This is a genomic window from Lysinibacillus macroides (assembly GCF_001281525.1).
Classification (GTDB): Bacteria; Bacillota; Bacilli; order Bacillales_A; family Planococcaceae; genus Lysinibacillus; species Lysinibacillus macroides.
This window is the reverse complement of the sequence record NZ_LGCI01000010.1, coordinates 159,348-274,690: the sequence shown is the minus strand read 5'-3', so window position 1 is coordinate 274,690 and position 115,343 is coordinate 159,348. Positions and strand designations below refer to the sequence as shown.

Annotated in this window: 115 protein-coding genes, 5 pseudogenes and 3 riboswitches (1 of these 123 only partly in view); of the genes and pseudogenes, 88 read left to right on the top strand and 32 right to left on the bottom strand. The window is 38.5% G+C overall.

Translation table 11 applies throughout. The features are described 5' to 3' along the window. Together ADM90_RS16175 and brnQ are read left to right on the top strand one after the other, a co-directional pair. Positions 1–613: the 3' portion of an alpha/beta hydrolase gene (locus ADM90_RS16175; RefSeq protein ID WP_053995967.1), read on the top strand. Its footprint begins 140 nt before the window's first position; 613 of the gene's 753 nt are visible here — the last part of the coding sequence; its start codon lies off the left edge, out of view; its stop codon occupies positions 611–613. A 161-nt stretch (positions 614–774) separates the two neighbouring features. Beyond that, on the top strand, positions 775–2,115 hold the full coding sequence (brnQ, locus tag ADM90_RS16170) for a branched-chain amino acid transport system II carrier protein (RefSeq protein ID WP_053995966.1): 1,341 nt from the start codon (positions 775–777) through the stop codon (positions 2,113–2,115). A gap of 435 nt (positions 2,116–2,550) precedes the next feature. On the opposite strand, the gene ADM90_RS16165 is transcribed toward brnQ, so the two are convergent. Next, complete coding sequence (locus tag ADM90_RS16165; RefSeq protein WP_053995965.1) at positions 2,551–3,309, bottom strand: SDR family oxidoreductase; 759 nt, start codon at positions 3,307–3,309, stop codon at positions 2,551–2,553. A gap of 143 nt (positions 3,310–3,452) precedes the next feature. Between ADM90_RS16165 and ADM90_RS16160 the strand changes: the two genes are divergently transcribed. Next, on the top strand, positions 3,453–4,034 hold the full coding sequence (locus tag ADM90_RS16160; protein WP_053995964.1) for a TetR/AcrR family transcriptional regulator: 582 nt from the start codon (positions 3,453–3,455) through the stop codon (positions 4,032–4,034). Positions 4,035–4,169: 135 nt separating this feature from the next. Here the strand turns inward: ADM90_RS16160 and ADM90_RS16155 are convergent, their stop codons facing one another. Beyond that, complete coding sequence (locus ADM90_RS16155; RefSeq protein ID WP_053995963.1) at positions 4,170–5,342, bottom strand: YhgE/Pip domain-containing protein; 1,173 nt, start codon at positions 5,340–5,342, stop codon at positions 4,170–4,172. A 58-nt stretch (positions 5,343–5,400) separates the two neighbouring features. After that, entirely contained in the window at positions 5,401–6,000 is a 600-nt protein-coding gene (locus tag ADM90_RS16150) for a TetR/AcrR family transcriptional regulator (RefSeq protein WP_200908563.1), read from the bottom strand. A 165-nt stretch (positions 6,001–6,165) separates the two neighbouring features. Here ADM90_RS16150 and ADM90_RS16145 point away from each other — a divergent pair, with 165 nt between their 5' ends. The 10 genes from ADM90_RS16145 (at position 6,166) to ADM90_RS16100 (ending at position 14,967) form a co-directional block, all read left to right on the top strand. Then, on the top strand, positions 6,166–6,480 hold the full coding sequence (locus ADM90_RS16145) for a PadR family transcriptional regulator (protein ID WP_053995961.1): 315 nt from the start codon (positions 6,166–6,168) through the stop codon (positions 6,478–6,480). A gap of 1 nt (position 6,481) precedes the next feature. Next, on the top strand, positions 6,482–6,742 hold the full coding sequence (locus ADM90_RS16140) for a DUF2812 domain-containing protein (protein ID WP_053995960.1): 261 nt from the start codon (positions 6,482–6,484) through the stop codon (positions 6,740–6,742). Then, positions 6,715–6,993, top strand: a complete 279-nt coding sequence (locus ADM90_RS16135; RefSeq protein WP_053995959.1) for a hypothetical protein — start codon at positions 6,715–6,717, stop codon at positions 6,991–6,993. The genes ADM90_RS16140 and ADM90_RS16135 overlap by 28 nt, the downstream gene beginning before the upstream one ends. 11 nt (positions 6,994–7,004) lie before the next feature. Further along, positions 7,005–7,910 carry an ABC transporter ATP-binding protein gene (locus ADM90_RS16130; protein WP_053995958.1) on the top strand — a complete coding sequence of 302 codons (906 nt, stop codon included), beginning with the start codon at positions 7,005–7,007 and terminating at the stop codon, positions 7,908–7,910. Beyond that, positions 7,894–9,138, top strand: coding sequence for an ABC transporter permease (locus ADM90_RS16125; RefSeq protein ID WP_083448587.1), 1,245 nt, complete (start codon positions 7,894–7,896; stop codon positions 9,136–9,138). The genes ADM90_RS16130 and ADM90_RS16125 overlap by 17 nt, the downstream gene beginning before the upstream one ends. Before the next feature lie 106 nt (positions 9,139–9,244). Then, complete coding sequence (locus ADM90_RS16120; RefSeq protein WP_053995956.1) at positions 9,245–9,505, top strand: hypothetical protein; 261 nt, start codon at positions 9,245–9,247, stop codon at positions 9,503–9,505. Between the two features lie 58 nt (positions 9,506–9,563). Further along, positions 9,564–10,763, top strand: coding sequence for a toxic anion resistance protein (locus tag ADM90_RS16115; RefSeq protein WP_053995955.1), 1,200 nt, complete (start codon positions 9,564–9,566; stop codon positions 10,761–10,763). Between the two features lie 234 nt (positions 10,764–10,997). Beyond that, on the top strand, positions 10,998–11,534 hold the full coding sequence (locus ADM90_RS16110) for a hypothetical protein (RefSeq protein ID WP_053995954.1): 537 nt from the start codon (positions 10,998–11,000) through the stop codon (positions 11,532–11,534). 136 nt (positions 11,535–11,670) lie between these two features. Then, a complete protein-coding gene (gene rarD / locus ADM90_RS16105; protein WP_053995953.1) occupies positions 11,671–12,579 on the top strand; it encodes an EamA family transporter RarD in 909 nt (302 codons plus the stop codon). Between the two features lie 483 nt (positions 12,580–13,062). Then, positions 13,063–14,967: an endonuclease MutS2 gene (locus ADM90_RS16100; RefSeq protein WP_053995952.1), complete on the top strand. Its 1,905-nt coding sequence runs from the start codon at positions 13,063–13,065 to the stop codon at positions 14,965–14,967. A 711-nt stretch (positions 14,968–15,678) separates the two neighbouring features. Here the strand turns inward: ADM90_RS16100 and ADM90_RS16090 are convergent. The 4 genes from ADM90_RS16090 to ADM90_RS16075 all read right to left on the bottom strand — a co-directional run bounded on the left by ADM90_RS16090 (position 15,679) and on the right by ADM90_RS16075 (position 19,430). Further along, entirely contained in the window at positions 15,679–16,395 is a 717-nt protein-coding gene (locus ADM90_RS16090) for a LutC/YkgG family protein (protein ID WP_053995951.1), read from the bottom strand. Further along, positions 16,395–17,822: a LutB/LldF family L-lactate oxidation iron-sulfur protein gene (locus ADM90_RS16085; RefSeq protein WP_053995950.1), complete on the bottom strand. Its 1,428-nt coding sequence runs from the start codon at positions 17,820–17,822 to the stop codon at positions 16,395–16,397. Before ADM90_RS16085 ends, ADM90_RS16090 begins: the two co-directional genes overlap by 1 nt. 15 nt (positions 17,823–17,837) lie before the next feature. Further along, the gene (locus ADM90_RS16080; RefSeq protein ID WP_053995949.1) at positions 17,838–18,554 is read right to left on the bottom strand and encodes a (Fe-S)-binding protein; all 717 of its coding nucleotides are present in this window, start codon (positions 18,552–18,554) and stop codon (positions 17,838–17,840) included. Positions 18,555–18,683: 129 nt separating this feature from the next. After that, the gene (locus ADM90_RS16075; protein WP_053996708.1) at positions 18,684–19,430 is read right to left on the bottom strand and encodes a FadR/GntR family transcriptional regulator; all 747 of its coding nucleotides are present in this window, start codon (positions 19,428–19,430) and stop codon (positions 18,684–18,686) included. Positions 19,431–19,544: 114 nt separating this feature from the next. Here ADM90_RS16075 and ADM90_RS16070 point away from each other — a divergent pair, with 114 nt between their 5' ends. From ADM90_RS16070 to ADM90_RS16050, 5 genes are all read left to right on the top strand, one after another. Next, positions 19,545–20,741 (top strand): IS256 family transposase, encoded by a 1,197-nt coding sequence (locus ADM90_RS16070; protein WP_053993757.1) that lies wholly within the window; start codon positions 19,545–19,547, stop codon positions 20,739–20,741. A 668-nt stretch (positions 20,742–21,409) separates the two neighbouring features. After that, positions 21,410–23,101, top strand: coding sequence for an L-lactate permease (locus ADM90_RS16065; protein ID WP_152928039.1), 1,692 nt, complete (start codon positions 21,410–21,412; stop codon positions 23,099–23,101). Positions 23,102–23,328: 227 nt separating this feature from the next. Beyond that, positions 23,329–24,039, top strand: coding sequence for a cytochrome c biogenesis CcdA family protein (locus ADM90_RS16060; RefSeq protein ID WP_053995947.1), 711 nt, complete (start codon positions 23,329–23,331; stop codon positions 24,037–24,039). 34 nt (positions 24,040–24,073) lie between these two features. Then, complete coding sequence (locus tag ADM90_RS16055) at positions 24,074–24,460, top strand: response regulator (RefSeq protein WP_053995946.1); 387 nt, start codon at positions 24,074–24,076, stop codon at positions 24,458–24,460. A 24-nt stretch (positions 24,461–24,484) separates the two neighbouring features. Next, positions 24,485–24,979 carry a CcdC family protein gene (locus ADM90_RS16050; RefSeq protein WP_053995945.1) on the top strand — a complete coding sequence of 165 codons (495 nt, stop codon included), beginning with the start codon at positions 24,485–24,487 and terminating at the stop codon, positions 24,977–24,979. 218 nt (positions 24,980–25,197) lie between these two features. Here ADM90_RS16050 and ADM90_RS16045 read toward each other — a convergent pair whose 3' ends face one another. Continuing rightward, positions 25,198–25,626, bottom strand: a complete 429-nt coding sequence (locus ADM90_RS16045; protein ID WP_053995944.1) for a DUF2621 domain-containing protein — start codon at positions 25,624–25,626, stop codon at positions 25,198–25,200. Positions 25,627–25,747: 121 nt separating this feature from the next. Between ADM90_RS16045 and ADM90_RS16040 the strand changes: the two genes are divergently transcribed. The 8 genes from ADM90_RS16040 (at position 25,748) to ADM90_RS16015 (ending at position 31,296) form a co-directional block, all read left to right on the top strand. Further along, on the top strand, positions 25,748–25,963 hold the full coding sequence (locus tag ADM90_RS16040) for a DUF1659 domain-containing protein (RefSeq protein ID WP_053995943.1): 216 nt from the start codon (positions 25,748–25,750) through the stop codon (positions 25,961–25,963). A 14-nt stretch (positions 25,964–25,977) separates the two neighbouring features. Continuing rightward, on the top strand, positions 25,978–26,202 hold the full coding sequence (locus ADM90_RS16035) for a DUF2922 domain-containing protein (RefSeq protein ID WP_053995942.1): 225 nt from the start codon (positions 25,978–25,980) through the stop codon (positions 26,200–26,202). A gap of 69 nt (positions 26,203–26,271) precedes the next feature. Then, positions 26,272–26,394, top strand: coding sequence for a YvrJ family protein (locus tag ADM90_RS23945; RefSeq protein WP_083448586.1), 123 nt, complete (start codon positions 26,272–26,274; stop codon positions 26,392–26,394). A gap of 104 nt (positions 26,395–26,498) precedes the next feature. Next, positions 26,499–27,107 carry an SCO family protein gene (locus tag ADM90_RS16030; RefSeq protein WP_053995941.1) on the top strand — a complete coding sequence of 203 codons (609 nt, stop codon included), beginning with the start codon at positions 26,499–26,501 and terminating at the stop codon, positions 27,105–27,107. 169 nt (positions 27,108–27,276) lie between these two features. Beyond that, positions 27,277–27,813 carry a DUF1572 family protein gene (locus ADM90_RS16025; RefSeq protein WP_053995940.1) on the top strand — a complete coding sequence of 179 codons (537 nt, stop codon included), beginning with the start codon at positions 27,277–27,279 and terminating at the stop codon, positions 27,811–27,813. A gap of 406 nt (positions 27,814–28,219) precedes the next feature. Continuing rightward, complete coding sequence (locus ADM90_RS25185; protein ID WP_235473635.1) at positions 28,220–28,495, top strand: hypothetical protein; 276 nt, start codon at positions 28,220–28,222, stop codon at positions 28,493–28,495. Positions 28,496–28,498: 3 nt separating this feature from the next. Beyond that, the gene (locus tag ADM90_RS16020; protein WP_235473632.1) at positions 28,499–30,175 is read left to right on the top strand and encodes a methyl-accepting chemotaxis protein; all 1,677 of its coding nucleotides are present in this window, start codon (positions 28,499–28,501) and stop codon (positions 30,173–30,175) included. A gap of 200 nt (positions 30,176–30,375) precedes the next feature. Continuing rightward, positions 30,376–31,296: a S66 peptidase family protein gene (locus ADM90_RS16015; protein WP_053995939.1), complete on the top strand. Its 921-nt coding sequence runs from the start codon at positions 30,376–30,378 to the stop codon at positions 31,294–31,296. A 66-nt stretch (positions 31,297–31,362) separates the two neighbouring features. Here ADM90_RS16015 and ADM90_RS16010 read toward each other — a convergent pair whose 3' ends face one another. Beyond that, positions 31,363–32,112, bottom strand: coding sequence for a glucosaminidase domain-containing protein (locus ADM90_RS16010; protein ID WP_235473629.1), 750 nt, complete (start codon positions 32,110–32,112; stop codon positions 31,363–31,365). A 240-nt stretch (positions 32,113–32,352) separates the two neighbouring features. After that, a riboswitch (PreQ1 riboswitch) is annotated at positions 32,353–32,399 on the top strand. A gap of 88 nt (positions 32,400–32,487) precedes the next feature. Between ADM90_RS16010 and queF the strand changes: the two genes are divergently transcribed. From queF to ADM90_RS23940, 13 genes are all read left to right on the top strand, one after another. Next, on the top strand, positions 32,488–32,988 hold the full coding sequence (queF, locus tag ADM90_RS16005) for a preQ(1) synthase (protein WP_053995937.1): 501 nt from the start codon (positions 32,488–32,490) through the stop codon (positions 32,986–32,988). 54 nt (positions 32,989–33,042) lie between these two features. Beyond that, entirely contained in the window at positions 33,043–33,708 is a 666-nt protein-coding gene (gene queC, locus ADM90_RS16000) for a 7-cyano-7-deazaguanine synthase QueC (RefSeq protein WP_053995936.1), read from the top strand. Continuing rightward, entirely contained in the window at positions 33,705–34,238 is a 534-nt protein-coding gene (locus ADM90_RS15995; protein ID WP_053995935.1) for a VUT family protein, read from the top strand. The genes queC and ADM90_RS15995 overlap by 4 nt, the downstream gene beginning before the upstream one ends. 134 nt (positions 34,239–34,372) lie before the next feature. Beyond that, positions 34,373–35,431 carry an AAA family ATPase gene (locus ADM90_RS15990; RefSeq protein ID WP_053995934.1) on the top strand — a complete coding sequence of 353 codons (1,059 nt, stop codon included), beginning with the start codon at positions 34,373–34,375 and terminating at the stop codon, positions 35,429–35,431. A 3-nt stretch (positions 35,432–35,434) separates the two neighbouring features. After that, positions 35,435–37,234 (top strand): DUF2201 family putative metallopeptidase, encoded by a 1,800-nt coding sequence (locus tag ADM90_RS15985; RefSeq protein WP_053995933.1) that lies wholly within the window; start codon positions 35,435–35,437, stop codon positions 37,232–37,234. 31 nt (positions 37,235–37,265) lie between these two features. Further along, a complete protein-coding gene (locus ADM90_RS15980) occupies positions 37,266–38,216 on the top strand; it encodes an ABC transporter ATP-binding protein (protein ID WP_053995932.1) in 951 nt (316 codons plus the stop codon). Then, a complete protein-coding gene (locus tag ADM90_RS15975) occupies positions 38,209–39,726 on the top strand; it encodes an ABC transporter permease/substrate-binding protein (protein ID WP_053995931.1) in 1,518 nt (505 codons plus the stop codon). The genes ADM90_RS15980 and ADM90_RS15975 overlap by 8 nt, the downstream gene beginning before the upstream one ends. A 176-nt stretch (positions 39,727–39,902) precedes the next feature. Next, on the top strand, positions 39,903–40,541 hold the full coding sequence (locus ADM90_RS15970) for a DUF2975 domain-containing protein (protein WP_053995930.1): 639 nt from the start codon (positions 39,903–39,905) through the stop codon (positions 40,539–40,541). 11 nt (positions 40,542–40,552) lie between these two features. After that, complete coding sequence (locus tag ADM90_RS15965; RefSeq protein ID WP_053995929.1) at positions 40,553–40,765, top strand: helix-turn-helix domain-containing protein; 213 nt, start codon at positions 40,553–40,555, stop codon at positions 40,763–40,765. 463 nt (positions 40,766–41,228) lie between these two features. Further along, positions 41,229–41,897, top strand: coding sequence for an HAD family hydrolase (locus ADM90_RS15960; RefSeq protein ID WP_053995928.1), 669 nt, complete (start codon positions 41,229–41,231; stop codon positions 41,895–41,897). A 49-nt stretch (positions 41,898–41,946) separates the two neighbouring features. After that, the gene (locus ADM90_RS15955) at positions 41,947–43,200 is read left to right on the top strand and encodes a mannitol-1-phosphate 5-dehydrogenase (protein WP_083448585.1); all 1,254 of its coding nucleotides are present in this window, start codon (positions 41,947–41,949) and stop codon (positions 43,198–43,200) included. 193 nt (positions 43,201–43,393) lie between these two features. Then, the gene (locus ADM90_RS15950) at positions 43,394–43,813 is read left to right on the top strand and encodes a hypothetical protein (protein ID WP_053995927.1); all 420 of its coding nucleotides are present in this window, start codon (positions 43,394–43,396) and stop codon (positions 43,811–43,813) included. 30 nt (positions 43,814–43,843) lie between these two features. Beyond that, the gene (locus ADM90_RS23940) at positions 43,844–46,018 is read left to right on the top strand and encodes a YheC/YheD family protein (protein WP_162838610.1); all 2,175 of its coding nucleotides are present in this window, start codon (positions 43,844–43,846) and stop codon (positions 46,016–46,018) included. A gap of 116 nt (positions 46,019–46,134) precedes the next feature. Here the strand turns inward: ADM90_RS23940 and ADM90_RS15940 are convergent, their stop codons facing one another. Beyond that, on the bottom strand, positions 46,135–47,337 hold the full coding sequence (locus ADM90_RS15940) for an ATP-grasp domain-containing protein (protein WP_412176999.1): 1,203 nt from the start codon (positions 47,335–47,337) through the stop codon (positions 46,135–46,137). A 149-nt stretch (positions 47,338–47,486) separates the two neighbouring features. Here ADM90_RS15940 and ADM90_RS15935 point away from each other — a divergent pair, with 149 nt between their 5' ends. Then, on the top strand, positions 47,487–48,881 hold the full coding sequence (locus ADM90_RS15935) for a Mur ligase family protein (protein ID WP_053995925.1): 1,395 nt from the start codon (positions 47,487–47,489) through the stop codon (positions 48,879–48,881). Between the two features lie 36 nt (positions 48,882–48,917). Next, positions 48,918–50,306: a UDP-N-acetylmuramoyl-tripeptide--D-alanyl-D-alanine ligase gene (locus ADM90_RS15930; RefSeq protein WP_053995924.1), complete on the top strand. Its 1,389-nt coding sequence runs from the start codon at positions 48,918–48,920 to the stop codon at positions 50,304–50,306. A gap of 42 nt (positions 50,307–50,348) precedes the next feature. Here ADM90_RS15930 and ADM90_RS15925 read toward each other — a convergent pair whose 3' ends face one another. Beyond that, complete coding sequence (locus tag ADM90_RS15925) at positions 50,349–51,704, bottom strand: C40 family peptidase (protein WP_053995923.1); 1,356 nt, start codon at positions 51,702–51,704, stop codon at positions 50,349–50,351. 544 nt (positions 51,705–52,248) lie between these two features. Continuing rightward, positions 52,249–52,427: riboswitch (cobalamin riboswitch) on the top strand. A gap of 288 nt (positions 52,428–52,715) precedes the next feature. Here ADM90_RS15925 and metE point away from each other — a divergent pair. Beyond that, positions 52,716–55,010, top strand: a complete 2,295-nt coding sequence (gene metE, locus ADM90_RS15920; RefSeq protein WP_083448583.1) for a 5-methyltetrahydropteroyltriglutamate--homocysteine S-methyltransferase — start codon at positions 52,716–52,718, stop codon at positions 55,008–55,010. A gap of 308 nt (positions 55,011–55,318) precedes the next feature. Here the strand turns inward: metE and ADM90_RS15915 are convergent, their stop codons facing one another. Both ADM90_RS15915 and ADM90_RS15910 read right to left on the bottom strand, forming a co-directional pair. Next, on the bottom strand, positions 55,319–55,486 hold the full coding sequence (locus tag ADM90_RS15915; RefSeq protein ID WP_152928038.1) for a histone protein: 168 nt from the start codon (positions 55,484–55,486) through the stop codon (positions 55,319–55,321). A 365-nt stretch (positions 55,487–55,851) separates the two neighbouring features. Further along, on the bottom strand, positions 55,852–56,397 hold the full coding sequence (locus ADM90_RS15910; RefSeq protein WP_053995921.1) for a hypothetical protein: 546 nt from the start codon (positions 56,395–56,397) through the stop codon (positions 55,852–55,854). A gap of 186 nt (positions 56,398–56,583) precedes the next feature. Beyond that, positions 56,584–56,775, top strand: a riboswitch (cobalamin riboswitch). A 29-nt stretch (positions 56,776–56,804) separates the two neighbouring features. Here ADM90_RS15910 and ADM90_RS25380 point away from each other — a divergent pair. The 8 genes and pseudogenes from ADM90_RS25380 (at position 56,805) to ADM90_RS15885 (ending at position 61,927) form a co-directional block, all read left to right on the top strand. After that, the gene (locus ADM90_RS25380; protein ID WP_268766638.1) at positions 56,805–56,927 is read left to right on the top strand and encodes a hypothetical protein; all 123 of its coding nucleotides are present in this window, start codon (positions 56,805–56,807) and stop codon (positions 56,925–56,927) included. A gap of 63 nt (positions 56,928–56,990) precedes the next feature. Further along, entirely contained in the window at positions 56,991–57,167 is a 177-nt protein-coding gene (locus tag ADM90_RS24735; protein ID WP_162838609.1) for a hypothetical protein, read from the top strand. 160 nt (positions 57,168–57,327) lie between these two features. Then, complete coding sequence (locus tag ADM90_RS15905; protein WP_053995920.1) at positions 57,328–57,549, top strand: hypothetical protein; 222 nt, start codon at positions 57,328–57,330, stop codon at positions 57,547–57,549. Positions 57,550–57,769: 220 nt separating this feature from the next. After that, positions 57,770–58,168, top strand: a pseudogene (locus ADM90_RS15900) (PepSY domain-containing protein); the annotation flags it as partial. Positions 58,169–58,287: 119 nt separating this feature from the next. Continuing rightward, positions 58,288–59,685: an IS4 family transposase gene (locus tag ADM90_RS15895; RefSeq protein ID WP_053993516.1), complete on the top strand. Its 1,398-nt coding sequence runs from the start codon at positions 58,288–58,290 to the stop codon at positions 59,683–59,685. Positions 59,686–59,711: 26 nt separating this feature from the next. Further along, positions 59,712–60,686 (top strand): annotated as a pseudogene (locus ADM90_RS15890) (PepSY-associated TM helix domain-containing protein); the annotation flags it as partial. A 356-nt stretch (positions 60,687–61,042) separates the two neighbouring features. Further along, positions 61,043–61,193 (top strand): annotated as a pseudogene (locus tag ADM90_RS23935) (winged helix-turn-helix domain-containing protein); the annotation flags it as partial. A 44-nt stretch (positions 61,194–61,237) separates the two neighbouring features. Next, positions 61,238–61,927, top strand: a pseudogene (locus ADM90_RS15885) (ankyrin repeat domain-containing protein). 62 nt (positions 61,928–61,989) lie between these two features. Here the strand turns inward: ADM90_RS15885 and ADM90_RS15880 are convergent. From ADM90_RS15880 to ADM90_RS15865, 4 genes are all read right to left on the bottom strand, one after another. Further along, complete coding sequence (locus ADM90_RS15880) at positions 61,990–62,595, bottom strand: response regulator transcription factor (RefSeq protein WP_053995918.1); 606 nt, start codon at positions 62,593–62,595, stop codon at positions 61,990–61,992. After that, entirely contained in the window at positions 62,592–63,638 is a 1,047-nt protein-coding gene (locus tag ADM90_RS15875; RefSeq protein ID WP_235473627.1) for a sensor histidine kinase, read from the bottom strand. Before ADM90_RS15875 ends, ADM90_RS15880 begins: the two co-directional genes overlap by 4 nt. Positions 63,639–63,714: 76 nt before the next feature. After that, a complete protein-coding gene (locus ADM90_RS15870) occupies positions 63,715–64,845 on the bottom strand; it encodes a DUF418 domain-containing protein (RefSeq protein ID WP_053996705.1) in 1,131 nt (376 codons plus the stop codon). 96 nt (positions 64,846–64,941) lie between these two features. Beyond that, entirely contained in the window at positions 64,942–65,649 is a 708-nt protein-coding gene (locus ADM90_RS15865; RefSeq protein ID WP_152928037.1) for a class I SAM-dependent methyltransferase, read from the bottom strand. Positions 65,650–66,390: 741 nt separating this feature from the next. Between ADM90_RS15865 and ADM90_RS25180 the strand changes: the two genes are divergently transcribed. The 8 genes from ADM90_RS25180 (at position 66,391) to ADM90_RS15825 (ending at position 73,003) form a co-directional block, all read left to right on the top strand. Beyond that, entirely contained in the window at positions 66,391–66,615 is a 225-nt protein-coding gene (locus ADM90_RS25180) for an NERD domain-containing protein (protein WP_235473625.1), read from the top strand. 116 nt (positions 66,616–66,731) lie between these two features. Next, positions 66,732–67,025 carry a hypothetical protein gene (locus ADM90_RS25175; RefSeq protein WP_235473622.1) on the top strand — a complete coding sequence of 98 codons (294 nt, stop codon included), beginning with the start codon at positions 66,732–66,734 and terminating at the stop codon, positions 67,023–67,025. Between the two features lie 3 nt (positions 67,026–67,028). Next, positions 67,029–67,253 (top strand): hypothetical protein, encoded by a 225-nt coding sequence (locus ADM90_RS25170; RefSeq protein ID WP_053995915.1) that lies wholly within the window; start codon positions 67,029–67,031, stop codon positions 67,251–67,253. 127 nt (positions 67,254–67,380) lie between these two features. After that, positions 67,381–67,800: a MarR family winged helix-turn-helix transcriptional regulator gene (locus tag ADM90_RS15845; protein ID WP_053995914.1), complete on the top strand. Its 420-nt coding sequence runs from the start codon at positions 67,381–67,383 to the stop codon at positions 67,798–67,800. An 11-nt stretch (positions 67,801–67,811) separates the two neighbouring features. After that, complete coding sequence (locus ADM90_RS15840; protein WP_053995913.1) at positions 67,812–69,011, top strand: MFS transporter; 1,200 nt, start codon at positions 67,812–67,814, stop codon at positions 69,009–69,011. A gap of 163 nt (positions 69,012–69,174) precedes the next feature. Continuing rightward, the gene (efeO, locus tag ADM90_RS15835; protein WP_053995912.1) at positions 69,175–70,044 is read left to right on the top strand and encodes an iron uptake system protein EfeO; all 870 of its coding nucleotides are present in this window, start codon (positions 69,175–69,177) and stop codon (positions 70,042–70,044) included. Between the two features lie 6 nt (positions 70,045–70,050). Next, positions 70,051–71,310, top strand: a complete 1,260-nt coding sequence (gene efeB, locus ADM90_RS15830) for an iron uptake transporter deferrochelatase/peroxidase subunit (RefSeq protein WP_053995911.1) — start codon at positions 70,051–70,053, stop codon at positions 71,308–71,310. Beyond that, positions 71,285–73,003 (top strand): FTR1 family iron permease, encoded by a 1,719-nt coding sequence (locus tag ADM90_RS15825; protein ID WP_053995910.1) that lies wholly within the window; start codon positions 71,285–71,287, stop codon positions 73,001–73,003. Before efeB ends, ADM90_RS15825 begins: the two co-directional genes overlap by 26 nt. Before the next feature lie 27 nt (positions 73,004–73,030). Here ADM90_RS15825 and ADM90_RS15820 read toward each other — a convergent pair whose 3' ends face one another. Then, positions 73,031–73,864 carry a pentapeptide repeat-containing protein gene (locus ADM90_RS15820; RefSeq protein WP_053995909.1) on the bottom strand — a complete coding sequence of 278 codons (834 nt, stop codon included), beginning with the start codon at positions 73,862–73,864 and terminating at the stop codon, positions 73,031–73,033. Between the two features lie 83 nt (positions 73,865–73,947). On the opposite strand from ADM90_RS15820, the gene ADM90_RS15815 reads away from it, so the two are divergent. The 10 genes from ADM90_RS15815 to ADM90_RS23925 all read left to right on the top strand — a co-directional run bounded on the left by ADM90_RS15815 (position 73,948) and on the right by ADM90_RS23925 (position 85,541). Beyond that, positions 73,948–75,597 carry a PucR family transcriptional regulator gene (locus ADM90_RS15815; RefSeq protein WP_235473619.1) on the top strand — a complete coding sequence of 550 codons (1,650 nt, stop codon included), beginning with the start codon at positions 73,948–73,950 and terminating at the stop codon, positions 75,595–75,597. Between the two features lie 121 nt (positions 75,598–75,718). After that, complete coding sequence (locus ADM90_RS15810; RefSeq protein ID WP_053995908.1) at positions 75,719–76,987, top strand: cytosine permease; 1,269 nt, start codon at positions 75,719–75,721, stop codon at positions 76,985–76,987. Continuing rightward, positions 76,984–78,087 carry a DUF917 domain-containing protein gene (locus ADM90_RS15805; protein ID WP_053995907.1) on the top strand — a complete coding sequence of 368 codons (1,104 nt, stop codon included), beginning with the start codon at positions 76,984–76,986 and terminating at the stop codon, positions 78,085–78,087. The genes ADM90_RS15810 and ADM90_RS15805 overlap by 4 nt, the downstream gene beginning before the upstream one ends. Next, entirely contained in the window at positions 78,080–79,630 is a 1,551-nt protein-coding gene (locus tag ADM90_RS15800; RefSeq protein ID WP_053995906.1) for a hydantoinase/oxoprolinase N-terminal domain-containing protein, read from the top strand. The genes ADM90_RS15805 and ADM90_RS15800 overlap by 8 nt, the downstream gene beginning before the upstream one ends. Positions 79,631–79,946: 316 nt before the next feature. Beyond that, entirely contained in the window at positions 79,947–80,471 is a 525-nt protein-coding gene (locus ADM90_RS15795) for a hypothetical protein (protein ID WP_053995905.1), read from the top strand. 183 nt (positions 80,472–80,654) lie between these two features. Continuing rightward, positions 80,655–81,035 carry a hypothetical protein gene (locus ADM90_RS15790; RefSeq protein ID WP_235473617.1) on the top strand — a complete coding sequence of 127 codons (381 nt, stop codon included), beginning with the start codon at positions 80,655–80,657 and terminating at the stop codon, positions 81,033–81,035. Positions 81,036–81,060: 25 nt separating this feature from the next. Further along, complete coding sequence (locus ADM90_RS15785; RefSeq protein WP_053995904.1) at positions 81,061–81,543, top strand: hypothetical protein; 483 nt, start codon at positions 81,061–81,063, stop codon at positions 81,541–81,543. Positions 81,544–82,132: 589 nt separating this feature from the next. Then, the gene (locus ADM90_RS15780) at positions 82,133–82,603 is read left to right on the top strand and encodes a hypothetical protein (protein WP_053995903.1); all 471 of its coding nucleotides are present in this window, start codon (positions 82,133–82,135) and stop codon (positions 82,601–82,603) included. An 8-nt stretch (positions 82,604–82,611) separates the two neighbouring features. Continuing rightward, a complete protein-coding gene (locus ADM90_RS15775) occupies positions 82,612–84,084 on the top strand; it encodes an IPT/TIG domain-containing protein (protein ID WP_053995902.1) in 1,473 nt (490 codons plus the stop codon). A 126-nt stretch (positions 84,085–84,210) separates the two neighbouring features. Continuing rightward, a protein-coding gene (locus ADM90_RS23925) for an IS3 family transposase (protein ID WP_235473614.1) occupies positions 84,211–85,541 on the top strand; the annotation gives its coding sequence in 2 pieces (ribosomal slippage) (positions 84,211–84,595 and positions 84,595–85,541; 1,332 coding nt in all). Between the two features lie 59 nt (positions 85,542–85,600). Here ADM90_RS23925 and ADM90_RS15760 read toward each other — a convergent pair. Further along, the gene (locus tag ADM90_RS15760) at positions 85,601–85,915 is read right to left on the bottom strand and encodes a c-type cytochrome (RefSeq protein WP_053995900.1); all 315 of its coding nucleotides are present in this window, start codon (positions 85,913–85,915) and stop codon (positions 85,601–85,603) included. Positions 85,916–86,476: 561 nt separating this feature from the next. Here ADM90_RS15760 and tnpA point away from each other — a divergent pair. Beyond that, positions 86,477–86,875: an IS200/IS605 family transposase gene (tnpA, locus tag ADM90_RS15755; RefSeq protein WP_053995899.1), complete on the top strand. Its 399-nt coding sequence runs from the start codon at positions 86,477–86,479 to the stop codon at positions 86,873–86,875. A gap of 4 nt (positions 86,876–86,879) precedes the next feature. Continuing rightward, complete coding sequence (locus ADM90_RS15750) at positions 86,880–87,956, top strand: RNA-guided endonuclease TnpB family protein (protein ID WP_053995898.1); 1,077 nt, start codon at positions 86,880–86,882, stop codon at positions 87,954–87,956. Between the two features lie 91 nt (positions 87,957–88,047). Here the strand turns inward: ADM90_RS15750 and ADM90_RS15745 are convergent, their stop codons facing one another. Beyond that, entirely contained in the window at positions 88,048–88,341 is a 294-nt protein-coding gene (locus ADM90_RS15745) for a GyrI-like domain-containing protein (protein WP_053995897.1), read from the bottom strand. Positions 88,342–88,922: 581 nt separating this feature from the next. Between ADM90_RS15745 and ADM90_RS15740 the strand changes: the two genes are divergently transcribed. Continuing rightward, positions 88,923–89,165, top strand: coding sequence for a hypothetical protein (locus ADM90_RS15740; protein WP_053995896.1), 243 nt, complete (start codon positions 88,923–88,925; stop codon positions 89,163–89,165). A gap of 20 nt (positions 89,166–89,185) precedes the next feature. Further along, complete coding sequence (locus tag ADM90_RS15735) at positions 89,186–89,572, top strand: hypothetical protein (protein WP_053995895.1); 387 nt, start codon at positions 89,186–89,188, stop codon at positions 89,570–89,572. 501 nt (positions 89,573–90,073) lie between these two features. Here the strand turns inward: ADM90_RS15735 and ADM90_RS15730 are convergent. Then, positions 90,074–90,433, bottom strand: a complete 360-nt coding sequence (locus ADM90_RS15730) for a DUF4830 domain-containing protein (RefSeq protein ID WP_053995894.1) — start codon at positions 90,431–90,433, stop codon at positions 90,074–90,076. A gap of 376 nt (positions 90,434–90,809) precedes the next feature. Then, the gene (locus tag ADM90_RS15725) at positions 90,810–91,745 is read right to left on the bottom strand and encodes an alpha/beta hydrolase (RefSeq protein WP_053995893.1); all 936 of its coding nucleotides are present in this window, start codon (positions 91,743–91,745) and stop codon (positions 90,810–90,812) included. A gap of 638 nt (positions 91,746–92,383) precedes the next feature. Between ADM90_RS15725 and ADM90_RS15720 the strand changes: the two genes are divergently transcribed. From ADM90_RS15720 to ADM90_RS24570, 4 genes are all read left to right on the top strand, one after another. Further along, entirely contained in the window at positions 92,384–92,929 is a 546-nt protein-coding gene (locus ADM90_RS15720; RefSeq protein WP_053995892.1) for a PadR family transcriptional regulator, read from the top strand. Positions 92,930–92,983: 54 nt separating this feature from the next. Further along, positions 92,984–93,748 (top strand): VOC family protein, encoded by a 765-nt coding sequence (locus ADM90_RS15715; RefSeq protein ID WP_053995891.1) that lies wholly within the window; start codon positions 92,984–92,986, stop codon positions 93,746–93,748. 251 nt (positions 93,749–93,999) lie between these two features. After that, positions 94,000–94,437, top strand: a complete 438-nt coding sequence (locus ADM90_RS15710) for a helix-turn-helix domain-containing protein (protein WP_053995890.1) — start codon at positions 94,000–94,002, stop codon at positions 94,435–94,437. Next, positions 94,434–94,610, top strand: coding sequence for a hypothetical protein (locus ADM90_RS24570; RefSeq protein ID WP_161804085.1), 177 nt, complete (start codon positions 94,434–94,436; stop codon positions 94,608–94,610). The genes ADM90_RS15710 and ADM90_RS24570 overlap by 4 nt, the downstream gene beginning before the upstream one ends. Here the strand turns inward: ADM90_RS24570 and ADM90_RS15705 are convergent. The 6 genes from ADM90_RS15705 to ADM90_RS15685 all read right to left on the bottom strand — a co-directional run bounded on the left by ADM90_RS15705 (position 94,603) and on the right by ADM90_RS15685 (position 97,739). Continuing rightward, positions 94,603–94,953 (bottom strand): hypothetical protein, encoded by a 351-nt coding sequence (locus ADM90_RS15705; RefSeq protein ID WP_053995889.1) that lies wholly within the window; start codon positions 94,951–94,953, stop codon positions 94,603–94,605. The genes ADM90_RS24570 and ADM90_RS15705 overlap by 8 nt on opposite strands. A gap of 7 nt (positions 94,954–94,960) precedes the next feature. Beyond that, a complete protein-coding gene (locus ADM90_RS15700; protein WP_053995888.1) occupies positions 94,961–95,434 on the bottom strand; it encodes a recombinase zinc beta ribbon domain-containing protein in 474 nt (157 codons plus the stop codon). 11 nt (positions 95,435–95,445) lie between these two features. Beyond that, positions 95,446–95,592: a recombinase family protein gene (locus ADM90_RS24565; protein WP_161804084.1), complete on the bottom strand. Its 147-nt coding sequence runs from the start codon at positions 95,590–95,592 to the stop codon at positions 95,446–95,448. Between the two features lie 55 nt (positions 95,593–95,647). Beyond that, positions 95,648–95,905, bottom strand: a complete 258-nt coding sequence (locus ADM90_RS15695; RefSeq protein WP_053995887.1) for a DUF6870 family protein — start codon at positions 95,903–95,905, stop codon at positions 95,648–95,650. A 725-nt stretch (positions 95,906–96,630) separates the two neighbouring features. Then, on the bottom strand, positions 96,631–97,026 hold the full coding sequence (locus tag ADM90_RS15690; protein ID WP_053995886.1) for a hypothetical protein: 396 nt from the start codon (positions 97,024–97,026) through the stop codon (positions 96,631–96,633). A 347-nt stretch (positions 97,027–97,373) separates the two neighbouring features. Then, positions 97,374–97,739, bottom strand: a complete 366-nt coding sequence (locus ADM90_RS15685) for a hypothetical protein (protein WP_053995885.1) — start codon at positions 97,737–97,739, stop codon at positions 97,374–97,376. Positions 97,740–98,242: 503 nt separating this feature from the next. Here ADM90_RS15685 and ADM90_RS15680 point away from each other — a divergent pair. Both ADM90_RS15680 and ADM90_RS15675 read left to right on the top strand, forming a co-directional pair. Continuing rightward, positions 98,243–98,692, top strand: a complete 450-nt coding sequence (locus tag ADM90_RS15680; RefSeq protein ID WP_083448580.1) for a JAB domain-containing protein — start codon at positions 98,243–98,245, stop codon at positions 98,690–98,692. A gap of 62 nt (positions 98,693–98,754) precedes the next feature. Beyond that, positions 98,755–98,937: a hypothetical protein gene (locus ADM90_RS15675; RefSeq protein WP_053995883.1), complete on the top strand. Its 183-nt coding sequence runs from the start codon at positions 98,755–98,757 to the stop codon at positions 98,935–98,937. A 115-nt stretch (positions 98,938–99,052) separates the two neighbouring features. Here ADM90_RS15675 and ADM90_RS24325 read toward each other — a convergent pair whose 3' ends face one another. Then, a complete protein-coding gene (locus ADM90_RS24325) occupies positions 99,053–99,226 on the bottom strand; it encodes a conjugal transfer protein (RefSeq protein WP_152928055.1) in 174 nt (57 codons plus the stop codon). Positions 99,227–99,314: 88 nt separating this feature from the next. Further along, positions 99,315–99,863 (bottom strand): hypothetical protein, encoded by a 549-nt coding sequence (locus ADM90_RS15670; protein WP_053995882.1) that lies wholly within the window; start codon positions 99,861–99,863, stop codon positions 99,315–99,317. Between the two features lie 153 nt (positions 99,864–100,016). On the opposite strand from ADM90_RS15670, the gene ADM90_RS25165 reads away from it, so the two are divergent. Continuing rightward, positions 100,017–100,130, top strand: a complete 114-nt coding sequence (locus tag ADM90_RS25165) for a JAB domain-containing protein (protein ID WP_235473612.1) — start codon at positions 100,017–100,019, stop codon at positions 100,128–100,130. 480 nt (positions 100,131–100,610) lie between these two features. Here the strand turns inward: ADM90_RS25165 and ADM90_RS23915 are convergent, their stop codons facing one another. Further along, complete coding sequence (locus ADM90_RS23915; protein WP_083448579.1) at positions 100,611–103,337, bottom strand: InlB B-repeat-containing protein; 2,727 nt, start codon at positions 103,335–103,337, stop codon at positions 100,611–100,613. 450 nt (positions 103,338–103,787) lie between these two features. Here ADM90_RS23915 and ADM90_RS15660 point away from each other — a divergent pair. From ADM90_RS15660 to ptsP, 9 genes and pseudogenes are all read left to right on the top strand, one after another. Further along, a pseudogene (locus tag ADM90_RS15660) lies at positions 103,788–104,591 on the top strand (ABC transporter ATP-binding protein); the annotation flags it as partial. Next, the gene (locus ADM90_RS15655; protein WP_053995880.1) at positions 104,569–105,507 is read left to right on the top strand and encodes an ABC transporter permease; all 939 of its coding nucleotides are present in this window, start codon (positions 104,569–104,571) and stop codon (positions 105,505–105,507) included. The pseudogene ADM90_RS15660 and the gene ADM90_RS15655, both read left to right, overlap by 23 nt. Before the next feature lie 923 nt (positions 105,508–106,430). Then, positions 106,431–108,116: a methyl-accepting chemotaxis protein gene (locus ADM90_RS15650; RefSeq protein WP_053995879.1), complete on the top strand. Its 1,686-nt coding sequence runs from the start codon at positions 106,431–106,433 to the stop codon at positions 108,114–108,116. A gap of 237 nt (positions 108,117–108,353) precedes the next feature. Continuing rightward, positions 108,354–110,300, top strand: coding sequence for an N-acetylglucosamine-specific PTS transporter subunit IIBC (gene nagE, locus ADM90_RS15645; protein ID WP_053995878.1), 1,947 nt, complete (start codon positions 108,354–108,356; stop codon positions 110,298–110,300). A gap of 42 nt (positions 110,301–110,342) precedes the next feature. Then, positions 110,343–111,548, top strand: coding sequence for an N-acetylglucosamine-6-phosphate deacetylase (gene nagA, locus ADM90_RS15640; RefSeq protein ID WP_235473608.1), 1,206 nt, complete (start codon positions 110,343–110,345; stop codon positions 111,546–111,548). A 14-nt stretch (positions 111,549–111,562) separates the two neighbouring features. Next, on the top strand, positions 111,563–112,273 hold the full coding sequence (locus ADM90_RS15635; RefSeq protein ID WP_053995877.1) for a sugar isomerase domain-containing protein: 711 nt from the start codon (positions 111,563–111,565) through the stop codon (positions 112,271–112,273). A gap of 13 nt (positions 112,274–112,286) precedes the next feature. Continuing rightward, complete coding sequence (locus ADM90_RS15630) at positions 112,287–112,991, top strand: glucosamine-6-phosphate deaminase (RefSeq protein ID WP_053995876.1); 705 nt, start codon at positions 112,287–112,289, stop codon at positions 112,989–112,991. After that, positions 112,988–113,254, top strand: a complete 267-nt coding sequence (locus tag ADM90_RS15625; RefSeq protein ID WP_053995875.1) for an HPr family phosphocarrier protein — start codon at positions 112,988–112,990, stop codon at positions 113,252–113,254. Before ADM90_RS15630 ends, ADM90_RS15625 begins: the two co-directional genes overlap by 4 nt. Then, positions 113,251–114,705 (top strand): phosphoenolpyruvate--protein phosphotransferase, encoded by a 1,455-nt coding sequence (gene ptsP / locus ADM90_RS15620; protein WP_235473606.1) that lies wholly within the window; start codon positions 113,251–113,253, stop codon positions 114,703–114,705. The genes ADM90_RS15625 and ptsP overlap by 4 nt, the downstream gene beginning before the upstream one ends. A 34-nt stretch (positions 114,706–114,739) precedes the next feature. Here ptsP and ADM90_RS15615 read toward each other — a convergent pair. Continuing rightward, positions 114,740–115,343 (bottom strand): transposase (locus ADM90_RS15615; RefSeq protein ID WP_152927999.1); only part of this gene is annotated, 604 nt, incomplete at its 5' end.

The following is a 115,343-nucleotide window of genomic DNA, read 5'->3' as shown; positions in this document are numbered from 1 at the left end:
ACCAATTTATAGTGGGCATGGTGTAGAACCTGAAGCCTTATTAGAAACAAAGCCAGAGGATTGGTGGAATGATGTAGTGGAAGGTTATAACTTCCTACAAAAAAATGGCTATGAAGAAATCGCTGTCGTTGGGATTTCACTTGGCGGCGTATTCTCATTAAAAGTTGCAGAGAAATTCCCTGTTAAAGCATGTGTCGCAATGTGTGCACCGATTACGCGTGATAACTCAAAGGGCTTATTTACACGTTTATACCATTATGCTCGTTTATATAAACATTTTGAAAATAAATCAAAAGATCAAATTATTTCAGAGTTGCACGAGCTACGTATTACACCAAAAGACTCATTAGATGGCGTAACACGTTTAACAACTGAAACTCGTGAAGAATTATCAACGATCAAAGCACCAACATTAGTATTACAAGGTGCATTAGATGACGATCTCTATCAAGAAAGTGCACCATTTATTTTAAATACAGTAGAAACAGATGACAAGGAAATTATTTGGTATAAAAACTCTGGACATATTATCACATTAGATAAAGAGCGCGATAAAGTGTATGAAGATGTTTATAAATTTTTAGACCATGTTGAATGGTCAGTGGCAAACTAAGAGGGAAGGGCTGTCAGCAGGCAGCTCTTTTTTTCATTTTAGATAAACAAAAAAGTATTGTAATTATAATAAATGCCTGCTACCATAGTGAAATTGTAGTGTAAAAATATTTGATTAAAATAATTTACGATTATCAAAAACTTCTAAGGAGTACATCAAAGATGCAACAAAAGATACCTTTTTCAACCTATGCAGTAATTGGCACAATGTTATTCGGACTGTATTTTGGAGCGGGGAACCTTATTTTTCCGATTCAGCTAGGTCAATTAGCAGGCACTCATTTTTGGTTTGGCTTAATTGGCTTTTTAGTGACAGCGATTGGGCTACCCTTCCTCGGTATATTAGCAATTGGCTTATCAGGCAGCAATGGTTTACGTGATTTAGCAAGCCGTGTTCATCCTGTATTTGGCATTGTCTTTTCATTAGCCCTTTATTTAACGATAGGACCATTTTTTGCGATCCCACGTACAGCTACAGTTCCTTTTGTAGTAGGCTTTGAACCATATATTCAAGCACAGCATGCCACAATACTACTTGCTGTATTTAGCTTTTTATTTTTTGCCATTGTTTATTATTTCTCTTTAAACCCAGCCAAAATTATGGATTACGTGGGTAAATATTTAACACCTGCGTTTTTAGTTGTGCTATTTATGCTAATTATCACAAGCATCGTAAAGCCAATGGGGGATTTCCAGCAGCCAATGGGCGATTATATAGATGCTGCCTTTATGACGGGCTTTAAAGAGGGCTATAATACGATGGATGCTCTTGCCTCACTTGCCTTTGGGATTGTGGTGATTAATGCTATTAAAAATGCGGGCATTTCAGATCGTAAGGCAATTGCTAAGGCAACATGGACATCTGGAATCTTTGCGATGGCATTAATGATGCTAATTTACGGATTGATTACGTATATGGGTGCTTCCAGTATTCAGGCAGTAGGCACTTTTGATAATGGTGGTTTAATTTTTGCCGCAGTGGCGGAACATTATTTCGGCTCATTTGGAGCTATTTTATTGGCTGTTATTATTGTGCTAGCTTGTTTAAAGACAAGCATTGGTTTAATTACATCTTGTAGTGAATTTTTCCACGAGGTATTTCCAAAAATCAGCTATAAATGGTTCGTGCTCCTATTGTGTGCTGTATCCTTTACGATTGCAAACTTTGGTTTAAACAATATCATCCAATTTGCGATCCCTGTTTTAATGTTCTTGTATCCATTAGCCATCGTATTAATCTTGCTTGCTCTTGGTTCATCCTTCTTTAAGAATAAGCAAACGGTTTATGCGATTGCGATGATTTTTACCTTTTTCATTAGCTTGATTGATGGCTATAAAGCGTTGGTTGAAAGTGTGCCAGGCGCGAAGTTAGGTGTTTTGGATGCAGTAGAGAAATACTATTCTGCGATGCTGCCTTTTTATGATATTGGCTTAGGATGGATACTACCTGCGCTAATAGGGGCAATGCTTGGAAGCCTGATTCCGTCTCGAAAGGTCATATAATAATGAAGAAACACGCACAGAAAATGTCTCTGTGCGTGCTTTTTTTGAGCTACTCGCCACTTAGCTCACGCTTGAAGTGGGAGATTCCTGCGAACACCAACGTAACCGCCAGTTTTTTAGCAGGCTACCCTCGTAGTCCCTACGATTGATACGAAATTCGTATGGTCTTTCAATCTTGTTTTCGGTTTGACACTTGGTTTTCGTGCCATAGGTTTACAGTTATCTTGTGCGACTCTTGAAAGCTATTGGCGAACGATAGCCAGCAGACGAGTTCTATTTATACACCTACTACTACAGTAGAATCGTTCAAGAATATTATACCTCCAAGAAGGCATGTTGGCTATCGCCAACTGACATTCATCTCCCACTTACTCATTGGGCTACACCTTACGCATTATTCCTTCGAGTGGGCGTCTTCTGTCGGAAAACGATAAATTAGTAAGCTGTCCAGCCACCATCCACGGCAATCACTTGTCCATTCACAAAGCTTGCTTCGTCCGAGCCTAGGAAAATAGCTAATTGAGCGATTTCTTCTGGCTGTCCAGCCCGCGGATTAATGGATAGACCTAGTGCTTGGCGGGCAGCACCAGTTTGACTCATATTTGTCATAGAAGAGGCGATATTGGTCATCACTGCTCCTGGCGCAATACCATTACAGCGAATATTTTTATCCGCATACATAAACGCAGTATTTTTTGTTAAACCAACAACGGCATGTTTGGAAGCTGTATAAGCCGCTCCTGCACGTGCTCCATATAAGCCACCAGCAGAAATATTATTGACAAAGACACCGTGGCCTTGCGCAAGGAAAATTTCTGTCGCCATACGCATGGAACGCATAACGGCTGTTGTATTTACAGCAAATACTTTTTCCCATCGTTCATCAGAAATTTCTCCAACTGGCTCCATACCATCCATAATACCTGCATTGTTAACTAATATATCTAATTGACCATAGTTCGTTTTCGTTTCATCAAATAAACGTTGTAAGTCTTCTGTTGATGCGACATTTGTTTGAATGGCAAAGGCAGTTCCTCCAGCCGCTTGAATACCCTCCACAACCGCTTGGGCACCCTCTAAATTTAAGTCTGAAACGGCCACCTTAGCGCCTTCTTTCGCATATCCTTCTGCAATGGCTTTCCCCATACCTGAAGCTGCACCTGTCACAATGGCTACTTTATCTGCTAATCTCATCTCAAAGACCTCCTAGTTAGATATTGAACATCTGTTCATTAAAATCATATAATAAAGATGAAAGCGATTTCAATATGCAAAATTTCTCGATGTGTTGAGTAATCAACGCTTTTAAAAAAACTGTTGAATAAGGAGCTGAAAAAATGCGCACAACGGATTTACGTGTTATGAAAACAAAGCAAGCCTTGCATAATGCTTTATTGACCTTGCTTAGTCAAAAACCATTGGAGCAAATATCCATTGCAGAAATTTGCAGGGAGGCAAAGGTCAATCGAGGAACCTTCTATTTGCATTATGAGCAAAAAGAGGGGCTATTTGAAGAATATTTTCAGGAAATTATGGAGGATTTATATCAATCTTACGAAGAACCATATCGTGCTGTCACAACATTGGATACCAATCATTTAGACCCAAATACCATTCGCATTTTTCACCATATTGAGCGCTTTAAAATGTTTTACCGAATCGTGTTTTCTAAAAACGTGCCATTAACGTACTATTACATGCTATTTGATGGGATTTATTCGCTGTTAAAACGAGATATCTCCACACATCACGTGCATCAAATGGAGGATCATATATCAATCGACTATTATAGCGCTTATCAAGCAAACGCCATCATCGGACTTATCATTCAATGGTATCGTGGCGATTTCAGCGATAGCGTGACCATGTTAAATAAGCAGCTAGCAGCTATTTTAAAGAATGTGAGGAGTGGTGAATAGAATGCTTGAAGTGAAGTATAGAAAGAGAAGTGATGGATAGAACGCTCGATTTGAAGGATAGAACATAAAAAGTAGCGGATAACCACCCAAAAAGAAGGTCTACATCAACTTGTAGACCTTCTCTTTTCTATTAAATCATCGGACTGGAGCAGGTTTGAATGTGACGATCAACGTAGCAATGGCTAGTGTCACGAAGATGATGATGCCTAAGGAGCTACTGTTTTGCAGGAGATTATCAGAACTACCACCAAAGATGATTGTGTAGTAGCCATCTGCTCCATACGTGGCTGGTAGCATGGCAGCGACCTGTTTGTATCCTTCAGATAGCATGGTTTTTGGTACAAGGACGCCTGATGTTACTAATTGGAGTGAGAGAGCACAAATATTAAATACCATCCCCATATTCCCGAAGGCAATCACAAATACTTGGGCCAAGCTAAGAAAAGCAAGATACATTACAGCTTGGAAGAAATAAATCGACAGCAGGTTTTCCTGGCTAGCGATATTAAAAAGGTGCATTAAACCAATTGTTATGAATGGCAATGTAAAGGCTACGCCCACATTGAGTAGCTGTCGTGCGAGGAACAATTGCCATTTTGATAGGCTTTCTTGAACGAGCTGAGCTGCTTGCTGGTGTTGCATAATCATGACCATCGCTCCCACGAAGGAGGAGATGATAACCATAAGAGGGACAAAGTTTGCAGCAAATCCCTTCACATCATTGGTTTTAACAATGGTTCCATCGACGGCATGGTCTTTGACATTCATTACAGTCGTTTTGACAGAAGTGGTAATTTGTTGGGCAGTATGTTGCTCGAAGGGAAGCTGAGCAAATTGTTGTGCAAAGACCTCAACTGCTTGACTTTGTTGCATTGGGTAAAGGGCTTGATTGATTTCTTCTGTTAATTGCTTTGCTACACCCTCCATCATATTTTTCGCTACACTTGCATTGGCTTGATTAATCGCATAAATAATTTCAGCCTCTTTCCCTGCTTGTATTTGATTTGTAAAATCGGCGGGAATTTGCATAATCATATTAATTTGTCGTTCGTTTAATGCGCTCTCTGCTTCCTTCATCGATGAATAGTCTTCCATTGCAAAGGGGATGGAGCCTTTGATGTTCTGTGCTACCTGTTGACCCATTGCCGAATCTTCCACAACAAGACCAATGCTTAACTGTTCCGCCCTTTCATTGACACCATCATAGGCAGTCATCCAGATTGTAAAGAAGATTAATTGAAAGGCAATGGTTGCAACAATGCCGATATAGGTTTCACGAACTCGCAATAATGCTTGTAAACCTGTCATTTTTTATTCCCCCTAAAATTAAGTAAGTACTTACTTGCATTGATTAGAAAAATTTTTTCTAGGAAACGAGTCCCCTAGAAAAAATAGCAACACTAGTTTGTAAAAGTTCTTCGGTTGGTAAGTCAGACACGATAGTTCCAAGGCGAGCACGTGACATAAAATGACCAAAATTAAGAGCAATAAGTGATAATGCTGCTGCTTCAAAATCAACTTCTCTTATTTTTCCCCGCTGATGCATCTCTTGAAAGTACACAATGAGTTCCTTTTTGATCAGGAGAGGAATATTCGCAATCTCCTCACTAATTTCAGGAAACTGAATCGACTCCTTAAAGCCAATCATCACAAAATCTTTAATCGACATTAAAAAGTGAAAATGTTTTAAGGAGAAGTTTAATAAATCTTGCTCTAATTCCCATGTAACATTTTGATTGATTTCCTGTTGTAAAAGTGGATAATAAGAAAATTGTTCAATAATGGCTTTTAATAAACCACGCTTATTGCCGAAATGCCGAAAAAGGGTAACTTCATTGACACCTGCTAATTCTGCAATGGATTTGGTTGTTGCAGCCGTATAGCCTTTTTCACTCACTAATTGTAACGCAGCTTCGATGATTCTTTCTGCCGTTCCCTTTGTTGTCAAAAATATACTTCCTTTCATGCAAGTAATTACTTACATGCTAACATAGTACATGGTGATCTGCAATATAAATTATAGCTAAACTTTTAACACATAGTAAGAGCATTGACAGCTATATCGTCTACTGATATATTTTAGATATATCGACTGATGATATACTGTTGAACGATATAAAGGAGGGATCATATGACTCAAGAACATTCGCCGTTAACAGAGGGCGTTTATTATATTTTATTAGCTTTGTATGAGCCGAGGCATGGCTATGGTATTATGCAGCTCGTAGAAGAAATTAGCAATGGGCGTGTACACTTAGGAGCAGGTACGATTTATGGTGCTATTAAAACATTGCTGGAGCGAGGCTGGATTGAGGCGCTTGGTGGAGATGGCAGAAAAAAGGAGTATTTGATTACTGAAGCTGGCAAAACAGTAGTGGAATATGAAATTTTACGATTAAGGGAACTTTTTGACAATGGTATCCGTATAACGAGGGGAGCGGAATAAAATGAAAAAAAGCATATTTCGTTTTTTTGTGGATTATGAAAAAGAGGAGCAATGGATCAATGGCATGGCAGATCAGGGCTGGCATTTAAAAAGGGCGTTTATAGGCTATTTTATTTTTGAGCAAGGTCCGCTAGGGAAATATATCTATCGCAATGAGCTAATTATAGGGAAATCAAAGGATTATTTTGAGTTTTTGACATCTATGCATATTGAGTATGTCACGAAAAATGGTGCATGGGCGTATTATCGGAAAAAGCAGTAGAGGGAACATTTGAATTACTATCAGATCATCATTCAAAATTGAACTATTTCCAATGGGTTCGCAATTTGATGTTAGTGTTTGCGGGATTCGGTATTTTTGCTGGCGGTATGAATATTGTGCAGGAACATATCCTCAATAAAGGCATCGGGCTGATAGATGTATTGCTCGTATGTTTGCTAGGTGTACCTATTATCAAAACAAGCAAGCGTATAAAAAAATTACAACAAGAAGCACAGTTATTTGAAAGGTAGGAGGAAAAAGGATGACATTACAGCTACAGCATGTCACAAAGAAGTACAAAGATTTTACCGCTGTTAATGATTTGAATTTTACCATTGAAAAGGGTGAGATTTTTGGGCTAATTGGACAGAATGGAGCGGGTAAAACAACAACATTTCGTATGATTTTAGATTTACAGGAGACAACGGCTGGCACAATTACTTGGGATGGGCAGCCTGTTAATACGATTAATCGTGATATTCTTGGCTATTTACCTGAGGAGCGCGGCATTTTCCCAACGATGAAAGTCGAGGAACAGCTCTATTTTTTTGGCGAGTTACGTGGCATGAAAAGAGCAGAATTGAAAAAGGATATTGATTTTTGGATTCAACGCTTTGAGCTGGAGGAAAAGCGAAAGGATAAAGCTGAAACACTGTCAAAGGGTAATCAGCAAAAGGTTCAGCTAATTGCAAGCTTTATTCATAAGCCGAAGTTTTTAATTTTAGATGAGCCGTTTAGTGGCTTAGACCCTGTCAATAAGGATTTATTAAAGGATGCTATTTTACTATTAAAGGAACAGGGCACAACGATTCTATTCTCCAGCCATCAAATGGACAATGTGGAAGAGCTATGTGATCATTTATGTCTATTAAAACGAGGTGCTTCCTTATTCTCTGGAAGCCTACTAGATTTAAAGAAACAATATGGCAAAACAAAGCTGGCGGTACGTACAGGTTGGTCGACAACGCAATTATTAGCACTTGAAGGCGTGAAGGATGTGCGTGTAGAGAAGGAGCAAACTGTCTTAATGCTGGAGGATGAGCGCTATGCCCAAAGCATTTTTGAGCAGCTTTCTAATGGGAAGTATATCGAAAAATTTAGTCTCGATTATTTATCATTGGATGAAATCTTTAAAGATAAGGTAGGTGGAAATGTTGTCGAAGTTTAATTTATTAATGATGCAATTATATAAATCGAAATTTAAATCAAAATCCTTTATTTTGATGACGTGTTTATATGTGTTATTAATGTCTGTCGCGATATTTTGGTCAGATATTAAAGCACTCTTTACAGGCGAAGATGAGGCCCAGCAAATTGCCATTGTCAATGAAACCTCTGCTGAATTAAGCGGTATCTTTGTATCTAATGGGGATATAGCCTTTATTCAGGATGAACAAGATGTGGCAGCGCTTGAAAAAAGGGTAGAAGATGGCAAGCTAGATGCCATTGTGAGGGTCAGTGATCAAGAGGGTCAGCTACATGCTGAAATTGCGACGTTTGTACCGCTGAAATTAAATGATCAAACAACATTGTCCTCGTTATTACAATATGCTGGTCAACATTATGCTGTTCAGCAGCTATCGTTGTCACCTGAGCAAGCAGCACAAATTATGTCTGCCCAAACGATAATTTCTACGAAAAATTTAAATGAGGCATCAACAGGTGGAAAAAGTGAGGAAGAAAAGCAATCAGGACTATGGGTTTCGTATGGCATTGGGATTTTAATTTATTTCTTTATTTCCACATTCCTCTCCATGATTACGACTGAAATTGCCTCTGAAAAGGGCTCTCGTGCTATGGAAATGCTGCTAGCCAGCGTCAAGCCAGCCACCCATTTTAAAGCAAAAATTGCAGGTGTACTATTATTAGCTTTAACACAAATGGGTATTATTGTAGCCGCCTTTTTACTATATGCGAAATTTGTGAAGGATGGCGTCATTTGGAATGCAGCCGCTACGATTATTAAAGAGCTATCCATTAGCTATGTGATCTATGCCGTTGTGTTCCTGCTATTAACAATTATTCTTTATTTAATTGTTGGTGCATTATTTGGTTCACTCGTATCAAAGGTCGAGGAAGCGGGGCAAGTATTAATGCCTGCAATGATGGTTACGTTAATTGGCTTTTATGTGATGTTATCAGGTATTGGCAATCCAGATACCATATTGATTAAGGTATTTTCTTATATTCCCTTTACGTCTGGTATGGTGATGCCAATGCGTATAGGTGCTACAGATATCGGAGGGATGGTGCCAATGCTATCCTTAGGTATTTTAATCGCAACAATTGTTGTCGTGTATCTATTTAGCTTATCCTTCTATAAACGCAGTGTGCTCACATACAGCACAGGTGGCGTTATTCAAAAAATTAAAACAGTATTAAAAGTGACAACTTAATTATTGGAAAGTAGCCAATGCAATATGGCTACTTTTTTTGGATAATTTGCAAATTTAGTCGAATTTCCTCGTTTAACAGGCTATACTTGAAGAATGAGGTGATAGTATGCTATCGAGGGCAGAAATTGAAGCGATATTGGCACAAGGTACACATATGCGACGTTCAGCAACAGAGGAGGAAGCTGCGTATGTTTTTCAACAGATAGAGCAGCTTCCAAGCAATCCTACACTGGCTAATATGTTACAAAAGCGACAATATGTTCAAATATATGTCGATCAGGTAGATTCAACTTGGTATAGTTTGATTTACGAAGAAGAGGTTAATTCGTATACTTTACGAGACGCTTACTTTCTTCGGGTAAGATGAAACTTTTTTTCAGCATGATTCGTATAGTACAAGAGAGTAAGTAATAGGGGGTATATACATGTCTAATAACCAATACCAATCAAAGGACCCATTCGCTTCCGAAAATCCTTTATTCCAACAACAACCACAGCCAAATCCAGTGTTCCAAGAGCCACAGGAAAGTCCGTTGATGTATACAGAGCCACAACAACCATCAGAGCTTGTATCAAAGCAGGAACTATCACAAATTGCACAACATCAACTGCGCTTGAAGCAAGACCCAGAGGTTCACTCACTTTCAAAGAAAATTGATGTAAAAGATCAAATTGCGATGCTAGAGCTTGGTAAAGAGACGGCAAACGGTATTTCAGCTTTTTCAGATAGAATGCTTGCTACAATGAAAGCAAGTAAGCTAGAAGAGTCAAGTGTTTTGCTAAATAATCTGAATAAAATTATGGATAAATTTGATCCACAGGATTTTGCCGAGGAGAAAAAAGGTGGCTTTTTAACAAAGCTGTTTAATAAAGGGAAAGAGCAATTAGAAAGATTTTTAGCCAAGTACGATAGAATGAACAAAGAAGTAGATGTGATTTATCGTGAAATTCAAAAATACGAAAGCGAAATGAAGCGAAATACAGTAGACCTTGAAAATCTGTATGATCAAAATGTGAACTATTTCCAATCATTAAGTAAGTTTGTAGCAGCGATTGAAGTGAAAATAGAGGATGTACGTGCGTCATTGCCAGCGCTCGAACAAAAGGCACAGGCAGGTGACCAATTAGCAGCCATGGAATATGAAACAATGTTGCGTGCTGTGGAATTATTAGAGCAGCGTCGCTATGATTTAGAGATGGCACAGCAAGTATCCTTCCAATCTGCTCCACAAATTCGTTTAATGCAGCAGGGGAATACCCATTTAATTGCAAAAATTAACTCTGCCTTTGTTACAACAATTCCAATTTTTAAACAGGGCTTGATTCATGCGGTGACATTAAAGCGTCAAAAGCTTATTTCTGATTCGATGAGTGAGCTAGACCGCCGTACCAATGAAATGCTTGTACGCAATGCAGAAAATATTAGTAAAAACAGTGTTAATATTGCGCGTCAAGCAGGTAGCCCAAGCATTAAAATCGAAACGATTGAAACAACATGGCAAACGATTATGGCTGGTATTCAAGAGACGAAGCAAATTCAAGCAGAAACAGTGAAAAATCGTGAAGAAGGGCGTAAACGAATTGAGCGTTTGCAATTAGAGTATGAAAAACTGAAAAAAATGTAAGTCTAAAGCTTCTTGCAGCTATTGTTGCAAGAAGCTTTTTAGATGGAATGCGTAGTCAGAGATGAGGCCTGTTAGCAACAATATTCGCCAAAAGGGAATTGTTCTTTGACAAAAAGCAAAATACTGATTATGATAAAAATAAATGAGAATGATTATCATGTGAAAAAGGAAGCGGATAGATGTTACACAAAGAAGACAATTATATGAATTTACCTGTGGAGGAGTGAAAAATAAATGGCGAATAAAATAAAGCCCTCTACATTGTCGTACGAGCCTTTTAAAGATGGAACGCTTGCTCTATATACGACAGATAGCTTAATGATTGTGCCGCAAAGCCGCTATTTAGAGCTGCTGCATATGGAAGAGTTATACAATACTATGCATACAGATTTAGATAACAAACAAAATGGCTTAGAACGAGAACGAAAAATGCTAAAAAAACAAAATGTACAGCTTACAGAAGAGCAGCAAAAGCTAAAGCAGCAAAACACGGTGCTACAAAAAAAGGTAACAGAATACAACTGTGTGGTGGAGGAGATGAAGGTGCTTCGCCAACAAAATATGGAACTACTAATTGAATTAAGTAAATATACAGCAATGTCAAGGGAGTCACTAACAGGGCCACTGAAGTCGATGATTCGAGATATGCGTGAGCAAGGGGTTGGAATTAAAGAAATTCATATTCGCATCAAGCGCCAAATCAACCCAGAGATTAGCTATAGTACCGTACGCAAGTATATTTCTGAGCTAGAGTCGGAACAGAAAGATTAACAAGCTATTACACCCTTTAGAAATTGGGCATTTACAGTGGCTACTCAAAGTCCTATAATTGAGTCTATTCTTTAACTAGTTTAAGATGATAGAGAATCGTTCATCGATTTCAATAAGAGTAGGAGCGTTAGTGGCCATGTCAAATGAGAAAAAAGGGGTTTTGGCGGCATTTTTTGCTTATATGATTTGGGGAGTTTTCCCGCTTTACTGGAAGCTATTAGAGCATGTACCAAGCATGGAGATTTTATTATCTCGTGTGATTTGGTCCTTTGTTTTTACGGTGCTTGCGGTGAGCATATTTCGCATGCGTAAGGAGCTGCTGGCAGATTTAAAGTATTTATGGTCCCATCAAAAACATTTTTGGCAGCTTGCGGGTGCGTCCTTTGTTATTTCAATGAACTGGTATTTATATATTTGGGCTGTAACGCATGATCATGTGATTGAAACAAGCTTAGGCTATTATATTAATCCGCTGCTGTCTGTTATTTTTGGTGTTATTTTCTTTAAGGAATCATTAAGCCGTATGCAATGGATTGCTACGGCAATAGCCTTTATTGGCGTGCTAATTTTAACGATTAATTATGGCTCTGTGCCTTGGGTAGCACTATTAATTGCTGTATCATTCGCTATTTACGGTGTGCTGAAAAAGAAAATTACGCTTGATGCGACAAGAGGCTTAGCTATTGAAACATTATTGATTTTGCCATTTGCCTTAGGCTATTATGCATATTTATTTACAACCCATCAAGCTTCATTTTTACATATTGATGTTAAAACAGATATGTTAATGATTGTAAGTGGTATTGTGACAGCAGTTCCTTTAGTTTTATTTGCTAAAGGCGCACAAAATATCCCATTGTATTTATTAGGCTTTATTCAATATATGACACCAACCATTGTATTAATTTTAGGCGTCATGCTATACAAGGAACCATTTAGTCAGGTAGAGCTTCTGGCTTTTAGTATTATTTGGGCGGCCTTACTGCTATTCTCAGGCTCCAAAATTATAGAAACAAGAAAAGCCCATCATAAATCCGTTTCATAAAAGACTTGTAGATTTTTCTACAGGTCTTTTTTCTAAAATCTTAAAGTCCATATTGGAAGTTGAAGCAAGCTGACACCTTTACTTTCATGTCAGCATATAGTAAAATGTCAATAATTAGATAACAATGATGAATTAATGAGAGGTGCTTTTTGTGAGTGCGGTAGGTTCTAACTAGGTAAAAATTGAATGAAATAGTGGCGATGACGACAGCAGGGGATACATGTTATGAACACCCCTTATTTTGTCATGGACCTATTTCAACAACCTATGTAGATACCTACAATACTTTATTAAGCGTGGCATATAGGATAGAAACTTCAATTAGATGAAGTTTTATTTGTGATGCCGGGAAAATGCGCCTTTTAAAGATAGAGCTGTGGGGATTCCTCACAGCTTTTTTATGTTGTGTAAACCATCATTGCTATCTAATATTGGGTAGGTATCTTCATGTATGATAAAACATTACAATGAGGAGCATAACAAATGAATAAAACTACGCTTGAAAAATTACAATATCATGAATTAAAGGACATCGTTAAATCCTACTGTGTCAGCGGATTAGGGAAACAGCTTTTAGATAAATTAATGCCAAGCTCAAGCTTAGCAGTGGTAAAAAATCGGTTGAATGAAACAACTGAAGCTCGTGCCATATTGGATGCAGAGGGGCATGTTCCGTTTTTAGGGGTATCAAATATTGAGCATATTATGACGAAGCTTGAAAAGGGCATGATACTAGACCCAAGTGAGCTAGTTAGTATGTCAGACTTTTTACGAGGCTGCCGCAACATTAAAAAATTTATGCTGGATAAGGCATTTTTTGCGCCTGTTCTTTCCACTTACGCTCATTCTATGGCTGAATTTAAAAGCGTGGAGGAGGAGATTAATTTTGCGATCAAAGCCAATCGTGTAGATTCGGCTGCTAGTCGTGAATTAAAGCGTATCCGTCATCATATGGAAACGACAGAGGAAAAATTGAAAGAGCGCTTAACGAAATTTTTGAATAACAGTGCCAATAAACCGTATATTCAGGAATTCTTTATTAGTCGAAAGGATGATCGCTATACGATTCCGATTAAGGCGACCTATAAAAATCATGTACAGGGAACGGCTGTTGAAATTTCCTCAAAAGGGGCAACCGTTTTTATGGAGCCGAGCGTTGTCGCTAAATTAAATGTAGAATTAGCTACATTGAAGGCTGAGGAAGCGGTGGAGGAATATCAGATTTTAGCGTCTTTATCGGGGCTATTGATGGAACATCTTCATGCAATCACCGTTAACATGGAATTAATTAGTCAATACGATATGGTCTTTGCCAAAGCGAAGTTCAGTAGACAAATTGGTGGTAGGGAGCCGCGTATCAATGATTACGGTTATATTCAACTGATCAATGGCAAGCATCCATTACTACCAGGAAATGCGGTGCCCCTTCAATTTGCCATCGCTAAAGACTACCGTAGCCTAATTATTACAGGACCAAACGCTGGCGGGAAAACGGTCGTGTTGAAAACCATTGGCCTTTTAACATTAGCGACGATGTCGGGCTTCCATATTGTAGCGGACGAAGGAACGGAAATGGCTGTATTTAATCATATCTTTGTTGATATTGGCGACAATCAAAGTATAGAAAATGCACTAAGTACGTTTTCATCGCATATGAAAAATCTTTCCGATATTATGAGAGCCGCTAATAATCATACACTATTGCTGTTTGATGAAATTGGCAGTGGAACAGAGCCAAATGAAGGAGCTGCACTAGCCATTGCGATATTAGAGGAATTTTATCAAATGGGCTGTATAACTGTGGCAACTACACATTATGGTGAAATTAAGCGATTTTCTGAAATGCATCCTGATTTTATGAATGCGGCAATGCGCTTTAATAGTGAAACACTAGAGCCCTTGTATCAATTACTCATCGGCACGTCAGGAGAAAGTAATGCCTTATGGATTTCTAAAAAAATGAATATCCGTGAAGCTGTTTTGCAAAGAGCAAAGGATTATATAAATAACAAGGAGTATCAGCTGAGGCTCGTTCAGGACAGTAAAATTCGTAAGCCTAAAATAGAGAAAGCGAATGTTGCAACGACTTATGCATTTGCAAAAGGGGACCGTGTGAAATTATTGGACTATGATGATGTGGGATTGGTGTATGAAGAAATGAATCCGTACAATAATGTTAGCGTATTCTATCAGGGGCAAATACTAGAGATGAATGTGAAGCGACTTACCCTAGAATTACCTGCAACGGAGCTATACCCTGAAGGATATGATTTAGAGACATTGTTTGTAGACTATCAAGACCGTAAGCTTCAGCATGATATCGAACGGGGATCGAAAAAGGCGTTACGCAAGATCCAGAAACAAATAAAGAACGATCGTCAGCCGTAAAAACAAGGGATTGCACAGCCTCGTGCAATCCTTTTAATAATGAAGATGTGGAAGCAATTTGTGCCTTAATCGTTTGATAGACTTCCTCGATTTTTCGTTTATAGAGTAAATCCACTAAATCAGGTGAATTTGTGTAAGCCATTTAAGCAATTTCATAGGCTATTGTTAGCTCATCAAAATGTGCATAGCAAAGGGCTTTATAGGAAAAGCATTCATTTAAGCTTAAAATATTATAAGGATGGCTAATATAGATCGGTATGTTTTTATACTGTACAAATGCAGCCTTCGCCTCCTCATAACGTCCAAGTAAATATAAGGATTTTCCTTTTTCAGCATAATAAAAGTTTGAAACAAGCTTATCTAAATAATCATCGTATCTAAGCTGATTAAAACGTTCTATTTCTAACAGAGCCTACTCGTAATTATAAATGTAATTATTATAATAATGTGGCTTTAATACAAAAACAAAAGCGTTAACCTCAACACGTTCGGCAAATGCCTGATATTGCACCAGTTTCATAAACATATGATTCGTATGTTCAAAATCATGATTAATCAAGGCACAATAGGCACCCATTCTGTATATATTATCAATGTGATAGAACGGTTGGTTTTTATGGGCATTGATTTATGATGCTATGACCAGCCATCTAAAGGAAGCACATCCAGAGTATGATGACAAAGAAGTCATACCAGAAAGTATGTTGTCATTTATTGATCCTCAATCACAATATACGTTGCTTTGATAGGTCCATGTACGCCAACGATAAGAATCATTTCGATATCGGCTGAGTTACTAGGACCCGTAATAAAGTTAATGCATGAGGCAATATTTTCACCATTGCGCACTTTTTCGCTAATCCAGCGTGCAGCCTGTGTCATACGGGGGACAATGGTGCTTTTAGGAATTAAAATAATTGATTTTTCTGGTAAAAAGCTGACACTTCTACCTCGCTCCTGACTGCTAAAAAGCACAGCCGTTCCTGATTCTGCTAATGTTATTTCACTAATGGTAATGCCGATATTGGCTTTTTCAGCTTGTCGGATATTTTCCTCAGGTTGCTGCGGATTCCATTCATAATGCTCAATATTGGCTTGTTGCCATTGTGTTGTCATTAACGCAGATAATCCGTAGTCTTGGAATCGTTTATCCTGCCATGTAATAACGGACTGACCACCATAATTATCGATAACAGCTTGTAAATCTTGTGGAAGCTTCGCTGTATTTGTCATCACAATATCTGTATGAATATTTTTGCATTGTTTCACTAACACTTCTACTAACTCATCCTTTGTTGCATCTTTTAGCACACCATCTTGCGGCTGGTATTGCCATGTTGGGCGTGGTAGCTCCGCTTTTGGTGACCGTCCTAGCTGCTTGGCAATATTGGCTAAAAAAGTTTCTCGATTTTGTATTGTACCTGTCATTATGACTTGCCTCCTTTTGTCCGCTGCTTCATCCAATCTCTAAAGCTATCTTTATTTGGTGCAGGGAAATCTCTTGCCTCCGTCCATGCCTTTAATGGTCCTGGCCCTTTAGAAATCGTGTTATCTTTCGTAAAAGGGGACATAGCTGGAGAAGCCATTTTTGTTGCTATTTTATATAAAGAAGGGGAAGAGGCACCTAAACCAAATGCTTTCATTAATAGTTTTTCAGAGACAGGTGCTTTGCCTTCATTTTCCACAATGACTTGTCGATGTCGGTGAATCAGCTGATGCAGCGGAATTTTCACAGGACAAGCATCCGTACATGCACCACATAATGTAGAGGCATAGGGTAGCTCTTTAAAATCATCATAGCCCCCTAAAAGAGGGGAAAGTACCACACCTACAGGACCTGAATAGATAGAGCCATACGTATGCCCTCCGACATGACGATAGACAGGACAAGCATTGACACAGGCAGCACAGCGAATGCATTGTAAAATCGGCTGAAACTCACCGCCTAAAATGTTTGAACGTCCATTATCAACAATCACTAAATGGAATTCCTCTGGTCCATCGCTATCTCCCTCATCCTTTATCCCTGTTAGCGTTGTAATATAGCTTGTGAGCTTTTGTCCAACAGCGCTTCTTGTTAATAAGCTAACAAGCACCTCCATTTCTTCAAAGCTAGGGACAATTCGTTCCATACCCATCACCGTAATTTGCGTTTTCGGCAGGGCTGTTACTAAATCAGCATTGCCTTCATTTGTTACAAGTGTAATCGAGCCACTTTCAGCAATGGCAAAGTTACAGCCTGTAATACCAATATCTGCTGTTAAATATTCGTTGCGCAATTTCTCACGTACATAAAGGGCAAGCTCCTCTGGCTTTTCGCTTTGCTTATAGCCTTGTTTTTCTTTAAAAACATCTCGAATTTGCTCTTTATTTTTATGCAGGGCAGGTACAACAATATGTGATGGTGGCTCGTGATCTGCCACCTGCAAAATATATTCACCAAGGTCTGTTTCAATGACCTCACAGCCAAGCTCCTCTAACGCAGCATTTAAGTTAATTTCTTCTGTTACCATTGATTTTGACTTCACAATTTTAGCGGCTTCTTTCTTTTTCGCAATGCCTTGAATATAGTCCGTTGCTTCTTGTGCTGTTTGTGCAAAAAATACATGTCCACCTCGTTTGGAGACATTTTCACTTAATTGATATAAATAATAATCAAGATTTTCTAATACATGCTTGCGAATTTCCTCGCCATGTGACCGCCATTCCTCCCAGTGTCCAAGCTCCTCTGCCTGTTGGAGGCGGCGCGTTTGAAAGCGTTCCTGGGCACTGGACACAGCGCCGCGCATAAATTGATTGTCCAGCTCCTTTGTCACACGCTGATTAAAGCGATCTTCACTCGTTTTCATTGCCATTATCGATTCCTCCTCTTATCGGCTATTTAAAACTTCCGCAATATGCATTACTTTGATTGGCTTTCCTTGACGTTGAATACGCCCTCCAATATTTAATAAACAGCCCGCATCTGCGCCAATTAAAATATCAGCCCCTGTTTCTTCCACATTGCATACCTTTTCATCAACCATTTCTCCAGAAATATTGCCCATTTTGACTGAGAATGTACCACCAAATCCACAGCAACGCTCCTTGCCTGGTAGCTCCATATATTGTAAGCCTTTAACATGGCTTAATAGCTGAAATGGCGCTTCCGTTACACCAAGTAGACGGGTCATATGGCAGGATGAATGATAGGTTGCTGTTCCCTCTAACTGTGCGCCCACATCCGTTATCTTTAAAACATCCACAATAAACTCTGTGAATTCATAGGTTTTATCTGCTAATGCCTGCGCCTTTGGTTGCCAAATAGGGTCATCCTTAAAAACTTCAGGATACTCTTTAAACATATAGGCACAAGAGCCAGAAGGGGACACTACATATTCGGCATGCTCAAAGGTCGTAATCATTTTTTTCATGGCATTTTTAGATTCCCTCACATAGCCACTATTATAGGCAGGCTGTCCACAGCAAATTTGATTTTCTGGAAAGTCAATCTCACAGCCAAGTCTTTCTAATACTTCAACAGTTGCTTTGCCTACATCTCCTTGAAACATATCTACTAAACAGGTTGCAAACAGTGTCACTTTCATTTTATCACTCCTCCTACATAGTCAACCGGTCATCTGATGACTAATAAAACAAATAGATTGTTTTTATAATACTACAACTATTCAGAAGAATAAAAGAGATTCATAAAATTTTTCAAAAAAGCTGCCCTGTTATAAAGGCAGCTTGGGGGATTGCATAGATTCTGTTGTTTCAAAATATTGCAGTAACACTTTTTCGACATTGCTTAAATGGGAAGACATCGCATGCTTTGCCAGCTCCTCATTTTGCTGTTTAATGGCAAGAAAAATTTGCATATGCTCATCATATAATTTTTCACTCGTTGTTTTTTTAGAATAAAGCCAAATACGGCGCGTTTCCTTCATCGTTTCCAGCATCAGTCCTGACACTTGATCGAGAATCGTCGTCAGCAGGGGATTTTGTGAAGCAGCAGAAATCGCAGCATGAAATTGAAAATCAACTTTTTCACCTAATTCACCATCACCTTGTACACGCTGCATTTCTTCAAGTATTTGTATCATTTTTTGAATATCTGCATCTGTGCGATGAATGGCTGCGCTTGCGGCTGTACCTACCTCAATAATTTTACGAACCTCTAATAAGTGAGAGACATCCTGTTTATTCGTTAAAATTGCTGTTGAAAGAGGGAAATCAAGCTGATTGGATGTGACACTTTTGACAAATGTTCCTGAGCCCTGCTTGATTTCAATAAGCCCCATTGCTTTTAAAGCGGAGAGTGCTTCACGTACGGCAGATCTACTGACTTGTAATTGTTCGGCTAGCTGTTCCACGGAGTCAAGCCGATCCCCTGGCTTTAATAATCCGGCTCTAATTTTTTCATGGAGGATTTCGGATACTTCTTCATATATTTTCTTTGGCTTTATTCTTCTTAATTCCATGGAACAAGAGAGTATAAAATATTTTGTGTAAATAGAAAATTCCATAGAAAAAGGAAGACCCTTTCTTGGTAGAATTAAGTCACCACAACCAATCCTAGAAAAGAGGTCTTCCCTATGAATCAGTTTACAACAGAAATTGTCGATGCACTAGTCAAAAAACAAGATATTACCGAGGTTTTTCGTTCGCACTTGGAAATGGCGATCAACTCGCTACTGGCGACAGAGCTGACGGAATTTTTGGATTACGAAAAATACGATCGTATCGGGTTCAACTCAGGCAATTCTCGCAATGGGTCTTATTCGCGTACACTTCACACGGAGTACGGCGATTTAACGCTTCAAATCCCGCGGGATCGCAACGGTGAGTTTAAACAACAGACAGTGGTACCATATAAGCGCTCGAACGATACGCTGGAAGAAACGGTCATTCACTTGTTCAAAAAAGGCATTACGATGGCGGAAATTGCGCAATTAATTGAGAAAATGTATGGGCATCACTATACGCCGCAAACGATTTCGAATATGACAAAGGCTGTTTCAGAAACGGTAGAAGCCTTTAATAACCGTCCTTTGCACAATCGTTACGTATGCGTGTATTTAGACGCGACGTATATTGCCGTGCGTCGTGATACGGTGTCAAAAGAGGCCGTCTATATTGCAGTTGGTATTCGTGAAGACGGCTCTAAAGAAGTGCTTGGCTATACGATTGCCCCAACAGAATCGGCCTACAACTGGCAGGAGCTACTACAAGAGCTCAAAGACCGTGGTGTAGAAGACGTACTTTTATTCGTATCAGACGGCTTAAAAGGCATGGCAGACGCTGTGTTTAATGTGTTTCCAAAGGCAAAATATCAGGTGTGCCTTGTCCATGTGGCACGCAATATCATGCATAAAGTCCGAGTAGAAGATCGCAAGGAAGTGTGCGAGGATTTTAAAACGATTCACCAGGCAAAGAACGCTGAAGCAGCGAAAAAAGCGCTCGAGACGTTCTGCGAAAAATGGGGCAAATCGTATAAAAAAGTCGCACAAGGCTTACTCGAAAACCCGTATTTACTGACGTTTTACGGCTTTCCCAAGGCGATTTGGCGAAGCATCTACTCGACGAATTTAATCGAGTCGTTCAATAAGCAAATCAAAAAATATACAAAGCGCAAGGAACAGTTCCCGAACGAAGAATCGTTGGAGCGCTTTTTAGTGACGCAGTTCGAAGACTATAATCAACGTTTCGCCACACGCTGCCACATCGGCTTCAATCAGGCCCGTGCAAAGCTAGAAGAAATGTTTGAGCAGCTGCACGAACCGGCAAACTAGACCGGGACGCGCCAGCGCGAAATTTGAGTGTGTAGGAAAGGGCTAGCCCTTTCCTACACACTCAAATCAACACTTCGAACAAGTACAATTGAATACACAGGTGATGAGTTCCCTTGAACGGGTGAATCGTCATTTACACAAAAATATTGACAGTACCTGGAACAACACCCCTTATCTTTCTACAATTGCTTAATTGTTATATTTATTATACATGAAAAAACAACTTACTTACTGTGAAGTGAATACTTTTGGAGGGCTTATTGGAGATTTGGAACGTTTATTCCGTGTCTATCTATCAGGTTTGCAGTTCTATCCAGCATTTCAAGGATTCAATCCACTGCGTTATAGGAAAAAGCTAAAAATATCGAGCGCTGTCGAATTTTAGTGTTGTGAAAAATATATTGAATTTTGAGAATATAGTTAATATAATCATAGCATATGGTCATCTGATGACCTAATCTTCCGCTGATTTGTTGAGATCAGTGAATGTGGAAGGTTTACTGCAATAATATCTGAATGATGGTGCATTTCTTGAGAAAGGAAGCTGCTTCTACAAAAAGAGGAGAAAATCGACAAGGTCTGAAAGCTTAAGGGAAACGTGACTAATCATACAGGAGGAAATATTTTATCACATTATTGTGGAAAATCTTTTTAGGAAAAATACAACTATGGGGGGATGTAGTTTGACTTTTACACAAAATTTCACAGCCGTTGGAGGGAGTTTAGCTTGGTCGGCGGTGGTAGCAGTTGTGCCGATACTTTATTTCTTCTGGGCGCTAGCAATTAAAAAAATGAAGGGCTATATGGCGGGACTAACGACGCTTCTTGTATCATTACTATTAGCGGTTTTTGCTTTTAAAGTACCTACTGCCACAGCCGTTATGTCTGCTACACAAGGCGCGGTTTATGGGCTTCTTCCAATTGGATGGATTATCGTGACATCTGTTTTTCTGTATAATCTTACGGTAAAAACAGGGAAGTTTAATATTATTCGTCATTCAGTGCTATCCATTACAGAGGATCGACGTATTCAAGCATTACTTGTGGCATTTTCATTTGGTGCGTTTTTAGAGGGAGCAGCGGGCTTTGGGGCACCTGTTGCCATTTCAGCCGCACTGTTAGTTGGGCTAGGCTTTAATCCGCTGTATGCTGCAGGGCTTTGCCTGATTGCGAACACGGCACCTGTGGCATTTGGTGCAATTGGTGTCCCTATAACTGCTATGGAGGGGCCAACAGGTATACCTGCGTTGGAAATATCAAAAATGGTGGGGCGTCAATTACCATTTTTAGCAGTCTTTATTCCATTCTTTCTAGTATTTATTATGACGGGCTTTAAAAAGGCTTGGGAGGTTATGCCCGCTATTTTAGTGTCAGGGATTTCCTTTGCGGTGACACAATATTTAAGCTCTAACTTCCTTGGCCCTGAATTACCAGATGTACTATCTGCATTAGTATCTTTATTTGCATTAGCAATTTTTATGAAGTTTTGGCAGCCAAAAACAATTTATCGCTTTGCAACGGAGCGAGAAACAACGGCTACACTATCGACAAATGAATCCTATAGCGGAGCAACAATTGTAAAGGCTTGGTCACCATTTATTATTTTAACAATCTTTATTTCCTTTTGGGGAATTCCAGCAATCAAAAGCGCTCTAACAGGTCATTATGAGGGTTCTAATATTTTATTGAAAGGCGTCAATACGTTAGGACAAGCACTGACATTTATGCCAGAAGTACCTTTTTTACATAATCAAGTGTTAAATGGTACAACAGGTGAGCCAATTGCAGCAGTATATAAGCTAGAATTACTGGGGGCAGCAGGCACGGCTATTTTATTAGCAGCGATCGTGACAAAGTTTATTTTACAAATTTCATGGCGTCACTGGGGCACAACGTTTATGGAAACCATAAATGAAATTAAGTTTCCATTGATTACAATTTGCTGTGTGGTTGGCTATGCTTATGTCACAAATGCAGCAGGAATGATGACAACACTTGGCTTAATGCTAGCGAAAACAGGCGCGTTATTCCCATTCTTCTCACCTGTACTTGGATGGCTCGGCGTATTTATTACAGGCTCGGATACCTCCTCCAATGTATTATTCGCCAAGCTCCAACAGGTGACAGCAGAATCAGTGGGTATGGATCCTGTACTAGCCCTTGCAGCCAATTCATCAGGTGGAGTAACAGGGAAAATGATTTCACCCCAATCCATTGCAGTAGCCGCAGCAGCCGTTGGACTTGTAGGCAGAGAATCAGAATTGCTGCGCTTTGCTGTAAAATATAGTGTGATGCTACTGCTATTTATCTGTATTTTGACATACCTACAAAGCAATATTTTAGCTTGGATGATTCCATAAAAGATAGGGTAAAAGGATGGAAACGGTTAACGTTTATCATCCTTTTTATTTTTGAAGTATTGACAGAAAATCTGATGGGGCGCATAATGCAGAAAGAAAACTTGTTTGGCAGGGATTTCTTATAAATCTCATGATTTTGCCATGAAACGTTCACAGGCTGGAAGGGCGCATTTTATAGTGTTTTTTGGTACGATGGAGGCAGTAACTGTAAGGAGCGATTTCAAAATATGGGATCTGATATTAACGTATTTTTAGCTTTTGGTGCAGGTTTTTTAAGCTTTATTTCACCCTGTACGCTTCCCTTGTATCCAGTATTTTTATCATACATAACGGGAATGACATTAGATGAGCTAAAATCAGAAAAAGGTATGCTACAGAAACGTGCTATTTTCCACACATTATTCTTTTTACTAGGATTTTCAATTATTTTTATTGCAATTGGGCTGAGTGCGTCTTTTTTTGCCAATTTTTTCCACAATTATCAAACCTTATTACGTCAAGTAGGCGCTATTTTAATCGTTGTATTTGGTTTAATGATTGTGGGACTATTACAAATTGACTTTTTAAATAGGGATCATAAAATTCAATTTAAAAATCGACCGTCTGGCTATTTTGGGTCTGTTTTAATTGGTATTGCCTTTGCAGCAGGATGGACACCGTGTACAGGACCAATCCTAGCATCTATTATTATGCTAGCAAGTACAAATCCAGGTGCGGGCTTTAGCTATATGTTTGCTTATTATTTAGGCTTTGCGATACCGTTCTTTGTACTATCATTCTTTATTTCGCGTATGACATGGATTCGTACACATAGCCAAAAAATTGTGAAAATCGGCGGTTATATTATGATTGCTGTAGGGATTTTATTATTCTTTGATGGGTTAACGTATATTACACGAATATTAGAGCCTATTTTCGGTGGATTTACAGGCTTTTAATTTGTTAAACTAAAGAAGGCTATCCCATATTAACGTGGAGGGAGATGAACAGGTGCCTACAGTTTTAGTAGTGGATGATACGTTATTTATGCGTGTTGCCATCAGTAATATGTTTACAGAATGGGGTTATGAGGTCGTTGGAAAGGCAGTGAATGGGAAAGAAGCTGTGGCAATGTATCGAGCGTTACAGCCAGACTTAGTAACGATGGATGTAACGATGCCTGTTATGAATGGTATTGCAGCAGTGAAAAAAATTATTCCTGAATTTCCGGATGCAAAAATTATTATGATTACAGCACTTGGTCAGCAAAAGCTTATCGTGGAAGCGATTGAAAGCGGAGCAAAAGATTTTATTACAAAGCCTTTTGAGCCAGAAAAATTAAAAGCTGTAGCCGATCAATTATTGGGACAAAATTGCTAATTAGATATTAGAGGAGGACCTTTTATGTTAAGCAGCATCCCTTCTCACTATTATGTTATTGGGTCAACCATCATGGCCATATTAATGGGAAGCTTTGTGATGGTGATACGAATGCGAGCTTCCAAAATGCCTACCAATGAGAAGAAAATTATTATTCCGCCGATTGCCATGTCCACAGGTGCGCTGATGTTTTTATTTGAGCAATTTCGCGTACCACTCATGCAAGTTTTAGAGGCAGCTGCTGTAGGAGTGGTGTTCTCGACGATTTTAATTGCTACTTCTAAATTTGAAGTAAAGGGCCGAGATATTTATTTAAAACGTTCAAAGGCATTTGCGTTTATATTAATCGGTTTGTTAATATTCCGCGTGGTGGCAAAAATGATTTTAAGTAGTTCCATCGATGTCGGGGAATTAGCAGGTATGTTCTGGATTTTAGCCTTCGCTATGCTAGTACCTTGGCGAATAGCTATGCTCATCCAGTTTAAAAAAGTAAAAAAAACGATTCCGCAACTACACTAGTGTGAAGGCTAGTGTAGTTTTTTTATGGCTTAATAGGGTGGAAAGAAAGTCGTGGTTAGAATATACAAAATGAAGGATAGAAAGCAAGCAAGTGGCTAGCACGCTTGAAATGCAGGATAGCTACTTAAAAAGTGGAGGATAGGATATGCAAAGCGATGGATAAACACTTCTAATGGCAAGAAAAAACGCTGCACTAGAATTCTTGTGCAGCGTGGTTACTATTCGAATAAATGCTCGTATGGGGCCATATCAATTTGCATTTCCTCTAATTTTTTGCGTAAAAATTTATGGTCGCGCTTTGGCGTTGCTTGTATATAGCCTCGAATAATAAGGTCGTGATCGATGGCCTTTGCTTTTTCCTCTAAAGCAAGCTCGCCAATTTTACCTGCAATCTTTTCCTTAGCCACTTGTCTAAAAAGTTCAGGTACAGGGCTTACTAGCTCATAGAGTAGCTCCTTTTCAGCTTGTCCCCATAAGTGGATCGTTTTATCTAAATAATATTCTTGCCAATCTAAATCAGATTTTCCATCCTGTTTAGGCAATGCTTTTAAAAATTTGCGGAACATAAAAAATCCGCCGATCGCCATCAAGGAAATAAGAACAACAACCCAAAATAAAATAAACCATAAAAACCAGCCTTCTAACAAATCGTTCACCTCTTTGCCTTCTCTTTCTCTATTATAAAAGCTTCCGAAAAAAAATTCATCCTTAATTGTCCTTTTTTAGTAAGAAGTCTGTATATAGAGTGTAGAGAGGAGGGGATGTTACATGACAAATATCAGCTTTGTAAATGCTACACTGCGTCTTACGTATACGATTGGCTATGATGAACAAAACGAACCACTAGTTGCCACGAAGTCGTATCGTAATCTTAACAGCACCCATAGCACAGCCGATTTAGTGGCAGTTGCGAACGCTATGGCCAGTCTATCATCACAGCCGTTAGCAAGCATTGTCAAGCAAGAAACAACAAATTTATCTTAAAGGGGGAGTATGGCATGACACAAGTGTTAGAGCTGCAATTTGCTACAGCTACTGGCAAAACAACAACACTGACAATTGATGCACCAAAGTCAACCATTACAGCAGCTGAAATTCAGCAGGTCATGGAAATCATTATAACGAAAAATGTTTTTACAGGACAAGCAGGTGCTTTGGTAGCCATTAAAGGAGCTCGTATTGTCGATCGTCAAGTCACAGAATTTGATATAGCAACAACATAATAGAAGAAGTGGTCTTTGCAGCTTGCGAGGCAAAGACCACTTTTATCATATGTGAAAGGAGGAAACTTTATGGAACAATGGTTCAACATGTTATCCGATATCGGCTTTCCCATTTTAGTGTCATTTTATTTATTGCACCGAATCGAAGTAAAGCTGGAGGCGATTCATGCTGCACTCGTTTCCTTAAAATGAACTGGATTTCACAAAGATGTACGAAAGCTGTCACCTTGAAGTTCTTGTCAACGTTTACAACCTACGTTAGGATGAGAATAGTGTAGGCTAGGGAGAGTGTTAATATGAAACGTAAATTAATAGGGCTTGTCGTACTGTTAGCCTGTGCATCTATATTAGGTGCCTGCGGAAATACAAAATTTAAAGCAGATTATAGCCTTGAAATACCTGATTTTGAACATGTGAATCAACATGGAGAGGCTGTATCATTAGAAAGCTTAAAAGGAAAACCGTGGATTGGGATGTACATTTTCACAAACTGTATATCAATCTGCCCACCAATGTCATTGAATATGGCACAAGTTCAAGAAAAGCTCCAGAAAAAAGGTGTGGAGGATTATAACATTGTAGCCTTTTCAGTCGATCCAGATGTTGATAAACCAGAAGTGTTAGCGGATTATCTTAGTAAATTCAATGTCCCAGATGAATCAAAGTGGAACCTTCTTACAGGGTATTCGCAAAAATATATTGAACAATTTGCAGTGAAAAATACAAAGATTTTGGTGAAAAACGATCCTAACAGTGATCAAGTTATTCATGGAAATCAATTTTTCTTAGTCGATAAAGATGGTCTATTAGTGAAAATGTACAATGGCTATGCTGAAAATATTGAAGATGTGCCTATTGATACGATTGCCTCCGATATCGAAACATATATTGATGAAAACTTATAAATATCAGAAAACCGTCTCATGATTCATTGAGGCGGTTTTTGTGAGGTAGGTAACAATCTACCACGTTTAATTTCTAGAAGTCATAATCAACTATATCTTCTAATGATAAACCATATGATGACAATTATAATAGGTTCTGGTATTGTAAAATAAAAAGGGAGCGATGGCCATGACGTTAGCACAAACCTATTTACAGATTGTCCAAAAAAGATTTAAAAATATGAAAGAGCAAGGTGATCAAACATTAGCCCAATTAGAGGGTGAACAGCTACACTGGGCATACAATGAAGAATCAAATAGTATTGCTGTTATTGTTAAGCATCTAAGTGGCAATATGATTTCACGCTGGACTGATTTTTTAACGACAGATGGAGAAAAGCCTACTAGAAATCGCGATGATGAGTTTATAGATAGTTTTCACACAAAAGAAGCGATTATGGCTGCTTGGGAAAAGGGCTGGCAAGTATTTTTAGACACTTTAGCAAGTTTAACAACAGCCGACTTGGATGGGGATATTACGATTAGAGGTGAGCGGCTAGCGGTAATGGATGCCATTGAAAGACAAATGGCTCACTATGCACAGCATGTAGGTCAAATTATTTATATTGCAAAACAAGTAAAGGGCGCAGAGTGGCAGACATTAAGCATACCAAAAGGGCAATCCCAAACCTTTACAGAGGCAATGCTAGAAAAGTACCAGTCATAATATTAGAGATCGTAGCTACTGGCATCAAGTCGCTACGATCTTTTTTATTTTGTTTCAGCACTCTACCTGTTAAACCAAGATAAAAGCAGCACAGACTGTCGTTATGATTCACTCTAGTACAGGCTTGCAAAAATCTGGAGGAATGGTTTATGTGCATGAAAATAGGCTTACAGTGACAAGTACTATTATGCTAACGAGTAATGGATTTATCTGTAAAGCCTGAATAGTAAGAAAATCATAAAAATGTTTGAAATTATATATTTTATCCGATAAAAGATTTGGGAAATATGTAAAACCACTAAAGAAAAGGAGATCTTATTGAAAAGCATAGCATTTAATTGCACTGTATAATGCCCATATGTAGCACAAATATTTTTTACATCGAGAGAAAGAAGGCGAAGATTGTATGAAACAAATAATGGGGAGCTTTAAGGGTAAGCTTTATATATTATTTGCTCTTATTTTACTAGTCCCAGCGCTGTCTGTTGGGAGTTTATCCTATTTTTCAGCTAAAGATGCTATTAGGGAAGAAATCTTATATAGCGCAAATGAAAGTGTAGGAATTTTAAATAAGCTGATTGATCAAACAATTAGTGAAAAGGTGCATGATATTGGCATTTTTAGTAAGGAAATTGAAATTCTCGAGCAACCAGAGGAGCCAGTACGTGAAAAGTTGCAGTAATATGTGAAGTTACATCCTGATATTTTAAGTGTTTACATTGGTGCGAATGATGGAGCTTTTACGCAGGAGCCGCAAATAAATAGCGCAGACTATAATCCATTGGAAAGGGATTGGTTTAAAGAGGCAACCGCTTTAAAGGGAGAGACGTTAATTACAAAACCTTATAAAGATGCAGGAACGGGAGATATGGTTGTGACCGTGGCTAAGCAGCTAAACGATTACTCTGGTGTTGTAGCTGTGGATATTCAGTTAACAGGTTTACAGGAAGTTGCCGATTCCATTCGAATTGGTCGAAATGGTTATCCAGCTATTTTCGGTGAAGATCATGTAGTTATTGCACACCCTACATTAACAGCAGGTGAAGCCCTGAAAGAAAGCTTTATTGAGAAAATATACGATAGCACATCTGGTATATACGACTATACCTATAGTGGTGATAACCGTACACTCTCCTTTATTACCAATGAATTAACAGGTTGGAAAATCACAGGGACCATTTTTGCTGATGAAATTGATAAGGCTGCCTCAACAATTTTATTCCATACGATGCTTGTCCTAGTAGCTGCTATTATTGTAAGTACCATCATATTTTATTTTGTGATGAAGGCTATTCTTAGACCTATTAAAGCATTAAAAGATAGTGCTCTCACGATTAGTCAGGGCGACCTGACAGAAAGTGTCATCGTTGCCTCGACAGATGAGATTGGACAATTGGGACAAGCCTTTAATGATATGCAGCAAAGTCTACGAACACTTATCCAAAAGGTTGAGCAAAATGCAGAAGAGGTAGCATCATCTGCAGAGCAGTTGACAGCTAATGCCAATCAAACAACATCTGCAACAGAAAAAGTAGCCATCGCGATTCAGGATGTTGCGACAAGTGCTGATTTACAAACCGTCAATGCGAATAAAAATGCAGCGTCGCTCGAGGAACTGTCAACGGCTATTTTGCATGTAGCGGAAATTTCCTCTGCTGTAACAGATCTAACACAGGATGCTACATTACAAGCAGATGAGGGTGGACAAGCTGTTCAAAATACAAAGGATCAAATGCTTTCCATTCATGGATCGGTCTCAGACTCTAATGCAAAAATTCAAACATTGCAAGAGCGTTCTCAGCAAATTACGTCTATTTTAGATGTTATTACAAGCATTTCCAATCAAACAAACTTACTGGCCCTGAATGCAGCGATTGAGGCAGCAAGGGCAGGTGAGCATGGCAAGGGCTTTGCTGTGGTAGCAGACGAAGTACGTAAGCTAGCAGAACAATCACAGGATTCGGCAAAACAAATTTTTGAATTGATTCAAGGAATTCAACATGAAATAGAGCAATCGGTGCATATTATGGCCAAGGTGACAGAGGATGTACAAATGGGCTTACATATTTCGGATGAGGCTATTGCAAAATTCCAAGTAATTAGAGCAAGTATGAATGAAATTATGCCGAAAATGGAGGAAACGACCTCTGCCTCTGAGCAAATGTCTGTAAGTGTGCAAGAAGTAGCAGCTGTTACGGAGGATTTGGCATTAACCGCTAAAGGAAATGCCAGCGTTTCTGAAGATGTAGCGGCATCGACTGAGGAGCAATTAGCATCAATGGAAGAAATCAATGCCTCCGCTCAAGCGTTGGCATACATGGCTGACGAACTAAAACAGCTTATTAGTCAATTTAAATACTAATATATAAAACGCTACTCTCTCTGTGGAGTAGCGTTTTTGGAATTTATACGTATACTATTGGAAATAAAGAGGATCAGTCACTCCGTTTAGAGAAAGCCGCTCAATAGCGAGAGAAAAGTGATCAATCAAATGAGAGAGCCGCTCAATAATGGGAGAAGATCGCTCAATAATTAGGATAAAGCCGTAAAGGAGGGCAATGATTGATTCGTCCAAGACCATTAAAAAAAGGAGATACGGTGGGGCTTATTAGTGTTTCAGGTGCTGTACCACCCGAAAAGGTACAGCCTGCTATTGCTAGTATTGAAAGGCTAGGGTTAAAGGTGGTTGCTGGAGAGACATGTTATGCACATCAGGGCTATTTTGCTGGCACAGCGACATTGCGAGCAGCGGATGTCCATCGGATGTTTCGGGACCCTACAATTAATGGAATTTTTTGTATGCGAGGAGGGTATGGGGCTACAAAAATTTTACCACAGCTTGATTTTGATATGATCAGGGCACATCCTAAAGTATTTGCAGGCTATAGTGATGTAACAGCTTTGCATATAGCTTTTAATCAGCTTTGTGGCTTTATTACCTACCATACACCGATGCCATCCACAGAATTTATTAAGCAGGAGATGGATGCATATACATGGCAATCCTTTAAACAACACATGATGACAGAAGAAGCTATTCATTTGGAAAATCCCGTATCACAGCCAATGACGACACTTGTAGCTGGCTGTGCTACAGGTCAGCTTGTTGGAGGCAATTTAACATTAGTTGCTGCATCGCTTGGCACACCCTATGATATTGATACAAAAGGAAAAATTTTATTTTTAGAAGATATTGATGAGAATAGCCAGCGTATTGATCGTATGTTTACTCAATTGAAGCTAGCAGGAAAGTTTGATGAGGCAGCAGGTATTTTACTAGGTGCTTGGACAAATTGTGGGGAACATTCTGTCTTACAAACTATTTTCCGGGAAATGTTAGTTTCTTTAAACAAGCCGATTATTGCCGATATAGCCTGTGGACATTGTTTGCCCACGATGTCATTGCCTTTAGGGGCAACGATTGTGATGGATGCAGACCATCGACGTATAATAGCTTTTAATGATAAAGAGACTGGGACATAACTAATTTGTCCATTATGAAAATCGGTTTTGCATTGGTCAATTTCCTATTGTCCCAGTCACTTTGTGCTAATAATGATAAATATTGAGCTGTTGCCCTGCTTCGAGACGATCTGAACGCAATTGATTCCATTGTTTAATAGATGTAACTTTTACATTATAAACCTCTGCAATCTGCATTAAGGAGTCACCATCAGCGACAGTAATTGTTTTCTTATCTTTAAGAGGGCTATCATATTGCTGAAGGTCATACTTGGTGATAAGAGTATTTAATTTTTCATTGTATGATGAATCAGTGGCATAGGAGCCTGTTAAAAATTTCGTTGCCTCTGTGTAGGATGCTGTATTGCTTTTAAAGACGCCTGCATAAAAATCCCTATTCCAGGAAACCCCATTTCGCATTAGCTTTACATAATCTTGCATGGAGGCTTCGTAGGAAGGGTATTTCCGAAACTCAGCCATCACGGTTGAAAGCTTGCCAGAACCATCATCCTCAACGGTTTCAAGAGTGACAGAGCTATTTTGATAGTTGCCTTTCATGCCAAAAAGATTATAGTTAGGAGCGGAGCCAAGACCACTTTGTCCATGCTGGCTTTCCAAAATAGCTTGGGCAATCATCACGGACGCATATAGATCATTTTGAGCACCAAGATCCCGTGCAGTTTCAGCAATTGTGCCAATAAACTCTTCCACACTTGGACGATCATCAATTACAATAGGCTCTTCCATCTCAGATGGATTGAATAGCTGTGTGACCATAAAAAATGATAGACATATCACAACAACTGTAACGATTAGTCCTTTAAAAAATTTGAGCATGTATTTCATTGCTTGATGTTGAGCGTGACAACATCTCCCTCCCTTCTATCAAAATTTAACTATCTCTCATTATTACAGAGAGTGAAAGAGAAATAAAGAGATGTGTTATAAAATTGCTATAGTTATTAATAAAACGCTATAGGGATGGATTGGTTCCTTTGCTAATGACAGAGCATGTGTACATATTTTGTATTGACGTGCTCTCAAATAGTTGATAGAATTCCGTATGTAAAAACTTTCATAACAGAGGTTCATAGCTTATACCCTCTATAAAAAACTATGCATAGGATCATTTTTCCTCTTACATATGATATAGAAAATAGCTGAGCCTCTTTTAAAAGTTTTGTCGTACACAACTTTGAAGGGGGCTTTTTGATGTCTAGTCGTACGGAACAAGAAGGTTTAGGAGATTTAACATTGTTAGGCAATCAGCAGACGAAATATCCGGTGCAATATGCACCAGAAGTGTTAGAGGCTGTGGAGAGCTTACATACAGAGCGTGATTATTTTGTGAAATTTAATTGTCCGGAATTTACAAGCTTATGTCCAATTACACAGCAGCCTGATTTTGCGACAATGTATATTTCGTATATTCCAGATAAAAAGCTGGTGGAAAGCAAGTCGTTAAAACTTTATTTATTTAGCTTCCGCAATCATGGCGATTTTCATGAGGATTGCGTGAATATTATTATGAACGATTTAATTAAGTTATTAGACCCTCGCTATATCGAGGTGTGGGGCAAATTTACGCCGCGTGGAGGTATTTCAATTGACCCATGGTGCAACTATGGGCGTTCTGAGACAAAATATGAAAAAATCGCGGACTATCGCTTAATGAATCACGATTTATATCCAGAGAAAATTGATAATCGTTAAGACAAAGAGGTTTTTAGCAACCCTCTGAAAAAAACTAAGAAAAGAGGCTTTATAATGAAAAAGCAAAAAGCCATTGTCGTATTTAGCGGCGGGCAGGATAGCACAACTTGTTTATTTTGGGCATTGCAGCAATTTGGTGAAGTGGAGGCCGTGACATTTGATTATGGACAAAAGCATCGTTTAGAAATTGACTGTGCCAAAAATATCACACAACAGCTCGGTGTCAAGCACCATATTTTAGATATTTCGTTATTGAATCAGCTTGCGGCTAGCGCATTAACACGTGAGGATATTGATATTGAGGAAGGACAAGATGGTGGGCTACCGTCAACCTTTGTACCGGGGCGTAATTTGCTATTTTTCTCCTTCGCAGGTGTACTGGCAAGCCAAGTTGGGGCAAAGCATATTGTGACGGGTGTTTGTGAAACCGATTTTAGCGGCTATCCTGATTGCCGAGATCAGTTTGTAAAATCATTCAATGTAACGCTTAATTTAGCGATGGATGAGCCATTTGTTTTGCATACGCCATTAATGTGGCTTGACAAAGCACAGGCATGGGCATTAGCGGATGAGCTTGATGCATTCGACTTTGTGCGAGAGCAAACGCTCACTTGCTATAACGGTATTATGGCAGATGGCTGTGGAGAATGTCCTGCATGTAAGCTGCGGCAAAACGGGCTGCAAAGCTATTTAGCGACGAAGGCAGGGCAAGAAGCATGAGAATTTTTTGTTATTTAGCTTCGATTGTTATTGCAAATGTTGTGACAGCACGTTTTGCACCGTTGGAAATGGGCATGTTTATCGTGCCAATAGGGACATTTTTTGTTGGGGCAACATTTATATTCCGCGACCTTGTACAAAATAAATATGGACATAAAAAAACGTATTTCTTTATTTTCATTGCATTATTTTTCTCCGCTGCTGTATCGTTTTCCTTAGGAGATACATTGATGATTGTGGCAGCATCAGCGCTGTCGTTTATTATTTCTGAAACAGCAGATACTGAAATTTATACACGTTTAAAGCTACCGATGGCTTGGCGAGTGCTTTACAGCGGCATTGTGGGAGGACTGCTTGATTCAACGGTTTTCGTTATTGTTGGGCTAAGTCCACTCGGGGCGGGCTTCCTTCCATGGGCAGCTGTACCTGCAGCAATTGTTGGGCAAGTCATTGTCAAAACAGCGCTGCAACTAGTCGGTGTATGGGTCATTATCCAAGGACAGGCATTGCGTGAGAAACGATTGGCTTAAAAGAAGGATGTGTTCAGAGAAATTCTGGCACATCCTTTTTCTATTTATAAGAGCCAAGTCGGGCACAGGCATGGATCCATAAAAAATGGTATTATGTACCTTTAAAGCGATGAACTGTTGAAAGGAAGTTTGTATTGAATACAATTTTTAGTGTTACACAAAAACAATTATATGATTTTTTATTAAATGTAGCGCCTGTACGACCTGTTTTTATATGGGGAGCACCGGGTATTGGTAAATCAGCAATCGTTGAAAATTTTGCGAGTGAATTAGGCTTGCCCTGTGTTTCTTTATTAGGCAGTCAGCTAGCACCTGAGGATATTATTGGCGTTCCGCAAATTAAGGATGGCTATAGTGTTTTCTGTCCACCGAAAATGATTGCTCGGAATGAGCCTTATTGTCTTTTTTTAGATGAATTAAATGCTTGCTCACAGGAGGTACAAAAAGCATTTTATAGCTTAATTCATGAGCAAAGAATCGGTGAGTTTATTTTACCAGAGGGAACGATTGTCATTGGAGCGGGCAATCGAGCGCAGGATAGTGCCATTGTCAAGCCAATGTCCTCTGCATTAATCAATCGCATGGTGCATGTGCAGCTAAGAGCTTCCCATCGAGATTGGCTAGAATGGGCTTATGCGCATGAAATTCATCCATATGTGATTGAATATATTCAAATGCGTCCAGATCATTTATGGAGTGAGCCGCCAAAAACCGAGGAGCCCTTCTCCACACCACGCTCGTGGCATATGCTAAGCGATTGCCTCTATGCCTATGGAAAGAGCTTAGGAGAAACAGATATTGATATTTTAGCGAGTAGCTGTTTATCGCCACATACAGCAAGCCAATTTAAAGCCTTTCTAAAACAAATACAAAGCAAATACGATTTAGCGAAAATTATCAATGGTGAGCTGCGCTGGCCAGATCAGCCTGATGAAAGAGATTTATTGTATTTTATGGCACAATCCTTGCGAGCCCAGCTTATAAAGGAGCTGCCAACTGAACATACAACATTAAAGGCGAATCAACGACAGCTTGCCTTTCGTGCTAAGGATTTAATCAAGGACCTATCCGCTATTAGCTTAGAAATTGCACAAATGGTTGTAGCAGAGCACAAGGGCGAGGCACTGCCTGCATGGTTTATGCTAGAGGTGATTAGAGATTTACCACGTTTGGTCGCTAAAAAGGATGGGTAATACATGGCGAAAAAAAAGAAAACCGCACAGCAGGAACATAAAAATAGTAAAAATATTGCGCTTGGACATGCCATTGTAGCTGAGCATCCGCTATTTGCGGCGCTTTGTCATGCCATTTATCTGCAATATGAAAGTATGCCGCCAAAAGATTGGGCTTACGTGACAAGCACAGGCATGATTAGCGTCAATCAAGATCAAAAAGGACAGCCAAATGAATGGGCCTATGTGATTGCCCATTGTTTATTGCATCTTGGCTTATCCCATCATCAGCCGAAAGAGCAGCCTGAATTATGGAATATTGCCTGTGATTGCTACATTACAAAATTTTTAGCAGAGCTAAAATTTGGGCAAGCGCCGAAGGAGATGAATGAGCCGCTTTTTGAATCCTTTAGCTCTGAGAAGAAATTATATGAAAAATTGCTGCGCGAAGGTGTACCAGAGCATTTAAAGGGCTATAGTACAATACCGGGGCAAGCCGACTTTATTACTACAGTACAGGGCAATGATTATTTTTATCGCGGTTATCGTAGTAATTATCCGCTCCTATTTGCTGAAGGCTTATCAAAGGCTGTACAAAGTGCGATTCGTGTAGCAGGAGGTGTAGAGAGCGCACTAGCAGGCTCGACGATTATTACGCAGGCAGAGCGTGCAAGAGCTTGGTTTATGAGCTCCTATCCATTGTTTGGCGCACTAGCAGCAGATTTTACGATTATTGAAGACCCGCTTATTTGTACACGAATGGATATTTCGGCTGCAGCGATTGCGATTGATACAAAGGAAATTTATATGAATGCTTCTGTACCAATGACGGATGAGGAAATGAGGTTTCTGATTGCCCATGAATTGCTGCATGCTGGGCTTAGTCATGCTACACGCAGACAAGGGCGTGATGCGTATTTATGGAATGTTGCCTGTGACTATGTCATTAATGGCTGGCTTATGGATATGAAAATCGGGGAGATGCCAGCGATTGGTGGACTCTATGACCCTGCGCTAAAGGGCTTATCAGCAGAATCCATTTATGATCGAATTGTCACTGATATAAGAATGTATCGTAAGCTGCGAACGTTTCGAGGGCAGGGTGCTGTGGATATAATAGAAACAAAGCCACCTGATTTTTGGGAAGGGCAAAGAGGAATGGATTTGGATGCATTTTATAGACGAGCGCTAAGTCAGGGATTGAGCTATCATATGGCGCAGGATAGAGGCTACTTGCCACAGGGGCTTGTGGAGGAAATTCGCAGTCTTTCACAGCCACCAATTGCCTGGGATGTGGAATTAGCGCGCTGGTTTGATCGTATGTTTCAGCCGATCGACAAAATGAGAACGTATGCACGACCAAGTAGAAGACAGGCATCAACGCCTGATATTGCACGACCAAGGTGGATATATCAAAGTGGCGAGGCAGATGGACGTACATTTGCGGTGATTATTGATACATCTGGCTCAATGGATCGTTTACTGTTAGGTAAGGCACTTGGTACGATTGCCAGCTATAGTATAGCAAGAGATGTACCCCTTGTACGTGTTATTTTTTGTGATGCTGTTGCCTATGATGCGGGCTATATAGCGCCTGAGGAATTGCTGACAAAGGTCAAGGTAAGGGGAAGGGGCGGCACGGTATTACAGCCTGGTATCCAGCTAATTGAAGCGGCACAGGATTTCCCAAAGGACGGTCCTATTCTTATTATTACAGATGGGCAATGTGATCGCCTGACCATTAAACGGGCACATGCCTTTGTGCTACCACAAGGAGCTAAACTACCATTTGTACCAAAGGGCGAGGTCTTTAGAATGAAATAATGGCAGCGCATAGTGAGGAAGGAGCGCATCAATGATTAAATTTGACAATGTTTCTAAAAGCTATAGTCGTGATCATACGGCTGTTAAAGCATTGAACGTAGAAATTAACAAGGGCGAATTTTTTGTGATTATCGGTCCAAGCGGCTGTGGTAAAACGACTTTATTAAAGATGATTAACCGATTAATCCCTGTCACAGAGGGAACAATTTGGCTTCAGCAGCAAAAAATTAGCGATTACAATATTCATGAATTGCGCTGGCGCATTGGCTATGTTTTACAGCAAATCGCTCTTTTTCCGCATATGACGATTGCAGAAAATATTGCCATTGTGCCTGAATTAAAAAAATGGTCGAAGGCGGCAATTGACAAACGGGTGGATGAATTACTCGCAATGGTTGGGCTAGAGCCAGCTAGCTACCGCCAGCGCAAGCCAAAGGAGCTTTCTGGCGGTGAGCAGCAACGGGTTGGGGTTGTACGTGCTTTAGCGGCTGACCCTGATATTATTTTAATGGATGAGCCTTTTAGTGCATTGGACCCGATTAGCCGTACAAAGCTACAGGATGATTTGCTGGAAATGCAGCGTACCATTCAAAAAACGATTGTCTTTGTGTCCCATGATATGCAGGAGGCGCTAAAATTAGGGGATCGGCTATGTCTGATGAAGGATGGTGAAATTGTGCAAGTTGGCACACCTCACGATATTCTCCAAAATCCTGCCAATGACTTTGTGCGGCAATTTATAGGAATTAAGGAGGATATAGCAAATCTATTTGATATCCAAACAGTGATGCAGCCAATCGTTACCTCACAGCCATTAGATGCTACAGTTTTGGCGGATGCTTCATTGGTAACCATTCTTGAACAGCTTGCACAGCATGATGGTTTAGCTGTGGAAAAGGATGGGGAACGCATTGGTAGCATTACACGAGCATCTATGCTGCAATATTTAGCTTATGGAGAAAGAGGTGCTGCTGATGACTAATTTACTAGAAGTGTTTGATGAGCGGAAAGGTCAGCTATTGGCAGCATTGCTTGAGCATACCCAAATCTCCTTTATTGCGCTATTTTTTGCTGTGCTGATTGCTATTCCTCTAGGCATTTATTTAACCAATAAAAGGAAGATTGCTGAAAGTATTATTGGTGTTAGTGCCGTCTTGCAAACGATTCCTTCACTCGCCTTGCTTGGTTTGTTGATTCCACTATTTGGCATTGGCAAAGTGCCTGCGATTATTGCGTTAGTTGCCTATGCGCTATTGCCTATTTTACGGAATACATACACAGGTATTCAGGAAGTAGACCCATCGTTGAAGGAAGCGGCATTGGCAATGGGGATGAATATGCCTAAGCGTTTAGTAAAGGTTGAATTGCCGCTTGCGATGCCTGTTATTATGGCAGGTATTCGAACAGCAATGGTATTAATTGTTGGGACAGCTACATTAGCCGCATTAATTGGTGCTGGTGGCTTAGGTGATATTATTTTGCTTGGCATTGATCGCAATAATACAGCACTTATTCTATTAGGCGCTATACCAGCCGCTGTTTTAGCACTTATTTTTGATGTATTGCTAAAAAAATTAGAGGCACTATCATTTAAAAAAACAGTGACGACATTAAGCCTTATTAGTGTCGCCGCTCTTGCCATAATGTTTTTCCCGCTTCTACAAGGGAAAAATCATGACCAGCTTGTTATCGCAGGTAAGCTTGGTGCTGAGCCTGAAATTTTAATTAATATGTATCAATTATTAATTGAGCAGGATACAGACTTAGAGGTGCAATTAAAGCCAGGGCTTGGAAAAACGTCATTTGTTTTTAATGCCTTAAAATCAGGAAGCATTGATCTTTATCCTGAGTTTACAGGAACAGCCATTGCAGAATTTTTAAAGGAGGAAGCGGTGAATAATCAGCAAGAAGATGTCTATCAGCAGGCAAAGGAAGGGATGCTAGAGCAATTTGATATGGTGATGCTAAGCCCTATGCATTATAACAACACATATGCATTAGCTGTATCAAAGGAAATAGCAGAAGCCTATCAGCTACAAACAATTTCAGACTTAAAGCCGCTTGCACAGACGATTCGAGCAGGCTTTACACTAGAATTTAATGATCGTGAGGATGGCTATGTTGGGATACAAGAGCGCTATGATATGACGCTTGCCAATGTTACAACAATGGAGCCAAAGCTGCGCTATCAAGCCATTGTAGCAGGGACTATTGATGTACTGGATGCCTATTCAACAGATAGTGAAATTCGCGAGTATGATTTACAGGTGTTGGAGGACGATCAGGCACTATTCCCGCCTTACCAAGGGGCGCCATTAATAAGAAAAGAAACATTGGCGAAATATCCTGAGATTGAAATAGCCTTAAACAAGCTTGCCAATCAAATTACTGATGATGAAATGCGTGTAATGAATTACCAAGTCAATGTGGAAGGAAAGCCTGCAGCAGACGTAGCTAAAGCTTATTTACAGGAGAACGGCTTGCTTCAATAACAGCTGTAAAGGCCAATCAGATTAAAAAAACGAACTATGACGAAACATGAAAAGTGAGGTTTCGCAAAATAGTTCGTTTTTATTTATATCAGTAAATATTTAATGTTTATCATTAATTAATTATTGTTAAAAATAAAAATGTATGTATAATAAAACTAGGGAAGGGGATGTTTTTAATGGAGCAAACAGTTCAAAGAAAAGAATTTCGATTATTGACAAAGGGGCTTCGTACCATTTTTACAATCATTATGGTGTTGATGATTTTTAGCTTAACAATGATTGCGATTCTGTTTGTAGGGGTGATGGTAGTGACAGAGCAAGAGGTGAATCATTTCTTAGCCAAGGGCAGTGTAACGGCTTCCATTCATTTTGAAGGAGTGGAAATGATGCTGGCAGACCAAGTGGCAAGGGATATTCACTATACAAAAAAAGATATCGTGACATTATTATTTACTGCTACAATATACATAGCTATTTTATTATTAATGGTAATCCAAGTTCGAAATGTATTAAGCAATTTATCAAAGGGAATTATTTTTTCACTCGCTACTAGTAAAAAAATAGAGCGCATTGCCTACGGAGTGATGGTGTTAAGCCTGACAGTGAATGCGTTCCGTACATATATCGTCTATCTAATGATGCAGCAATTTCAGCTTGAATCGCTATTTGTAAAGACGGATATAGTCAAGGACATTAGCTATCATTTTACAGGCATTAATTGGACACTATTATTATGTGGTTTGGTCATTTGGACAATTGCGCGTATTTTCCGATACGGTGCATTTTTACAGGATGAATATGATGCCACAGCTTAGGAAGTGAGAATATGACCATAATTATTCGCTTAGATCGCATGCTAGCGGATCGAAAAATGCAGCTAAGTGAGCTAGCAGAGAAGGTTGATGTGTCAATCGTCAATCTCTCTAATTTAAAAACAGGCAAGGTAAGAGCGGTGCGTTTTTCTACATTGAATGCAATTTGTAAAGCACTGGGTTGCCAACCAGGAGATATATTGGAGTATGTCGAGGATGAGGAATAGTCATTTGGGGGCTTAAGGCTATTTATTTTTAGTAGATCCAGTAAACTTTATATAACACCATACATAAATTTTCGGATTGTAAGATCCATCACTGGCGATAGCAATTGGTTAGAAGGCTTTATTTCTCGGCGCATTGTGATCTGGAATGATATATCTTCTTTCAGCCATAAGGAATGCGCTCGTGATTGAAATGGAATGTTGTTAAATCGAAGGGATCAATAGCCTATATGAATAGATAGATAAAATTGTAACGATGATAGATGGCCAGCATAAAAAACTGACAAAAAAATTTTTTTGAGACCGCTTACTTTTCAGCTATAGGTAGCTTTAGCGAATGAATTATGAAGCGAGTGTTATGATTCCAAACTTGAAACAGCTGGACATTAATGGTAGGGTAGTGTCTATATTCGAATTTTTCTATTAATTCGAATAAAAAAATAAAAGCCAAGGAGGATGTAACATTTTGATGAAAGCTATTATTTTTGATTTTGACGGAACTATTATTGATACGGAAACGGCATGGTATAATGTTTTTAGAGATGCCTATGCACGCTACGGTGTGGATTTATCGTTAGAAACCTATTCTAAATGCCTCGGTACAAGTCTCCAATCTTTTAATCCGTATACGTATTTATCCACTCATCACCATGTTAAATTGGATTTAGCAGCATTTCAAACATCTATTCAACAAAGCCATGCACAACTGATGGAAAAGGAAGCCATGAGACCAGGTATTCTAAAATTGCTACAGCAAGCAAAGGAAGCCGGTTTGCGTATTGGTCTTGCAAGTAGCTCAAATCGCCAGTGGGTGGATAAATTTGTTGATTCACTTGGAATTAGGGACTATTTTGAATGTTTCTGTACAGCTGATACTGTCAAGCAGGTAAAGCCTGATCCTGAGTTATATTTGCAAGCGCTGGAACAACTAGGTGTACATGCTAACGAAGCGATGGCTATCGAGGATTCGCCGAATGGAGCACGTGCAGCTGTTGTAGCAGGGCTTCATACAGTAGTGATTCCCAATACGATCACTAAACGATTATCATTTGATCAAGGACACTATACAATTGACTCATTTGAAAACTATGATTTACAGGATCTTGTCACGTGTTTTACCCAGCCAATTAACTAAACAAAAATGCTTCAGAAATCTTTAGGTTATCCATAATTCAATAGGGGGAATGAAAACCTTGAATGAGTATGTGTTAAATAACAAGATTAATGATACAAATAACGGCAACAACCAGCGAGCCACAAAACCTCAAGCTATCCATTTTGGGGCTGGCAATATTGGTAGAGGTTTTATTGGACTAATGCTAACAAAGTCAGACTATGATGTCACCTTTGTTACACGCAATCAAAAAAAAATTTCCCACTTACAACAACGAAATGAATACCCCGTTAATATAGCCAATCAACAAAAAGACAGAATTATCGTACGCAATGTCACTGCCATCTCTTCAAAAAATCAACTTGCTGTCGCGCAAAAGATTACTCAAGTAGATTTAATTACAACCGCGGTAGGCGTCTCCAATTTATCCGACATTGCAGCAAAGATTGCATTAGGTATTCGCTTAAGACTGCAAGCTAATAACCGTAAGCCTCTGCATATTATTGCTTGCGAAAATGCCACAAATAGTAGCGTGAAGCTAAAAAAACACATCTTTGAACATCTTCCTCCAATACTACATGACAAGGCCTTGACCTTGATCGCTTTTCCAAATACTGTTGTTGATCGAATTGTGCCTGTCCCTGATCATGATGACCCACTGGAAGTAACAGTGGAGCCTTACTACGAGTGGATCATTGACCGTTCTGCGATGCTTGAAGGTCTACCACCTATAAAGGGTGTACAATTGGTAGACTCCCTTGAGGCATTTATTGAAAGAAAATTATTTACGGTCAATACAGGTCATTGCTGTATTGCCTATTTCGGTTATTTGAATGGCTATTCAACCATTCAAGAAAGTATGACAGATCCACAATTAATAAGCAAGGTTCACAGAGTAATGTTGGAAATCGGGAAAATGCTCATTCAAAAACATGATTTTGATGAACAAGAGCATCGTCATTATATCCATAAAACCATAAAACGCTTTACCAATCCCTATTTTTCAGATGAAATTGTTCGAGTTGGCAGATCCCCAATTCGAAAATTAGCCAAAAATGATCGGTTAGTTCAACCTACACTTCAAACCTTTAACTTAGGTCTAGACGTTTCAAATCTGACCAATGTTATCGCAGCTGCTTTATTATTTGATCACGATGAGGATCCAGAAGCGGCTGAACTAACAAACGCTATTCGCAAGAGCACAATCCATCAAGTCATCACCAACTATTTAGGTATTCCACGAAGCCATCCGATCCATCAAAAAGTTGTCACAAAATATTTGGAATTGAAGCGCAAAAAAATGCAGCAACTGATTTCAACTTGATTAGAGTTATACATTCGGCATTACATTTAGTCATATAGTAAAAAGTAATATAGGGAAATGGAGATGAACACTGGTACTCCTTTCCCTATTTCTTTGTGAAAAAGTCGTCATATTTTTTATTACTACATATTATAACGAGAAGGGAATTTATATAGACTATGGGCTTATTCAAACGAGAAGGGGGGCTTGAAGGTTGAAGCGACATCATTTTTTATGTGAAGCGCTAGCTGATTTAAAAACATTGCAGGATATGATGATGAATTTTCATTCGAAATATTTCGATCAGCTACTTGTTAAAATTGTTGGGAGTGATACGATTCCATTTTTTTTAATTACACATAATGGTACGCATTTAAGGTTAATGGATACAGTGAAACAGTTTGAAACAGAGTTTTTCCGTATTGAGGCTGTGGATCAGGAGCACTGTCGTGGCATTGTTTCGCTATTACGAGCTTTTGATTATGAGGGAAAGGATACAAATAATATTGGGGATGTGATAAGGCTAGAAAAAACAGCTACTAAGAAGTCCATTGAACTAGGGAGCATTTCAGCGATTCAGCTCTTAAAGCCAGATATGCTAAAAGGGAAATTTATTATTGAGCCTAAATGGTAGTGAGAGATCAAAATGAAAGGAAGTTTAATAATGACGATAATTGGTATGCTACATCACCGACTTGATCCAACAACGGTTCTCAAGTCTTATGCCTACGCAGCAGTTGCCAAGGCAGAGGGGGCGCATTTTTTTTACTTTACCCCAAAAAGTGTGGATTTTGCCAAGCGCTCCATTCAGGCAAAGGTTTATGAAAATGGGCAATGGCAGGAAAAAACGATGCCCTTTCCAGATGTTATTTATAATGCAGGAAGCCCTGAAAAATTATCGGTATCAAAAGAGATTATTGATCGCTTAAAAGAGGAAATCCCCTTTACAACACATTCAATAGGGAATAAATGGAACGTGATGAAGCGTTTAAAGGAAGCAAAGGAATTTGACCAATATTTAATCCCATCTGAAATTGTTAAAAATATTGAATTATTCCATAAATTTATTCAATACTACAAAAAGGTTGTTTTTAAACCGATTGATGGACGGAAAGGGAAGGGCATTTATTTTATTACAAAGGTTGGTAAAACGCATTACGAGGTGAGGAAGGATCGTACGACTACATCCTATTCACAGCAGCAATTAGACGCTCTGTTAAAGGAGCAGCTTGCCACAGGTACATTTATTATGCAACCCTATATTCAATCGGTTACAAAATCAGGTCAGGTATATGATTTCCGTTTGCATGTCCAAAAAAATGGAGAAGGTAAATGGGTCGTAACGACTGTCTATCCACGTATTGCCCCAGCTGGCTCGATTATTCCGAATATTAATAATGGGGGTTATACGAATTATTTAGATCCTTTTTTAGAGCAGGAATTTCAGGAGGAAGCCTATAATATTCGCCGTATGCTTGAGCATTTCTCCTTAGCGCTGGCACACCATCTCGATGAAATTCAAATAGTAAAATTTGGCGAGGTGATTGATGAAATTGGTATAGATGTTGGTTTAGATCAGCACCAAAAAATTTGGATGTATGAGGTGAACTGGCGTCCAGGCTGCCCTCCTGCCTTTTATTTAGAATTAGATGTGGTCATCCATTCCATTCGTTATGCGATGTATCTTGCAAAAAATCAAAAACGCCTGAAAAAGGATATTGTCCAACAAAAAAATAAGCATGCTGAGACAAAGAAAAGCTTGCCAATTATTGCGATTACGGGAAGTGCAGGGAAAACAACGACAAAAGCATTTGTTGGCTCGATCTTATCGAAAAAGTGGAATGTTTTTGAATCGAAGGATTATTGGAATACGACAGAGCATACAAAAAAGCATAAGGAAGAAATTAATGATGCTCATCAGGCGGTTGTCTTAGAGTATGGCATGGCTTATCCAGGCATTATTACGAACCATTGTAGCATCATCCAGCCGAATATTAGTATTGTCACGAATATTGGCTTAGCACATGTCGGGAACTTTGATGGAGATGTAAGAGGTGTGGCGAAGGCAAAGTCGGAATTGATTCATGGTATGGATCAACAAGGCTTACTCATTGTCAATCAAGATGATGATAATTCAAGATACTTAGAGACAGAGCAATTCAAAGGGAAAATCATCACGGTGGGCATTCAAAAAGAAGCAGACTATCGTGCATATGATTTACAATATAAGGATATTGGTATGTCCTTTAAAATGAAGCTACAGGGGCAAGAAATTGATATGTATATTCCAATTTTAGGAGAGCATCATGTCTACAATGCCCTCAATGCCGTGGCAGTAGCGGATCTTTTAGGGTTTAGTCCATTTGATATCCAGGCGGGACTCAACTTTAAAAAGCCACCACGACGCTTAACAATTTATAATTGCCGTGATGGTATTACAGTCATTGATGATACCGTTCACTCTCATCCCCAAGGGGTTCGCGCTGCCATTGATGTACTGACGAATATTGCGAAGAAGCGAAAAGTAGCAATTATTGGGCAAATGCGAGAGCTTGGTGTTTTGAGGGAGGAAGAATATAAAAAGATTGGGGAGTATATTTACGAGGTAGGCATTGATGAATTTATTACCTATGGCTTTAGGACAGATGAAATGAGTAATGCCGCCATCGCCAAAGGAATGGACCCATCCAAGGTACGGCATTTTATTAATAAGGATGAATTACATGCCTATCTGGAAAAGCTTATAAAGCCTAATGATACAATTCTCGTAAAAGGTGCTAGTAAAACAAATATGTTTGAAACCGTGAAATTTTTAGATCAAACATTTAAGGAAGAATAATGAATCTTCTTTTTGCGTAGGTCTGTCTCGTTTCACAGGTAATGATCTTGCTAAATAAAGATAAAAAGCCCGAGTAACTGTCCACTGGCAAGCGGCAATTATTCGGGAAGTTTTTGTCAAACGCGTAAAATAAATTTAATTTCCCTAGCAGCATTGATGGCATTATTTCTCGCTTCCATCAAAGTTGCTCCCTCGGCAATAACGTAGGCATAACGGTGGCCCATTGATAAAGGAGGGGTCAGCATTGTACCTCTTTTTGGTTTCACATAAACATCTACCACACCTGTTGCTCGTGTCGCTCTAGCTTTGCCAATGACCTTTTCTAAAATTCCTCTATTTTCTACAATCATATATTTGGTGTAGACAAATTTTCGATGCTTTGGCTGAATATTGGGCTGTTCACCAAGGAATAGTTTGAGCGTTTCCTCCACTAAGCTAAATCCGAACGCGGCCTGTAACATGCTGTTCATAGCTCCCCCAGAAATACGTGGATTGATCTCGATTAGCTTCCAGCCCTGTTGCGTGAGACGAAGCTCTAAATGCAATGCCCCATTTTCTATATTAAATATCTTGACGATGGAATGGAGCACTTCTTCAATGCCTGCTTGAATAGTCGGCGGCGCTTTGACCATTACACCATAGCCTGTAATAATAAAGCGTTTGCCCTGTGTAATTTCCTGCTCAATAATCCCAATAATATGTGCTTGTCGTTGATAGACAAGAGCTTCTACTAAATACTGTGGACCGTCTAAATATTCCTCGATCATAATTGTTTCATAAGGGTTTTTCGTGCGTAATGTTTGGAGATGGTGCTGGAGCTGTTCAGCATTATTTGCTAATAAAACATCTTTTGAGCCTGTTGATTTAGGTGATTTAACGATTAACGGAAATGTTAAATTGCCTGCAAGGGGATCATTGGGCTTTATTAATGAAAACTTTGGTGAGTATGGTTGATCCTTTAAATAATTTCTCGTTTGTTCTTTATCCTCCATTATTTCAATTGCAGAGGAGGATGTATAGTTATGGCAAAATTCATCACAAAGCGTGGCAGCAATATGCACAAATGGATCGACAAAGCTCACAATATTTTTAATCTGTAATCCACTTTTTCCTAGTTTATCAATTTCCTCTTTCATTTTTTCGATATTGAAAGTATCAATGAGTATCATTTTATGAATATCGGGGTAGGCTCGGCGCTGCTGAAGTTGCCTTTCGTTATTTGTGAACAGTACAGTGAAGTAGCCTAATTTTTCTGCTGCTCTTGTTGCTTCACGGCTTGATCCAGATTTGTTTGTACCGATAAAGATAATGGCTTTCAGGTATATCACTCCTTTTATTGGTACTTAGATACTTAATCACCTTTATATATATGCAACAATATAGACTTCCTCTAGTTATGTATCTTGTCTACATCCAAGCAACTTTTAAGAGGCGACATATACTAGAAAAGAAAGGAGGGGGAAAAGATATGAAGCCTCTTTCGGTGAAGAATTTAGCAAAAATTACGGCAGGCAATCTTGTGCAAGGAGCAGAGGAAGTCCTTATTCAACATGGTGCTTATCGGCTAAAACAAGTAAAAAAGCCTAATACAGCCCTTTTTACAAGTAAACGTATTGTTAATTGGAAAAGTCTTGAGCCACTTTCTCCACTAGTGCTAGTAACGGATAGAGCTTATCGTCCACATGAAATGCCCAAGCATGTTATTTTACTACAAGTAGCCAATGCCGAAGAAGCTTATTGGAAGTTTGTGCATTTTTATCGTAATCAGTTTCATATTCCAATCGTTGCGATTACAGGTACATCCGGCAAAACGACCACAAAAGAGATGATCAAACATATTCTTACAGCAGATCGACAAGTAGCAGCAACGACCTTAAGCAGTAATTCCAGAACAGCATCCTTGCAATATTTACTGGATATTGATGACGATACCGAGGCAGCTGTTTTTGAGACGGCTGTTGGCTCACCAGGAGATGTGACAAATGCGGGAAAGTATTTTAAGCCTACAATTGGCATTATTACAAATATTGGGGCACATCATTTAAACTATTGTAAAACACTAGAGGGTTATATTCAGGCAAAGGCAGAAATGCTCAATATTATTCATCCGACAGGCACATTAATTATCAATGCGGAAGACTTAAATACGAAAAAAATTGATCTAGCTACGTTTCGGGGACGTGTGCTAAAGGTGGGAAAGCATGAATCATGTGACTTTCGAGCAAGCCATATCCATTACGAGCAAAAGGGGATGAAATTTATATTGCAGCATGGCAGAAAGAGCTATGATATCTTTGTGCCAGGGTTTGGAGAGCATCAGGTGTATAATGCTCTTGCAGCGATTGCAGCAGTCTATGAAATAGGGGTATCGATTCCCGTAGCGGCCAAACGGCTACAAACATTCCCTCAATTAAAAAAACAGCTCCAGCTTTTTGAGGGTATTCATCATTCCATGCTATTGGATGATACATGGAGCATTACAACGACTTCTTTAGAGGCAGCCTTACACGTCTTAAATGCACTAGGGGATGGCAAGAAAAAGATAGCGATTATTGGAACCATTACCGATTTAGGCTCGTGGGGCTATATTATTCACGAACAAGCGGGTGAGTGTATTCAACGCATTGGCGTAGATGTGCTAATAACCATTGGGGAGCATGCCAGAATTATGGCTGATCATGCCGTAAAGCTAGGCTTTAGTGCGCCTGTCTATACATTTAAAAATAGTACATTAGTATACCCATTATTGCAGAAGATTGTAGATGCTAATACGATTATTTTGATAAAGGGTGATATGTATAGTAAACAGGTTTCTAAATTAGCAGCTGAGCTTAAGCTAAAACCTATACCGCCTGCAGAATAGCGGTCTTAGTTGATAAAGAGAGGAGGCGTCGTACACTTGCAATCCATTAGTGTGCAAAAACTTAAGCAAATACTACAGGGAAAGCTTATTCATGGCTCAGAGCAATGGTCTGTACAGCACGCTATTTACTATAATCGCCATGAGCTAACACAAAGTCATACGCTGATGTTTGTTAGTCGCAACGATAACATCAACTGGCAAGAAATCGATCGCAAAGGTCCATCCCTCATCATATCCGATAAACCGTCCACAGATTTAAAAAATGCACTAGCTAATACAACTGTCTTACAAGTCAAAAGTGTGGCACAGGCTTATTGGGCATTTATCGAATATTATCGAGGCCTTTTCCAAATTCCTGTTATTGCCTTAACAGGAACCTGCGGTAAAACGACCACAAAAGAGATGCTGAAGCATATTACTAGCAAGCATTGGCCTGTGCAAGCATCCGTTAGTAGTAAGAATGAGCCAAGACAATCATTACCCTATTTAACGGGTATTGAGCAGCAAACACAAGCAGCTATTTTTGAATTAGGTTTAGGCAATACTGGCAATATTAAGCATCAATGTATGATCTATCAGCCAACCATTGGTATTATTACAAACATCGGTGTGCATCATTTGGATGGCTGTCTTAATCTCGAAGGCTATATTAAAGCGAAGGCAGAAATTGTAGAGGGCATCAAGGAAGATGGGACATTAATTATCAATGCCGATGATGATAATATTCAAAAAATCTCATTGAAAAAATTTAAAGGGAAGATTATTAGGTTTGGTTTACAGGATACGGCTGATTACAGAGCGTTAAATGTGCAATTTGCCAATACGGGCATGAAGTTTGTACTTGAAGTATCTGATACGAAGTACAATGTATTTGTACCAGGCTATGGTGAGCATCAAGTTTACAATGCGCTAGCTGCGATTGCTGCTTGTCAGGAGATGGGGCTAACAATTCGTCAGGCTATAGCAGGGCTACGAACTTTTAAACAAATGGCAAGACACTTAGAATTCACAACTGGTATTGGTGGCAGTACGATTATTGATGATACATGGACAAATAACCCAACATCTGTAGAGGCAGCATTGAAAGTGTTAGATACGGTGGGCAAAGAGAAAAAAGTCATTCTCATCTTAGGCGATATAAAGCGATTAGGTAATTTTGAAGAAAAATATCATCGTGAAATCGGCTCCATGGTAGCTAGCAGAGAGATTGATACATTAATTACGATTGGGAAAAGGGCAGAGAAGATTGCCGATCAAGCTCAAAAAGACGGCACGCAAGCCGAGGTTCATTCCTTTAAAGAGGTGACGGGTGTTTTAGAATTATTAAAACCAAAGCTTGACGCGGATACGATTGTCTTAATAAAAGGCCCGATGTCTAGTAGATCCATGATTGATTTTGCCAATAAACTTAAAAACTCACTATAGAAAATAGGGTGTCTCAAAATCATTGAGACACCCAATAATTATTTATTTTAAAACACGGCGAGCTGTGACAAAGTTTTTTTGTGCCCAAGTCGTCCCTAAATTTTGTTTTACAATATTATTAGTTGTCATACTAATATATTGATTATTACCAAGATAAATACCAGTTTGCGTGATGTTTTGTCCGCCATTATCCGTAGAGAAGAACAGCAGATCCCCTTTTTGAAGCTGTGATTTTTGAATACGTGTACCAACTAAAGCCTGTTTACTTGCTAGTTTTTCCTTTAAATCAATACCATGCTTTTTAAAGACATAATACGTAAAGCCCGCACTTGTAAAAGTCAGTGCACTCTCATTGTACGTATAGCCGAATTTTGCTTTGCTTGTTAAGCCACTAGCAGTTGCAATAATTTGATCGGCAGATGTACTTGTTGAAGGTGCACTTACGCTGGGCGTAGAGGTGCTATCAGAGAAAACGCGCTTCGCTGTAATATAATGTTCAGTATAGTAATCTACAAATAACACTCTTGTCATCACACCATCTGAATTAGGGATGATGATACGGTGATCACCAGCATAAATCCCCACAAGAGAAGGTGTTTTCGAGCCCTTTGTACTGTTAAAGAAGACTAAATCACCTTTCTTCAAGTTAGCACGTGCCACAGTGGACCCTTGATTCATTAAATCGTTTAAACTAGTTGAACCTAGCGTAACGCCACTTTTACGATAGATAAAGTCAACAAATGTTGGAGCTGTAAAGCGTAGACTCGACTCGTTTGTAGTTGAGCTAATCGTTGCTTTATTTTTATAAGCCAGTGCGTTCTCTACAATTTTATCGCCCTTTGTAGCAGGATTGGCTGATAGTAGAGTAGGTAATACTCTACGTGCAGATACATAGTTTTCCGTATAATACGGCTTACTATTTAAATCAGAGATCACAATATTTTGTTTGGAATCAGCCATGTGGATGATTTTATTGTCGCCGATATACATGCCGACATGATCGGGATCAGTTCCTGTTTTTTTACTTTTAAAGAACACTAAATCGCCTTTTTGTAATTGGTTTCTTGCTACATAGGTTCCTTGCTGAATCATATAATCTTCATTATACGTACCTAGATCTACCCCATTTTTCTCGAAGATGTACATTAAAAAGGAAGCACAAGAAAATTTATATGGATATGTAGGCTTGTATACCGTGTCACTGTATGTGGCTTGACCCATTAAGCTTTTCCCTGTCTGAATTAATTGATCTGCTTTCGCAGCAACAGCCTGTGCGTTATTTTGCGCATTAGTTGTCGCAGCCTCTACTTGTATCGGCTGAATCGCTGTTTGCACGATTCCGAATGAACTAAATCCAATCGTTAATGCAAGTGTCGTAGATAAAAATCGTTTATTCATGTTGTATATAACCTCCTAAAGCATCTAGTAGGATTTCTCCTGTATAGCTTTGCCATGGAAATAATCGTAGCATGAAAATCTAGCACTTCTTGACGGTAAATGTTGCCAAAGAGTGCGTGCAACAGGCTTCAACACTTGCTAGTAAAGGCTTCAGCGTAGGAATTTACAGTTTTATTACAAATGTTTCAGGAGGATGTAATATGGAACAGTGCCATGAAATAAGCTACGCAAAAAGGAGGGTCATTTCGGGGATTTCTGTAATCCTTCATATACTTTCTAATAAATAAATCTGCCACGTTCTTTCCTTAAGGTTTTAAGAAATAGCAATAAAATATTCCCCTAATTCTCTCCTCCTTTAGGCATTGCCATTGTATATGGTATAAACCAATCATTCTAGTAAGTACCACACCTGATAGATTAATCTATAGCTCGTCAAACTATTAGATATATTTGATTAACAGAAGGAAATAGACTGATAACTATATAAAGAAATAAAAATAATGCTACTATTCAGAAATAAATATGTTATAGTAAGAGCAGAATTGAATATTGTGTAAGTGTTGGTGCCAAATGAAAGTTTGGCTTAATAGGGAAGTCGGTGCAAATCCGACGCTGTCCCGCAACTGTAAATCGGAGCAACTCACAAATGCCACTGGGAAACTGGGAAGGATGTGAGACGTGTTGATGAGAAGCCAGGAGACCTGCCAATTACTAGTACACACCAAATAACCTACGTGGAAATAGGTGGTGAAATGTGACCATATTGGCACTGTGCGACAACGAAAAAAACAAGCGATATTTAACTAAATTTCGTGTTTTTTCATTGATGTTTTAAATAGACAGCCATTTTCCGAAGAATAGGAGAATGGCTTTTTTATTTTGGTTTAGCAAATTTTTGAACTGAAAGCGCCCACTATAGAGGTGCACTGTCAGCTATAGATATTGTAAGTACCAACAAACATTAGCAACAGCCAGGATTTAATTGATTTGAATAGAAAAGGAGATTATCAAATGATGTATACAAGCACAAATATTGGTTATCCGTATATTGGGGAAGAGCGCGAATGGAAGAAAGCATTAGAGGCTTTTTGGAGAAATGACCTGACAGAGGGAGCGTTTCAAGCGAAGTTAAAAGACATTCGCTTAGCCCGTATTGATAAACAGCTTAAACAAGGCATTGATTTTGTGACAATTGGAGATTTTACGCTTTATGATAGAGTTCTTGATACAGCTGTCATGTTTGGTCTTATCCCTAAGCGCTTTGAATGGCTTGGAGGGAAGGTAAATTTACAAACCTATTATGGGATAGCAAGAGGAAGCAAAGAGGCTGTCGCTAGTGAAATGACGAAATGGTTTAATACAAACTATCACTATATTGTGCCAGAGTATGAGGGGCAATTGTTGCAGATAACAGAGAATACGCTTTTAGCAGACTTTTTGGAGGCAAAAGAGGCTTTTAATATAAAAGCTAAGCCAACCATTATTGGTCCATATACATTTTTTAAATTAACAAAAGGCTATGATAAGCTGTCACAGGTTGAATATTTATTAGCATTGTTACCGCTATATGTGCAGGTCATCCAAGAATTAGTAGAGGCAGGAGCCAGTTGGATACAGTTAGAAGAGCCAGCTTTTGTGACAACATTAGATGAGGCAGAGGTTAAGCTTATTCATGAAATATATTCTCAGCTAGCTATAGCTGTACCACAAGCTAAGCTACTGCTTCAAACCTATTTTGACTCAATGTCTGCCTATGAGTCTTTGATAACACTTCCTGTTCAAGGCATTGGCTTAGATTTTATACATGGCCATAGTGCAAATATGGAGGCACTGCGTCAATTTGGTTTTCCGCAAGATAAAATTTTAGCTGCTGGTATTATTAATGGACGAGATATTTGGCGAGCAAATTTGGCCGAGGTCTGCTCAACAGTCAAGGCAATAGAGCAGCTAAGCCAAGCCAAAGAACTTTGGCTTCAGCCATCTTGTAGTCTACAGCATGTTCCCATTACAGTAGAACATGAAATAAAGCTTGAACCAGTACTGAAAAATGCGCTCGCCTTTGCAGATGAAAAAGTGGCAGAAATCGTTGAAGTAACGAAATATTTACAGGGTCAGGACGATGCATCTAAACATAAAATATCTGACAGCATGAAAGCCATTGAGGCACTAAAAAATCATCCAATACGTAACAATCAAACAATACAACAAATGATTCAAAACGTTTCCATTGAGGATTTTGAACGTCATAGTGATTTCCACACGCGACAAAGAATGCAGCAGCAAGCATTACAATTGCCGTTGTTCCCTACTACAACAATTGGAAGCTTCCCACAATCAGAGGCAGTGAAGCGGACACGTAATGCATGGCGTAAGAAGCAACTTAGCAATGAAGCGTATGAAGCATTTTTAGCAGAGGAAACTAAGCGCTGGATTGGGATTCAAGAGGAGCTAGATCTCGATGTTTTAGTTCATGGTGAATTTGAACGTACAGATATGGTGGAATATTTCGGTGAAAAGTTAACAGGGTTTGCATTCACGGAAAAAGCATGGGTTGTTTCATACGGTTCACGCTGTGTGAAGCCACCAATTATTTATGGGGATGTCGTATGGGAGGCACCGATAACAGTGAGGGAAACAGTCTATGCACAAAGCTTAACAAAGCGCTTTGTGAAAGGAATGTTAACAGGTCCTGTAACAATCTTAAATTGGTCATTTGTACGAGATGATATTTCACGTAAAGCGGTAGCTTATCAAATAGCCCTAGCACTTCGTCAAGAGGTCGAGGCACTTGAAGCGGCAGGTATTGCGATTATACAGGTAGATGAACCTGCATTGCGAGAGGGCTTGCCGCTGCGTAAAGAACAATGGGGAGCTTATTTGGAGTGGGCAGTTAATGCCTTTAAGCTTGCTACTGCGAGTGTCAAGGATATTACGCAAATTCATACCCATATGTGTTACTGTGAATTTAACGATTTTATTGAGCCGATTAGTGCTCTTGATGCAGATGTGATATCCATTGAGACATCCCGTAGCCATGGTGAGCTGATTTCTTCGCTCCAAGTAAACCCTTATAGCAAAGGGATTGGCCTAGGCGTCTACGATATTCATAGCCCACGTGTGCCAAGTGAAGATGAAATGTTGGGGATTATGAAAGATAGTCTACAAGTTTTATCCAGCAATCAGTTCTGGGTGAATCCAGATTGTGGTTTAAAAACAAGACGAGAGCCTGAAACAGTGGCTGCATTAGCAAATATGGTAGCTGCTGCTAAAACTTTACGCCAGCATGTACACCATTCTATAAGCTAATGGAAAACTTGACTTCTTTCGGGAGGTCAAGCTTTTTATCTATCTACTATTATAGTTTTTATATTATGTTGAAATAATATAAAGGGGTAATAGGAGGTAAATATCCGACACTATCTTGTAACAAATAGTATAGAAGGACAATTTAAAAGATTATAACTTGTATGGAGAAGGATAAATTTTGTCTTTCTTTCAATAATATTTATATTTTTTTAGAAAAGAAAGACTGAAAATAGAAAGGCGCATTAATTTATCCAAACAAAGGTAGCTGGAGAAAAGCATTCATGTTCTCCAGCTACCTTATTGGGTTGTTAGGCTGCTTTTTTGCTGCTTTTCTTTTTGCCTTTTTTGTTCGTAGCCTTTTTTTCTACTTTTTTCTTCGCTAACTTTTTCTCAATTTTCTTTTTGTCCGCTTTTTTCTTTGCTTTTTTCTCTGCTACAACTTCTTCACTTTTGTTTTTCTTAATTTTTTTTGCCATGTTTATTGCACTCCTCTTATTTATATTGACTCCTTGTAAAAGGATGTCTATATAACAGGTTACATTAAACATAAATGGAATGCAAATATATTTAATGTAAAATACTTACAAAACACTGTTTTGATAGTAATTTATAAGATTTTTAAACCTAGATGCAATCCTATGTAAACTAGTTATCGTTTTACCCATTTGTATTGGTAGATAGTTTTTGAGGCATCTCACTAGCGAAGTGAACCATATCATTTTCTCAATATGGTAAAGCTTCTTCAATTGTCTCTGTTAACCCGACACCACACACTTTTATAGGGATCGTAATTCGAAGTAGCCTTACACATTAGAGAATACGAAAGGCTTCTTCCATCCGTTCATGCTTCATCTCCAAACAGATTCAAATTATACTTTTCCGAAAGAGATTTAATATGATCCCATGCCTGATCTAGTTCTCGTAAAGAATTTTCATACTCTTCTTGAACATTTTGTATATCAACTTGATTCGTTGCATTGACTAAATTTCTAGTTGGCGTGTCATGAAAGAGTTTTTTCATTTCAAACTCATCTATCGCATCATAAACTTCTTTTTCTTCTGGTGAGCTTGTTTTTGGTTCGAAATCTAATCTATTATCTATATAGTTTACTTTATCTTCAGCAAATACTTGCTGTTGAGCAAGTAATTCTTTTACTTCATCGCTAGAATTTAACCATGAATACGATTGCGATTCATATAAATTCATCAAGCTATTAATATTATTTTCTTCTACGTTTTTATATGCCGATTCTACTTTAATATAGTCCTTTAAATCAGCGATAAATTGGTCATCGAAACCTGTCTCATTTTCTTTACTGCAGGCAGATAGAAGTAAGATAAAAAGTAGATTAATCAATAGTAGTATTCGGATTTTATTAAATTTCATATATATTCCTCCTAAGATAAATGTTTCTATGTATGGTAACATAGTAAAGAAACAGAAAAAAGGAGAATGTTCATGAGGAGAGGAAATAAAGTGTGATTGAAGGAGCGCATGCATGGCTATGATAGCTCCCAATATTTTATTAAGATAGTGTCTATGTATATAAACCTTTATGGTATAATAATAAAAACGGAATAATAGGATAGAGGTACAAATCAGATTTTTTGATTTGTTTAAAAGGGAAGATCGGTGTGAATCCGACGCTGTCCCGCAACTGTAAATGGGAGCACATTTCAAAAGACCACTGTTACGTGTCGTAATGGGAAGGTGAAAGGTGTGATGAACATAAGCCAGGAGACCTGCCTTTATCTAGTACAGCCAAAAACCTACGCGGATAGGGGGTGTTGAGTGTGACTAGAGAAATTCTCCTGCATGCTCATAGTACGATGATTGCTAAAAAGGTAGCTTCTATGTTCAATAGAAAGCTTATTTTAGCGTGGCAATCACCGTATTATGTCGTGTATTTGTCATAGTAGACATCTTTCTGATGAGGGAAAGATGTTTTTATATGTAAATTATTAAAAGGAGCGGTCCACATGAATCCACAAGTTATTGAGTACTATGAAAGTTTATTAAAATTTGAAATTATGCAGGAGCCGTATGCTGCAAAACCATTAAAGGAGCTTGTAGCACAATACGTCGGGCATGATGCTGCACATGAGCAATCCATTTTAACGGCGTACGCGAATGTGTTGAAGGAATTGATTGGGTAGAGTAGATTTGGCTACTTCGATTTTGGAAGTAGCCATTTTTAGTAGGCGTATTCATTGACAATTCTATACAGCTATCCAATTTCTGGTGCAGGCCCATAGTGTTTAGGTGGTAGGGGCAAGTGAAACCGCTTCCGATAAACGCCCTTAAAAAACTCTTGAGTTGGGCGCCATCTATGTTATTAATCCAAAGGACATAAGTGGGATAGAGGTTGCATATGAGGCAACAGGTGTCAGTACAGTTCATCTTAAAATCGTCAGCGACTGGGAAAGATTAGTGGAATTCAGCCTAAATTTCGATTATCTGATTGTGAAGTTGCTGATCGATAAGCCAAATGGTATCGTAGAAAAATGTTATAAGGTATTAAAGAAAGCTTATAGCTAAAATAAAATTCTTGTCAATTATGAGTTTAATCAATTTTTTCAAAATCATAGCCAAACTTGTATTAAAACAAGCTTAGCTATGATTATTTTTGTCTATTAATTAACATAATACCAATTGGAATACATTTGTTTGTCATAAAACTGCCTTTAGGACTTCATTCATATTTCACTTTTTATTTATATAATTAATCTGCTATAAATAGAGAGATAGGGGATTAAATATGAAAAATTTGCTTTATACAAGATTTTGGCGGCTACATTTCTTTGCTGCACTCTTTATCACGCCATTGCTTCTCTCCCTAACATTGAGTGGGATTGGCTATTTATTTTTCACAGATGTTGAAAATCAATTATATGATGATTACTTTTTTGGGAAAAACACTAAAGAAGAGGTCTTAACGATTGATGAGGCTGTGGAAAAAGCGGAAGCGGCATTTGCAGGGTATTCCACTAATAAAGTGATCGTGTTGGAAGAACCTTATAATACACGCCTAACATTGTCGAATGGGAAAGATGAGAAATATATTTTTTTAGATGATAATAATCAAATGGTGGGCAATCAGGATGCACAATATACATTTTCCAATATTATGCGATCCATCCATAGCTCTTTATTTATGCTATGCTTGCCCCACAATGAATACAATAAATGGATGTTGCTGTGAGCTCCTTTCTCCTCAAACCCACACAAAAATAGTAGAATAGAAGAAACAAAATCGTGAAGGGGGAGGAGAGGGAAATGGCATTCTCGACAGAAAAACTAGACACGAACCACTGGACCTATAACGAATTCAAAGATATGGGCATTGCTTGTGGAAGGACGATTAAACGGGTGATTCGATCCATGCAGACACTTTCTAAACAGATGGGCGCATCCATTGCGAGTGCCAGTGCAGATAAAGCCGAAGCGAAAGCAATCTACCGTCTACTGGCAAATCCAAAAGTCACGCCCTCTGTCCTCTTACAAACACATCGAAAAGCAACGATGGCACACATCAAAAAACGAGAAGAATCTGTTATTTTAGTCGTGCAAGATACAACCACACTTAATTATACAGCTCACAAAAAGACAGAAGGATTGGGTGATTTTGGCGCAAGTCCCCATCATCAAGGACTTCTCCTTCATTCGGCTATTGCGGTGACGACAGATGGTATTCCCCTCGGTTTACTTGATCAATTTGTTTGGACACGTCCTGTAGAAGAACGAGGGAAACGGACAGCCAAACGACAGAGACCGATTGAAGCGAAGGAAAGTTACAAATGGTTAAAAAGTATGGATAATAGTTGCAAGAACCAACCAAAAGGAGTTCGTTACGTTCATGTTGGTGACCGTGAAGCCGATATCTATGAATTTTTTCAACATGCCCTCGAAAAAGAACAGGACTTCCTTGTGCGTGTTGTGCAAAATCGAAGAACAACAGAAGCCTGCAAATTAGTTGATGCAGTGAAGCAAACCCCTCCAGCAGGAAAAATTTGCGTAGAAATCCCACGAGATACACGCAGAAATTTGCCCAAACGACAGGCAACTTTAGCGATTCGGTTCAAGCATGTACACATGACGGCGCCAATGAATGGCTTGAAAACACCGAAGCAAAAGGCAACCATCGCCGTGTCCATTCTGCATGTACGAGAAGAAACTCCCTTGTCCAAATCAAAACCAATCGAATGGTATTTAATCACGAACCGAGCGGTGACTACACTGGAGGAAGCGATAGAAAAAGTGAGCTGGTATATACATCGCTGGAAGATTGAGCGATTTCATTACATTTTGAAAAGCGGCTGTAAGATAGAGGAGAAGCAGAATCGTACAGCCGAACGACTAGAAAAACAGCTACACGTGTACAGTATCATCGCTGTCCGAATCCTCGGCATGACTTACTTAGCAAGACAGCAACCAACAGCCTCCTGTGCGCCATTTCTAACCGAAGAGGAATGGCAGGTGCTCTATCGTATTTCGAATAAAACATCCACTCTCCCTTCTGTCCCACCAAGCATCAAAGAAGCCGTTGATTCCTTAGCCAAGATGGGCGGCTTCCTCGGACGGAAAGCAGATGGGGACCCGGGTGTCAAAGTCCTGTGGCGAGGATTCAACCGATTCTATACCGTACTTGAGTATTACCAACATCTCCTTCCATAATTAGGATATCTTGTGGGGCAAGCATAGCTTTATTTATGGGGGGGACGTTTGTCAATTATTTAGTGGAGCTGGCGGCTTGCTGGACGATTTTTTTATTACTGTCAGGTCTTTATATGACATTTAAGGGTAATTTATTGAAAAAGCAGAAGTCAGAGAACAAACGCCAAAAAAATAAGCGATGGCATGCTCTTGTTGGGACAATACTTACAATTCCGATGGTGATTTTTATTTTTACGGGGCTGTTATGGTCTGCTTTTCTAGGATCTATGCTTTCAGATATAGCTTCTGAAAGTCCAACATTTGGCTATCCGTTATTACAGCAACAGCCACCAACATCTGATGTATCTGAAATCCCTTGGGCAACGCGCCAATTAGAAGCACCTGTTTCTGATGGAGAGCATGCCCGTCATCATGGTGGAGTTGCTGAGCGTTATACAAATCCGAACCAAGTAACTATCGTTGGTCTACTAAAAGAAATAGAGGCTCAAAATATTGACAAACCATACACAATTCTCTATCCCTCGAATGATGAGGGTGTATTTACAGTGGCCAAGGCTAGTAACTCTGGCGTCACAGGTCTCGATGTGAACCCTTCGGATGAAGCAACCATGTATTTTGATCAGTATAGTGGGAAGCTAATTAACCAAGTCAACTACGAGGACTATGGTATGTTGGCAAAAGTCTTTACTTGGGGCATTCCATTGCATGAGGGTCACTTATTCGGCTGGCCAAATAAGCTGTTAAACTTAGTTGTTTGCCTTGCTTTTTTAGCCGTGATTATGTGGGGAATGCGTACTTGGATTTTACGCAAGAAAAAAGGTGAGCTATCGGCACCACCGCAAATTTCTCATAAAATATCGATACCTTTTATTATTTTTCTCATTATTTTAGGTATTTTAATGCCATTATTTGGCGCTTCATTGATTGCTGTTGCCTTGATTGAATATATCATTTTAGGATGGCAGACAAAGAGAAAGCTAAGAGCAGAAGGACCTCAATAAAATATTGTGATACGGTATACCCTTCAATGAAATGAGAGGTATGCCGTATCTTTTTATGTTTAATTCTTTTAGGTGAGCGGAACACTATAGTGATGCTGAAAAATTGTTTATAGATTTTTCAGGATAATTTTATAAAGTTGTGAGAGTTGTTTGATACATTGCTATTAGTTTCAGCTTATTCTTTTCGTTGGTTAATGTTGTGTCGTGACGTCATGTGCTTTCACACAGAAAATATTTGTTAAACCATAGGGGTTATGGGGATAGTTTGATCTATAAGAGAAATAGCTGTAAGGTAAGGCATATGCTCTTCTGTCAACAAGCGTACCGAAGTGGCAAGTAGCTCACGTAAAGAGTAGCTATATGAGCGAAATAGGGGCTATGAATCAGCTGCGGATGTTTCGACCGTTACTGTGCATATTTGAAATCTGCGTAAAAATTGAACATGATCTAGCACAGCCCAAGTTTTTGGAAACGGTCTGGGGGGCAGGCTATCGCTTCAATGTGTAAGAAATGGTTAATCCGTATTGCTGGTGTGAAGGGGTATGGAAAAGATGAGGAAATTGCTAGTGATTATTATAGCTGTATCATTTTTGCTACAAGGATGTATCTTAAGTGATACAGAGGGGAGTGAGAAAATGGCAACAGATTTCATGCAGGAATGGTTTAAAGCTGTAGAAAATGGAGATATAGAGAAACTCCAACATATACTTGATCAAAAGGTGGATATAAATGCTCAAGATTCAAACAATCGAACAGCCTTGATGATTGCCACCTATAATCAGGATGTTGAGGTAGCAAAATTATTAATAGATGCAGGTGCTGACGTCAATATTCAAGATGATAGGCTAAACACGCCTTTTCTTTATGCAGGTGCAGAAGGCTATCTCGATATTTTAAAGCTAACGATACAAGCTGGTGCAGATCCTACGATTTTGAATAGGTATGGAGGAACAGCGCTGATTCCGGCAGCAGAGCATGGACATGTGGAGGTTATAAAAGAATTGTTAAGTAATACACAGATCAATGTTAATCATATTAATAAATTGGGATGGACAGCCTTAATGGAGGCCATTATTCTAAATAATGGCAATTCAACTCAGCAAACAGTCGTTCAATTGCTGATTGAATAGGGTGCTGATGTGAATATACCAGATCATGATGATAGCACACCACTACAATACGCGAAACAGCGAGGGTTTAAAGAGATTGAACAAATTCTTCTTGCAGCAGGAGCGGTATGAAAAATATAATATACTTTCTGAATTATAGACAAAGTCGAATTTTTTGACTTTGTCTATTATAATCATAACCAGCCTTTGTCACTAGCAACTTGAGCAGCTTGCTGTCTCGATTCAACCTGTAGCTTTTGAATAGCGGTCGATAAATAATTACGGATGGTGCCTTTTGTTAAAAATAATTGTTTACTGATCTCTTGGGTGGTTAAGCCTTCTTTAACAAGCTGTAGCACTGTAATCTCTCGTTCATTTAAAGGGTTTTGCTCCTTCATAAACAAGGTAGCCGCTAAATCCTTACTGACCACCCTTTCTCCCTGCATAATTTTCCGAATCGTAGCGATTAAATAATCAATCGGCTCATCCTTCAATAGGTAGCCATGTACCTCACATTCCATGGCTTTCTGTAAATAACCAGGTCGTGCAAAGGTTGTCACAATCATTACTTTACAGGGCAAGTTTGCTTGTTTTATTTTTTCAGCAAGCGCTAAGCCTGATAGATTGGGCATTTCAATATCGACAAGACAAAGATCAGGTAGCTCCTGCTGGATATAGTCCCACGCTTGTTGCCCATCCGCAACTTCAGCGATTACCTCAATATCAGGCTCAAATGCTAACAGTGATGTTAAGGCACCACGTAACATTTGTTGGTCCTCTGCTAGTAAAACACGTATCATGTCGGAGGCTCCTTTCCATTTTGAATAGGTATGCTGAATAACACGCTTGTACCTGTCGTTGTATCCCCTTCAAATAAGGCATAACCTTGAAGAACATGCATTCTTTCTTGCATCGAGTTGATCCCATTGCCGAATCCTTTATTTTGTAGTCCAATCCCATCGTCTTTGATAGCAAGCGTGTACTGACCATTTTGACATTGTATCGTAATACGGCAATTTTTTGCCTTACTATGCTTGAGTATATTTGTCGTGGCTTCACGTACACATAAAGCTAGCATCGTTTCCTCCACACTTGAAAGAACGGTATTTGGATAATGGTTACTAAGGGTCGTCGTAATATTGGCGCTTCGTAAAAGCTGCTGGCAATGGACAAGCTCCGTTTGTAACGAAATAAAATTCATATCAGACACTAGCTCACGTACTTGTTTTAAGGCTGTACGCGTTGTGGATAATATATCATTTAATTCTTGCTTAACGCTTGTAGGATCACGATCAATAAGTTTTGTAGTCAGTTCTGTTTTCACTTTAATCATCATTAGTGTATGACCAATTGTATCATGAAGATCTCTAGCAATACGCTGTCTTTCCTCCTGCTGAACAAGCTGTGTGTTCACCTCAGCCAGTTCAGATTGCAGGTTCTTTGATTTTTCTACAAAATAAATAAGTATAGGGAACACTAATTGAATCATCATCATTGGTATTAATAGCTGTGATTCGATGTGTAAAAGCGAACCTGTTTCCAGCCACATGACTGTAAGGAACATTCCAGCAATGCCTAACATACCACACGCAATCTGCCATTTTGCTTTAGCTCTTCCAAGTAAATCAGCAAAGGTAAAACCGAAGATAAGCATATATACATCCTCGTAAATACCTAATATCGCAATAAGTATGAAGCCAACGAATGAAGCAAGGAGTAGCTTCCAATCTCGATGCCATAAAGCACTATAAAAAGCCACTAGATACACGATGAGAATCGCTATTTTAACACCAAATGGAATTGCCGAATTTGACCCTAAGACGAGCGTTATAAGGAAAATCAAGGATACTGCATCAATAATTAAATAATGTCTTGCTTGGTCATTTGGATAAATGTTTATTGCCTACACCATCCTTTCTTTAATGAGGCGTCATGGCTTGCATCATTTTTTTACGGAGCCATTCCATCGGACCGGTATGAAATCGCTGTATCCAAGTTGACGCTATCATAAGTTGTAGGAAGGACAGGGTTAGCCAAATAATAATGATGAGACTACTATTTAATTGCCCACCTAAGCCAAGTCCCCAACCATAAAAAATAATAGATGCTAGCACATTTTGGAGGATATAACAGCTCAACGACATTTTGCCGACATCTTCAAAGCGTTGCCAAAGCCAGTCTAACCTCTTATATTCTACCAGTTTACCTAAAATTCCAATATAACCAATTGATAAAATCGGTGCACATACATAACGAACAGGTAAGTCAAAAAGACCTCCTGGTATAAAAATAAGAAGATTAAAGGGAATGCCGATGTAAACGCCAATCCTAAATAGCTTTTGGCGAGCTTGACGCCCTTTATCCGTTGGTGAAAACACGCCATTACGCATAAACTTCACACCAAGTAAAAATAAAAAGATATTCATAGGGATAATAAAAATAGCTTCTGTGCGATAAAATAAAAAGTTCGTCAGGCGATGCTGTACCTGTGCAAGCCATGTACCGTTTTCATACAATGGAGCAACGGTTTCCATACCATTCAAGGAAATAGCAGCTCCTTGTAAGGTGCTAATAAAAATAAGAAGGATCAGAAGGATGTGAAAGCCACCAATTAGATAGAAGGTCCATGTCATGACTTTGTCACCCAATCTGAGGATAAAGGCAACGATAAAAGCTGTAACAGCATAGCTCATTAAAATATCGTACTCCATCACAAGTATGTAATGAAGCAGCCCTTCCAACCCTAAAAAGGCAATTGTCCAAAGATAGACACCGGGCCAAGCATTGCCCTTTCTTAATGCTTGCTGATATTTTAACTGTAAGCCTACGCCAAACATAATTGTTAAAAGCCCAAGCAACTTACCGTTCACCAAAAATAAGACGATCATTCTTAAAAAATCGTTAAAAGACCACCAACCAGCATAGTTAGCCGTTGTGATATACGATAAATCTCCTAGATAAGCAAAAATCCAAATGTTTGTGCCAAGTGTTCCTAAAACAGCGAATCCTCTTACGATATCAATAAAGGGTAGTCTTTGCTGTATTTGCATCATAGTATCCCTCTTTCTTTGTCTTCTTACATATATGATAAGAAAACGCAAAAAGAAAACCTATTCACAGCAGTCAAAGGATTTTTATGACAGGTGTCATTTTGTGCAGGAATAAATACGATAGTCCAAACTATTTTCATATTTTTCATTCATCCTCATATGTTGCTCCATTACTTGATAAAGGGCAGGTTCAATATCTTTGGAGAGCTGAAATTCAGGGGGAGAGGAGATCGTTTTATTTTTTTGGATACGGATCGCTTGAAAGCCAGCCTGTTGCAATTTATCAACCCACTCCTTTTTCGTCAGAAGCGCCTCAAATCCATAAAATTGCTGGATTGTCTTGGCTAGCAAAATGGGCAGGGATGGAGGAATGGTGCATTCAATGGCAATAAATCGACCACAAGGCTTTAATAAACGATATATTTCTTGTAAAGCACGTTGCTGCGGAACAAATGCCAGTACAGATTCAGCAATAATTAAATCAAAGGATTGATCTGGTAATGGTAGTTGCTCAATCGAACCTTGTATAACTTGGACAGGTAATCGAGCTTTATGCATTCTTTGCCTTGCTTTGGCTACCATAAGGGGGTGGCTATCGAGAGCTGTTACGTTTGCTTGATAGGAAGCCGCCAAATAAGCCGCCGTTTGACCTGTGCCACACCCAACATCTAAAATATGTGAGGTTTGCTGAATGTTTTCTGCCCTCAATAGTTCCTTTGAGAGCTGAATGCCGCCAGGATGTGCACCGCCAACACCAAATTTAGCTAAAAAATCGAGATACGACGAATCTTGAATGAGAATCACCTTCTTTTTCTTATGATATGAAAAGAAAGCTAGCTACACACTGCAAATCACTAGAGATTGATATTTTTTTCTACTTCTTCAAAAGTCTAATGCACGTTCAATCTTTCTACATATACTAGTAAAACATGATAGATAGGGGGTGAATGGATGCCATTTTTTCAGCCACAACCCAGAAGAAGACCTTATCCGCCAAGGTATCGCCAAAACTTTGGCCCTCCTTATCGAGCTAGACAGATGCAGCCCTACGTTTCTCCCAATCAGCCATCACAAGGTAGACTACCAGACCATGTCAATACCATTATGGGGCATGTCGGAACAATTACAAATGGCGTAAATATGCTAAGACAAATGGGCTCTTTGTTGAGTTTATTTAGATAAATGGATGCATAGAAGTTGTAGGAATCGCACTGTGGAGCGGATAGAATAAAGAAAGAAGCGGATAGTCCGCGCAGAGTGACGGATAGAGCAGAGAAAGTGAAGGAACCGCGCTACGTAGCGGATAGCTCGTGCAAAGTGATGGATAAAGAGCAGAAAAATAATAATGAACGCTTGTTTCGGCTCAAATATCCAGACTTTTTATCTACTAAAATGTAATTAAAAATTTATTTTACAAAATATAGATTACAAATTTTTAGGAACCTCCTTTGCTGAGGTTCTTTTTTTATATAATGTTGGTAGGAGGTGAATAGATGTTTATATTGGCACGACAACCATCAGAATTACAAAAAATATTTAGAAGCAATGATCCGAAGATTGCCTAGTAGCTATCACGAGTATAAAAATTATGATGAGTACTTACGGCGTATCCAAGCAGGCTTTGCTGGCGAACAGCGAGTGGATGCGGAATGGCTAGAAATCGAGTTACCTTCCCCACATTATTTTCTTCATAACTTCCAGACAATAAATCGCCTTGGCACTACCCATCAAATGGATACTATTTTTCTCTGCCCTTATTTTAGAGATTAAAAATATAACAGGTATTCTTTCATATCATGCAGCATTTTCACAATTTTCGCGTACAACAGCAGAAGGTGTGGTGAAAGGAAAGTATGACTGATCCGTTTCAGCAGGTTGCCCGGCATGTGACGTGGATGAAATCGCTGTTACAGCAGGAGTGCCTTGATTTGCCTGTCCTACATGCCGTTGTGGTAGCATCGAAAAACGGGATTTTAATAGAAAGTTTTAGAGAGCAGTCGATTTTTCATGTTACAGACTTGCGTAACACATATGTAAAAATGACTACAGCAATATCCACTGTTGGAGAAGGATACAAAGAAGCTGTTTCGATTTGCTATGCTACTTTTGTCGATGCATCAAAAAGTGACAAAAGAAATGAAAGTGCCGCTGCAAGAAATAATAAAGGGGGGGCTATGTAGCCAATGGGCAATGTTTGCGCTATCGTTATAAAAAATGGATTTGCCTACGATGCGTTGTATCGAACATTAGAGGATTATCATTTATTAGTTGGATCTATGCTGACCAATAAAAGCTTTTGCGAGTTTTTTGCTATTGATTCTCCAAATAGAGCGTATAAATTTTTGCAGCAACTGCCCTTAAAAGCAGAGGGCACTAAAAGACATCGAAAATATTGGATTATACCTTAAAGGAAAAGCTACCAATTTAAGCGGTCTAATATGATTATAGTACATATTTTCTAATTTCTTACTAGACAAATGTGAATTCGGGGTATATAGTTAGTTAGGCTAACTAATTTAAAAGGAAGTGATATTGTTGACGATTGAACAGGATTTTTTCAATCAGTACCGTTTAATGTACAGACCATTTATTAAGCAGCTGAATATTCAGCTTGAACCATATCAGTTATATAGCTCGCAATGGGCAGTGCTTCGTTTCTTAAACGATAAAGGACCACATTCTTTTGTAGAAATTGCTAATTTTATGACGATTGAGAAGCCAAGTGTTACAAAGCTTGTTCATAAATTGATAGAGCTAGGCTATGTAGAAACAACGACAGGCAAGGATAAGCGTGAAAAGCTTGTGCACTTATCGCCCTATGGGGAGGAGCTTGTGCAGAAAATTCAATTACAGCTAAAATCGTTTTTTGAGCAGGCACTAGCAGGTGTGCCCAAGCAAGATATTGACATTGCGACACAGGTTTTAGCTAGAATTTGTATGAATATCAATCAATAGGAGAGAGTAACGTGGAAGCAACCAGAACGAAACTATGGACAAAGGATTTTTTAATTGTCTCACTTATTAATTTTACCATTACGTTAATCTTTTATTTATTAATGGTCACGATAGCAGCATATGCGGTGGAGCATTTTCATGCCTCTACAAGTACAGCAGGGCTAGTATCAAGTATTTTTATTATCGGGACACTATTAGGTCGTCTTGGGACAGGGCGTATTATTGGAGACTGGGGTAGCAAAAAAACATTATTTTGTGGACTATTATTATTTATGTTATCAACAATGTCTTATTTTATAGCAGGCAATTTACCGCTGCTGATGGTCAATCGTTTAGTACAGGGGATTGCGCTAGGGATTGCAAGTACAGCAACAGGTACTATTATTGCACAAATTTTACCAGCTGATCGTCGTGGGGAAGGGATTGGTTATTATAGCTTAAGCGCCATTTTAGCCACAGCCATTGGTCCATTTATCGGGATATTATTGACACAGCTGTTTGAAGATTATCGTATGATCTTTGTAGTTGATTCTGTTTTAGCTATTATTTGTTTCTTTATGTATTTCATGGTGACCGTGCCAGATGCGCCGAAAAAAGCGAAGGATACAGCGGTGAAGGCAGGCTTTAAAGTGACGAACTTTATTGAAATGCGCGCCGTACCGATTGCCTTTGTGGCACTTGTGATTGGCTTTGCTTATTCAGGTGTCATGTCGTTTATGACGTTTTATGCAAAGGAGCTAAATTTAGTAGCAGCAGGTAGCTACTTCTTTATTATCTATGCCATTGTCATTTTGGCTACACGTCCATTTACAGGGAAATTGCTTGATACAAGAGGGGCGAATATCATTATCTATCCATGCTTAGTGCTGTTTGCAATTGGCATGTATGCCTTTAGCTCAGCAACAACAACGATTGCCTTTTTAATCGCTGCCGCTTGTATCGGGATTGGCTATGGAAACTTCAACTCGGTGGCACAGGCAATTGCCATCAAAGTAACACCAAATGAGCGTTTAGGACTTGCGACATCTACGTATTTTATTTTTTATGATTTAGGCTTAGGTGTCGGGCCTTATTTCTTAGGCTTATTTGTACCTTCTATGGGCTATGGCTCGATTTTCTTTTCGATGGTCTTTGTTATTTTAGTGTCGATTGTGCTCTATTACTTCTTACACGGAAAGCATGAAAATTTGAAACAAGCAAAAATTTTGTAGATTAGAATCATTATATTGTAGAAAAAACGTCTTTTTTCTAGTTGTTTGTAAAGATCAACTGAAAAATGACGTTTTTTTCTTTTAATTAAAAATAGGCTTGTAATCAATTGTGATAATCATTATCATTCGAAGTATAAAATTAACTGGAAAGTAGGTAGGAAGTATGGAATATAAAGCATTGTTATCTGTGGTAGTGGCAGGTGGTCTTTTAATGGCTGGCTGTGGCAATACAGAGGAAGTAAAAAAAGAGGACAAGCCAGCAACAGAACAGGCAGAGCAAGCTACACAAGAGGTGGATTTATCTACTGAACTATCAGCCTATCAACAATTTGCGCTAGAGCAAATGGATCAATTTTTACTGGACACAGAAAAATTCGTGAATCTATTTAAGGCAGGCGATATTGAAGGGGCGAAAGCAGCGTATGCGCCAGCGCGTATGTATTTTGAACGTTCAGAGCCAATCGCAGAAAGCTTTGGTGATCTTGACCCTCGTATTGATGGACGTTTAGCAGATATCCAAGAAGAAGGTAAAGGCGAGGAAGAATGGTCAGGCTACCATAAGCTTGAGTATGCACTATGGGAAGAAAATACAACAAAAGGTTATGAAGCTGTAGCAGATCAGCTTCTTGCAGATGCGAAGGAATTGCATGCACTTGTGCAAACAGTGGAAGTGACACCTGACTTAATGATTACAGGTGCAGTAGATTTATTAAATGAAGTATCAACATCTAAAATTACAGGTGAGGAAGAAATTTACTCTCATACAGACCTTTATGATTTTAAAGCGAATATTGAAGGCGCCGAAAAAATCTTTGAGATTTTACGCTCAAAATTAGAAGCGAAAGATTCCACATTAGTGGCAACGCTTGATGAAAAATTCAAAGCAGTGGACGATTTATTAGCACAGCATACAACGGCTGATGGTGGTTATGTATCCTATGAGGCATTAACGGAGGAAAACACGAAAGCACTTGCGGCAGCGGTGAATCAGCTTGGAGAGCCATTAAGTCAAATGGGTATTATTTTGGAGTGAGCATACATGACAACGTCAAATGATGAAAAATGGATTGATAAAAAAATCTCAAGACGTGATATGTTGAAGCTAACAGGTGTTGGTGTAGCAGGGGTAGCTGTTGGTGCCTCGGGCTTCGGCGGGGTGATGAAGGCAATGGGCTATAATATTTTTGAGCCTGTTGCTGATAGCACAACAGCTAAGCATAAAGTGGATTTTTATGGCAAGCATCAGACTGGTATTATAACGCCTGTCCAGACTAATATTTACTTTGCGTCCCTGGATGTGTTAGTGACATCCCAAAAGGAATTGCAGCAATTGTTTCAGCAATGGACACCGTTGATGGTGCGCTTAATGAATGGTGAACAAATGGTGGAGATGACTACCAATACAAGAGTGCCACCAGGGGATACAGGTGAGGCCAAGGGCTTAGATGCCGCCCATTTATCACTAACAATTGGGGCTGGTCCGTCCTTGTTTGATAAGCTAGGTATGCAGCATGTTAAGCCAGCAGAGCTAAAGGATTTACCGCATTTCCCGAAGGATCAGCTTCAGCAAGAATGGACAGGCGGTGATTTATGCATTCAGGCCTGTGCAGATGATCCACAGGTGGCATTCCATGCTGTGCGTAATTTAGTGCGCGCTGCGTCTGGTAAAGTAGCGATTAAATGGTCACAGGCTGGTTTTAATGCGTTTCCAGCAGAAGGAGGAACACCTCGTAACCTTTTTGCTTTTAAGGACGGCACAGTGAACCCAGCTATAACGGATGAGCAGGACTTACATAAAACTGTGTGGGTGGATAAGGGCTGGCTCAAAAACGGCTCCTATTTAATTGCCCGAAAAATTCAAATGCATCTCGAAACATGGGATCGTACATCTTTAAAGGATCAAGAGGCAACATTTGGGCGCTACCGTGATAGTGGTGCACCTCTTGGTAAAGAAAATGAATTTGATGATTTTGATATAGAGGCGAAGGATGATAAAGGCGACTATATTATACCTGATACTTCACATGTTCACTTAGCGCGTAAATCAGATGCACGGATGTTACGACGCTCTTATTCCTATGCATCAGGGGTGCTGTCAAATACAGGTGCCCATGATGCGGGACTGCTATTTATCTCGTTTCAAAAAGACCCAGCTCAATTTATCGCCGTCCAAAATAGCTTAGGACGTATGGATAAAATGAATGAATATATTACCCATCGAGGCAGTGCAGTGTTTGCCTGCTTCCCTGGTGTACAAAAGGGGAGTTATGTAGGTGAGGCACTTTTTAACGCGCTGTAGTATTATTGTTTGCCTGTTGTTAGCTATGGTATTACCCGTGCAAGCTACACAATCCTATAGTCATTTATATATTGCGATTAGTGATGCGCTGATGAATACAAAGCAGGATAAAGAGGCAGAGGCCAAGCAGGCACTTGAACAATTTGCTGCGGACTGGGCTAAGGTTACGTCTGAACAGAAAGAGGCAAAAGCAAAGGTTGATGAAATCCTTGCACATGCTACTGAGGCAACGTCCAAAGACGAGCGTTTAGAGGCGCTATCGGCACTGTCGAATGCATTACGTGCCTTAGAAAAGCTTGAAAATCCAGTAGATGAAGCAGCCCAGCGAGCAGAGTTTGGACAAAAGTTTAAGCCGATGATGGCAGATTTTGAAAAAGCTTTAGCAAGTGGTGACATGCAGGCCATTGATGAAGCCTACAAAGATTTTAATATTAAATGGAATAAAAATGAGCGACCAGTGCGTGAGCAAAGTATTGCCATGTACGGACAAATTGAAACGCAAATGGCATTTCTGCGTATCTCTATTTCCGCTGAGGAGCCTGATATAGCGCTGATGCAAGCACAATTTGCAGATTTACAGCAAACCATCGAGGACTTTGTGGCAGGAAAAGAAACAGCAGAAGCAGTAGAGGGAGACTATTCATTAGCGACATTGATTACATATATCAATGAAGCAATGGACTTTGTTGAGGCGGGTGACTATAAAAAGGCATCTGATAAAATCCGTGACTTTATTAAAATTTGGCCAAGCGTTGAAATTGAAATCTCAACACGTAATGGTAGTCTTTATACGAAAATTGAAAGTGATATGCCGATTATTGTTAGTGATTTACTAAAATCATCTGTCGATCAAGAGGCGATTACGAAAAAATTAGCCAATTTTCGTACAGAGATTGAATTGATTCAAGGTGATTCGGATTATACCTTTTGGGATGCTGCACTAATCCTACTACGTGAGGGATTAGAAGCACTGCTAATTATTTTGGCATTAGTGTCCTTCTTAGAGAAATCAGGACAAAGCAAGATGCGCAAATGGATTTATGTTGGCGCATTTGTTGGTGTGTTGCTATCTGCAGTGGCAGCGGTTCTGATGTCTACCATTTTGAATTCAGCAACAATTGATACAAATCGGGAATTAATGGAGGGCTATGTTGGTTTATTGGCGGCAGCGATGATGATTGGCGTGGGTATTTGGCTGCATAGTAAATCAAGTGTAGCAAGCTGGAATCGCTATATTTCCAAGCAAATGGGCAATGCTATTTCTAGCGGTTCTGTTTTTGCGATGGCAATGATTAGTTTTTTATCGGTCTTCCGTGAAGGTGCGGAAACATTGGTCTTTTATGCGGGGATTGCACCGAAAATGGAGACGTCCCAATTTATCCTTGGCATTGTTGTGGCACTGCTGATTCTTGTGGTGCTGGCACTTGTCTTATGGAAAGCAAGTGGCAAAATTCCGATTCATAAATTTTTCGCAGTTGCAACGGTGTTTATTTATGCATTAGCCTTTAAAATTATTGGCGTTAGTCTGCATACCTTGCAGCTTACAGATAATCTGTCCACAACGATTGTTGACGGCTTGCCTGTAATTAGCTGGATTGGCTTCTATCCAACTGTAGAAACGATAATTGGTCAGGTTATTTTGCTCGTGTTGGTTGCGGCTACGATGCTCTATAAAAAGAGACAAAAAAGGTAGATGGTGTCAATTGCCATCTGCCTTTTTTCAATGCCAGTGTGCTGGGCGCTTTAGATAGGAAGGTAATTTCGTAGAATGATCCCCTTGTGCAGCATTGATTTGCATTTGTGTTAAAAACATACTAGTAGATAAATCAGCTCCACATAAATTAGCATCTCGTAAATCAGCCCCAATAAAATCCACCTCTCGTAAATCGGCATGTTGTAGATTGGCTGCAATTAAATAGCTACCTCTTAGGTCAATAGCTCGTAAATCCTTGCCCTGTAAATTTTTGCCCATCCAATCAGCACCACGCTGATTTAACTTTTTAGAGGGCTTCCCTTTTAGGCGAATTTGCTCGCTTGTTTTGAGTAGTAATGTGTTAACAGGCATTCGAATGGTGATAATATCCAACGCTAATAGGGCATCAGCATCGCATTCCGTTATTTGTTGAAGCTGTTCCAATTGAGTTAGGAGCTGTTTATAAAGCGTATTGTTCACTTTATAGGATAAAGCCTCTGCTAGATAGGCAATCATTTCATAGAGCTGCTCCATAATAGGGAAAACCTGAAACATCCTATCAGCGTGTTCTTGCGATTGTCGCCAATCTTGCCCTTTAAATGTAATTTGTGAAACGTGCTGCCCTGCTCCTAAGCAGTCAAAAACTGTACAGCCTTTAAAGCCTGTATCTCTTAGCTTGTTATGAATACGGCAACGATAGTCCTCCTGTAAATTTGGACATGGCTTCCCTGCTGGTTTATTAACGGCAAAATCACTGGAAGCTACAATATTTAAAGCAGTACAGCACAAACCAAAGCAGCTTTGACAATCTGCCTGTAAGCTCTCGCGAATTTTTATGCTCATTGATGTATGATGAGGCATCCTTATTCCCTCTCTTATCCTATAAACTTCATAATTATTTTATCACTAACAGGCTGGAAGGTGAACGATAGATGTTTTGAAAGATGCTAGAGAATATGGTATTCTTCTTCACAAGAATGATGGAAAAGTCGGTGATGACACATGGGGTAACGGTCAATGAATTACTACAATTACCATCCTTTCGGGGAGCAGAGGTGTTAACAGGTAAGAATAATTTACAGCGCACGGTATCTTCTTTGTCCGTACTAGAAGTATCAAATGTTGACTTTTATTCTAAAATTATTAATCGTGTGCAGGAGGAATGGTATGCAGAGGAGCTTGTCATTAGCTCGTTTTATTCCATTCGCGACAGTGTGGAGAAGCAATGTGAAACGATTCAGCATTTGCATGATCTAGGGGAGCTAGGTCTTATTTTATATTATGTTGGGATAATTTTGCCTGATATTCCGGAGGAGGTTCTTGCTTTAGCAGAGGAGCAGGGCTTTATTATTATTTGTATGCCAAGAAACGATTACTCCTTACGCTATAATGAGGTCATTTATGAGGTGATGGAGGCAATTGTCAACAATGAGGGTGTCAATGATCATTTTGTTCAGGAAACATTAGAAAAGGTATCCTTGCTGCCAGAGCATTTAAGAAGTGTGGAAATTACGCTAAAAATGCTATCGGATCGATTAAAGGTCAATATTGTGCTGACAACTAGCCATTTTGACATTATGAACCAAGTAATGTGGCCTAGAAATTCCACATTGAATGTTGTAGATGTTATTGCTACATGTGCTGAAACACATACGCACCGAGAGGCGGGCAAGTTGACCTTGGAAAAAAGGGATGTTTCTTGTGTTGTGGAATATAAACGTGTACACCAAAAAAATGGAGAGCCACTCTTTTTATTTTTAATTAAGGAAAATACCAAGCTACCTGCCAAAACAATGGAAAAGGTTAGTGAGGTTGTCCAAGTAGCCATTAATTTATGGGGAGATAAGCATGATGAGGTTAGTGAATATGCCCTTATGAAGGCAATTATTAATGATGAAAGTGAAAAAATGCGAAGATTGGCAAACCTCCTTCATATTGAGGTCTCTGCCATTCAAATGATGTGGCTTGTCTATATTCACGATTTTGCAGATGAAAAAAGCATTCGAGAGGAATTAGAGGGGCAGCTTTCCACCTACTATCAAACAAGGGTGATTCAATGCATTGACCATTGTATCATTGTGCTATTAGGCAATTGTTTGTATAAGCATCATGAGTTTGATATTGCGGTGGAATATAGCGAAACAACGATGTATGATGCCCAGCTTGCCGAAATTGTCTATGCGCCAAATATGAAAAGCACGAAAACAGTGCGGCAAATGTATCAATTGGTCAATCAAGTAGGCGACAAAGTGCAGACAATTTATCCGAAGCGCAAATTATTTACAGCTGCGGAAGTTCGCTCAATGAAGCGAGCTATTGATGCAAGTAAGCAGGGTGAGGAAATCATTGAAGAATATTTAGCAGTGATTGAGCCTATTTTGCATGATACGGATTCTTTACAAACATTAATTGCCTTTTTACTCGATGCAAAGGGCAGTATAGAGCGCTGTGCGGAGCTGCTCTATATTCATAAAAATACGGTGAAATATCGTATTAAAAAAATTAGTGAGCTGCTTGGGACAGATATTACAGCTTACTCGGAATTTTATGATGTTTATATGGCTTGTATGCTTTATCGCTTAATTAATGGATAGAATAATCTGAAATTTTGTCATTTTGAACAAAATTTCAGATTATTTTTTTCATTTAGGCAAAAGACGTGTAGTATAGCTTTCTCTTATAATTAAAAACATTCATCAACAGGGAGGGAGTCGCATGAAAAACGACAATAACGTTCAATCCTGGTATAGCTTAGGAATTATTTGGGCTGGCGCCATGATTTGTATACCAAGTTTATTAGTAGGAAACGCACTTATTACCAATATGAGTTTACCAAAGGCACTTGCTGTTGCGTTTGTCGGCTATGCCATTGTGGTCTTTATTATGGTATTACAGGGCATGCAAAGCAGTGATTTAGCAAAGCCAACCGTTCATATTGCTGGACAAGTATTTGGCAAAAAAGGCTCTCGTACCATATTATCCATTATTTTAAGTATTGCTTGTTTAGGATGGTTTGGGATTCAGGCAAATGTTTGTGGGGTTGCCCTTGCCAATTTATTAGCAGCCTACAATTTGACGATACCCGTACCACTTGCATCTTTGATTAGCGGACTAGTTATGGTTGTATCCGCTATGTACGGGATGAAGGTGCTACGAATCTTAAGCTATATTGCTGTACCAATCTTAGTAATTATTTGTATCTATGGTTTAGTACAAACATTAACAGGTGATCAACTACAATTGATTCGTAACTATCAGCCACAGGGCACGATGAGCTTTATGGATGGCCTAGCTGTAACAATTGGCTCCTTTGCATTAGGGGCAGTAATCGCAGGTGATTATTCGCAATTTTCCAAAAAACGATCAGATGTTTTTAAAGCTGCTACATTAGGGATTATTCCTGCTGGTGTGCTGATGATTGGCGTAGGTGCTGTATTAACAATTGCTTATCAAACAAGTGATTTAACCGCTGTATTTCTCCATATTGCTACACCGTTTATTGGTGGTGTTGCTTTAATTTTAGCAACATGGAAAACAAACTTAGTCAATGCGATTTCAGGAGGCATTGCGCTCATTAATGTCTTTGATGTTGCTAAAAATAAAGAAAAAATCGCAATTGGCGTTGCGGGAACAATTGGCACTGTCTTAGCGGTTATCGGCATTTTAAATTACTTTACACCAATTATGTCGATTTTATCAGCGATGATTCCACCTGTTGCAGGGGTAATGATTGCTTCATATTGGGTGATTCATAAAGGCAATAAAACGAGCTGGCATGAGGTAGAGGGTGTGAATCGATTAGGCGTCTTTTCTTGGCTTGTAGGGGCAGTGATAGCCTGCTTACCTGTTTTCTTCTCTTTATTCCCTGAACTACCAGCATTACCAAATAATCCGATGATCGGTATTATCATTTCATTTATTCTTTACTATATTGGGTATCGTATATCCGCACAAAAAACGGTCGTACTGGAGGAACAGCAATGAGATATTTAGATCAAGCAGCTATTGAACATATTGCGATTGGCGCAGCATTTCTAGGAACGGGCGGAGGTGGCGATCCGTATATTGGCAAGCTGATGGCACTTTCCGCTATCGAAAAAAATGGTCCTGTAAAATTATATTCAGTGGATGAAGTAGCAGATGAGGACTTTTTTATTCCAGCAGCGATGATGGGTGCACCATCCGTACTAATTGAAAAATTCCCACGTGGCGATGAGTTTGTCAAAGTTTTTCAAAAGCTTGCCCAATACTTAGGCAAGGATAAAATTGCTGGCACATATCCAATGGAGGCGGGTGGCGTCAATTCTATGATTCCGATTGTTGTGGCAGCACAGCTAGGCTTACCATTAATTGATTGTGATGGCATGGGACGTGCATTTCCAGAGCTGCAAATGGTAACCTTTCATCTTGATGGCATTTCCGCAACACCAATGGCGATTACAGATGAAAAAGGTAATATTGGTATTTTCGAAACCATCGATAATAAATGGACAGAGCGCATAGCACGCTCAGCGACTGTTGAGATGGGGGCTAGCTCATTAGTAAGCTTATATCCAACAACAGGGGCGCAAATTAAGCAAAGTGGTGTGCATCATATTATTACACTATCTGAACAAATTGGTGAAATTATTGCCTCTAAAGATCAGGAAGTAAATGATAAGCTAGAGAGCCTACTAACGCTTGTAAAAGGATACGAGCTATTCCAAGGAAAAATTGTCGATGTCATTCGTGAAACAAAGGGTGGCTTTAATCTTGGAAAAATGGTGCTAGAGGGTATTGATACGTATAAAGCGGACCAAATGAAGGTTCATTTCCAAAATGAAAATTTAATTGCAGAGAAAAATGAGCAGGTTATTGCGATGACACCAGATTTAATTTGCTTGGTGGATTTTGAAACATTACAGCCTGTCACAACCGAAAGCTTGAAATATGGCAAGCGTGTGCGTGTAATTGGCTTACCAGCACATAAAAAATGGCGTACAGCCAAGGGCATTGAAACAGCAGGGCCACGATACTTTGGTTATGACTATGAGTATACGCCGATTGAGGAAATGGTGAAAAAGGAGGAAGCAGAGCATGTATAAAATTGGAATTGATGTAGGTGGAACAAATACGGATGCTATCCTTTTAGACCGTGATAGTCAGTTAATTTACAGTGTAAAATCACCAACAAGCTTAGATATCAAATCAGGGATTGAGCAAGCATTGCAGGAGCTGCTAGGGGGTGCAAATATTGATAAAACAAAAATTACCCATGCCATGCTAGGCACAACGCAATGTACAAATGCGATTGTAGAGCGTAAAAAGTTAGCAAAGGTTGGTGTAATTCGACTGGGCTATCCAGCAACGGCCTCTGTCCTTCCTTATACAGCATGGCCAAAGGATATGATTGATACATTATCAGGGCAGTATGCGATTGCACATGGTGGCTATGAATATGATGGTCAATTATTAAGTGGACTTGATAAGGAGGAAATTACAAAGCTATTAGCAGAATGGCACGATCAAGTAGAGTCAATTGCGATTGTGGGTGTCTTTTCTTCTATTAAAAATGACCAAGAATTACAGGTTCGCCAATGGATACAGGAGGTATATGGTAAGGACTTTCCTATTTCCTGCTCTTCATTAATTGGCTCTGTTGGCTTAATTGAGCGTGAAAATGCAACAATTTTAAATGCTGCTTTGTGTAAGGTAATTGATACAACGACACAGGGCTTTGTGCAAGCACTACAAGCGGAGGGAATTTCAAATGTAGAGGTCTACCTCTGTCAAAATGATGGCACATTAATGTCCATTGATTATGCCAAGCAATTCCCGATTTTAACAATTGCCTGTGGTCCAACAAATAGTATACGTGGTGCGTCGTATTTATCCCAAATTCAAAATACAATGGTGTTAGATGTTGGTGGCACAACGTCCGATATTGGTGTATTACAGGATGGCTTTCCACGAGAGTCCTCTGTTGCCGTGGAGGTAGGGGATATTCGTACAAACTTTAGAATGCCTGATATTATTTCGGTTGGTCTTGGTGGTGGCAGTATTGTACGTGTACAGAATGATAACATTACGGTAGGACCAGATAGTGTTGGCTATCGCATTAACGAGGAGGCACTTGTTTTCGGCGGCTCCACATTAACAACAACAGATATAGCTGTACGTCTAGGCTTGGCAGACGTTGGTGATCCTCAATTAGTAGCACATATTGATGAAGCCTTTGCGAAGGATGTACAAAAGGAAATTGCTGCTTTACTGGAGCAGGCTATTGATAAAATGAAAACCTCCTCAGAGGATGTGTCACTGGTGTTAGTCGGCGGTGGCGCTGTGATTGTGCCTGAAAAAATTCGAGGCGTTTCCCATATTGTAAAATCGGAATATGGCGGTGTAGCTAATGCCATTGGTGCATCCATTGCTCAAATTAGCGGTCAATACGAGCAAATTTATATTTACGCAAGAGAGTCTCGTGAGGATTCTTTAAAGGATGCCCAAGGCAAAGCCGTTAAACAAGCTGTCTTAGCAGGTGCAATAGAGAAGTCAATTGAGCTTGTAGAGGTAGAGGAAACGCCACTTGCCTATCATCCAGAAAATGCCACACGCTTAAAAGTAAAGGTAGTAGGGCATATGGTGTAATGGGAAAAGTATGAATTTTTTTAGTGAGTCATGAACATGTGAGCAGATGGTAACCTTGCTCAAGCGCTTCTATGATAAATATATTAAAGTAAGTATAAAGCCAAGACCGGTACTCAATTAATTTTGAGGCTGGTCTTTTTTTAATTCTACAAATTAATACTTGTGAAGACGTAAGTAGAGCCATTAATTAGTGAATATCTAAAAATATAAGCAAATTTTATATACAATGATGAAAGGAGAATCGTTATCTAAATAATATGGTTTGTTATACTATTGTTTTAATGGAAGAAAAGTAGAATAAAGGAATGGAAATTATATGATTAATAAGGAAATTCAAAAGTTGCTTGATGATCACAATTCATTTGCTAGACAAATTGCAAATGTAAGGTTATCAAATTTATCTTTTGATGTATATGAATTCAGAGATAAATACGTAATGCAAGTGGATTTAATATTTGCGGAAAAAAGTCAATTTGATCATATTCAAGAGGCATTTTCTGCAATATTTAAAAAAGAACTATTCGATGGAGAGGAATGGGATATAAATGATGATCCAGACCCTTCAGATGAACAATGGATAAAAGCGTTAGCAGATGGCTGGATTAATGAATATTATCCCAAAAAATATATTTGTCTTGAGTTAGTAAACAAAGATGAGTTTAGATGGAGATTTAAAAATGAATTAGCCTATCTGGATGTAACAGAATCAATTGTTAAAGAGCTTTTCACTAGATTGAATCACATTGAAGCTATTCAATTAAAAAAGGGCTATACATATGATTACATATTTGGGCAATCTGATAATCATTATTTTTTGTTTGAATGGGGGATATATGATTAGTATGTTTTCTATATATCAAGGATTATATTCCTATATATCCCATAATATATATTGATTTTCATTATTGGTTATTTACTTTAGATTTGATGGAGGGAGCCGATACTAAATATAAGAAAAGGAAAAAATAATTTTCATAGTTTACAGTAACAAAATGATAGATGGTGTGAAAGGAGGAGAATGTTGATGGAAATGACTAGGGAACTAGCTGTTAGTATGCAGTTATTTATGCTTAGAGGTGCATATGGATACAAGGGATTTAAGGTAGATATAAAAGATGAAAATGGGAAAGTCATCGGGTATAGAAATGATATGAAAGGATTTATGGATGCGCTAAAAAATGTCACTGAACCGATTGATGCAAGTAAAGTTTCCAAATTATCATCTGGTCAAATACATATGTTAAATGGGACGTCAAGTGAGAGTTGGCTAGTTCCGTTACTGAATAGAATGGGTGAGCTAGGCATGATGGATTTACGTCAGGGGTTAGGAAATCCTAAACATGCTAAGTTATTTAGGCAAAACATGTTTAATTCAACGATTAATGCGTATACAAGGGCAATTTAAGGATGATTAAATATAGGATGAAGGGATGGATAACAAGATGATAGGGGCAATTGGTTCTACACAGCTCAATTCTTGGAATCAAGTAAGTAATCGTGGGAAGGCAGAGGCTCAAATCACTTTATTTACAGTACCAAAAATAAACGATTCACAATCTATTGTTACAAATATTTGGGAAGAACTTGCACAAACATATAATATGCAAAATGCCACATTTGATGAGGTGAAGGAAGTCGCAACAAGGCTTTATAAAGCTGGTGAAATTACGTTTAAGGAAGTGGTAACCTTAACATTTGATTATGAAAAGGCTACTAATTATATCAAACAACATGCTCCCGTGTATGTTTCGGCTAATTTTACTATGTATGAAACAGAGGCAGATAAATCTGGACGACGAGATTGGATTGCTGAGTTTGGGGCACGTGCAGCCAAAGACCGTCAATACGGAAATTTAGTAGGCTATGCTGCAAAAACGAGAATACTGCATATTTTACAGCAATTCGAAAAGTAAAGCAGGCATTTTATTGTGATTTTAGTATCAAGAATAGTAAATGGAAAGTCATCCAATTTAGCTTTGGGAGCCTAAAACATCGCTACTTTATTTGAGCATAGCCAATTGTTTGCGTTAGATACTGAGGGTGGAATAGGAATGCTCTTATGTTAGAGCTTTTCCGTTGTTATTGCACTTTTTTCCTTTATTATGGACAATCGTTAAGCGTTCAGGAGTATAGAGGCTGAGCAGTACACTAACATCCCTACCCCTTGTATTTTATTTTGGAAGCAAATAATGCTTGGCAAAATATTGGTTTTGCGCCTATTTTCCCATTCATAGTAATGATTGTTTTTTGATTTTGAAAAAATAATAGAGTGGCTTGTATCATTTACATTCAAAGCTCAACATAGATTGATTATAAAACTTCTTATTAATTCAGCATCACCCTTCATTCGTCATCAAATTACTTTCTTCGCTATAATATTCTAAAATTCCATTGACTTATTATTCTGAAAAGTAGGATAATTGAATTGTATCCTATTTACCATTTTGCTCATCAAAGACATACAAAATAGATAAATAATATTTTAAAAGGGAGGAATTTCCAATGTTTAGAAAGCGTATTTTTACTTTTATTGGCAGTTCTGTTATGGCAGCAGCATTGTTAGTTGGCTGTTCAGCTACAGAGGAGGAAGAGGTGAGCTATATCGCTGTTACAGGTGATACAATTAACTCTCATCTTGTTGAAGATGCAGTTTGTATTGTAAATAGTCGCTTTGAGCAAGGACATCGTCTTGTATTCCGTGCTAATGTAACCGATTTAAAAACAAATGAGGCTATTGGTGACGCGAAAGTGAAAGTTGTGTTAGGTAATGGGGAAGAAATGGAAATGGCACGAGGACCACACGGTGAGGAAGCAACAGAGCTTTATACAGTTGGCTGGACAATTCCAGAAGATTTCCCTACTGGTACATTAGATTATAAATATGTTGCTGAAGTTGATGGCAAGGAATATTCTTATGAGCCATTTAATGTAGCGCCTTCTAAATTAACAATTATTGCAAGTTCTGCACAGTGAGTAAGCCTATGATGAAAAGGTATACGATTGTATTTTCAGCATTGCTACTGCTGTTGCTAGTCGGCTGTAGTGATAAAGAGGAGAAAAGTACTGGCGATAAAAAGGACACCCAGCAAAAAGAGGTTGCATTACAGGGTACATTAAATCTTAGTGCAGATAAAGGTCGTATTGGTGATGAAGTAAAGCTTACCGCGGAGTCATTAATGCCGAATGAGCCGTTAACAGTTGTTTGGACGGATATGATCGGCAAATATGAGATGGAGGAAAATTACTCCTTTATCGGTACTACATATGAGCCAAATGATCAAGAGCTTTTAACGGCACAAGCAGATAGCAATGGAAAATGGGAAGGCACCATTACAATTCCGCAAGGCTTTGGTGATGACCATGATATTTTAATTCACCAAAAAGATACAGTTGTAGCAAAAGCAAATTACTTTGTGGAAACAGTCTTTACGATGAGTCCTGAATCTGGCCCTATTGGAACAGAAATTACCATTAAAGGTGAAGGCTTAAGCTGGAAAATGTATGGTAGCTTATGGCACCTGAATTATGATAATAAATATACAGGGATGATTACAGGCGTTTCGACAAAAGGCTCGGCTACCGCTGTCATTCGTGCTACAGGCAATAAAGGCGATCATTCGATTACAATTGAAAGTGGCTCATCTGGCTCGCCTTATTTAAATCGCTCAGAATCAGCCATTAATTATATCCATACAGAAAATTTTACATTTAATGTAACAAATGAACAGCCAATTACCGTTGAGAGCTATGTGGAGGAAGCGCCTACTGCAGCAGGTGGGGGTATTGAATTAGATCCACCAAAAAATAAAAAGGGAGTTACGGTTTCATTAAATAAAGAGGAAGGTATCGTTGGAGAAGAAGTCACATTAACTGCTAATGGGCTACCAAAAAACGAAAATGTATCAATAGATTGGCATACGATGGTTGGTAACCGTGTATCCGCTGCCGGCTATGGTGAAAAAGTCAACACATTGGAGAAAAGTTTAAAGACAGATGCAGAGGGAAGCTTAACATACACATTTGCTATTCCTGATGATCTAGGCGGACTACCTCATCTAATTGATGTGAAAGTAAAGGATGAGGTGTATGGGCAAACAGCGCTTCGCATTTTACCATCCATTGTGTCGATTACACCATCCTCTGGTCCTGTTGGTACGAAATTTGTTGTAGAAATTAAAGGCTCAGGCTGGACTGAATTTGACAATGCTTTAGCCGTAACATATGACAATTCATATGTTGGGTATATTTGCGGATTTAATAGTCAAGGAACGATTAAGCTTCCTTTAGTGGCAACGGGTGATACAGGCCATCGCGCCATTGACATTTACCCTTCCATCTATAAAGGGCAGCAAATTCAACCCAATCTATATTTAAACCCACAATTAACATATCGCGATGATCATCCTGGAACAGGTATCCCTGCATTGCGTATGTATTTTGAAGTAACGGAATAAAATGAAGAAAGGCTGATAGGAAAGTAAATTTAAAATGTACCCTATACGATAGACACTTTGAAAAAAGACTATCGTATAGGGTATTTTTCTTTATAATGAGAAAAAAGATGTTGGAGCGGATGAGAGATGACCAAACAATTATTTACAAAAGAAGAACAGAAACAGCTAAAACGTAATCCAAATGTACAAGCAGTTAGCGAGAAAGCGATTACGTATACAGATGAATTCAAACGTCATTTCATCGCTGAAAATGACAAAGGAAAATTACCAAGAGAAATTTTCGAAGAGGCAGGTCTAAATGTAGAATTAATTGGTTTACAACGAATTAGCTCTGCCGGAAAACGTTGGCGTGCAGTTTATCGACAAACCGGTGTGGAAGGCTTACAAGATACACGAAAGACAAATTCGGGACGTCCCTCACAAAAAGAGGGAAGTTTGGAGGAAAAGATTGCCCGCTTAGAAGCCAAAAACCAGCTATTACGTGCAGAAAATGAATGTCTAAAAAAGCTCGATCTACTCGAAAGGCAGATGTTGAAGAAGAAATCACAATCGAAGCGAAACTAAAATTCGAATTAATTGAACAGACACTTCAAAAGTATAAATTAAAGCGCATGGTGAGCTATTTATGTGAAGTAATGGGCGTATCTCGTTCAGGGTTCTACAATTATTTTAACGAAAAATCAGCGCAAAATCGTGCAAACCAAGATGAAGCAGATGAAGTAGTGAAAGCCATTATTTTAAAGGCGTATCACTTCCGTGGACGTAAAAAAGGGGCACGCCAAATTAAAATGACGCTCCAAAATCAATATGGGATTACCTATAACTTAAAGCGAATTCGCCGCATTATGAAGAAGTTCGACATCATTTGTCCGATTCGCAAGGCCAATCCAGCCCGACGTATGGCGAAAGCGACGAAAGAACATCGCACTTGCGCGAACGAACTACAACGCAACTTTAAACAAGGTGTAGCAGGGAAAGTGTTATTAACAGATATCACGTATTTAACATATAAAAACGGCAAGCGTGCTTATTTATCAACGATTAAAGACGCTGAGACGAACGAAATTCTAGCATATGAGGTGTCGCCTTCTTTACACCTGGACATCGCTCTGACCACATTGAAGCAATTAAAAAAACATGCACATTTAGCAGAAGATGCCTTTATCCATTCCGATCAAGGATTTCATTATACAAGCCCGATTTACCAAGCATTGGTGAAGAAAATGGGCTTAGGACAGTCCATGTCACGTCGAGGAAATTGTTGGGATAACGCGCCACAAGAATCTTTCTTTGGGCATTTTAAAGATGAAACAAACATCAAAGCGTGTGAAACGCTAGAAGAAGTAAAACGAGAAATTAAAAATTATATGACGTACTACAATCATTATCGTGGGCAATGGAACTTAAAGAAGCTGCCGCCTGCAAAATACAGACAGCAACTTCAACAAGTTGCCTAGCTCTTTTTCAAAATGTCCTTTACAAAGGGTACACTTTAATTTCCCATCAGCCTTTTTTACTATTGTAATGACAACAAATACTCAGCAACTGCTTCTTCATGCCCCTTTGCAGTGGCTGGTGGCATGGAGCCTCTCCCTTTTTCAAGCACTTCCACAATTTCCTCTTTTGATAGCTTTAGCTGACGTAAATTCGGTCCCATATCGCCTGATAAATCAGCAGCATGGCAGCCGATACAGCTAGATTTTGCAATTTTTTCACCTTCTGCTACTAAATCTGCGTCGAGCTCAGCCTGCTGTTCATTGCTGCTACAAGCGGTTAATAGGGTTGCTGATATTGTACCTATGACTATGAAAAACTTTACATATTGTTTCAATGTTTCCCCTCCCAACATCTATTCTTTCGAGCGGTCAGATTGAGTAATTACATTGTATAATAAATATTGTATTTGTTCAATTTCAGTAGTTTGCATTTTTGTTTCCAAATCCTAAAGTGTTCTATAAAATATTTAATACAAGCCAAGTAACAAGTTGAGGTACTTAAAAAACGGCATATCATTATAATCCTACTGTATTAAGACTGTTTTGATAGAAATTATGATAACTCTTCTCTTTATTTTACAGAAAATAATGAAAAGAGCGCTGATTTGCAATAATTAACGCTTTTCTATACATTATTTTTAAATTGCATATCTACAACTACACAATTTTCCACCTCTTTAAGCAATAACAGCGTATTGGTAGTGAACCCTGTCACTTGTCCCTCGATATCAAACTTTACAGATTTACCGAACGGGAAAGCCCATCGTCTTTAGATATGGGATGATAGTGAGGTCGGTCAAGGGATAGCTTTTGCTATCTCAATTGACCGAAATTTTCACTAACTATATTTTTATACATTTGTTGCAGTTTATTTTGTTAATTGATACAATTTGGTTATGGAAGAATACAGAAGAACAAATACAACCGTATCATTGATTAATTATCATTTTGTGTTTTGCCCTCGATACAGAAGAAAGATATTTCTTGATGACAAAATAGAACAGAGATTTAAAGAAATGGTACACGAAATATGTGAATCTTTAAAAATAAAAGTGGTAGCCTTAGAATGTGACAAAGACCATGCCCACCTATTTCTAAATGCACTACCTACATTAAGTCCTGCAAACATCATGGCAAAAATCAAAGGAGTGACATCTAAACAGTTGCGTGAAGAATTTCCTCACCTACAACACTTGCCAAGTTTATGGACACGTTCTTATTTTGTTTCTACCGCTGGAAATGTATCGAGTCAAACCATCAAACGCTATGTAGAGCAACAGAAAACAAGGGGGTGAAATCATGTCGCAACCAATCACTGTCAAAATAAAATTGTTGCCTACAAAAGAACAGGCTTTGACTTTAACTGAAATGAGTAAAATATACATTTCAACAATCAATGACCTTGTATTTGAAATGGTAAAAGAAAAGAAAAGCACTAAGAAAACAAGTAAAAACCTTCATGTATCTTTGCCAAGTGCAGTAAAAAACCAAGCAATTAAAGAGGCAAAAAGTGTTTTCAGGAAGGCGAAAAAAACAAAATTCGAAACAGTTCCAGTTCTAAAGAAGCCTATGTGCATCTGGAACAATCAAAACTACTCTTTTGATTCCACTCATATCTCCTTGCCTATCATGACTGACGGCAAAACCAAGAAAACGCCTATTCGTGCTTTATTGGTTGATAAAGGTCACCGAAATCTTGATTTGCTTAAACATAAGTTAGGCACACTGCGTATCACAAAAAAGTCGGATAAATGGATAGCACAAATTTCTGTGACCATTCCTACTGTTCAAAAACCAGGAGTAAGAGTAATGGGTGTTGATTTAGGACTAAAAGTACCTGCTGTTGCTGTAACAGACGATGAGAAGGTACGATTTTTTGGTAATGGCAGACAAAACAAATTCAAGAAAAGAAAATTCCGTTCAGTTCGTAAAGAATTAGGGGAAAAGAAAAAGGTAACTGCTATTTGTAAGTTGAACAACAAGGAACAACGTTGGATGCAAGACCAAGACCATAAAGCGAGTCGTGCAATTGTTGATTTTGCGAAAGAGAATAAAATTTCTGTCATTCGTTTAGAACAATTAGCGAATATTAGACAGACGACAAGAACCAGTCGTAAAAACGAAAAGAATTTGCATACATGGTCATTCTATCGACTATCTCAATTTATTGAATACAAAGCAAGGTTAGAAGGAATTAAAGTTGAATACGTAAATCCTGCATATACAAGTCAAACATGCCCGAAATGTTCAGAGAAGAACAAGGCACAAGATAGAAAATACAAGTGTAAATGTGGATTCGAGAAGCATAGAGATATAATTGGTGCTATGAATATTCGCTTTGCACCTGTGGTTGATGGTAAAAGTCAATCAGCATAGGGAACTAGATGTTCTGCCCTATGAGGGGTAATGAGATACCCTCATCTTGAGGACTGTTTAAAACAGAAATGGACTGCGAACGCTTAGTCACTCAAGAATCCCATTGTTTTAGCTGTGGGAGTCTCAATAGGCCATTCATAATATTTGTATCACTAATTCTATTAGCATCTAATACGATAAGCGCTACATCATAACGACAATCTTCAGGCTTTATGAATAATGGATGATCTTGTGCAATACCTAAAATAACAGAGTCATCATGTAAAAGATCATTAGATACTAGCCATTTTTTAAAAGATGCCATTAATTTTGTATTTTCAATACCATAAGCACCAGTTCTTCGCATAAATATAGTATTCAGATTTGGCATTTGTTCAATTTTCATCTATAAATAAAAATCTCCTTTGATTTAGTACATCGATGTCTACAAACATCGTATAATGCTTTAAAATAAATAACAATTGAATTTTTTAAATTTATTGACAAGGACGCATAAATAGATAGTCAATTTGCTAAATGTAGTGAAGTTATCTTTTGAAAAAAGTTAAATTTGTAATATTTTAACAAAAATTATGTCTGATTTGTATGAAGGATCAATAGAACTCATGGAAATCATTATGACAAGAATATCACTTGTGAAGTTGTTGCTATCTTTTTTATTAACTGTAATGAAGAAGAACAGCCAGCAGAAAAATTTCAGTTTACAACAGAGTCAGGTATACGTACGACGATACTGCTAAAATAACTATCATTAAAGAAGCCTAGTGTATCCACAAAAAATCATGCAGAGGGAAGAACCTTTATTTAAACTTGAAGTGATTTATCAAGCGGAATTCTTGGATTAAAGAATGATATTTCGGCTGAAAGAGGGCTTTTGTATACAGATTCCTTATACTATGTATTAAAACATCAAGTTTTTCCTGCGTTTATTGGGCTTTTAAATAACTGATGAGAGGAGGACTATATATGCTATTACTGTGGAGTATGTCTTTCGTTGTTGCTATTTTTGCCCTTGTTTTAGCCGTTGTGAAGTGTTCATGGATATTTATGCTTATTAGTACAATTACATGCATACCTGTTGCAGCTTATTTTTGGGGTGCAAATAATGCTTGGCAATCTATTGGTTTTATACCGTTGTTCTTATTGATGCTAACAATGGCTTTTTGGTTTTTAGAAAAGAAGGTAATAATATGGCGTGATTTGAAATAGAAACAATGGGGTGAGTGAAGTTGAAAAAAGTTGGGGTAGTGCTACTAATTCTTATAGTGGGTGTTATAACCTTAGGGTTTGTTAATAAATGGTATTACCCTGCGCTTCCACTAGATGCTCTAACATCAAAAGAAGCGCTTCAAAAACTAAAGACATCCAACCAAAAGATTGTAGAAATCGGAACTAATTCCAATGTAACTTGGTATATGACAAAGAATCCTGAAAAGGGTATGTTAGCAGCAGATGAAACGATCAAGCAATTCATTAGTCGTAATGGATGGGAATTCAACGAGAAGAATGGTAGCGGTCTTTTCTTTGAAAAAAATGGTGAGCGTTTAATTGTTAGTACAGAGATGTGGACATCGCGCTATGTGCTGATTAAAGTTCCTTCTAACGCAACATTTTAAAGGGCTGACCAAAAAGATCATACTTTTGGTCAGCCCTAGCTTCTATATATAACTATTCACAATAAATTATTACTACCCTGGCAATTACGGCAGTTTACTTGACATCAACATCAAAAATAAAAGATTCTTTTATTGTTTAAAGTTCATAAATATAATAGCCTTCTTTCGTTGGCATTGTTAGTTGATGATTGTCCATTTCAACAACATCACTTGAACCGTCCTCATGCTATTGAATCACAGTAATAGACAAAGGATTTTGGTCAATGTTAAACTTTAAACTTACCTCTTTTTCTACCTCTAACATTGGAAATTCATCCGCTAATTCGTTTATATCTGAAGAACCCAAGCTTTTTATGTCAATATTATCTTCGCTCCACTCGTGGCATCATGGCGTATTGTTCTCCGACCATAATCACTTTTCCCGCTAGATTACCAAGAAGCCATTCAAAAAAGCAATAAGCAAAGTGGGTAATACCAATTTTTTCATTCCTGCACCCTTTTTTAAAAAAATTGTATTTCTAGCCCTGCTTTATTGGCAGGGTTAAATATACCTGGTGTAGCATTCTGTATTTTTCCGATAGTGCCAATGATTTCTCCTTGATGCTCATAGATGTATACAAGGAGCTGATCGTTTTCAGGATCTTTTTCCTTTAATGTATAGCTTGTTATAGTTACTTCTTTCCCGATATACTCTTCTATAAAAGTGATAGTAGCTTCTTCGTAGTTTGCGATCGTTTCAGGTGCTAATGCTAGTGTTACTTGCTCAGTTGAATCAAATGATTGAATCGTCCAGCCTAAATTTTCTATATATGCAAGATGTTCTTTGTCGATATTTTGAGAAGCACAGGCAGCTAGGATCAACAGACAACTTGCAAGGAGTATGAAAGTTCTTATAACGACACCTCCTAATGATGAAGAATTATATGCTGCAATAAATAATGCAATAGTCGAAGAACCAACTGTTTATAGGTATGTTACTACAACAGATGAAGAAGGACATAAAATTGAGGTTCATTACCATAAATTCTGATTGAAAATGTTATCGAAAGTGAAGAAATAAACACTCAATCTACAATTTCAACACTGGGCATTACAGATGGATCATGGACATACTATAATACAACAAATGGAAGTTCTAAAATTACCATGTTATTAAAATAGACGAGCTTCGCACTTTTTTTGAAATTTCCCCATCTCTATTTCAAGCTTATGTCTTTTTGAGCTATTAAAGCACTAGCTATTTTAAACTTTCTATAAACGCTTCTGAGTTCTTAGCTATTCGCTCATAGTCAATACTATGAACATAGTGAGATGAATCTAACTCAATGACTTTCCCATTATCAATCATACGAATAAAGTCATTGTGAATTCCATTCCAAGTTTTGTTATCAAAACCAGTTCCCTCACCATTAGATGAAAATAAAAGTATTGGAATATCGGGCATTTCGACTTTTTTTACTTTTTGTGCATTTGCTTTTATATGATTTATTTCATTGACCATATCTTTAGTCAATGTTCTTCGATAAAAGATGATTTTATACAACTTTTTCTCTTTATCTGTTAAATTTCCATATTTTATTGCATAACTTTCTGATAGATTTGGAATCCACCTAGTTAAGCCAGTATTTGCAGCTAAAGCACCTAATTGAATAAGGAACATATTGATATTTAATTTTTCATATGTAACTGGAACAGCCATATCTAATCCAATAATAGCGGTTATTTCATCAGGGTAGTCTTGTGCCCATTTCAAGGCTTCAATACCGGACATGGAATGAGGAAATAAAATATAGGGTCCTTCCATTCCTGATTTTAAAAGAGCTTCCTTTGTTTCAGCTAGAATTGTATCAATATCTCGATCAGTATCTGTGACTTCGCTAAATCCATAGCCTGCCTTTTCAACAACAACAATTTTATATTTATCGCTTAACAGGGAATAAAGTGATTTAAAATCTAATGCAGGTGAACTCGTGCCACCACCAGACATAAAAACAAGCGTATCTTCTCCTTTTCCTTCTGTATAAACATGCATTTGATGACCATTAACTTCTACAAGTTGTCCAGTTGAAACAAATAGCTCTTCTTCCTTTGACAATTGTATTTTGTGATTAATAAAGCTCACAGAAAGACCCAACACAGAAAACGAAATAATAACTGTAACGATTATCAGCATAATACATTTAAATCCCCTTTACCTATATTTTTTATTTTATAGCAATTTATCCACTACCTTATTCATACATACTGACCCAATTGTTGAACACAAATTTACAACACGTGTCAATGATCCTGTTTAGTTAGTTTAATAATACCTCAATTGACTTCATTTGGATAACTATTGCCATCTACCATTTCAGACGAGTTATTGTGGAAGAACATTCATTTAATCAATTATAGAAAGGCACTGGGCACTCTTTATAAAGAGTTAATATAGAGCTAGGGATTTCGCCGAAGGGCAAGTAATTTTCGGTATTGCGGTTGTAGGTGAGAGGGGGTAAAATGTTATTCCGAAAAAGGCAAGAGACTTATTGAAAATCGAGATAGACGATTCACACATTCTCGGTATTTGTTTATAAAAATATGCTATCTATTCTTAAAAGAGAAAATAATTATATTTGGACACTGAATATTTCCAGTCGATTGCACTAGTCCAACCATTTTTACACGCTTAATTACATCAATGATTTGTGAATGAACAAATAAAAATGATCCTCTTACTGTTTCCGCTAGAAAGTAAGAGGATTGAAGGTGTTGACATCCTTGGGAAGTTTATATGATAATATATTCAACGTTGAATATAGGAGCGACAAAATGATTAAATTATTGGTGTTGGAGTTATTAAGTCAACGCCCCATGTCAGGCTATGAGATGAAGCAAATACTTGAAAATACTGATGCCAAACGATGGAGCGGCGTATTACCGGGTTCGATTTATAATGCGATAAAAAAATTAGAAAAGGAGGGATATATCATCATTTCAAGCATTGAAATGACAGGTAATCGGCAACGTTCTGAATACAAAATTACCCAAAAGGGACAAGATTATCAACTATCCCTTATAAAAGATGCCTTATCCTCACCTATTCAATACAATGGAGATCTATATTCGGGGATTGGTTTTGCGTATCAATTAGATAATCAGTCTGCAATTTCAATACTTAAGAACAATATGAGCACTTTAAACACAGAAAAAAGAGAAATTATTGCAGGAAAGAAACAAAAAGAAATTGCAACGAATGGCGAATTATCTGAACTATCCTCAATTGTGATCAATCACATGATAAAAACAATTGAGTTGCAAAGTCAGTTGATCGAAAGTGTTATTGGTGTAATTAATAAAGAAAATAATTCCGATTAGATCGGTTTTATTTTTAGGAACATATTCAACTTTGACTATATAAGGAGGAACTGTATGGTACAAACGTCTAACATAAATCCATTTTCTATCGACCACATTGTGGTGAATGTTGATCAGAAATATCAAGAAAATGTTCAATTTATTGAGGAAGTTAATCAGGTAGGGTTACCTTATACACCCTCAAAAGGTAAAGGAAATAAAGGGTTTAAAGCTTCGAACTTATGGATAGGAGATGAATATTTTGAATTTATCCATATTAAATCGAAAGATGGTGGTGGTTGGATCAAAGACTGGGTTGATAAGTATAATTCTGGTCACAGAGGTGTTATTGGACTATTTCTCAAAACTAATAATATTGAAGAAACTACTGATTTATTGAGTGACCGTGGCATATCTGGTCCTGAAAGAATTAGTTTTCCTTTTTTCTTTAATCTAATTAACGTTTCTGCTAAGTGGCAAAATGCATATCTTCCCTATTTTGACGAAGTACCATTTCAATTAGGGTTTCAGCAAGTCGATACGCCACAAATTGAAAAGAAAATGCGCAAGCGAATGGTACCAAATAGTGAAAATAAGGGTATCAATGGAATAAAGTCCGTCGAATTTTACGGACCGTTTACATGTCGAGACTTCGAATGGTTAAAAAAAGTGTTCTACTGCATTAGTAAAAATTCCAATCAACTTGATATTCCACTTAAGAATGGTCAATCAATCCATTTTTATAATAGCGATACGATTGAAACACGTGTGTTACTTGATTCTAAGGGTAAAATACTGCCGCCGTTACTGATAGAAAACCTAAGAATATTGAATTTTTAAGGATTGGTATAATGTTTAATTAAAGCGTAGTATTTCCATTACAGAAAATACCATAACTGCCTTTTGATCAAACCTGAACGAACCCCCGAATAGTGGGCACTTAAAAAAGTGGACCTATTCGGGATTTTTCTATTTTCGGAAAGTCAAAGTATATAAAGCGAAAAAGCAATGAATCTTAACATGGATGTTATGGTTTGTTGATAGACGATCTAGCAGCCATTCGTAATAATAAGTTTAAGGAGATGAAAAAGATGATATGTATGAATTTAAAGGAATTAAGAAAGCACCATCACTATACGCAAGAGGACGTAGCAGAAAAAATCAATGTATCGCGTCAGGCTGTGGCGAAATGGGAGAAGGGTGAATCAACGCCTGATATCGAAAGCTGCATAGCATTAGCCCGATTATATCAGGTCACATTAGATGACTTAGTCAATTATCAAAGTGATATGGGGCTAGGGATTCCACCGAAGGGCAAGCATTTATTCGGTGTTGCAGTTGTAGGGGAGAGAGGGCAAATCGTTATTCCGAAAAAGGCAAGAGATTTATTTAAAATAGAGGTAGGCGATTCACTGATTATTGTAGGGGATGAGGAGCGAGGGCTAGCCATTGTACCAGAGAGCTATACGCAAAAATTTTTCGATCAAGCACTGACGGTCAATAAGCATACAAGAGGGGATGCTGAATGACAATTGCCATTGATGTAGAGGGATTAGGTAAAATCTATAGCACGAAAACGGCTGTGCACCCATTGTCATTAGCTGTTCAGCAAGGGGAAATTTTTGCTCTCCTTGGTGTTAATGGCGCATCTATATATAGACAAATTTGCGAAGAAGGAAAACCAAGTCAGCGAATCACATGACTTGGTTTTTCATTGTCATGATTGGCTTCTTGTTTTGTTGAATAAATTCCAACATATGTCGATGTTGGTCTGCAAAATTAAATTGGATTGTCATTTCTTTGTTCTCATGAATATAAATTGTATCAATCAGCTCAACCAACAAACCTCGGTCAAGTGCTTGAATATTTTTATGCTTTAAAAATGTTTGGAGATAGGGATGGTTCACACCAATACCTTTTTGAACAGTCGCCAGTTCTGTTTCGAGGTTGGTAATCACCTGTGTCACTTCATTCACTTTCTGCTCAAATTTTGCTTTCATTCGCAAATAGTCAGCTTTGGTAATATCGCCAGTTTTCCAATCCATATACAGATTATCTGTGACGGCTGTTATTTTTTCTAACTCTTGTTGTTTCGCTTTGTAGAACTGTTCTAATTGTTTCGATTTTGTCCGCACAATAGGATGTTTGATAAGGGTGGTCATATCCATCTACAAGTGCGATTTGCGCTTGTATCGCCCGTAATACGGCTTCTGTGATGTCCTCTATACCCATACTATGTCGAGTACATTTCCCTCTATGTTTCACTGCATAAGTAGAACAAATATAGTAGGCATATTCTTTCCATCCAGACTTTGTTTGTCTGCGGTAGCATTTCCTTGTCATGCCCATTCCGCAATCTGGACAACGAAGGAAACCTGAAAAAAGGTGGACTTTCTTTTCAGATGGTGCAGTACGAGTATCTCGCTTTTGTAAATTTTGTGCTTGTTCAAAGAGAGATTTTTCAATAATTGGTTCATGCGTGTTTTCCACTACAAACCATTCTTCTTCTGGTGGTGTAATTTTCATGAATTTTATAACTAATTACTCGTTGTTGCCCTTGTACCGATGTACTTTTCATTGGTTAAGATACGATGAATTGTACCTAAAGCCCACATGCCATCATATACATACCAAATTTTTTGACGTGGTTGCTGAACTTTTGACTTTTTTCTAACTCGTACCATGTTCCTCCAATCCTCCATAATCACATCTTTATTATATCATGTGTAACCTATCATTTCAGTGATTATAGCTTGAAAAGTAGCGTTTTAATTGCATAGATAAGTCGTTTCCATCCTCTAAAAAACGAATATAAACTGTCACATTCCCACACAAGAATTGGTAAGGTTTTTGGATGTCTTGAAGATATTTTTCTAATCGCTCCAATGCAGGTAAGTCATGCTGAATTTGGATATGTCGTATGTCTATAAGGTCTTGTGTTGGTCGAGTTTCTTTCGCTTTGTGTTTTGCTTCTGCAAGCCCTTTTAACGCTCCCATGTTCTTTCCTCTTTACATGTACATTGTAAGCAATTGAAAATCAGATGGCTGTTGGTACAGCTCCACAGGTATTTCAACCTCTGCAAGTATTGCTTCCAGCCCTACTCATAGCCTGTGATGCTTTGAACGCTCGGACAGTGACTGTAGGGGAGTATCATTATCTTATGGATAGGTGATGGCTCACAAATCTACCACGATTGTGTTAGACAAAGTAGATTTCACTCATTCTCATGCGAGAGTCGTGGCGTACTTGTTTGGTAGCTGACTATTCATAAAACTTATCTGATTTTTTGATATACTGCACGATGTTCTCTTTCGTGCTTTCTTTGTCAAAGAACAAGATAGTATAAATATTTTAAATGAAAGAGAATAATGACCATTTCCAAGGGTGTCATTGATTTTCTCCTTCATAACCTTCAACAGATTTTTTTATAAAATGCCAAAATTATAGCGCAGAATTTTTGGAATTCGAAATAAAAAATCTAATTTATCATATTCTACTTGTATATTTTTATAATAAAAGAGACCATCATCAAAAGCCAATTTGATAGACAATTGAGATAGCTTTTTTATTACTTTATAATGTATATACCCCAAACATAAAGCTTGCTGAAGTAATTAATAATACAGACATTGATTAGAACTAAATAATGACACAAAGAAGCACCTATTTAAATAAATTGTTTAATTTTTCTATAAATCCCAAAATGTGTAATATCACTTTTTTACTTTCTAAAAGGCTTGTGTATTCTATTTCCAAATTCCGCATAATGATTGTTTGCTTGTGAAGCATGTTGATTTTGAAATGTTTGGTTGCTGTTACCAGTTATAAACATAGGTACAATACATAGTGGACAACTACCATCATCTTCAATCATAGAACCACATAGTGAACAATACTTGTCTTCAAGCTCAACTGTTGCATTAACTTTATCCTCCGAAAGATGTAATTTCAGTGAAGAATTCAAATCGTTAGAATTAGTTATTATTAATGATTTTTCTTTCAAAAAATCATTAAATACAGTTGCAAATAAAGAAGTCTTTATTGGAACAGTGACTACAACATTATTCATTTTGTTATTTGTAAAAGTATTTAATGTATTAAGATTATTAATGTTCATATAAATCCTCCGAATAAATTTTTTCATGGTACAACTAAGAACGATTGACATTAGATTCATTATAACTTCCCCATAGCTTTATGTAACTCGTCACTACAATCCACCTCACATTCCGTACCATTGAAGAGAATTTGATATATTTCATGTGAAACTACAATATTTTTTTCAAAATATCAATACAATAACTCTTATTTTTTTAAAACTTTTAATAACAAACATACGGAAAGATTGAAATACACACTTGTTTTGTCAGGGGGAAGGAAATGTACAATTGACACACTATAATTATAGTGTGCCAATTGTAAAAGTGTAGTGCAAGTAGCTATACTATACGTAATGAGAATCTATTAAGGACATAGACAGATGGTTTTACCTGTAAATTTACCACATGGCTTACAATATACATAGTATAAAGGTCCTCCACATTTGCTATGAATGCCAATATATTTTGTTTGTTTTAGAGTACCAACATGGTTACACACAACAAAAGGTGTAATTTGTTCACTTTTAATTACACTATCATGTGCAAAAGTATCATGTTCGTGTTCATATTCATGTTCATGTTCATCAATAATTGAAGTTTCTGTAAAAAAATTAGAAGGCAAATCTTCCTTTAATTCTTGGTCTAACTCAGATGCTGATGCTTTCTCCATCATCCCAAATACAATAAATACGGCAAATAATGCTGACAAGATTGCTGTTACTTTTTTCATAATTATGTCTCCTTTTGTATTTTTAAGGCAATTTTATAATACCTTAATACATATAATACATTATTATCCAAAAAAATAAATAGTAAATTAGTTTTTATTTACCGACAAAATACGACTGAAACCGTGATTTTTCAACAATATATTTTAATAAATCTTTATTAATTAGAGGTATGTATTCTAATAAAGTTTTTTTATAGTCATAGTTGTCTAGCATATAAAGTTGATTTTTTTGTAGTGTGAGATCAGAATAGGCTGTTTCTTGTGATTACTATTTACGCCTTTGGTAATAGATATCGACAACTTCATTCTTCAATATTCACTTACAGAAACTATTAAACGTACAACACACTTGCCACTTGGTACGTATACGTTCCATGCATTCACCTCCCTTCACTATTGCAAAGGTGTCAGTGGTTTCCCTTCATAACCTTCAACAATTATTTTTCTTAAATGTAAATAATAAGGTTATTTTTTAAGGTAAATGAGGAAAAAACATTTAACCTATCTATGAAATTATTCGATTAAGGGCAGAAAGAGGCAAGTTACTAAAGAAATATCTTACAGAACATTTAAACGAGTACCAAATCAGAAGTCCAGAAGATTTTGCAAGTATTGCGATAAAATACATTGATAATGAGGATAGGAAAATATTATTAGCTGCTTGTCTATCCACTCAAAACAAGCTATTATTTTTAAATTGTTGTCATATTGGAACATTGGATATGAACCTAACATCACCAAGAGAAGTCTTTAAAATAGTGATTATGCAAAATGCGGCATCTATCCTCGTGGCACATAACCATGTGAGTGCTAATTGTACGTCAAGCCCAGAAGATATTAGGGTAACAAAACGTTTACAACAAGCAGGTGAAATACTGAGTGTGGAATTAATCGACCATTTAATCGTAACAAGCAACAAATTTACCTCGCTAAAAGAAAGAGGTTATTTCTAGTATGCAAATAAGGAATCATTTACAATTGAACTAATAAAAATAAATGAAAAGGAGATAGAGCCATGAATAATTTACCATTAGGTTATAAAAGGGATAAGGATGGCAATATCGTGATTGATGAACAAAACGTCAAACATATACAAAAAATTTTTGATACTGCTGAAAAAGTAAATAATATAGAATTAGCCGCTTATCATGGTGCTAGATATCTAAATAAATATGTGCCAAAAACGCAAGATAAATAATGAATATCTGTATTTCATTGAAGAAAAATTGTAAACACCTAACAAGTACAATGATAGTGCTTGTTAGGTGTTTTAGTGAATCACATTACAACATAAATGATGTAACCAAATGTATTTATTTCACAATCATCCAATTTGCATCTTTTTCTAAGGTTAATTCATATTGTGAAAGCTGGGTTGCTTTTGTGATTTCATCTAAATATTTGACTGTTACCCACACAGGTACTTGCTGTCCAGATTGTTGACAAAACGGATTGAGAAGTGTGTGCCAAGACCTTAAATAGAGTATTAAGTTTTAAAGGGCGATGTTATACTGCCACTTTAAGTAGAAGAAGATAGTTAAATTTCTGATTCTTCAAAGACAAAGAGGATAAGTACTATGCAAAGAAATTAGTTCTAATTTGTTCGATTCTGGAAGCCATACCTCCCATATTTGTAAGTATGCTTATCGGGATTTGTTGCTGATATGAAAATTTTGCCTTAGCTTTAACAGCGTTGTTGTTTCCAACTTGTGTCTTATCCGTTACTTTATTTTGTTTCAATGTAGAATTTGTTATAGCATCAATAAGAGTGTTAGTTGAGGACGAGATAGAACCTTCACTTGTTAAACCAATACTATTTATTAGTTGCTTCTGTACAGTGGATAAATTACTGTCCTTATCTAATTTAGTTTCAAATAGATTTAGAAAACCATTCTCAGTGTACAAGTCTAATATATTTGATACCTTAGGTTCTTTTAATAACAACTGTTTTTGTATATCAGATAAGTTTTTTATATTTGAACTATTAAAAAGAGTATCTGTTAATACATTTTTGAAAGCAGTTTTTTGTTCTTCTGATAAATTTAATTTTTTGTTTTCAGACAATTCTTGAAGGAGTTTTTGTGTGAAAAGTATATTTTCTGTAGAAAGAGAATTTACATTCAATGTTATCATACTTCCTTTCTTGAGATATTCATATCTTCTTCTATGAATATTATCGTCAATTATTAAAGATATTTACTGCATAATTTTCAAAAATTGAGAAAAATGAAAGAAGTTTTTAAAACAGCGATTATGTAAAATGGGGCATCCATCATCGTGGCACATAACCATGTGAGTGCTAATTGTACGTCAAGCCCAGAAGATATTAGGGTAACAAAACGTTTACAACAAGCAGGTGAAATACTGGGTGTGGAATTAATCGACATTTAATCGTAACAAGTAATCAATTTACCTCACTAAGAGAAAAAGGCTATTTTTAATAGACAAATAAACAATCTGTTGACTTGATTGAAAATGCCTAACAAGTGGAAATATGGCACTTGTTCATTTTGCAAAGCATCGTATGCAAGTTGCTTTTCCTTTCATTTTCGATATCATGTATATTTATTCATAGATATTCAAAGATGTCAACTAAATGAGGTATAGTTGACATCTGCTTTATACCTCCAAAATCCTTGCGCCATCTAGCGTGAGCAGTTGTCAGGAACTGTTTTTTGTTGTATTTGTACCCCCCTGTTAGATACGAGGGGCTGACACTGGGGCAGGGCAAGCCCTGCCCAGCAGAAAACAGCACATTGTGGTCTGTTCGCTTCGCTGACCACAATGTGCTGTTCTTGCTGATTTACCTATTTATACCATCACATCACTTGAACATGTGACGATAATAGTTCAGGTTTTTTAATAAAATAATTATCTTTCCATTTGCATAATCCGATATAAAAAAGCAACAAACTGCGCTCTTGTAACAGGTTCATTTAGGCGGAAATTGCCATTATCGCCTAATGCAATACCTTCACGCTCTAACACCGCAATATAGCCTGCACTCCAATGTTGGCTATCTACATCTTTAAATGAACTTGTGCCTTGTGGTGTTAGCCCTAGTACGCCCACAAGGACTTTCGCTAATTGTGCTCTTGTCATATTTTCGGTTGGATGAAACGCACCATTTGAGCCATCTACAATGCCTGCTTGTTGTAATATGGCAATTGCCTCATAATAAGGATGGTTCTTTGGTACATCTGAGAAATCCTCAGCGGTTCTTACGGTTTCGAGTGAAAAGGCTCTCGTCAATAACACTGCCACATGCATACGGCTAATCGGTGCGTTTGGACGGAAAGACCCGTCCTCATAGCCTTGGATAATGCCGAGTGCTGTTAATTCCTCAATCATTTCTTTTGCCCAATGTCTTTCTACATCACGAAATGTCACGATGGGCTTGGAGGGTTGTGGTTCTTCTGGCTGCTGCGGCTCTTCCACAGGTAATGCCGTCCATTTCGCATAAAGCGTACTTTCTCGCACAACCGTTTCCTCTGTCAACGGCTTTGTGAGTGCTTCATCTTGATACCAACCGTCAAAGCGATAGCCTGCTCTTGTTGGGCTAGGTACATGACTTATTTTTGTGTTATAGGTGATTTCAATTGGTTTTAAAATTGTTCCTCCATTTGTCTGCAAGGTGATGGTCACTTTTCTCGGTGGCGAGTAGTCATTATCAGTCGACACAGGTGGCGGTGATGGCTGACTGCCTCCACCTGTTGCGGGTGGGTTCGCTGTCCACTTCGCATACAACGTGATAGCTTCTGTCACAACATCTGTCGTAAAATGCCATGCCTGTGTCAATGCGGCATCCTTATACCACCCAACAAATGTATGCCCTTGTTTGCTTGGGGGCGTGGGTTCACTTGCCTGTGTATTGTATGGTACTTGTTGCGCTGTGATGGTACTCCCACCATTTGATTCAAAGGTTACAGGGTAGGTGTTCGCTGCCCACTGGGCATAGAATGTCTGATTGTGTGCGCGCATTGTGAAAGAGGCATTTTCAGCATAGTCCTGTCCTTGACCATCTGCTTGTGTATTCCAGCCTGTAAATGTAAAACCTGTTCTTGCTAAGTTGCCACGATTTTGTACGGTTACAGTACCGCCTTGTTTATAAGTCATGTTATCCACGGGTGTATCACCTATTGCGCCATTTCTTTCGTACATCACATGGTACGCAAACTCTGACTCATATGCCCCTAAATCTATGAAACTACCTTGCCTACGTGGATTGCCTAAAAGGTCAGTCGATTGTGTATTGAGCGCATCGTTTCCTTTATTAATCGCTGGCGACCCTGCTCGTAATTGGTAATTTCGCTGACTTGGGTCAATAAAGATAGCTTCTGGTGTATACGTGTCTGGTTGTATATCTGCTATTGACTGATGGAACTTAGCTAGAACTTTCCCACCTTCCTTTACATCCAATAAGCTATTTTCAATCGTACCACTATAGTAAGTAAGTACTGAGTTGCCATCATTACCTACGATAATACTATTTTGAATTTTACTGTTTGCACTGCCACCATATATAGCGTTTGTGCCTTTATTGCCACTCATTGTGACATTTGTTAGGATGGGGCTACTACTAACACTATTGTACATGCCCCCTCCATGAGATGATGCGGTATTGCTATCAAACGTCACATTCGTGAGAGAGGGGCTACTATCATAATTGTACATGCTGCCACCAAAACGTGCAGTATTACTATCAAACGTCACATTCGTGAGAGGGGGTCTACTACTATCATTGTACATGCCACCACCATAATGTGCAGTATTACTATCAAACGTCACATTTGTTAGAGCGGGGCTACTATTTTTATTGAACATGCCTCCTCCTTCAGAACTTGCAGTATTGCTATCAAACGTCACATTTGTTAGAGTGGGGCTACTACTAACATTATTGTACATGCCGCCTCCAGAAAATGCAGTATTGCTATCAAACGTCACATTTGTTAGAGTGGGGCTACTCTTAGCATTGAACATGCCACCACCTACACTAGAATTAGCATTTCCTCCTGTAATGGTCACACCATCTAAAATCGCTGTAGCATTTAAATTCAAGCCATCTGGATGACAAAAGACATGATAAGCATTTCCTGTATTATCCGTTGGGGTATTATCAATATCCCCACTTAAAATCGTTTTATGATTCTTCCAATCTCGTTCTGTAACAGTGGTTTCTGTGCCATTAAATCCTCCGTAAATCGCGACATTATTTTGCATTTGGAAGGTAGCATAGCGAGCACCTGTTGCGCCAACTTCTTTCGTTGGTGTATACGTCCCTTGCGCTAGCCAAATTTCTACAGCTGTTAATTTAGTGGATGCTTCTTCAAGTGCTGATTGTAAATCGCCAAAGGCATTTGTCCAGCTTGTGCCATTGCCACTTGTGCCTTGTTTCACATAAATCACCGCACTATCCGCTGTCGTTGTCTGTTGTGTGATGGCTGCACTATCTGCGGAAGTCGTTGGCATTTGTGTGACGATAGAGCTTATTGCATTATTCTCATCTATCGCCATTGCTGGTAGACTCCCAAATAGCGTTTGCATGAACAAGACAACTATCGCTAGCAGAACGGGGGTTGGCTTTGTTTTTCGCTGCATGTGTGTGGCTCCTTTCGATTGATTTTGTTGTCACGTGGATAAAGTATACAGAGCGAAGGTTAAAATTAGGTTAAACAATAAAAATTAATCTAAAAAAGGGTGATTATCTTAGCTCAATACATACAAGACTGTTCTCAAAATAAAATAATAGGGTAGTTATTAAAAAGGAAAAACGGAAAGTTCGTTATCTCTGTGTCAGGCAAAACGAAATAGTCAGTCACCCATTCTATTATTTGTGCTTCAAATTCATGATTTCTCAGAACAATCTACGCCTATTCATTTTGTTTGGGCAAAGAAAATAAATAGACCACTTAAAAACGCCATCTGTCGGTAAAATACCGTTCAAATGACGTTTTAGGTGTGATTATAGATGTGTTTAATTGTCTTTAGATTTTTATAAAGCCTTGTGTATCAAGGGTTTCAAAGGGTTGTCTATATGCACATGCGGCTAATGGTGCTGGTAAAACAACAACGATTCGTATGATGACAGGGCTAATGCATCCAACAGAGGGCACGGTCATTATCGATGGGCTGTCACTACAGGAGCAGTATGAGGAAGCGATTAGCAAAGTAGGCGTGGTTGTTGAAAATCCAGAAATGTATAAATTTATGTCAGGCTATAAAAATTTACTGCATTTTGCGCGTATGCATAAAAATATAACGAAAGAACGTATTCAAGAGGTTGTTAGGCAGGTGGGGCTAGAAAATCGTATCTATGAAAAGGTATCCACCTATTCACTTGGTATGCGTCAACGACTTGGATTGGCACAGGCATTGCTACATCGGCCAAAATTTTTAATTTTAGATGAACCGACAAATGGCTTAGATCCTGCGGGTATTCGTGAATTCCGTACATACCTTCGTAAGATTGCCACAGAGGATGGTGTTTCCGTCTTTGTTTCTAGTCACTTATTGTCTGAAATTGAGTTAATGTGTGATCGAGTAGCGGTTATTCAAAATGGGAAGCTGATTGATATTCGTGAAATTCGTAATGAAAGTGCGTCATTTTACTATGTGGAGGCACAGCCCAAAGAGCAGGTGGCGGCTTATTTGGCGCAGCATAACTATAACTTTATGGCAGAGCAGCAGGGCTATGTAGTGGAAATGAGTAAAGAGGATGTGCCCGCTTTTATTGGTCAATTCGTCCAAGCAAATCTACAATTATTTGCGATACAGCCATATCAAAAAACATTAGAGGATCAATTCTTAGAAATGACTGGAGGCGGACAAATTGCTGAAGCTAATTCAAAATGAGTGGATGAAGTTATGGCATAAAAAAGGTACATGGGCAATGGTGGCTATGCTGATTTGTGTGATTGTCGTTCCAGGTGCCATTATGAAATATTACGATGGAAAGTCGGCAGATGAAGGCTCTTGGCAGGAAGTAGAGCAGCAAACCATTCAAGCGAATAAAGAGATGCTGGCTAGCGGGGAATTAACGGAGGAAGATAGCGTCTACTTTGAAGAGCAAACGGCTATTTCAGAATATCGTTTAGCCAATGATGTGCCAAGTCAAAGGGAGACAAGTCTTGTAAGCTTTATGTCCTTCGCAAGTAATCTGTTAACACTTGTCACACTTTTTACAGTTATTGTTGCTGCTAGTATTGTGTCGAGTGAATTTTCAACTGGTACGATCAAAATGTTACTAACGCGCCCAATATCTCGGATGAAAGTGTTAACATCAAAATTGCTAACGACCTTCTTGTTTGGTCTATTTTTAGTAACTGTAAATATTGTTGTTAGTGCGTTTGTTGGCTTACTATTATTTGGCATAGGCACAGGCGTAGAATTAGAAATTGTCGATGGTCAAATTGTTGAAAAGGCAGTATGGGAAGACTTAGCCTACTATTATGTATTGTCTGGCGGAGATTTTGTCATGTCGACATTATTTGCCTTTTTAGTTGGCTCTGTGTTCCGCTCAAGCTCATTAGCCATTGGGTTAACTATGTTTTTATCTTTTACAGGCGGCATGATTGTGATGTTCCTGAGCAGATATGATATTGTAAAATATATTTGGCTTACACATTCAGATTTAACACAGTATCTGCAAGGAGATTTTATGGTTGAAGGAATCACGATGCCATTTTCATTAACGATTCTCACAATTTACGCAATACTTTTCCTTGTGATTAGCTATACAACCTTCATAAAACGGGATGTCACGGCGTAAGCAGAAGAAAGTCAATACGGGGCTAGGATAAAAGGATCTCAGCCAATAAAAAATCAAACTATCATGTGTAAATTTAAAAATGATTTGGCTTTCATAATGGACAAATGAATTATAGCTAAGTCTCAATGGGGATGATGATATTTTGTTGTGTAGTTGCACAGAGTACATTTAAGGCGATGACCACAGGAGCAAAGGTTAATTGTTGTGAAAGTATAACGTCAGATATACAAAATTTTTAGTAAACACTTATATAGGAGAGAGGGTTGTCTGGAAGGGTGCTACCATTTCGGACAGCCTTTTAGTTTATGATTGTGTAGAAAAAAGATTCAAGAGATAGCTAAGTGAAAAAGTATATGATTTAGACAATATATGGTATAATATTAAGAATATTTTAAATAAAATTAACTTAAATTGAAAGATGTGCTTATCGAGAATGGTTAGCTTACTTCAGCAGCTGACAGGATGAATGCAAGTTGTTACTTGGGTTAAGCGGGTGTCCAAGCGCCTGCTAAATCAAGATAAAAGCCCTAGTGATTGTGACAGTTTTCCCCTGGGGAACTCGAAAAAATCCGGACGCTATGGTATTAGGGCGTAATTGATTTGAGGCGTGTCACATCGCATAAGCCAGTTGAAGGAATATAGCAAATCAACATAATCATAGCTACAAATTCAAAGATGCAGTTAATAATTGTAGTGTTTGAAAAATTATAAATAGCTCCTCTTTTATTGTTGAAAGAGCTATCAATTCAATAGGTGCATATTACATATATTAGTGAATGAGCAACTTATTATAATGGTAAATAATGAGTGGGAGTTGATAATTTAATAAGATAGAAATAGACTACTTGTTATAAGGGGTCCCATAAAATTTAGCATTATAGAATCATTATTATTGAAGGATTTTAAAGTAAGGAGGGTTTATAGTGAATGTAGGAAAAAAATTGAATGTAACTTTTATTACATTTATTTTGTTATTAGCAATTGCTATAGGTAGTAATTTTATTAATTTAGATAGAATTGAGAACCAAACGGATGAGGCAATTGAAAGGCGTATAGAACAACTGCTCAGTATCAAAGGGATTCGTCAAGAAGTGACTGAGCAAGGACTGTATGTTCGTTCGCTTATTTTAAGTCCATCAACTGAGAATAAAGAAAAGCTTCTTACAACAGCTAAGGAGCTAACGGAGTCAATTGCTAGGTTAGGAGAATCTTCAAAATCTATAAAAATGAAGGAATTACATGAGAAATTAAATACCTCTAATGAACAATTTAGTGTCGAAATGCCTAAAGTCATAGCAGCTGTTGAAGAAGGTGATACTGTACAGGCTACAACGATATTGAATACAGCTATCCAGCAGATTAATTTAGATACATTTACGATTACAGAAGAGATGGAACAGTACCAGTTAGCACAGGTCAATGAAATTAAGACCTCTTTATCCTCTTTACAGACATCTGCTCGTACAGTTTCTGGTATTATTTTAGCGATAAGTATAGCCATTGCTGTAGGGCTAATGTTCTATGTGCGTCGTGCGATTACAAATCCATTACAACGTCTTATGGGGAGTGCAGCAGTAATTGGTGATGGGGATTTATCACAAGAAGATGTAATGATTACATCTAAGGATGAATTAGGCAAGCTGGCAGCTATTTTTAATAATATGAAAAATAATTTACGTGGTTTAATTGTACATATCCAATCAAATGCGGAGCAATTGAGTGCATCTGCTGAGGAGCTTTCTGCAAGTGCCGAGGAAATGACAGCGACAACCGAGGATGTGACAAGGCAGGCAACAGAAACGGCAGAAAGCTCACAACTAGCGTCCGGTGCAGCAAATGAAAGTGCGGTTGCAATGGAGGAAACTGCACACGGCATTCAGCGTATTGCCGAGGCTTCCCAGCAGCTTCACACCTCTTCCCTTTATGCGAGTGAGACAGCAACAAATGGTACAGAAATTATTGCGGATGCCAAAAAGCAAATGGATACGATTAATGAGTCAACCTCTACCGTCAATGAGCTGGTGCAAAAGCTGGCAAAGCAAACGGAGGAAATCGGTCATATTACGAAGGTGATTACGGATATAACTGAGCAAACCAACTTGTTAGCGTTAAATGCAGCGATTGAAGCAGCCCGTGCAGGGGAGCATGGGAAAGGCTTTGCCGTTGTGGCAGATGAGGTGCGTAAGCTGGCAGAGGAATCCAAGGCATCTGCAAATAGTATTACAATGCTTACAACAGAAATTCAGCAGGATACGGAAAATGTCGAACGTGCTATGACCAATTCACTGGCGTCTGTACAGGATGGGGTAGTGGTGATCACCAAGGCTGGCGAGTCCTTTGCAACAATTGTGGGAGCAGTTGGTGAAATGACCCATCAAATTCAAGAGGTATCGGCAACGGCTGAGGAGCTTTCAGCCAGTGCGGAGCAAGTGTCAGCCTCTGTCACAGAGATTGCCACAGGCGCGAAAAATATCACAAGCAATATTGATACGGTGGCAGCCGCAATGGAGGAGCAGTCTGCAACGATGAATGAAGTGACAAATGTGGCGACAGCTCTAAGTGAAAACGCCCAAGAATTACAGGAAGAGGTAAGGAAGTTTAAAGTATAAAAGAAAATGAAGCTATCTCACATCACGAGGTAGCTTCATTTTATAAGGGTATAACCTGATATTGATAGCACTTTCAAGCAGAAATTTAGGGGTAAAACGATGAAATATTGTCACTTTTATAAAAAAAGTATTTATTTTTTTTTGAATTGCGCCTATAATAAAAGCAACTTAGTGAAAACGCTTTTTTTTAAACAGAGTGGTATAGACAACTATACCAAAAATAAAGGGGGATAAAATATGTTTTCTTTCTTACAGAAAATTGGTAAATCACTAATGTTTCCAATCGCTACATTACCAGCAGCGGCTTTACTATTACGGTTAGGCTCTGACGATATGCTTGGGGCAATACCAAATGAAGTCATACAGTACATTGCTAGTATTATGGCCGCATCTGGAGATGCTATTCTAGGGAACTTACCAATTATTTTTGCTATTGGTATTGCTATGGGTTTTGCACATGATAGTGGTGGTGGTGCAGCATTAGCAGGGGCCATTGCTCACCTTGTTTTAATAGCTGTTTTAAAGGCAGTTAATGAAACATTAAACATGGGGGTATTTGGTGGTATTATTGCGGGTATTACCGCGGGCTTATTGTATAACAAATTTTATAATGTGAAATTTCCAGAATGGTTATCATTCTTTGGTGGACGACGCTTTGTACCGATTATAACATCGATTACCATGGCGATTTTGGGGAGTATTTTAGCGATTGTTTGGGGTCCAATTCAAGGTGGCATCGATGCTGTCGGCAACTGGATGATTGGCGCAGGTTCACTTGGCGTTGGGATGTATGGCTTCTTCAACCGTCTGTTAATTCCAGTTGGTTTACATCATGTAATCAATACCGTTATTTGGTTTGATTTTGGTGAATTTACAAATGCTGCGGGTGATATTGTCAAAGGTGATATTCATCGCTTCTTAGCTGGCGACCCATCAGCAGGTCATTTCCAAGCAGGTTTTTTCCCAATTATGATGTTTGGTTTACCAGCAGCCTGTCTTGCGATGTATTTTGCAGCCAAAAAGGAAAAGCGTCCAATCGTTGGAGGAATGTTTGTTTCGATTGCGTTAACAGCTTTTTTAACAGGGGTAACAGAGCCAATTGAGTTTTCATTTATGTTCTTATCGCCAGTTCTTTATGGTATTCATGCAGTATTAACAGGAATTTCACTTGCACTTGCTTATATTGTTGGATTCCGCGATGGTTTTGGCTTCTCAGCAGGCTTAATTGACTATTTATTAAACTTTGGTCTAGCCGATAAACCATTATTATTAATTCCATTAGGGTTAGGCTTTGGTGCAATTTACTTTGTGGTGTTCTATTTCTTAATTAAAAAATTAGACTTAAAAACACCTGGGCGTGAAGACGATGATGAGGAAGACATAGAAGTAGATACTGCTATATCTGATGATGTTGATGTACGTGCCTATTATACAATTGAAGCATTAGGTGGACAGGACAATATTAAGCAAATTGATTACTGTACGACGCGTTTGCGAATGACTGTACAGGATGCTAATAAGGTCGATGACAAAACATTAAAGCAAACTGGTGCGCGTGGGGTGATGCGTATTAGTAAAACAAATGTTCAAGTAATTATTGGTACATCTGTTGAATTTTTAGCAGAGGCAATGAAGGAACGTCTAAGAAAGGGCAATCCAGCGCCTGCTTACGCACAGTTGCCACAGGAACAACCTGGAGTAACAGAAACAGTAGATAATGGAACAGCAGCCATCCGTGATTTTGAAATGCCGATAACAGGTGATTTAGTACCATTAGCGGAAGTACCAGATGAAGCATTTTCAGCAGGCTTCATGGGTCCAGGCTTTGGCATTCGTCCAGCAGATGGTACCGTATATGCACCATTTGATGGGCAGGTTGTGATGATTTTCCCAACAAAGCATGCAATTGGTTTAAAGTCAGACACAGGCTTAGAGCTATTAATTCATGTTGGTTTAGATACTGTTAAACTCAATGGTGAGGGCTTTGACATGTTTGTCTTAGATGGTCAAACAATTAAACGTGGTGATGCACTATTAAAAGTGGATATTGCACGTATTCAAGATCAAGTACCTTCAATGATAACACCAGTTATTTTTACAGGCTTAATGGGGCAAGAAATAAAGCTGGAAAAATCAGGCTACCAACGAGCAGGCTCTACGAATATTATTTCAGTGAAAAAGTAATGATAAAGTGAGGCTGTTTGCTAAGGAATACAGAGGCAATATATGATTGCGGATGGATACCTTGCAGCAGCCTTTGTTCAAGAAGAGGAGATGTTTTTCTTGAGTTTATTAATTCGAAACATTACAGTTGTCAATGCAGTTGGTCGAGAAGAGCAAATGGATGTCTGGATGAAGCATGGCAAAATTGCACAAATTGCCCCATATATTGAGGTTCACGCTACTGAGGAGCTAGACGGTTCAGAAAAATTTTTATTGCCAGGCTTTATTGATATGCATATTCATGGATCTGCGCAAATGGATGCAATGGATGCTTCCGATGAAGGACTTCATGTGATGGCTAAATCATTATTAAAAGAGGGCACAACAAGCTTTTTAGCCACAACGATGACACAAAGCTATGAGAAGATTGAGCGTGCCATTGCCAATATTGCACAGTTTCAATCACAGCCAGATGAGGCGGAGCTGCTTGGCATTCATGTGGAAGGGCCTTTTGTCTCCAAAAAGCGTGCAGGTGCACAGCCTCTCGATTATATTGTACAGCCAGATATTGAGATGTTTACGAAATGGCAAGCACTAAGTGGCCATAAAATTAAGCAAATTACACTAGCACCTGAAGAACCAAATGGCTTTAAAGCGGTGCAAAGCATTGCAGCAAGCGATGTTATTGTGTCGATTGGTCATGCAGATGCCACATTTGAGCAGATGAAGGAAGCCGTTCGACTAGGTGCAACACAGGGAACCCATTTATACAATCAAATGCGTCCATTTCATCATCGAGACCCCGGTGTAGTTGGAGGCGTTTTGCTATTGGATGCTATAAAGGCTGAGTTGATTGTCGACTTTATTCATGCCCATCCAGGAGCAGTGGAGATGGCTTATCGTTTAAAGGGAGCAGATGGCCTTATTTTAATTACCGATGCAATGCGTGCGAAGGGAATGCCATATGGTGACTATGATTTAGGGGGGCAAATGGTGCATGTGACAGAAGCAGGAGCTCATTTATCTAATGGCGCACTAGCTGGAAGTATTTTGAAAATGGATCAGGCTGTACGCAATATGCAACAAGTGACTCATTGTACATTGGAGGAGCTTGTGAAAATGTCCAGCTTTAATGCAGCTCAGCAATTAAAATTAAGGACAAAAGGACAGCTTGTACAGGACTATGATGCGGATGCAGTAATTATGGATCAGCAGCTTCTATTGCAGCATACTATTAAGGCTGGACAGATTATGTATAGCTTAAAATGAAAAGGTGACTGATAATGACTACTTATTTCCAGCAAGTAACTCACTATATCACGATGATTGCCCAACAGGAAAGCGAGCAAATTACCGATATAGCCCAACAAATTATGAAGCGTCTAGCACATGGAGGTATTATTCAACTATTTGGCTCAGGGCATTCCATGTTATTGGCACAGGAAGGTTATTACCGAGCAGGTGGCTTAGTGCCTGTGAAACCAATATACATTGAGGCATTAATGCTACATCAAGGGGCACGGCAGTCCTCGCAAAATGAAAAGACACCAGCTTTTTTAGCTGCCTATAAGAAGGAGCTACAGTTTGATGCACAAGATGTGTGTATCATTATTTCCACATCAGCCAGCAATCCTGTGCCAATTGATATGGCGGTATATGCAAAAGAAGCAGGTGCTTTGACCGTATCACTACAATCATTGGCATACCAACATCAGCCATCATGCCATCCATCAGGTAAGCGTTTAGAGCATATCGTTGATGCAGTTTTAAATACACATGTGCCAATAGGGGATGGTGTTTTAACGATCGATCAATTGCAATATGCACCTGTTTCTACTGTACTGGGAGCGACAATATTACAGGCATTATTTGCCGAAATTATTAAGCTTATGCATAAACAAGGTGCAAGTTTACCAGTGTTTGGCAGCAGTAATGTGGGCAAGACCGATAATGATGCATTGATTGAGCAATATGGACGCCGCATTCATTTTTAGAGGGGGAGATAGCGTGAGAATCGAAAGGTTTTCCTCAAAAGAGGAGTTATATACGCGTGCAGTAGCTATTATAATGGAAGCAAAAAATAATGGTGCAATCACATTTGGGCTAGCTACTGGTGGAACAATGGAACCACTATATGCTAAAATCTGTAAAACAGATATTGATTTTTCACATTGTATGAGCTTTAATTTGGATGAGTATGTTGGGCTTGAGGCAACTCATAAGCAAAGCTACGCCTATTATATGAACAAGCATTTATTGAACCAAAAGCCATTTCTAGCATCGTATTTACCAGATGGATTAGCTGTAGATCCTCTAGTGGAAACAGCTCGCTATGAAGGTTTATTGCAACAATATCCATTAGACTTCCAATTACTTGGTATCGGTCAAAATGGTCATATCGGGTTCAATGAGCCTGGTACGTCATTTGCTTCTTTAACACATCTTGTAACACTCGAAGAATCTACTCGTCAAGCTAACGCGCGTTTCTTTTCATCCATTGACGAAGTGCCAACACAGGCATACACGATGGGTATTCAATCGATTATGCGGGCAAAATGCATTTTGTTACTCGCAGTGGGAGAAGCTAAGTGTGAGGTGTTAGAGCGTTTACTGGCATCTGATTATACAGAAGACGTACCTGCAACTGCTTTATCGAAACATCCAAATGTAATGGTTTTAACAGACTTACAAGAAGAGGAGAATAAATTATGAAAACACAACAATTTACAGTAGTCGATCCTTTAGGTATTCATGCACGACCAGCGAGCCAGCTTGTGGCAAAAGCAACACCGTTTACTTCGGAAATTGAGGTGCGTACAGCAGAAAAAGCGGCTAACTTAAAATCTATTTTAGGTGTTATGGGGCTAGCACTTAAGCCAGGCTCACAATTTACCCTTTATGTAGAAGGTAGTGATGAAGAGCAAGCATTTGCAGCATTAACAGCACTAATTACAGAAATGGGGCTAGCACAATGACACAGCTTACTGGTATTGCCGCTTCTGACGGCATTGCCATTGCGAAAGCATATCGTTTTGTCCAACCAGATTTAACATTCTCTAAAACAACTGTTCATGATATCGGGGCGGAACAGCAACGTTTAGTAGCCGCTCTTGCCAAAGCAGCGCAAGAACTGGTTGTTATTCGACAGCAAACATTAGAAAAATTTAGTGCGGAAGAAGCCGCGATTTTTGAGGCTCATTTATTAGTGGTCAATGATCCCGAATTAATTGGACCCATCAATCAAAAAATTGCAGACGAAGCGGTGAATGCGGAGTATGCATTGTATGAAGTGTCCTCTATGTTTGTGGCTTTATTTGAAGGTATGGATGACGAATACATGAGTGCCCGTGCATCAGATATTAAAGATGTGACAAATCGCATATTAGCACATTTACTCGGTGTACATATTCCAAATCCAAGCACTATTAACGAACAGGTAATTATCATAGCGAATGATTTGACACCTTCAGAGACAGCCCAATTGGATCGCAACTATGTCCTCGGTTTTATTACCGATATTGGTGGACGTACATCCCATTCAGCTATCATGGCTCGTAGCTTAGAAATCCCAGCAGTCGTAGGGGCAGGGGTTGCTACGACAACAATTCAGGATGGCGATACTATAATTGTTGACGGTTTGACGGGTCAAGTCCTAGTGAATCCAAGTGCCGATGTGATTGCAGACTATCAGGAAAAGGCACAAAATTATCGTGCACAGCAGGCGGAATGGTCTACTTTAGTGAATGAGCAAACCGTTTCTAAGGACGGTGTGCATGTTGAGTTAGCGGCTAATATTGGATCGCCAAGTGATTTGGATGGTGTATTGCGTCATGGAGCAGAGGGAATTGGCTTATATCGAACAGAGTTTTTATATATGGGCAGAGAAAATTTACCCTCTGAGGAAGAACAATTTACAGCGTATAAAACAGTCTTGGAAGGAATGAAGGGCAAGCCAGTTGTTATTCGAACACTCGATATTGGTGGCGACAAGCACCTGCCATATTTACCTTTGCAAGAAGAAATGAATCCATTCCTTGGTCACCGTGCCATTCGTCTATGTCTTGACCAGCAGGAGTTATTCCGCACACAATTGCGAGCACTACTGCGAGCATCTGTCTATGGAAACTTAAAAATTATGTTCCCTATGATAGCGACCATTCAAGAATTCCGTGCGGCTAAAGCCATTTTGCTTGAGGAAAAGGAAAAGCTGATAGCTGGAGGTATTGCAGTAGGCTCTTCCATAGAGGTCGGGATGATGGTGGAAATTCCCTCGACAGCCGTAATGGCAGATATTTTTGCCAAAGAAGTGGATTTCTTCTCCATCGGCACAAATGATTTAATTCAATATACAATGGCGGCAGATCGGATGAATGAAAAAGTTTTCTATTTGAATCAATTTCATAAATCGATTTTTTCAAGAGCTTAGACTGCTCCTGTGTCTGATTTTTGTTTTTTAAAATTTAAGCTGCGTTGTTTTGTAGCTGTAAACGTACATTCATCCGATCGACTGCTAATTTGCAGGCATTATAAATAAACGTCACAAGGTTGAAGTGCAGTTTAGCTTTTCTACCGGTTTTGTGACGGACGTTGTTTAACTGAAAAAATTGCTTTAAATAAGCATTTACTCGTTCGACAGCTGTGCGTTCCTTGTAAAGTTTCTTCCATAGCTCGGAGCCACGTGCTGGAAACGTGTATTTGCGGATATCGGTTTCACACTTGATTTTAAACACCTTTTGACAGAGCGAGTCATCACGTAATGGACAGGTTGCGCAATCTTTTGGACGTGTGAACTTAAGCGTTTGATACTTTTCATCAAAGCTGTCGTAACAGTAGCTATGTTCACGCACACAGGTTGGACGGAAATGTTCATCAAAACCGATCATTTCGCCCTCACGTCTTTTCACATATGGAATCACAGCTTTCATCTCTTGTATTGAAATCTGGCGGTAAATTGCTTCATAGTCATAACCTGCATCGAAAATAGCCGTTGTGAAATGGTTAGGCATGATATGGTTCATCTTTTTTAGTAACGGAATCGCCGCTTTACTATCACTCAGATTGCCG

Bases quoted from the DNA above. Each gene is read 5' to 3' on its own strand.
- brnQ (WP_053995966.1), top strand. From the start codon at position 775: ATGCAACAAAAGATACCTTTTTCAACCTATGCAGTAATTGGCACAATG.
- ADM90_RS16165 (WP_053995965.1), bottom strand. From the start codon at position 3,309: ATGAGATTAGCAGATAAAGTAGCCATTGTGACAGGTGCAGCTTCAGGT.
- ADM90_RS16160 (WP_053995964.1), top strand. From the start codon at position 3,453: ATGCGCACAACGGATTTACGTGTTATGAAAACAAAGCAAGCCTTGCAT.
- ADM90_RS16155 (WP_053995963.1), bottom strand. From the start codon at position 5,342: ATGACAGGTTTACAAGCATTATTGCGAGTTCGTGAAACCTATATCGGC.
- ADM90_RS16150 (WP_200908563.1), bottom strand. From the start codon at position 6,000: ATGAAAGGAAGTATATTTTTGACAACAAAGGGAACGGCAGAAAGAATC.
- ADM90_RS16145 (WP_053995961.1), top strand. From the start codon at position 6,166: ATGACTCAAGAACATTCGCCGTTAACAGAGGGCGTTTATTATATTTTA.
- ADM90_RS16140 (WP_053995960.1), top strand. From the start codon at position 6,482: ATGAAAAAAAGCATATTTCGTTTTTTTGTGGATTATGAAAAAGAGGAG.
- ADM90_RS16135 (WP_053995959.1), top strand. From the start codon at position 6,715: ATGGGCGTATTATCGGAAAAAGCAGTAGAGGGAACATTTGAATTACTA.
- ADM90_RS16130 (WP_053995958.1), top strand. From the start codon at position 7,005: ATGACATTACAGCTACAGCATGTCACAAAGAAGTACAAAGATTTTACC.
- ADM90_RS16125 (WP_083448587.1), top strand. From the start codon at position 7,894: ATGTTGTCGAAGTTTAATTTATTAATGATGCAATTATATAAATCGAAA.
- ADM90_RS16120 (WP_053995956.1), top strand. From the start codon at position 9,245: ATGCTATCGAGGGCAGAAATTGAAGCGATATTGGCACAAGGTACACAT.
- ADM90_RS16115 (WP_053995955.1), top strand. From the start codon at position 9,564: ATGTCTAATAACCAATACCAATCAAAGGACCCATTCGCTTCCGAAAAT.
- ADM90_RS16110 (WP_053995954.1), top strand. From the start codon at position 10,998: ATGGCGAATAAAATAAAGCCCTCTACATTGTCGTACGAGCCTTTTAAA.
- rarD (WP_053995953.1), top strand. From the start codon at position 11,671: ATGTCAAATGAGAAAAAAGGGGTTTTGGCGGCATTTTTTGCTTATATG.
- ADM90_RS16100 (WP_053995952.1), top strand. From the start codon at position 13,063: ATGAATAAAACTACGCTTGAAAAATTACAATATCATGAATTAAAGGAC.
- ADM90_RS16090 (WP_053995951.1), bottom strand. From the start codon at position 16,395: ATGACAGGTACAATACAAAATCGAGAAACTTTTTTAGCCAATATTGCC.
- ADM90_RS16085 (WP_053995950.1), bottom strand. From the start codon at position 17,822: ATGGCAATGAAAACGAGTGAAGATCGCTTTAATCAGCGTGTGACAAAG.
- ADM90_RS16080 (WP_053995949.1), bottom strand. From the start codon at position 18,554: ATGAAAGTGACACTGTTTGCAACCTGTTTAGTAGATATGTTTCAAGGA.
- ADM90_RS16075 (WP_053996708.1), bottom strand. From the start codon at position 19,430: ATGGAATTAAGAAGAATAAAGCCAAAGAAAATATATGAAGAAGTATCC.
- ADM90_RS16070 (WP_053993757.1), top strand. From the start codon at position 19,545: ATGAATCAGTTTACAACAGAAATTGTCGATGCACTAGTCAAAAAACAA.
- ADM90_RS16065 (WP_152928039.1), top strand. From the start codon at position 21,410: ATGGGGGGATGTAGTTTGACTTTTACACAAAATTTCACAGCCGTTGGA.
- ADM90_RS16060 (WP_053995947.1), top strand. From the start codon at position 23,329: ATGGGATCTGATATTAACGTATTTTTAGCTTTTGGTGCAGGTTTTTTA.
- ADM90_RS16050 (WP_053995945.1), top strand. From the start codon at position 24,485: ATGTTAAGCAGCATCCCTTCTCACTATTATGTTATTGGGTCAACCATC.
- ADM90_RS16040 (WP_053995943.1), top strand. From the start codon at position 25,748: ATGACAAATATCAGCTTTGTAAATGCTACACTGCGTCTTACGTATACG.
- ADM90_RS16035 (WP_053995942.1), top strand. From the start codon at position 25,978: ATGACACAAGTGTTAGAGCTGCAATTTGCTACAGCTACTGGCAAAACA.
- ADM90_RS23945 (WP_083448586.1), top strand. From the start codon at position 26,272: ATGGAACAATGGTTCAACATGTTATCCGATATCGGCTTTCCCATTTTA.
- ADM90_RS16030 (WP_053995941.1), top strand. From the start codon at position 26,499: ATGAAACGTAAATTAATAGGGCTTGTCGTACTGTTAGCCTGTGCATCT.
- ADM90_RS16025 (WP_053995940.1), top strand. From the start codon at position 27,277: ATGACGTTAGCACAAACCTATTTACAGATTGTCCAAAAAAGATTTAAA.
- ADM90_RS25185 (WP_235473635.1), top strand. From the start codon at position 28,220: ATGAAACAAATAATGGGGAGCTTTAAGGGTAAGCTTTATATATTATTT.
- ADM90_RS16010 (WP_235473629.1), bottom strand. From the start codon at position 32,112: ATGCTCAAATTTTTTAAAGGACTAATCGTTACAGTTGTTGTGATATGT.
- queF (WP_053995937.1), top strand. From the start codon at position 32,488: ATGTCTAGTCGTACGGAACAAGAAGGTTTAGGAGATTTAACATTGTTA.
- queC (WP_053995936.1), top strand. From the start codon at position 33,043: ATGAAAAAGCAAAAAGCCATTGTCGTATTTAGCGGCGGGCAGGATAGC.
- ADM90_RS15995 (WP_053995935.1), top strand. From the start codon at position 33,705: ATGAGAATTTTTTGTTATTTAGCTTCGATTGTTATTGCAAATGTTGTG.
- ADM90_RS15985 (WP_053995933.1), top strand. From the start codon at position 35,435: ATGGCGAAAAAAAAGAAAACCGCACAGCAGGAACATAAAAATAGTAAA.
- ADM90_RS15980 (WP_053995932.1), top strand. From the start codon at position 37,266: ATGATTAAATTTGACAATGTTTCTAAAAGCTATAGTCGTGATCATACG.
- ADM90_RS15975 (WP_053995931.1), top strand. From the start codon at position 38,209: ATGACTAATTTACTAGAAGTGTTTGATGAGCGGAAAGGTCAGCTATTG.
- ADM90_RS15970 (WP_053995930.1), top strand. From the start codon at position 39,903: ATGGAGCAAACAGTTCAAAGAAAAGAATTTCGATTATTGACAAAGGGG.
- ADM90_RS15965 (WP_053995929.1), top strand. From the start codon at position 40,553: ATGACCATAATTATTCGCTTAGATCGCATGCTAGCGGATCGAAAAATG.
- ADM90_RS15955 (WP_083448585.1), top strand. From the start codon at position 41,947: ATGAAAACCTTGAATGAGTATGTGTTAAATAACAAGATTAATGATACA.
- ADM90_RS23940 (WP_162838610.1), top strand. From the start codon at position 43,844: ATGACGATAATTGGTATGCTACATCACCGACTTGATCCAACAACGGTT.
- ADM90_RS15935 (WP_053995925.1), top strand. From the start codon at position 47,487: ATGAAGCCTCTTTCGGTGAAGAATTTAGCAAAAATTACGGCAGGCAAT.
- ADM90_RS15925 (WP_053995923.1), bottom strand. From the start codon at position 51,704: ATGAATAAACGATTTTTATCTACGACACTTGCATTAACGATTGGATTT.
- metE (WP_083448583.1), top strand. From the start codon at position 52,716: ATGATGTATACAAGCACAAATATTGGTTATCCGTATATTGGGGAAGAG.
- ADM90_RS15915 (WP_152928038.1), bottom strand. From the start codon at position 55,486: ATGGCAAAAAAAATTAAGAAAAACAAAAGTGAAGAAGTTGTAGCAGAG.
- ADM90_RS15910 (WP_053995921.1), bottom strand. From the start codon at position 56,397: ATGAAATTTAATAAAATCCGAATACTACTATTGATTAATCTACTTTTT.
- ADM90_RS24735 (WP_162838609.1), top strand. From the start codon at position 56,991: ATGAATCCACAAGTTATTGAGTACTATGAAAGTTTATTAAAATTTGAA.
- ADM90_RS15895 (WP_053993516.1), top strand. From the start codon at position 58,288: ATGGCATTCTCGACAGAAAAACTAGACACGAACCACTGGACCTATAAC.
- ADM90_RS15880 (WP_053995918.1), bottom strand. From the start codon at position 62,595: ATGATACGTGTTTTACTAGCAGAGGACCAACAAATGTTACGTGGTGCC.
- ADM90_RS15870 (WP_053996705.1), bottom strand. From the start codon at position 64,845: ATGCAAATACAGCAAAGACTACCCTTTATTGATATCGTAAGAGGATTC.
- ADM90_RS25180 (WP_235473625.1), top strand. From the start codon at position 66,391: ATGATCCGAAGATTGCCTAGTAGCTATCACGAGTATAAAAATTATGAT.
- ADM90_RS25170 (WP_053995915.1), top strand. From the start codon at position 67,029: ATGGGCAATGTTTGCGCTATCGTTATAAAAAATGGATTTGCCTACGAT.
- efeO (WP_053995912.1), top strand. From the start codon at position 69,175: ATGGAATATAAAGCATTGTTATCTGTGGTAGTGGCAGGTGGTCTTTTA.
- efeB (WP_053995911.1), top strand. From the start codon at position 70,051: ATGACAACGTCAAATGATGAAAAATGGATTGATAAAAAAATCTCAAGA.
- ADM90_RS15820 (WP_053995909.1), bottom strand. From the start codon at position 73,864: ATGCCTCATCATACATCAATGAGCATAAAAATTCGCGAGAGCTTACAG.
- ADM90_RS15815 (WP_235473619.1), top strand. From the start codon at position 73,948: ATGCTAGAGAATATGGTATTCTTCTTCACAAGAATGATGGAAAAGTCG.
- ADM90_RS15810 (WP_053995908.1), top strand. From the start codon at position 75,719: ATGAAAAACGACAATAACGTTCAATCCTGGTATAGCTTAGGAATTATT.
- ADM90_RS15805 (WP_053995907.1), top strand. From the start codon at position 76,984: ATGAGATATTTAGATCAAGCAGCTATTGAACATATTGCGATTGGCGCA.
- ADM90_RS15800 (WP_053995906.1), top strand. From the start codon at position 78,080: ATGTATAAAATTGGAATTGATGTAGGTGGAACAAATACGGATGCTATC.
- ADM90_RS15795 (WP_053995905.1), top strand. From the start codon at position 79,947: ATGATTAATAAGGAAATTCAAAAGTTGCTTGATGATCACAATTCATTT.
- ADM90_RS15790 (WP_235473617.1), top strand. From the start codon at position 80,655: ATGGAAATGACTAGGGAACTAGCTGTTAGTATGCAGTTATTTATGCTT.
- ADM90_RS15785 (WP_053995904.1), top strand. From the start codon at position 81,061: ATGGATAACAAGATGATAGGGGCAATTGGTTCTACACAGCTCAATTCT.
- ADM90_RS15780 (WP_053995903.1), top strand. From the start codon at position 82,133: ATGTTTAGAAAGCGTATTTTTACTTTTATTGGCAGTTCTGTTATGGCA.
- ADM90_RS15775 (WP_053995902.1), top strand. From the start codon at position 82,612: ATGATGAAAAGGTATACGATTGTATTTTCAGCATTGCTACTGCTGTTG.
- tnpA (WP_053995899.1), top strand. From the start codon at position 86,477: ATGGAAGAATACAGAAGAACAAATACAACCGTATCATTGATTAATTAT.
- ADM90_RS15750 (WP_053995898.1), top strand. From the start codon at position 86,880: ATGTCGCAACCAATCACTGTCAAAATAAAATTGTTGCCTACAAAAGAA.
- ADM90_RS15745 (WP_053995897.1), bottom strand. From the start codon at position 88,341: ATGAAAATTGAACAAATGCCAAATCTGAATACTATATTTATGCGAAGA.
- ADM90_RS15740 (WP_053995896.1), top strand. From the start codon at position 88,923: ATGCTATTACTGTGGAGTATGTCTTTCGTTGTTGCTATTTTTGCCCTT.
- ADM90_RS15725 (WP_053995893.1), bottom strand. From the start codon at position 91,745: ATGCTGATAATCGTTACAGTTATTATTTCGTTTTCTGTGTTGGGTCTT.
- ADM90_RS15720 (WP_053995892.1), top strand. From the start codon at position 92,384: ATGATTAAATTATTGGTGTTGGAGTTATTAAGTCAACGCCCCATGTCA.
- ADM90_RS15715 (WP_053995891.1), top strand. From the start codon at position 92,984: ATGGTACAAACGTCTAACATAAATCCATTTTCTATCGACCACATTGTG.
- ADM90_RS15710 (WP_053995890.1), top strand. From the start codon at position 94,000: ATGATATGTATGAATTTAAAGGAATTAAGAAAGCACCATCACTATACG.
- ADM90_RS24570 (WP_161804085.1), top strand. From the start codon at position 94,434: ATGACAATTGCCATTGATGTAGAGGGATTAGGTAAAATCTATAGCACG.
- ADM90_RS15705 (WP_053995889.1), bottom strand. From the start codon at position 94,953: ATGGATTGGAAAACTGGCGATATTACCAAAGCTGACTATTTGCGAATG.
- ADM90_RS15700 (WP_053995888.1), bottom strand. From the start codon at position 95,434: ATGAAAATTACACCACCAGAAGAAGAATGGTTTGTAGTGGAAAACACG.
- ADM90_RS24565 (WP_161804084.1), bottom strand. From the start codon at position 95,592: ATGGTACGAGTTAGAAAAAAGTCAAAAGTTCAGCAACCACGTCAAAAA.
- ADM90_RS15695 (WP_053995887.1), bottom strand. From the start codon at position 95,905: ATGGGAGCGTTAAAAGGGCTTGCAGAAGCAAAACACAAAGCGAAAGAA.
- ADM90_RS15690 (WP_053995886.1), bottom strand. From the start codon at position 97,026: ATGAACATTAATAATCTTAATACATTAAATACTTTTACAAATAACAAA.
- ADM90_RS15685 (WP_053995885.1), bottom strand. From the start codon at position 97,739: ATGAAAAAAGTAACAGCAATCTTGTCAGCATTATTTGCCGTATTTATT.
- ADM90_RS15675 (WP_053995883.1), top strand. From the start codon at position 98,755: ATGAATAATTTACCATTAGGTTATAAAAGGGATAAGGATGGCAATATC.
- ADM90_RS23915 (WP_083448579.1), bottom strand. From the start codon at position 103,337: ATGCAGCGAAAAACAAAGCCAACCCCCGTTCTGCTAGCGATAGTTGTC.
- nagE (WP_053995878.1), top strand. From the start codon at position 108,354: ATGTTTTCTTTCTTACAGAAAATTGGTAAATCACTAATGTTTCCAATC.
- nagA (WP_235473608.1), top strand. From the start codon at position 110,343: ATGATTGCGGATGGATACCTTGCAGCAGCCTTTGTTCAAGAAGAGGAG.
- ADM90_RS15635 (WP_053995877.1), top strand. From the start codon at position 111,563: ATGACTACTTATTTCCAGCAAGTAACTCACTATATCACGATGATTGCC.
- ADM90_RS15625 (WP_053995875.1), top strand. From the start codon at position 112,988: ATGAAAACACAACAATTTACAGTAGTCGATCCTTTAGGTATTCATGCA.
- ptsP (WP_235473606.1), top strand. From the start codon at position 113,251: ATGACACAGCTTACTGGTATTGCCGCTTCTGACGGCATTGCCATTGCG.